Annotated in this window: 86 protein-coding genes, 2 pseudogenes and 5 CRISPR repeat arrays (1 of these 93 running past the window's edge); of the genes and pseudogenes, 31 read left to right on the top strand and 57 right to left on the bottom strand. The window is 63.2% G+C overall.

The window, feature by feature from the left end:
• A CRISPR array of direct repeats spans window positions 1-2164; the repeat unit is 28 nt; unit sequence GTTCGCTGCCGCGTAGGCAGCTTAGAAA; it reaches 993 nt to the left of the window's first position.
• Window positions 2165-2306: 142 nt separating this feature from the next.
• The 10 genes from cas1f to LDZ26_RS13850 all read left to right on the top strand — a co-directional run bounded on the left by cas1f (window position 2307) and on the right by LDZ26_RS13850 (window position 19739).
• Window positions 2307-3299, top strand: coding sequence for a type I-F CRISPR-associated endonuclease Cas1f (gene cas1f / locus LDZ26_RS13895; RefSeq protein WP_244849761.1), 993 nt, complete (start codon window positions 2307-2309; stop codon window positions 3297-3299).
• Window positions 3296-6817: a type I-F CRISPR-associated helicase Cas3f gene (cas3f, locus tag LDZ26_RS13890; RefSeq protein ID WP_244849760.1), complete on the top strand. Its 3522-nt coding sequence runs from the start codon at window positions 3296-3298 to the stop codon at window positions 6815-6817. Before cas1f ends, cas3f begins: the two co-directional genes overlap by 4 nt.
• A gap of 247 nt (window positions 6818-7064) precedes the next feature.
• Entirely contained in the window at window positions 7065-8426 is a 1362-nt protein-coding gene (gene csy1 / locus LDZ26_RS13885) for a type I-F CRISPR-associated protein Csy1 (protein WP_244849759.1), read from the top strand.
• Between the two features lie 13 nt (window positions 8427-8439).
• The gene (gene csy2, locus LDZ26_RS13880; protein ID WP_244849758.1) at window positions 8440-9492 is read left to right on the top strand and encodes a type I-F CRISPR-associated protein Csy2; all 1053 of its coding nucleotides are present in this window, start codon (window positions 8440-8442) and stop codon (window positions 9490-9492) included.
• A gap of 63 nt (window positions 9493-9555) precedes the next feature.
• On the top strand, window positions 9556-10572 hold the full coding sequence (csy3, locus tag LDZ26_RS13875) for a type I-F CRISPR-associated protein Csy3 (RefSeq protein WP_244849757.1): 1017 nt from the start codon (window positions 9556-9558) through the stop codon (window positions 10570-10572).
• A 5-nt stretch (window positions 10573-10577) separates the two neighbouring features.
• Window positions 10578-11144 carry a type I-F CRISPR-associated endoribonuclease Cas6/Csy4 gene (cas6f, locus tag LDZ26_RS13870; RefSeq protein WP_244849756.1) on the top strand — a complete coding sequence of 189 codons (567 nt, stop codon included), beginning with the start codon at window positions 10578-10580 and terminating at the stop codon, window positions 11142-11144.
• Between the two features lie 130 nt (window positions 11145-11274).
• Window positions 11275-11903: a CRISPR direct-repeat array (repeat unit 28 nt; unit sequence GTTCGCTGCCGCGTAGGCAGCTTAGAAA).
• A 379-nt stretch (window positions 11904-12282) separates the two neighbouring features.
• Window positions 12283-13638 carry a hypothetical protein gene (locus LDZ26_RS13865; protein WP_244849755.1) on the top strand — a complete coding sequence of 452 codons (1356 nt, stop codon included), beginning with the start codon at window positions 12283-12285 and terminating at the stop codon, window positions 13636-13638.
• Window positions 13638-17906: an RHS repeat-associated core domain-containing protein gene (locus LDZ26_RS13860; protein ID WP_244849754.1), complete on the top strand. Its 4269-nt coding sequence runs from the start codon at window positions 13638-13640 to the stop codon at window positions 17904-17906. The genes LDZ26_RS13865 and LDZ26_RS13860 overlap by 1 nt, the downstream gene beginning before the upstream one ends.
• A 15-nt stretch (window positions 17907-17921) precedes the next feature.
• Window positions 17922-18371, top strand: coding sequence for a hypothetical protein (locus LDZ26_RS13855; RefSeq protein ID WP_244849753.1), 450 nt, complete (start codon window positions 17922-17924; stop codon window positions 18369-18371).
• Between the two features lie 924 nt (window positions 18372-19295).
• Complete coding sequence (locus LDZ26_RS13850) at window positions 19296-19739, top strand: hypothetical protein (protein ID WP_244849752.1); 444 nt, start codon at window positions 19296-19298, stop codon at window positions 19737-19739.
• Window positions 19740-20142: 403 nt separating this feature from the next.
• Here LDZ26_RS13850 and LDZ26_RS13845 read toward each other — a convergent pair whose 3' ends face one another.
• The 6 genes from LDZ26_RS13845 to LDZ26_RS13820 are packed head-to-tail and all read right to left on the bottom strand — an operon-like array spanning window position 20143 to window position 26892.
• Complete coding sequence (locus LDZ26_RS13845; RefSeq protein WP_244849751.1) at window positions 20143-21264, bottom strand: Gfo/Idh/MocA family protein; 1122 nt, start codon at window positions 21262-21264, stop codon at window positions 20143-20145.
• The gene (locus LDZ26_RS13840; protein ID WP_244849750.1) at window positions 21261-22334 is read right to left on the bottom strand and encodes a sugar phosphate isomerase/epimerase; all 1074 of its coding nucleotides are present in this window, start codon (window positions 22332-22334) and stop codon (window positions 21261-21263) included. The genes LDZ26_RS13845 and LDZ26_RS13840 overlap by 4 nt, the downstream gene beginning before the upstream one ends.
• Before the next feature lie 57 nt (window positions 22335-22391).
• Complete coding sequence (locus LDZ26_RS13835) at window positions 22392-23354, bottom strand: substrate-binding domain-containing protein (RefSeq protein WP_244849749.1); 963 nt, start codon at window positions 23352-23354, stop codon at window positions 22392-22394.
• A 31-nt stretch (window positions 23355-23385) separates the two neighbouring features.
• Window positions 23386-24402 (bottom strand): ABC transporter permease, encoded by a 1017-nt coding sequence (locus LDZ26_RS13830; RefSeq protein WP_244849748.1) that lies wholly within the window; start codon window positions 24400-24402, stop codon window positions 23386-23388.
• Complete coding sequence (locus LDZ26_RS13825) at window positions 24383-25870, bottom strand: sugar ABC transporter ATP-binding protein (RefSeq protein ID WP_244849747.1); 1488 nt, start codon at window positions 25868-25870, stop codon at window positions 24383-24385. Before LDZ26_RS13825 ends, LDZ26_RS13830 begins: the two co-directional genes overlap by 20 nt.
• 2 nt (window positions 25871-25872) lie before the next feature.
• A complete protein-coding gene (locus tag LDZ26_RS13820) occupies window positions 25873-26892 on the bottom strand; it encodes a LacI family DNA-binding transcriptional regulator (protein ID WP_175940870.1) in 1020 nt (339 codons plus the stop codon).
• Between the two features lie 197 nt (window positions 26893-27089).
• Between LDZ26_RS13820 and LDZ26_RS13815 the strand changes: the two genes are divergently transcribed.
• On the top strand, window positions 27090-27509 hold the full coding sequence (locus LDZ26_RS13815) for a YciI family protein (RefSeq protein ID WP_244849746.1): 420 nt from the start codon (window positions 27090-27092) through the stop codon (window positions 27507-27509).
• Here LDZ26_RS13815 and LDZ26_RS13810 read toward each other — a convergent pair.
• Together LDZ26_RS13810 and LDZ26_RS13805 are read right to left on the bottom strand one after the other, a co-directional pair.
• A complete protein-coding gene (locus LDZ26_RS13810; RefSeq protein WP_244849745.1) occupies window positions 27506-28213 on the bottom strand; it encodes an SDR family oxidoreductase in 708 nt (235 codons plus the stop codon). The genes LDZ26_RS13815 and LDZ26_RS13810 overlap by 4 nt on opposite strands.
• A 76-nt stretch (window positions 28214-28289) precedes the next feature.
• Window positions 28290-28718: a MarR family winged helix-turn-helix transcriptional regulator gene (locus LDZ26_RS13805; RefSeq protein WP_244849744.1), complete on the bottom strand. Its 429-nt coding sequence runs from the start codon at window positions 28716-28718 to the stop codon at window positions 28290-28292.
• Between the two features lie 371 nt (window positions 28719-29089).
• Here LDZ26_RS13805 and LDZ26_RS13800 point away from each other — a divergent pair, with 371 nt between their 5' ends.
• Window positions 29090-30250 carry a branched-chain amino acid ABC transporter substrate-binding protein gene (locus LDZ26_RS13800; protein WP_244849743.1) on the top strand — a complete coding sequence of 387 codons (1161 nt, stop codon included), beginning with the start codon at window positions 29090-29092 and terminating at the stop codon, window positions 30248-30250.
• Window positions 30251-30260: 10 nt separating this feature from the next.
• Here LDZ26_RS13800 and LDZ26_RS13795 read toward each other — a convergent pair whose 3' ends face one another.
• Window positions 30261-31199, bottom strand: a complete 939-nt coding sequence (locus LDZ26_RS13795; protein ID WP_244849742.1) for a LysR substrate-binding domain-containing protein — start codon at window positions 31197-31199, stop codon at window positions 30261-30263.
• Window positions 31200-31292: 93 nt separating this feature from the next.
• Between LDZ26_RS13795 and LDZ26_RS13790 the strand changes: the two genes are divergently transcribed.
• The 3 genes from LDZ26_RS13790 to LDZ26_RS13780 all read left to right on the top strand — a co-directional run bounded on the left by LDZ26_RS13790 (window position 31293) and on the right by LDZ26_RS13780 (window position 34929).
• Complete coding sequence (locus tag LDZ26_RS13790) at window positions 31293-32447, top strand: methionine aminotransferase (protein WP_244849741.1); 1155 nt, start codon at window positions 31293-31295, stop codon at window positions 32445-32447.
• 25 nt (window positions 32448-32472) lie between these two features.
• Entirely contained in the window at window positions 32473-33255 is a 783-nt protein-coding gene (locus tag LDZ26_RS13785) for an ABC transporter substrate-binding protein (protein WP_244849740.1), read from the top strand.
• Window positions 33256-33360: 105 nt separating this feature from the next.
• Window positions 33361-34929, top strand: a complete 1569-nt coding sequence (locus tag LDZ26_RS13780) for a DHA2 family efflux MFS transporter permease subunit (protein ID WP_244849739.1) — start codon at window positions 33361-33363, stop codon at window positions 34927-34929.
• A 14-nt stretch (window positions 34930-34943) separates the two neighbouring features.
• Here the strand turns inward: LDZ26_RS13780 and LDZ26_RS13775 are convergent, their stop codons facing one another.
• The 4 genes from LDZ26_RS13775 to LDZ26_RS13760 form a co-directional block, all read right to left on the bottom strand.
• Window positions 34944-35867: a restriction endonuclease gene (locus LDZ26_RS13775; protein ID WP_244849738.1), complete on the bottom strand. Its 924-nt coding sequence runs from the start codon at window positions 35865-35867 to the stop codon at window positions 34944-34946.
• Between the two features lie 190 nt (window positions 35868-36057).
• Window positions 36058-36495, bottom strand: coding sequence for a DUF29 domain-containing protein (locus tag LDZ26_RS13770; protein WP_244849737.1), 438 nt, complete (start codon window positions 36493-36495; stop codon window positions 36058-36060).
• 92 nt (window positions 36496-36587) lie between these two features.
• Entirely contained in the window at window positions 36588-40256 is a 3669-nt protein-coding gene (locus LDZ26_RS13765; protein ID WP_244849736.1) for a DUF748 domain-containing protein, read from the bottom strand.
• 134 nt (window positions 40257-40390) lie between these two features.
• On the bottom strand, window positions 40391-41857 hold the full coding sequence (locus tag LDZ26_RS13760; RefSeq protein ID WP_244849735.1) for a DUF1254 domain-containing protein: 1467 nt from the start codon (window positions 41855-41857) through the stop codon (window positions 40391-40393).
• 265 nt (window positions 41858-42122) lie between these two features.
• Between LDZ26_RS13760 and LDZ26_RS13755 the strand changes: the two genes are divergently transcribed.
• The 5 genes from LDZ26_RS13755 to purU all read left to right on the top strand — a co-directional run bounded on the left by LDZ26_RS13755 (window position 42123) and on the right by purU (window position 51994).
• Window positions 42123-42773, top strand: a complete 651-nt coding sequence (locus LDZ26_RS13755; protein ID WP_244849734.1) for an FMN-binding negative transcriptional regulator — start codon at window positions 42123-42125, stop codon at window positions 42771-42773.
• Between the two features lie 94 nt (window positions 42774-42867).
• Window positions 42868-45150, top strand: a complete 2283-nt coding sequence (locus LDZ26_RS13750; RefSeq protein ID WP_244849733.1) for a cation-translocating P-type ATPase — start codon at window positions 42868-42870, stop codon at window positions 45148-45150.
• A 1267-nt stretch (window positions 45151-46417) separates the two neighbouring features.
• Window positions 46418-49486: an acetoacetate--CoA ligase gene (locus LDZ26_RS13745; RefSeq protein WP_255775007.1), complete on the top strand. Its 3069-nt coding sequence runs from the start codon at window positions 46418-46420 to the stop codon at window positions 49484-49486.
• Between the two features lie 195 nt (window positions 49487-49681).
• Window positions 49682-51001 (top strand): hypothetical protein, encoded by a 1320-nt coding sequence (locus tag LDZ26_RS13740; protein WP_244849731.1) that lies wholly within the window; start codon window positions 49682-49684, stop codon window positions 50999-51001.
• A gap of 117 nt (window positions 51002-51118) precedes the next feature.
• Window positions 51119-51994, top strand: a complete 876-nt coding sequence (gene purU, locus LDZ26_RS13735; RefSeq protein WP_244849730.1) for a formyltetrahydrofolate deformylase — start codon at window positions 51119-51121, stop codon at window positions 51992-51994.
• A gap of 61 nt (window positions 51995-52055) precedes the next feature.
• On the opposite strand, the gene LDZ26_RS13730 is transcribed toward purU, so the two are convergent.
• The 10 genes from LDZ26_RS13730 to LDZ26_RS13685 form a co-directional block, all read right to left on the bottom strand.
• The gene (locus tag LDZ26_RS13730) at window positions 52056-52910 is read right to left on the bottom strand and encodes a glycine betaine ABC transporter substrate-binding protein (protein ID WP_244849729.1); all 855 of its coding nucleotides are present in this window, start codon (window positions 52908-52910) and stop codon (window positions 52056-52058) included.
• A 100-nt stretch (window positions 52911-53010) separates the two neighbouring features.
• Window positions 53011-54201 carry a hybrid-cluster NAD(P)-dependent oxidoreductase gene (locus LDZ26_RS13725; RefSeq protein WP_244850201.1) on the bottom strand — a complete coding sequence of 397 codons (1191 nt, stop codon included), beginning with the start codon at window positions 54199-54201 and terminating at the stop codon, window positions 53011-53013.
• 23 nt (window positions 54202-54224) lie between these two features.
• Complete coding sequence (locus LDZ26_RS13720) at window positions 54225-55520, bottom strand: SRPBCC family protein (protein ID WP_244849728.1); 1296 nt, start codon at window positions 55518-55520, stop codon at window positions 54225-54227.
• A gap of 62 nt (window positions 55521-55582) precedes the next feature.
• A complete protein-coding gene (locus tag LDZ26_RS13715; RefSeq protein ID WP_244849727.1) occupies window positions 55583-56341 on the bottom strand; it encodes an electron transfer flavoprotein subunit beta/FixA family protein in 759 nt (252 codons plus the stop codon).
• Window positions 56338-57504, bottom strand: a complete 1167-nt coding sequence (locus LDZ26_RS13710; protein WP_244849726.1) for an electron transfer flavoprotein subunit alpha/FixB family protein — start codon at window positions 57502-57504, stop codon at window positions 56338-56340. Before LDZ26_RS13710 ends, LDZ26_RS13715 begins: the two co-directional genes overlap by 4 nt.
• Before the next feature lie 3 nt (window positions 57505-57507).
• Window positions 57508-59421 (bottom strand): (Fe-S)-binding protein, encoded by a 1914-nt coding sequence (locus tag LDZ26_RS13705; protein WP_244849725.1) that lies wholly within the window; start codon window positions 59419-59421, stop codon window positions 57508-57510.
• A gap of 15 nt (window positions 59422-59436) precedes the next feature.
• A complete protein-coding gene (locus tag LDZ26_RS13700) occupies window positions 59437-61500 on the bottom strand; it encodes an NADH:flavin oxidoreductase (RefSeq protein WP_244849724.1) in 2064 nt (687 codons plus the stop codon).
• Between the two features lie 22 nt (window positions 61501-61522).
• Window positions 61523-62065, bottom strand: coding sequence for a DUF5943 domain-containing protein (locus LDZ26_RS13695; RefSeq protein ID WP_244849723.1), 543 nt, complete (start codon window positions 62063-62065; stop codon window positions 61523-61525).
• A 29-nt stretch (window positions 62066-62094) separates the two neighbouring features.
• Window positions 62095-63066, bottom strand: coding sequence for a dipeptidase (locus LDZ26_RS13690; RefSeq protein ID WP_244849722.1), 972 nt, complete (start codon window positions 63064-63066; stop codon window positions 62095-62097).
• 21 nt (window positions 63067-63087) lie between these two features.
• Window positions 63088-64362, bottom strand: a complete 1275-nt coding sequence (locus LDZ26_RS13685; protein ID WP_244849721.1) for a serine hydroxymethyltransferase — start codon at window positions 64360-64362, stop codon at window positions 63088-63090.
• A gap of 450 nt (window positions 64363-64812) precedes the next feature.
• Here LDZ26_RS13685 and LDZ26_RS13680 point away from each other — a divergent pair, with 450 nt between their 5' ends.
• Window positions 64813-65808: a GlxA family transcriptional regulator gene (locus LDZ26_RS13680; RefSeq protein WP_244849720.1), complete on the top strand. Its 996-nt coding sequence runs from the start codon at window positions 64813-64815 to the stop codon at window positions 65806-65808.
• Between the two features lie 57 nt (window positions 65809-65865).
• Here the strand turns inward: LDZ26_RS13680 and fdhA are convergent, their stop codons facing one another.
• The 20 genes from fdhA to LDZ26_RS13580 all read right to left on the bottom strand — a co-directional run bounded on the left by fdhA (window position 65866) and on the right by LDZ26_RS13580 (window position 92180).
• A complete protein-coding gene (fdhA, locus tag LDZ26_RS13675) occupies window positions 65866-67062 on the bottom strand; it encodes a formaldehyde dehydrogenase, glutathione-independent (protein WP_244849719.1) in 1197 nt (398 codons plus the stop codon).
• 141 nt (window positions 67063-67203) lie between these two features.
• Entirely contained in the window at window positions 67204-68622 is a 1419-nt protein-coding gene (locus tag LDZ26_RS13670; RefSeq protein ID WP_244849718.1) for an MFS transporter, read from the bottom strand.
• A 182-nt stretch (window positions 68623-68804) separates the two neighbouring features.
• Window positions 68805-69626: direct repeats of the CRISPR family, unit length 28 nt; unit sequence GGCCTATCTCCGCGTACGCGGAGGAACC.
• A gap of 1190 nt (window positions 69627-70816) precedes the next feature.
• Window positions 70817-71152 carry a hypothetical protein gene (locus LDZ26_RS13665; protein WP_244849717.1) on the bottom strand — a complete coding sequence of 112 codons (336 nt, stop codon included), beginning with the start codon at window positions 71150-71152 and terminating at the stop codon, window positions 70817-70819.
• A 152-nt stretch (window positions 71153-71304) separates the two neighbouring features.
• The gene (locus LDZ26_RS13660; RefSeq protein ID WP_244849716.1) at window positions 71305-71616 is read right to left on the bottom strand and encodes a hypothetical protein; all 312 of its coding nucleotides are present in this window, start codon (window positions 71614-71616) and stop codon (window positions 71305-71307) included.
• Window positions 71616-72008: a hypothetical protein gene (locus LDZ26_RS13655; RefSeq protein WP_244849715.1), complete on the bottom strand. Its 393-nt coding sequence runs from the start codon at window positions 72006-72008 to the stop codon at window positions 71616-71618. The genes LDZ26_RS13660 and LDZ26_RS13655 overlap by 1 nt, the downstream gene beginning before the upstream one ends.
• Window positions 72009-72680: 672 nt before the next feature.
• Window positions 72681-73378: a CRISPR direct-repeat array (repeat unit 28 nt; unit sequence GGCCTATCTCCGCGTACGCGGAGGAACC).
• A gap of 92 nt (window positions 73379-73470) precedes the next feature.
• A complete protein-coding gene (cas2e, locus tag LDZ26_RS13650; protein ID WP_244849714.1) occupies window positions 73471-73770 on the bottom strand; it encodes a type I-E CRISPR-associated endoribonuclease Cas2e in 300 nt (99 codons plus the stop codon).
• Window positions 73742-74629: a type I-E CRISPR-associated endonuclease Cas1e gene (gene cas1e, locus LDZ26_RS13645; protein WP_244849713.1), complete on the bottom strand. Its 888-nt coding sequence runs from the start codon at window positions 74627-74629 to the stop codon at window positions 73742-73744. The genes cas2e and cas1e overlap by 29 nt, the downstream gene beginning before the upstream one ends.
• A gap of 15 nt (window positions 74630-74644) precedes the next feature.
• Window positions 74645-75436, bottom strand: a complete 792-nt coding sequence (cas6e, locus tag LDZ26_RS13640; RefSeq protein WP_244849712.1) for a type I-E CRISPR-associated protein Cas6/Cse3/CasE — start codon at window positions 75434-75436, stop codon at window positions 74645-74647.
• On the bottom strand, window positions 75423-76187 hold the full coding sequence (gene cas5e / locus LDZ26_RS13635) for a type I-E CRISPR-associated protein Cas5/CasD (RefSeq protein ID WP_244849711.1): 765 nt from the start codon (window positions 76185-76187) through the stop codon (window positions 75423-75425). Before cas5e ends, cas6e begins: the two co-directional genes overlap by 14 nt.
• Before the next feature lies 1 nt (window position 76188).
• The gene (gene cas7e, locus LDZ26_RS13630; protein WP_244849710.1) at window positions 76189-77364 is read right to left on the bottom strand and encodes a type I-E CRISPR-associated protein Cas7/Cse4/CasC; all 1176 of its coding nucleotides are present in this window, start codon (window positions 77362-77364) and stop codon (window positions 76189-76191) included.
• Between the two features lie 48 nt (window positions 77365-77412).
• Complete coding sequence (gene casB, locus LDZ26_RS13625) at window positions 77413-78039, bottom strand: type I-E CRISPR-associated protein Cse2/CasB (RefSeq protein ID WP_244849709.1); 627 nt, start codon at window positions 78037-78039, stop codon at window positions 77413-77415.
• Window positions 78036-79646 (bottom strand): type I-E CRISPR-associated protein Cse1/CasA, encoded by a 1611-nt coding sequence (locus tag LDZ26_RS13620; protein ID WP_244849708.1) that lies wholly within the window; start codon window positions 79644-79646, stop codon window positions 78036-78038. Before LDZ26_RS13620 ends, casB begins: the two co-directional genes overlap by 4 nt.
• Window position 79647: 1 nt before the next feature.
• A complete protein-coding gene (gene cas3, locus LDZ26_RS13615) occupies window positions 79648-82302 on the bottom strand; it encodes a CRISPR-associated helicase Cas3' (RefSeq protein WP_244849707.1) in 2655 nt (884 codons plus the stop codon).
• A gap of 332 nt (window positions 82303-82634) precedes the next feature.
• A CRISPR array of direct repeats spans window positions 82635-84797; the repeat unit is 28 nt; unit sequence GGTTCCTCCGCGTACGCGGAGATAGGCC.
• A 66-nt stretch (window positions 84798-84863) separates the two neighbouring features.
• Complete coding sequence (locus LDZ26_RS13610; protein WP_244849706.1) at window positions 84864-85127, bottom strand: hypothetical protein; 264 nt, start codon at window positions 85125-85127, stop codon at window positions 84864-84866.
• Complete coding sequence (locus LDZ26_RS13605) at window positions 85124-85552, bottom strand: dihydroneopterin aldolase (protein ID WP_244849705.1); 429 nt, start codon at window positions 85550-85552, stop codon at window positions 85124-85126. Before LDZ26_RS13605 ends, LDZ26_RS13610 begins: the two co-directional genes overlap by 4 nt.
• The gene (locus LDZ26_RS13600; protein ID WP_244849704.1) at window positions 85549-86214 is read right to left on the bottom strand and encodes a sarcosine oxidase subunit gamma; all 666 of its coding nucleotides are present in this window, start codon (window positions 86212-86214) and stop codon (window positions 85549-85551) included. Before LDZ26_RS13600 ends, LDZ26_RS13605 begins: the two co-directional genes overlap by 4 nt.
• The gene (locus LDZ26_RS13595; RefSeq protein WP_244849703.1) at window positions 86204-89206 is read right to left on the bottom strand and encodes a sarcosine oxidase subunit alpha family protein; all 3003 of its coding nucleotides are present in this window, start codon (window positions 89204-89206) and stop codon (window positions 86204-86206) included. The genes LDZ26_RS13600 and LDZ26_RS13595 overlap by 11 nt, the downstream gene beginning before the upstream one ends.
• On the bottom strand, window positions 89203-89502 hold the full coding sequence (locus LDZ26_RS13590) for a sarcosine oxidase subunit delta (RefSeq protein WP_244849702.1): 300 nt from the start codon (window positions 89500-89502) through the stop codon (window positions 89203-89205). The genes LDZ26_RS13595 and LDZ26_RS13590 overlap by 4 nt, the downstream gene beginning before the upstream one ends.
• Window positions 89503-89515: 13 nt before the next feature.
• On the bottom strand, window positions 89516-90760 hold the full coding sequence (locus LDZ26_RS13585; protein WP_244849701.1) for a sarcosine oxidase subunit beta family protein: 1245 nt from the start codon (window positions 90758-90760) through the stop codon (window positions 89516-89518).
• A 25-nt stretch (window positions 90761-90785) separates the two neighbouring features.
• Entirely contained in the window at window positions 90786-92180 is a 1395-nt protein-coding gene (locus LDZ26_RS13580) for an L-serine ammonia-lyase (protein ID WP_244849700.1), read from the bottom strand.
• A gap of 308 nt (window positions 92181-92488) precedes the next feature.
• On the opposite strand from LDZ26_RS13580, the gene LDZ26_RS13575 reads away from it, so the two are divergent.
• The 3 genes from LDZ26_RS13575 to LDZ26_RS13565 all read left to right on the top strand — a co-directional run bounded on the left by LDZ26_RS13575 (window position 92489) and on the right by LDZ26_RS13565 (window position 94796).
• Complete coding sequence (locus tag LDZ26_RS13575) at window positions 92489-92803, top strand: hypothetical protein (RefSeq protein ID WP_244849699.1); 315 nt, start codon at window positions 92489-92491, stop codon at window positions 92801-92803.
• A 118-nt stretch (window positions 92804-92921) separates the two neighbouring features.
• Window positions 92922-94007: a GlxA family transcriptional regulator gene (locus LDZ26_RS13570; RefSeq protein ID WP_244849698.1), complete on the top strand. Its 1086-nt coding sequence runs from the start codon at window positions 92922-92924 to the stop codon at window positions 94005-94007.
• A 24-nt stretch (window positions 94008-94031) separates the two neighbouring features.
• Window positions 94032-94796: a class II aldolase/adducin family protein gene (locus LDZ26_RS13565; protein WP_244849697.1), complete on the top strand. Its 765-nt coding sequence runs from the start codon at window positions 94032-94034 to the stop codon at window positions 94794-94796.
• 39 nt (window positions 94797-94835) lie between these two features.
• Here the strand turns inward: LDZ26_RS13565 and LDZ26_RS13560 are convergent, their stop codons facing one another.
• The 7 genes from LDZ26_RS13560 to LDZ26_RS13530 all read right to left on the bottom strand — a co-directional run bounded on the left by LDZ26_RS13560 (window position 94836) and on the right by LDZ26_RS13530 (window position 100820).
• On the bottom strand, window positions 94836-95828 hold the full coding sequence (locus LDZ26_RS13560) for a GlxA family transcriptional regulator (RefSeq protein WP_244849696.1): 993 nt from the start codon (window positions 95826-95828) through the stop codon (window positions 94836-94838).
• 7 nt (window positions 95829-95835) lie between these two features.
• Window positions 95836-96738, bottom strand: coding sequence for a choline ABC transporter permease subunit (gene choW / locus LDZ26_RS13555; RefSeq protein WP_244849695.1), 903 nt, complete (start codon window positions 96736-96738; stop codon window positions 95836-95838).
• Window positions 96731-97909: a glycine betaine/L-proline ABC transporter ATP-binding protein gene (locus tag LDZ26_RS13550; protein ID WP_244849694.1), complete on the bottom strand. Its 1179-nt coding sequence runs from the start codon at window positions 97907-97909 to the stop codon at window positions 96731-96733. Before LDZ26_RS13550 ends, choW begins: the two co-directional genes overlap by 8 nt.
• A 255-nt stretch (window positions 97910-98164) precedes the next feature.
• Window positions 98165-98782 carry a flavin reductase family protein gene (locus LDZ26_RS13545; RefSeq protein WP_244849693.1) on the bottom strand — a complete coding sequence of 206 codons (618 nt, stop codon included), beginning with the start codon at window positions 98780-98782 and terminating at the stop codon, window positions 98165-98167.
• A gap of 232 nt (window positions 98783-99014) precedes the next feature.
• Window positions 99015-99167 (bottom strand): hypothetical protein, encoded by a 153-nt coding sequence (locus LDZ26_RS13540; RefSeq protein WP_244849692.1) that lies wholly within the window; start codon window positions 99165-99167, stop codon window positions 99015-99017.
• A gap of 214 nt (window positions 99168-99381) precedes the next feature.
• A complete protein-coding gene (locus LDZ26_RS13535) occupies window positions 99382-99957 on the bottom strand; it encodes a hypothetical protein (protein WP_244849691.1) in 576 nt (191 codons plus the stop codon).
• Between the two features lie 179 nt (window positions 99958-100136).
• Window positions 100137-100820: an MgtC/SapB family protein gene (locus tag LDZ26_RS13530; protein ID WP_244849690.1), complete on the bottom strand. Its 684-nt coding sequence runs from the start codon at window positions 100818-100820 to the stop codon at window positions 100137-100139.
• Between the two features lie 105 nt (window positions 100821-100925).
• On the opposite strand from LDZ26_RS13530, the gene LDZ26_RS13525 reads away from it, so the two are divergent.
• Window positions 100926-102038 (top strand): AGE family epimerase/isomerase, encoded by a 1113-nt coding sequence (locus LDZ26_RS13525; protein WP_244849689.1) that lies wholly within the window; start codon window positions 100926-100928, stop codon window positions 102036-102038.
• On the opposite strand, the gene LDZ26_RS13520 is transcribed toward LDZ26_RS13525, so the two are convergent.
• Window positions 102035-103576: a methyl-accepting chemotaxis protein gene (locus tag LDZ26_RS13520; protein WP_244849688.1), complete on the bottom strand. Its 1542-nt coding sequence runs from the start codon at window positions 103574-103576 to the stop codon at window positions 102035-102037. The genes LDZ26_RS13525 and LDZ26_RS13520 overlap by 4 nt on opposite strands.
• A 244-nt stretch (window positions 103577-103820) precedes the next feature.
• On the opposite strand from LDZ26_RS13520, the gene LDZ26_RS13515 reads away from it, so the two are divergent.
• Entirely contained in the window at window positions 103821-104258 is a 438-nt protein-coding gene (locus LDZ26_RS13515) for a PaaI family thioesterase (RefSeq protein ID WP_206469020.1), read from the top strand.
• A gap of 67 nt (window positions 104259-104325) precedes the next feature.
• On the opposite strand, the gene LDZ26_RS13510 is transcribed toward LDZ26_RS13515, so the two are convergent.
• The 4 genes from LDZ26_RS13510 to LDZ26_RS13495 are packed head-to-tail and all read right to left on the bottom strand — an operon-like array spanning window position 104326 to window position 107907.
• Window positions 104326-105174 (bottom strand): ureidoglycolate lyase, encoded by an 849-nt coding sequence (locus LDZ26_RS13510; RefSeq protein WP_244849687.1) that lies wholly within the window; start codon window positions 105172-105174, stop codon window positions 104326-104328.
• Between the two features lie 45 nt (window positions 105175-105219).
• Window positions 105220-105963: an SDR family oxidoreductase gene (locus tag LDZ26_RS13505; protein WP_244849686.1), complete on the bottom strand. Its 744-nt coding sequence runs from the start codon at window positions 105961-105963 to the stop codon at window positions 105220-105222.
• A 52-nt stretch (window positions 105964-106015) separates the two neighbouring features.
• Window positions 106016-106864 carry an amidohydrolase gene (locus LDZ26_RS13500; RefSeq protein WP_244849685.1) on the bottom strand — a complete coding sequence of 283 codons (849 nt, stop codon included), beginning with the start codon at window positions 106862-106864 and terminating at the stop codon, window positions 106016-106018.
• The gene (locus LDZ26_RS13495) at window positions 106861-107907 is read right to left on the bottom strand and encodes an aldo/keto reductase (RefSeq protein ID WP_244849684.1); all 1047 of its coding nucleotides are present in this window, start codon (window positions 107905-107907) and stop codon (window positions 106861-106863) included. The genes LDZ26_RS13500 and LDZ26_RS13495 overlap by 4 nt, the downstream gene beginning before the upstream one ends.
• Window positions 107908-108101: 194 nt before the next feature.
• On the opposite strand from LDZ26_RS13495, the gene LDZ26_RS13490 reads away from it, so the two are divergent.
• Together LDZ26_RS13490 and LDZ26_RS13485 are read left to right on the top strand one after the other, a co-directional pair.
• Window positions 108102-108902 (top strand): IclR family transcriptional regulator, encoded by an 801-nt coding sequence (locus LDZ26_RS13490; protein WP_244849683.1) that lies wholly within the window; start codon window positions 108102-108104, stop codon window positions 108900-108902.
• 88 nt (window positions 108903-108990) lie between these two features.
• Window positions 108991-109536, top strand: a complete 546-nt coding sequence (locus LDZ26_RS13485; RefSeq protein ID WP_244849682.1) for a hypothetical protein — start codon at window positions 108991-108993, stop codon at window positions 109534-109536.
• A gap of 20 nt (window positions 109537-109556) precedes the next feature.
• On the opposite strand, the gene LDZ26_RS13480 is transcribed toward LDZ26_RS13485, so the two are convergent.
• On the bottom strand, window positions 109557-111959 hold the full coding sequence (locus LDZ26_RS13480; RefSeq protein ID WP_244849681.1) for a GNAT family N-acetyltransferase: 2403 nt from the start codon (window positions 111957-111959) through the stop codon (window positions 109557-109559).
• A gap of 233 nt (window positions 111960-112192) precedes the next feature.
• Here LDZ26_RS13480 and parA point away from each other — a divergent pair, with 233 nt between their 5' ends.
• From parA to LDZ26_RS13470, 3 genes and pseudogenes are all read left to right on the top strand, one after another.
• Window positions 112193-112855: a ParA family partition ATPase gene (gene parA / locus LDZ26_RS13475; RefSeq protein WP_244849680.1), complete on the top strand. Its 663-nt coding sequence runs from the start codon at window positions 112193-112195 to the stop codon at window positions 112853-112855.
• 24 nt (window positions 112856-112879) lie between these two features.
• A pseudogene (locus tag LDZ26_RS25665) lies at window positions 112880-112985 on the top strand (chromosome partitioning protein ParB); the annotation flags it as partial.
• A 65-nt stretch (window positions 112986-113050) separates the two neighbouring features.
• A pseudogene (locus LDZ26_RS13470) lies at window positions 113051-113944 on the top strand (ParB/RepB/Spo0J family partition protein); the annotation flags it as partial.
• Window positions 113945-113978: 34 nt separating this feature from the next.
• Here LDZ26_RS13470 and LDZ26_RS13465 read toward each other — a convergent pair.
• The gene (locus LDZ26_RS13465) at window positions 113979-115343 is read right to left on the bottom strand and encodes a replication initiation protein (RefSeq protein ID WP_244849678.1); all 1365 of its coding nucleotides are present in this window, start codon (window positions 115341-115343) and stop codon (window positions 113979-113981) included.

Here is a 115343-nt window from a genome sequence, read left to right as displayed (position 1 = left end):
CGGCTCGCATCGAGAAACCGGTCGGGCGGTTCGCTGCCGCGTAGGCAGCTTAGAAAATCATCGCAGTAGGAAAGCCACGCCTGTACGCGTTCGCTGCCGCGTAGGCAGCTTAGAAAATGCTGCTGCGCGATCATCCGCAGGGAGCAACGTTCGCTGCCGCGTAGGCAGCTTAGAAAACTCGCGAGAAATGCGGAAATGAAGGCCGCGTAGTTCGCTGCCGCGTAGGCAGCTTAGAAAACTGAGCTCGAGTTGAGCCCGCAGGGAGCATAGTTCGCTGCCGCGTAGGCAGCTTAGAAATCGCGCTTCGATGCGAATTCTTCGTGATCTTTGTTCGCTGCCGCGTAGGCAGCTTAGAAAATCTGAAGCGTCTCGTCGCGGAAGCGCTTGATGTTCGCTGCCGCGTAGGCAGCTTAGAAATGGCCGCCCGCAAACGAAGAGGATTGCCGGCTGTTCGCTGCCGCGTAGGCAGCTTAGAAAATGTGATCGAGCCGACGACGGGCAGCGCGCCAGTTCGCTGCCGCGTAGGCAGCTTAGAAATAGTGCGCCGACCGCATCGAGCGGCGGCTATCGTTCGCTGCCGCGTAGGCAGCTTAGAAAGTGATCCACCACTCGGCCGAGTGGCCGAAGACCGTTCGCTGCCGCGTAGGCAGCTTAGAAATTTGACGCGATTCCATATACCGAGAAGATGGTGTTCGCTGCCGCGTAGGCAGCTTAGAAAATACCGCGGACTACGACGCCCGAGTCCGCATGGTTCGCTGCCGCGTAGGCAGCTTAGAAATCGACGACCGCGTCCGTGCTGTCCAAATCGTCGTTCGCTGCCGCGTAGGCAGCTTAGAAAACGGTGCCCGGCTCGACCGCATCCCCGTTCAAGTTCGCTGCCGCGTAGGCAGCTTAGAAAACCGCGCGCGACTCGTCGACGATCTGCGCAATGTTCGCTGCCGCGTAGGCAGCTTAGAAATGCTCGCAGCCGTTCGTCAAGTGGAGCCTCGCGTTCGCTGCCGCGTAGGCAGCTTAGAAAAATTCGTTCTGAACGATAGGATTGAGCAGATTGTTCGCTGCCGCGTAGGCAGCTTAGAAACTCGGCTGCGTCCCATAAATCTCAGCACTCGCGTTCGCTGCCGCGTAGGCAGCTTAGAAATCGTCCATCATGAAGCGCACCACGACGGTTCCGTTCGCTGCCGCGTAGGCAGCTTAGAAATATCGAAGGATGCGAAAGACGCCGGAAAGTCCGTTCGCTGCCGCGTAGGCAGCTTAGAAATTCGCCGTCTTCAACGGCCGCCGCAACCTCGCCGTTCGCTGCCGCGTAGGCAGCTTAGAAATTCGCTTGCGCGGGTGCGAAGACCTCGCAGTAGTTCGCTGCCGCGTAGGCAGCTTAGAAAGCGCAAACGCGAAAACTCCTATTTTCTGTAGCGTTCGCTGCCGCGTAGGCAGCTCAGAAATTGCGCACTTGTGGGCGGCGGTATCGGCGGTTGTTCGCTGCCGCGTAGGCAGCTTAGAAATGTATGAACGACTCACCGCGCTCAACATCGCGGTTCGCTGCCGCGTAGGCAGCTTAGAAAATTCCGCATCGAACCCCATCGCGGCCAAGTCTGTTCGCTGCCGCGTAGGCAGCTTAGAAAGGCGGCGAAGTATTGATCACCACAGACCCATCGTTCGCTGCCGCGTAGGCAGCTTAGAAACTTAGCGCACGCACTAAAGGCGGTGGCGGACTGTTCGCTGCCGGGTAGGCAGCTTAGAAAAAGGTCGATGACAAGCTGTCCAAGGTGGAAAAGTTCGCTGCCGGGTAGGCAGCTTAGAAGGGATGGCGTCAGCGCGGCGCAGATCGCGGCTTGTTCGCTGCCGCGTAGGCAGCTTAAAAATTTGGCCCGCTTGGGCATGGCTCATCGGAGAGGTTCGCTGCCGCGTAGGCAGCTTAGAAACGTTCGGTCAGACCGGCGATCGCCTGTGGCTTGTTCGCTGCCGCGTAGGCAGCTTAGAAAGTCATCGGCCCACGCTCCGCCAGCAGTCCGCGGTTCGCTGCCGCGTAGGCAGCTTAGAAACAGTCGTTGAAGCCGACCGTCTTGCACTTGATGTTCGCTGCCGCGTAGGCAGCTTAGAAGAGCACAACCGGACCGGCATTCGGATATTGAGTGCGTAGTTCTCTGCCGCCAGGCAGCTACAAAGCAGTTGGAAAGGCGATGCACAAAACTCGCAGTCCTTGCGTTGGCGCAAAATTGACGATTCCCGAGTACGAGAATCGAGTACTCCTCTGCTAGAGTCGATCCCGCAATCACCAATTGAACTCTTTCGCGAGCAACCAAGGCAGCATGGAATCGATACGGACTACGGACCTTAAGACCATCCTGCATTCGAAGCGCGCCAACCTGTACTACTTGGAACATTGCCGCGTACTCGTGAAAGGTGGACGCGTCGAATATGTGACTGATGCGGGTAACAAGAGCCTGTACTGGAACATTCCGATCGCCAACACCACGAGCATTCTGCTCGGCACAGGCACTTCAGTCACGCAAGCGGCCATGCGCGAACTCGCCAAAGCGGGAGTGCTGGTGGGCTTTTGCGGCGGTGGCGGCACGCCGCTCTTCAGCGCGAACGAAACTGATGTCGAAGTGGCGTGGATGTCGCCTCAAAGCGAATACCGGCCGACCGAGTATCTTCAGGCGTGGGTTCGCTTCTGGTTCGACGATGCGCTGCGCCTGGACGCCGCCAAGCAGTTGCAAAGCAAACGCCTCGAACGCCTTCAGCAGGCGTGGACCGCACGCCCGTTGCGCGAAACCGGATTCGCCGTCGACATCGACCGTCTGCAGGCACTTCTGCGGCAGGCTGTCGATCAAATCGCGCACGCACCTGACTCGGCCGTGCTGCTCACCGTCGAAGCTCGCCTGACCAAAGCTCTGTTCAAGCTCGCGGTGGACACCGTCGGCTACGGCGAATTCACTCGCGCGAAACATGGCAGCGGCACCGATGCCGCCAATCGTTTCCTCGATCACGGCAACTACCTGGGCTACGGCCTTGGCGCCACCGCGACCTGGGTTTTGGGCCTGCCGCATGGACTGGCCGTATTGCACGGCAAAACGCGGCGCGGTGCGCTCGTGTTCGATGCAGCCGATTTGATCAAGGATGCCGTGATTCTGCCGCAGGCGTTTTTGTCGGCCATGCGCGGGGACGACGAGCAACAGTTCCGCCGTCAGTGCATCGAGGCACTGACGCGCGATGAGTCACTGGACTTCATCATCGACACGCTCAAGACCATCGCGATCGAAACAGCCGGTCGTGCGACCACGTCGGACGTTCATGCATGAATGTGCTGTTCGTCTCACAATGTACCAAGCGCGCGCTCAATGAGACGCGACGCATTCTCGATCAATTCGCTGAACGGCGCGGCGATCGCACCTGGCAGACACCGATCACGCAAGCGGGACTCGAGACGGTACGAAAGCTGTTGCGTCAGAGCGCGCGCAAGAACACGGCCGTCGCTTGCCACTGGATACGCGGGCGTGACCACAGCGAGCTCTTGTGGATTGTCGGTGATGCGCGGCAATTCAATGCTGAAGGCGCAGTGCCGACGAATCTCACCGCGAACGACGTGCTGCGTGCCGACGATGAAACGACGTGGCACCGCCTACCCGCGATGTCGGCACTGACCGCGCTAGCCGCTCTGCTGCATGACTTGGGCAAATCCTCCCGGGCTTTTCAGGACCGATTGCGCAATCCCGGCTTGAGGGAGCGCAATCACTACCGCCATGAATGGGTATCGGTGCGCTTGTTTCAGGCGTTCGTCGGAGACGCGCAGGACGATGCGGACTGGCTGCGTCGTCTGGCATCCTGTGCGGATGCGTCCACCGACGTGCAGGCGTTCGAGACGCAGTGGCTCGATCACCGAGGCGGCCGCCTGCTGCGCGACGGGCTCGATCAGCTACAAACGGGCAGTCGCTTGCCGTTCGCCACCATGCCGCCTTTGGCGCAGGCCGTGGCATGGCTGATCGTGACGCATCACCGCATGCCGTGCAAGCCGGTCAGGAAAGAGGACGGCAACGTGGACGCCGATCTCGAGGAGCCGGAGCACCGCTGGCGTCGTTTCGGAGCCAACCTCAGATCGATGCATCAGCATGAACTGCCCGATTTACTCGGTCGAGTTGACGCGGACTGGAACGAGCCTCGCGAAGACGTGTCGCGTGCCGTATTGGAAGCTCACTGGTCGTTTGCCTTCGGCCTGCCGGTTGCGACATCTTCTTGGCGGAAACAAGCGGCGCGCTACGCACGTAAGCTACTGGACCTCCCGAAAGCAGACATGTCCACCGCGTTGGACGATCCGTTCGTGATGCACGTGTCGCGGTTATGCCTGATGCTTGCGGATCATCATTATTCGAGCATCGAAGACGAAGCGCGTCGCAAGCCGTATCTCAATCCAGACTATCCGCTGTACGCGAATACGCGCCGTCACGCCAGCCGTGACCAGTTGCCGAGTCTGTCGTTCAATCAAACGCTAGATGAGCACCTGCTCGGTGTGCAAGCACACGCTTCGCTCGTGGCGCGTTCGCTGCCGACGCTGGCGCGCTGCCTGCCGGCGCTTCAAAACCATCGCGGTCTCAAGAAGCGAAACTCCGATCCTCGCTTCCAATGGCAGGACAAAGCAACCGATCTCGCTGCCGGTGTACGGCTACGTGCGGCCGAGCATGGTGCGTTCGTGGTCAACATGGCATCGACGGGCTGTGGCAAAACACTCGGTAACGCACGGATCATGAACGCGCTTGCCGACCCACAGTTGGGCATGCGCTGTGCGTTTGCAATCGGCCTGCGTACGCTCACGTTGCAAACGGGGCGCAGCTTCCAGCGTGATCTCGCGCTGAACGACGAACAACTAGCCATCAAGGTAGGCGGAGCGGCGAGCCGCGCGTTGTTCGAATATAGAGAGAGTGAGGCCGAAGCGACCGGATCTGCATCCGCTCAGGACTTGCTCGACGAAGGCGGGCAGGTGCTCTTCGAGGGCAACGACCGCCATCCGCTTCTACAGCGATTAGTCGATGATGCGCAGATGCGTTCGTTGATCGCGGCCCCATTGCTCGTCTGCACCGTCGACCACCTGACGCCCGCCACCGAGAGCCTGCGCGGAGGGCGCCAGATTGCACCGATGCTGCGGCTGATGACTGGCGATCTGGTTCTCGACGAGCCGGACGACTTCGATATGGACGACCTTCCCGCGCTGACGCGACTCGTGCATTGGGCGGGGCTTCTGGGTTCACGCGTGCTGTTGTCTTCAGCTACCTTGCCGCCGGCGCTGGTGCAAGGGCTGTATCTCGCCTATCTGGATGGTCGGCGTCACTATCAACGTAACCGCGGCGAACGGCCCGATGAACCTCCCCGTGTCGCCTGCTTGTGGGTCGACGAGTTCGCGCAATCGCATGCCGACTGCGCCAGTGGCGACGAATTCTCAGCAGTGCATGATGCGTTCGTGCAAAAGCGCTGCTTACATCTGTCCAAGGCGGAAGTCCGGCGACGAGTCCAACTGATAAAAGTGCCTGTGCAGGAATGGAAAGCGATGCGCAAGCAGAAGCGCCGTGGAGCGTTCGCGTCGCTTGCACTTGAGCGCGCGTGGACCTTGCACCAAGACGCGCAGAACCACACCGTCGACGCCGCAACAGGCAAGCGTGTGAGTTTCGGCCTGATTCGGATGGCCAATATCGACGCGCTATTCGATGTCGCACTGGCGATGTATCGGCAGGGCTCTCCGGCGGAGGGCGTGCGCGTGCACCTTTGCGTGTATCACTCACAGTTTCCGCTCATCGCGCGCTCGCATATCGAGCAGCAGTTGGATGCCGTGTTCGATCGCCGCCCGAGCGCGCACGAGAGAAATTCATCGGTGCGGCATCCTTCCGTGCGCGCTTTGCTGGAAGCGCACGATGAGCCGCATCACATGTACGTGGTCCTTGCGTCGCCGGTCTGCGAAGTCGGTCGAGACTGGGATGCGGATTGGGCGATCGCCGAACCGTCGTCGATGCGCTTGTTCATTCAGCTTGCTGGGCGTGTACGACGCCATCGGTCCGGGTCCGTCGAGCGGGCGAACATCGCGCTATTCGATACGAACTTGCGCTACTTCGAGCGGCGCGGCGAAGCGGACCCCGTCTTCTGCAAGCCCGGCTTCGAGATGAACAGACGCACCGGCGATCGAGCTGACCACGTAAAAGACTCCCAGGAGTTTTTCCATTTGGAGTCGCATCAGTTAGGCAGCTTGCTGGATCTGCCTCCTTCCGACAATGATTGGCCTATCGATGCGCAGCCCCGCATTCAGCAGCCGAAAACGCTGCATCCGCGTTCCCGTCTGGCCGACCTAGAGCACGCCCGCATCCGTGACACCATGTTGCCGCGCGACGAAACCAGCCGGCTCTGCACGCCCGTCTCCCGCGATGCCACACGGCATTGGTACAGTCGGGAAGGCCGGCAGACGCGAATCTGGCTGACCGGTGTACTGCCGCAGTTGCAGCGATTTCGTCGCGAGTCTCAGCCACGGGAAGACGTGGTGTTGCTGCCTACGGAAGATGAGGACAAGTTGCGCCTGCATCGTGTCATCGATCAGTCGAAGGGCAAGAAAGCGCTATTCGTCGATATACGCAACCTCCTTTTTATGATTCCGGACTCCGATCTGAGCGGTCCCCATATTGGCCCATGGTTCCATGTCGACCTGATCGACCTGCTGCGGCAATGGGCCACCGTTCAAGATCAGAGTCTTTCAAACAGCGCCAAAAGTATGGCGACCGTCAGCTTGCCGCAGTCGGATGATGGCTGGAGATACCACCCGATATTAGGTTTCAAGAAGAAATAAGAGAGCACTGCCTGCGCGGCAGAAAGCGTCAACGTTGAAAGGCTGACTTTTCTCAGCTGCCTGTACGGCACAGCAATCGTATAACTGCTGCTCAACCGCGCATTTTACATTACTTCGTTATCCCAAATGCAAAGGTTGACTGGCTTTCGGCTGAACATTATGCTTCGGTCGACGCGACGCACGAAACCTCGCCGACCATGGCTCCGGTCGTTATTTTCTCCGGGGCATTTCTTAAAGGGGTAATTAGATGTCCGATTCACATGGGACGGAAGACCATCCAAACTTCCGTGCCGCGATCAATGCATTCCTGCTTGACCGGCTACAGCCAAAGCTCGACAAGCATCCGCCCGAAGACCCCAAGCGCGCCGAACTCATTGCCGAGCATCAACGCGAAACGTGGCTTGAAAGCGCAGCGCGGCGCGTCAAGCAAATTCAAGCTGTGACGCATTCCTTGAAGCCCACGCATCCCGAGGCACGCGGGACCAATATTTACATCGCGCCATCCAGCTTGCCGGCGCTGAGTGAATTAGGCAGTCACGCGCTTGGCAGTCAGTTCGCGGTAGATGTGGTGGGAAACGCGGCAGCATTGGACGTGTACAAGCTGCTAAAGCTCCAGATCAGGGGACGCAGCTTGCTAGAGGCTCTTCGAGAGAACGACCGCGACGCGCTGCAAGCGCTCGACGATAATCCTGCTATAGCCAAATCGCTACGCGACGCGCTTATCAGCCTGACCGATGAGCGCGATGCCGGCGCTAGCTCACATGCACGGGCGAAGCAGTTGTATTGGCTCGTAGGCGAAGACGCCGCTGATGATACGCAATACCATCTTCTCGCGCCGCTATACGCTACGTCGCTCGCTCAGGCGGTTTATGACGACGTGCAAGACGTGCGTTTCGGCGAGCAGAACAAGCTGGCCCGCCAAGCTCGCCGCAACGGGTCGCCTTTCGACGGGGTGTATCGCGAATATCGTGATCTCGCCGTGCAAAAATTGGGAGGCACGAAGCCGCAGAACATCTCGCAACTCAATAGCGAACGCGGCGGAAACAACTACCTGCTTTCATCGCTGCCACCGCCCGTCTGGCGAAGCCGGCCCAACTACCTTCCCGTCAATGCCCGCTCCATCTTCGATAGGGCATTCGGCGCACGTCCGCCGGTGCGTGCCGCGCTACGTCATCTCGAGTCCGTGTTGTTAGACAGCCGACCGAAGAACATGCACACGCGCGATCGCGTCGGCGAGCTCGTCAATGAGCTTGTCGATGAACTCGTCGCCTACGCCGGCGAAGTGCTTCAACATCCGGCGGGCTGGACGAGGGACGCAGCCTTCGAAGATCTGGCGGAAGAGGAGCAACTGTGGCTCGATCCGCTTCGGGCTGAGTTGCCGGAAGAAGGCGAGTTCGCCAGCCGCTGGCTGTCCATGGACTGGCCCGCTCATGTGGGAGAGCGTTTCGGCAAATGGCTCAATGCGCAGTTGAGGGACAAGCTTCCCGAGGTCGGCTACTTCGAGTCTCGCGAATGGCGAAAAATACTCTTGGACGACGACGGTAGCTGGATGCAACACCTACGCACCGTACGCGAGCGGCTCGATTCCCGATGTGCAATAACCCGCTGACATGGCCACAGACATGACCAGATCAAACGCTCCCGAGGCGCTGCTCGTGCTGCCGCATCTGCGCGTGCAGAACGCCAACGCCATTTCGAGTCCTCTCACTCATGGCTTCCCGTCCATCACTGCCTTTACGGGACTCATGTGGGCATTGCAACGCAAACTCGTTGCCGCTGACATTCCCGTGAAGCTCGACGCTGTAGGCGTGATTTGCCATCACCATGAAGAGCAGGTAACCGAAGGATACGTCAAGACGTTTCGCCTGACGCGCAATCCCTTGGATGGTAATGGCAAGCCCGCAGCCATTGCGGAAGAAGGCCGCATGCATCTGGACGTTACCTTGACGTTTCTGGCAACACCGCACGCGAGCAAGTGCGTCAGCGCCTCTTGGCCAATCAATGACGATGCGCAGTTCGCCGAATGGGCCGCGCAGATCGGCGAAATGGTCGCGCGCATGCGCATTGCCGGTGGGAGCGTGCTTCCGACTGGTCCGATACCGGGACGACGCACACGGCCGTGGATGACACTGCTTCCCGAGGACTACGACGAACACGCACGCGCCTTTGCTCGTTGGCGACGCCAGTGGCTGCCAGGCTATGCGCTCGTTGGACGCGACGATCTGCTAGCCGATCGTCTTCGCACGCTGACTAGCGAACAGCCAGGCGCTACGTTGCTCGATGCCTGGCTCCTCGCGGCGCGGTTCAATCATCAACCGGTGTCGGACGGTGACACTCGGGAAACACCCGGCAACAGGCTGCAATGGGCCGATCCCGCCAGGCAAAAGGGCGGCGGGTGGACCGTGCCGATACCCGTGGGTTTTGCGGCGCTGCGTGAGCCGCTTCCTGCCGGCAGCGTCGCGAACGCGCGCGATGCTTCCACGCCCTTTGTCTTTGTAGAGTCGGTCTACTCGTTCGGCGAATGGATCAGCCCCCATCGACTGAGTAGCGTTCATGAGCTGATGTGGCGGGCGGAGAATGATCTTGCGACCGGACTGTATCGCTGCCGGAGCGGTTACCGGCCTAATAACTCGGCTGCATCGCACGCCGATATCGACATGCTCGAATTCGATTAAATAAATGTAGCCCACGCCGGGCTCATCGAGTCGTTTAACCACCTCGTTTAGTTACCCTAAGATATGTCTGAAAAACTCACTACCGCATCCGTCCTCGCCTTCGAGCGCAAACTGGATCCGTCCGATGCGTTGTTCTACTCAGGCCGCTGGGATGATCGCGGCGATGTATCAGCATGGACGCCGATTCGTATTCGAGAGAAATCGGTGCGCGGCACGATCTCCAACCGTCAGAAGACCAAGGATCAGGATCCGGCGAAGCTGGATGCGTCTATCCAGAATGCCAATCTGCAGACTGTCGATGTCGCCACATTGCCGGCCGACGCCGACACGCTCAGAGTTCAGTTCACGCTGCGAGTGCTGTCGGGCGCGGGCACGCCATCGGCGTGTAATAGCGCACCTTACCGGGCGAAACTGCAAGGCGTCGTTGATAGCTACGTCGCGCAACAAGGCTATACCGAATTGGCGACGCGTTATGCGGCCAACTTGGCCAACGGACGCTTTCTTTGGCGCAACCGCATCGGAGCGGAAAGCGTGCAGGTGGACGTTGTGCAACAGAAGAACGGCCAATCGGAACGGGCCTGGTCCTTCGACGCCCTGTCCGTCAGTCTTCGCGCGATGAGCGAATTCGATTCGGATATCGAGGCGCTAGGCCAACTCATAGCCGACGGCCTGACCGGCAATGCCCATGTGCTCTTGCAGGTCACAGCCTACTTGCGCCTCGGGTTCGGACAGGAAGTGTTCCCGTCACAAGAACTGATTCTCGACAAGGGCAACAGCCGGAAGAGTAAAACGCTCTACGACGTGCAAAACGTGGCTGCCATTCACTCGCAGAAGATCGGAAACGCTGTGCGGACCATCGACACGTGGTACCCGGACGCACACGAACTCGGGCCGATCGCCGTGGAGCCGTACGGCTCTGTCACGACGCAAGGCAAGGCGTATCGTCAGCCCAAGCAGAAGCAGGATTTCTACACGCTACTGGATGACTGGTTGCTCAGAGACAAGACGCCGCCTGTCGAGCAGCAACACTTCGTCATGGCCGTGATGATCCGTGGCGGCGTATTCGGCGATGCGAGCTGACGGCCATGACCAGCCACTACATCGACATCACGCTGTTACCCGATCCCGAGTTCAGCCCGGCGCATCTGCTGGGCGCGCGCGTGGCGAAGCTGCATCGAGCGTTGGTGCAACTTCGCGCGGAGCACATCGGCATCAGTTTTCCTGGGTATAGCTTGCGCCCGCGTACATTGGGCGACATTTTGCGATTGCATGGCACGGAAACCGAGCTGCAGTCGTTGATGAGTCAAGCTTGGCTCCAGGGCATGAGGGATCATGTGAAAGTCACGGGCTGCGTATCGGTGCCGCCGGATGCGGCGCATTGTGTCGTACAGCGCCGGCAGTTCAAGACCAATGTCGAGCGGTTGCGGCGACGTCGTATGCGACGCAAGGGGGAATCGGCAGAACAGGCTGCGGCTGCGATTCCGGACAGCGTGGAGCGACGTCCGCATCTGCCGTATGTGCAACTCCGCAGTGCCAGCACGGGGCAGTCGTTTTGCCTGTTCGTGGAGCAGGTGGTATCGGCGTCGGGTGCGGTGCCGGGAGCGTTCAACGCTTACGGGCTGAGTTGCGGCGGCAGCGTGCCCTGGTTTTAACCCTTTTTTGGCGGTGGAGCTCGGGGGCCTGAAGGATCAACGGGTTACGATCTGTTCGGGAATTTTGGTACTTTGGCCGAGTCTTCGCTAATTTCCTTTTTAATCAGCGGGTTGCTGTCGTTTGGGCCTAGTTCGCTGCCGCGTAGGCAGCTTAGAAATGAAGGTTCAGGCCGTGCCCGGCACTCGCGGGGTTCGCTGCCGCGTAGGCAGCTTAGAAAGCTCGGCGAGGTTCAGCGCGATCATGCAATTTGTTCGCTGCCGCGTAGGCAGCTTAGAAACGTGTCGCTAATTGAGTTGTGATCGCCTTCGAGTTCGCTGCCGCGTAGGCAGCTTAGAAATCCCGCACCCCTCACTCCCGCAGACTGCGATCGTTCGCTGCCGCGTAGGCAGCTTAGAAATATGCCCTGCGTGGCATCGGCAACGTCGACAAGTTCGCTGCCGCGTAGGCAGCTTAGAAATACGCCACTCGGGCGACTGTTGCGGGGGCGTTGTTCGCTGCCGCGTAGGCAGCTTAGAAAAGCGGGGAGCGAATCGTGCAGTAATGGCAAGAGTTCGCTGCCGCGTAGGCAGCTTAGAAACACGGGATGGTCCAGATCAGCGAGTGCCCACCGTTCGCTGCCGCGTAGGCAGCTTAGGAATTCTCGCCGCGCTCGTCGCCGTCGCTCCGCTCGTTCGCTGCCGCGTAGGCAGCTTAGAAAAGCGCCCCGCCGCTCTGCGACTCGCCACACGTCGTTCGCTGCCGCGTACGCAGCTAAGAAAATCCCGCAATCTGACTCCACGTCGACCCGATAAGCACCCTCGACGAAATTGCGAACCGTCAATAAAAGCAATTTTCGGATAATCGCACCGACAATCCCTCTCTCCCCTCGAGAAGCACGTTCGCTCCCGCGCACATCGTCCCCAGGCAGATTCGGCGTATCGCTGCCGCTTATCAGTGTATTTGGCTTAAACGCTTTCCCTGATTCCTCTCGAAAAACATCCCGCATAGCGTGTCGCCGTCGTGTCGAGCCGCTCGCAGCTCGACCGTTTTTGCAGCGCGCGAACAGACTCGCTGCGCCAAGAGCAACAGAACAGCTTCGTAACTCAATAAAACCAACAGCGGCGAGTGCCTCCGCAGGCAGACTCTTAGAACAACAAAATGAACGATTGGCATCCCACCAATCCAGTCGAACGCCGCTTCATGGCCGTTCACGAAGACTGGCTCCGTTTCGCAAGCGATCCCCAAGCGCGACTCCTCTACTGGCACACCAGCGAAGCCGATCAGCGCATGATCGCCGCCTACATCCAGCGGCAAAGCCAGCTATCGAGCGCAGTACTGCGCCTGCATTCGACCTTCGACGATGCCGACCACTACGCCGCCGCCTTGGCCGACGAGATCATCGCCTGGTACGAAAGCGGCAAGGAAGCCTCGACGGCAAACGGCGTGACGGCGGATTGGACGCCACCTTTGCGGGATCGAAACGAAGCGGCCACGCCTTATCTGCTGCGCGTGACCGGCAGCCTGATGCGCCATCACCCGGACGCCTTTCCGCTATTAGTGCTGGTCATCGAACCCGAACCCATCCGCAAGCCGGCCGATTTCGAGCGTTGGCTCGACGCGCTCCTCGGCAGGCTCGAACAGGACGCATGGCAAGCCCAGCGTCTGCGGCTCATGCTGACGGGGACCGAGAGCGAGCCGCTTCCTCGGCTCATTAAAGAACGTCCTCAACAAGTGAAAGTGCTGCACGGGCGCTACCACATGGAAGCGTTGCCGCGCGAGTTGATCGCCGACTCCGGCGAACGCGGCCCGGCCGCTGACTTCCGACGGTTATTCGTCGCGCTGAACGACACCATCACCAGCGGCACCCCTGCACGACTGGAGGAGCTTCGTTCGCAAGCTCTGACGATCACGAAGGCGCAAGGCTGGCCCGACCAGAGCGTCGTCGTGCATCTGCTTGCCGGCGCGGCGTATCTCAAGTGGGATTCGCCGCAACTCGCCTTATCCGCTTACGAACAGGCGACACGGGCCGGGCGCGAGGCCGTTCAGGCGAACCATGAAGCAGGCAACAAGCTCGTCATCAACGGCCTGTTCGGCGAAGCCTCGGTCTACTGGATGCAAGCCGACTACGCGCGCGCAGCCGAGCGCTACGCGCAAGCCGCCGAGCTGGCCGAAGCCGATCGCGACGGGTTTCTCTCCGTCGAAGGCTGGCGCATGTGTAGCGAGTGCTTCGCGCAGATAAGCCGTGACGACGCGACGGTCGACGCGGGACTGCGCGCGCTCGAGGCAGGCGCCCTGATCCCCGTCCCCATGCGCGCCAACAGCAATCTGCAGATGGTCGCGCAGAGCCTGCTCAAGCGCGTCGGCTCGTTCCACAAACAGCGGCGCGAGTTGACATCACGCCTTGTCGCCCTCTATGGCGAGAACTGGCCCGAAACCATCCGCCCGCTACCCGCAGGTGAAGTGACACAGCAGTTCGCCGAAGCATTACCGCTTGAAGCAGGAGGTCAGACGTAATGGCGCTGCTCGCAGTCAATCACCTGACGCCGGTTATCGGCATCGACGTCCACCTGATTCAAACAGTCGCAGGCCCCATTCTCCCGCTGCCTCACCCGCACGTTGGACTGGTGCTCGATCCAATGGAGTACCTGAGTTGCTTGCCCGAAGGCGTCGGCAGCATGGTCTCCATCGGCATGATGGCGATGGGCGCGGCTTCCATCGTGAAGATGGGCATGCGCAGTATCGGAGCGGCGGCGGTCGGTATCGCGTCAATGGGCGTCATGATGGCCGCAGGCGGCGGTGGCGGACCGATCTTTGTCAACGGCCTGATGCGAACCACTGCGGGTACGCAGACCATTCACGCTCCTGGTCTGCACTTTCCTATAGGCGGCACCTTCACCGCTGACGATGCACCGAAGCCCTCCAGCAACAGCGAGTCGTTCCTTGGCAGCCTCACCGTGCGCGCTAACGGCGACCCGATGTCCTACGCATTACTGCCCGCGCTGAGTTGCTGGTTCGCGGGGATGCTCTCGCTATCGTACAACGCAAAGCACAGCAAACGCGAAACTCCCTCGCTGCCGACCTCCGTCATGCTGCCGATCCCCGCATCGCGCCCGGTTCTGGTAGGCGGACCGCCCGTGCCGAGCATCGCGGCGCTCGCGGGCATGGCGATGCAGGCGGCACACGCCCACGCGATGAAGCAGGAGCCGAAGTTTTGCGGCGTGTCGCGGGCGATTCAAGATCGGCTGGGAGATGGATTGTGGGGGCGATTCATCAAGGGACTCGTCAAGCGTGTCTTCGGGGAACCCGTCGATAGCGTGACCGGCGAAGTGATCGTCGAGCAACACGACTTCACGGTCACCGGACGCTTGCCGCTTGTCTGGAACCGCTATTACGCGAGCCACGACCTTCTGCCGGGCGCTGCGGGCCGAGGCTGGCGCACGCCTGCGGATATCCGCCTCGATCTGTTCGAACACGACGACGAGATTGGAGCCATCCTCAGTCTGCCCGGCAAGCTCGTCGCCTTCGAGCAGATACCGATCGACGATGGATGGTCCGCGCGGATCATCGAAGGGGTGGGAGGCCATGCCCTTTATCGCGACGGCGAGCGCTTCATCGTGCGCACGCGCGAAGCGCTCGAGTATCGCTTTCCAATGCACGATGGATGGCGCGACGACGCGCTGACGGCGGCGCCAAACCGACCGCTCTCGCTATGGCCGGAGCAACTTAACGACCTCAACGGCAACGCGTGGCGCGTTCGCTGGCGGACGGGACGCGATGCGCCGCAGCAACCGCTGTTGCGCCTGATCGAATATGCGGGCGACGTGCCTACCGGGCGAAGCGTGCAATGCGCGCAGGGAAGCCTGCCCGGCCAACTCGGCGAGATCACGCTGCACGATGCAAATGGCGAGCGTCATGCGCTCGTGCGCTACGTGCAGGACCGCGCGGGCGATCTCGTCGCCGTACATGATGCGCTCGATATGCCGTATCGCTTCGAATACGGCGGCGATCATCTGATGGTGCGCCATACGGATCGCAACGGACTGTCGTTCTATTACTCGCATCGGCACCATGACGATGGTCTGTGGCGCGTCGATCATGCGTGGGGCGATGGCGGGCTGTATGACTACCGCTTCGAATACGACCTGACGCATCTGGAGACGCACATCACCGATTCGCTCGGCGGCGTGACGCTTCTGCAAGCCGACGCGCGCGGTCTGCCCATCATGCTGACCGATCCGATGGGCGGCGTGTCCAGTTATCAGTATGACGGCCTCGGGCGCGCGACGTCGATGGTCGATCCGGCGGGCAATCGCACCACGTGGGAATACGATGCGTTCGGCAACGTGCTCACGCACACGCTGCCGGATCGAAGCCAGATCTGCACCGAATATGATGAGACGCTCAAGCCCGTGGCGATCACCGATCCCGAGGGCGGCGTCTGGAAACAGACCTGGAATACACGCGGGCGTCTCGTCGATCAAACGACGCCCGCGGGCATCAAAACGGCTTACCACTATGACGCCGCAGGGCATCTTATACGCGTAGTCGACCCAACCGGACAGGCGACGACGATTGCCTACGACCCGCTCGGCTATGTCGCCGAGATCATCGACGCGGCGGGCCGCAGCATGCGTCTTTCGCACGATACGCGCGGCAATCTCCTGCGCCGCGAAGCGCCAGGCGAAGACGTCACGACATACCGTTGGGATGCGAAGAACCGCTTGATCGCGTGCGAACTGCCCGGCTCGCGCCTTGTGCGCTGCGAGTACGACGCGCAAGACAATCTCATCCGCTACATCGACGAAGCGGGTCAACGCACGACGTTCAGCTACTTCGGTCAAGGAAAGCTGCGCACGCGCACGGCCCCGGACGGCAGCGTCACGCGCTACCACTATGACACCGAGGAACAGTTGATTGGCGTGAGCAATCCGCTCGGCCAGCAGTGGCAACTCAAGCGCGATGGCAACGGCCGACTTATTGAAGAAGTGGACTATTGGGGACAGGCGCGACAGTACAGCTACGATCCCGCCGGTCATCTGACACGGACCATCGACCCGCTGGGGCAAGCCCTCGCCATTCAGTGCGATGCGTTGGGACGCGTCGTCAAGCGAAGCGCACAGCCAACCGAAGAGGAACGCTACGCCTATAACCGCAAAGGCCAGTTGACCGAGGCGAGCAACGCGCACGGGACGGTCATGCGCGCCTACGATGCGGATGGCCGACTCACGCGTGAAACGCAGCAACAGGCGTCGTTCGATGGCGCGATCGACTACGCCTACGACGAGGCCGGACGACTGGTCACGCAGCAGCGCAGAATGCGGTCGCAGGCGGGATCATCGTTCGAACAGACGCTGACCTATGGCTACGACGCGTTGGGCCATCCTCAGACGCTACAGATCGACGACCAAGCCCCGATTCGCTTCACGCGCGACATCGCGGGACGTCTAAGCCGCGTGAGCTTCTCGGCGGAACTCGATCACGTTCTCGAGTACGACCGCGCCGGGCGGCTTGCGCGCCATACGACGATGCAGGCGGCGCGTGCCGTCGATCACGTCGCCTATCGCTACGACGCACTGGGCAACTTGACGCAGCGCGATGATTCACGGCTGGGCGTGGACAGCTATCGCTACGATCCATTGGGGCGGATTGTGGCGCATACCGATCCCGCGCAGACGCTGCGCTACTTCGTGTACGACAAGCAAGGCGACCGCTTCAGCAGCGAATACGCGGATGGCAACCGACGGCACGTTCAGCACCATGACGGCGCGCGCTGGTGGCTCGATGCAGCGGGGCAACTGGTCGAGCGCCATGACCGCCGCTCGGGCGTGCAGTGCTTCAAGTGGGATGCGTTCGGGCGGCTCGCGGAGTTCGAGAACACGCACAACGAGCGGTGGGCTTATCGCTATGATGCGTTGGGCAGGCGAATCGGAAAGGTCGCGTTGGGTGGGCCTTACAGCGCGGCGCCCGACGAAACACATACGCGCTTCCTATGGGACGGCGATGCGATGGCCGGCGACATGCGCGACACGCCGGCACGACAGCAGGGACGTTTCTATGCGTATCATCTGAATAGCTTCGAGCCGCTTGTGATGCAGCTCAGCTCGACAGATGAAGCGGCTGGCGCGATAGCCGTTCGTACGTTCTATTACCAGAACGATGCGAACGGCGCGCCGGTGAGGCTGCGTTCAGGTGACGGGAAGATCGCATGGGAGGCGCATTATGGCGTGACGGGTGGCGTTGATTACGCCGAGACCGAGACGATCGATCAGCCGATTCGGTTGCAGGGGCAGTATTTTGATGCGGAATCTGGATTACATTACAACAGGCATCGCTATTTCGATCCGAATACGGGCAGGTTCATATCGCAAGATCCGATTGGGCTGCGAGGCGGGACCAACCCATATGAATTCGCGCTAAACGCCTTGGGATGGATCGATCCTTTAGGACTTGCTCCTAAGGCTCCGTTATCATTGCCTGATGGTCACAGAGGACGAATAGATCGTTTCAATACGGGCGGACAGTCTTCGTTCGAAATTCACGTTTACGATGCTTCTGGGAGAGAACTTGGCGTGTATGGTCCGAACGGCTTCTTCAATAAACATGGAACCACGGGCCAAGAAGTTAGAGTTCCAGAGAACGTTGCAAACGCGCTCAATGGCATTGCTATTGATGAACTGAGAAAAATAGGGGCCCTTCCACCAATAGGAGCCCCGGGAAGTCGTGAAGCGGCGAAAGAACACACGGCTGACGTCCGAAGAAGCGGGTGTTTTGGTTTAGGATAATATCCGGTATATTTTATGAAAATCATTAAGCTTATCGAGAACGATGACGGATTCACTATGGATAGCTCCGCTTATTCCGACTATGTGAATGGAATTCGAGAGCTGCTTTCGGGTGACGCCTTGCAGTTCATGATTGCTGACTGGCATTATGATCATCTCGATCCCAGATGTCCGCATGACGCAAGAATCGACTACCTAAAGGTTGATGAGAAAGATGGTGCTATTGACATTGAACTGTTGTTGAACAGGGCTATCGAAGGGAGTCTTCGTTTGAAATATGGCAACGTGCAATGGTACGTTTTCGACAAGCAGAAAACGGATTGGCCCGTAGGAACGGCGTCGCACGGTGATTGGATGATCGATGAAATGCTGCTCTGTGAGGATGGGTTTTTAACACATGAGATCATCTTGTCCGAATCATCATTAAAGATTAAGCATAAGAGCTTCGAATATTGGCTTGAGTAACTCTGGCGGATTGCTGCAAGTGCAGTACTTCGATCGAGAATCTAAATTGCATTACAACGCGCATCGCTATTCGATCCGGAACGGCAGAATCATCAGTCAAGACCCGATTGGATTACTCGGCGGTACTAATCGCTACGGTTAGCTCCGAACAACCTTGGTTGGACCGATCCTCTTGGACTAAGCTGCGAAGAAACGCAAAACATTGCGGTAACGGTCGGAAGTAAAGGCTTTATTGTTCGAGCGATCCCGCGAACTCAAGATGAGAATATCAAACTTATGGCAGATTATCAGTGTTACCCACTGTGGGAGGCATCTCCGGGGGTAGTCGGAAACATAAATCCAAGTGACTTACCGATCTCAGTAGACCTTCAAAATAGATTATTGGCATGGGCTAACTCGTTCGACGCAACACTTAACATAGATAATCCCATGCTCTCTGGGTTCAAGAGTGAGCAGGCGGTCGAGAAATTCAAGACCGAAGGGGAAGCTTTAGCGCATCAATTACAAACGGAACTTGGAACAGAATATCTTGTAATTAGGAAGATATAGTTGCAAGCGCATCGAGACAAGGTGTCGAAGGGTCTGCCCGAGGATTAATGCACGTGGTCTCCTCGAAAAGCAACGGTCTGTTGCAAGGGCGTATCCTAGCGAAGGAGATTAAAGCGGAAAATCCAACTGAGCGGACATGAGTGGCAATAGGTTTAAGTGAAGTAAGGGGTGCACGCTAATCGTTGCTTGGCTGAGGATGGTTCGAAACGACGCGGGTGAGTGACGTGCGCCGCAAGAACGGTGCACCTAGCATTGTTAATGATCTGACTGTCGGGATGCCGGCGACGTGTGTATGATTGAGGTCGACGCATCAGAGTCGGTGGCTTCTAAACTGCAGAACTTGTTCGATCTTCCATCGAAGCCGCGGAGAGACTTATGACGCTTGATGACGAGACAAGAGAGGCAATCTCTCGGATGCCAACCCCTCCGTTCATAATGGATGAGTGGGAAGGTCTGGCTGATTCGCTTGCGCGCAAATTCGAGTGGAAAGGCTCTAAAATCGATTGGGCGAAATGTAAGAATCACAGCTATCGGCAATTGACGGGAACATATGAGAATTGGATCCGACTGATCGGAGACTTCATCAAAAGTGGTTTGATAGAACATGCGGTTCTCGCCGGCGACATCTTCTATATGAACGACTCATCGCTTGATTTTGCGGTGCGCGTGAGGCCCGAACAGTTCTACGACTTCATGTCTTTCGCAGTTCTCAACATACCGCAACACCATTACTTCTTCGATGAGACTATGGCGTGGTGTCTTGTCATCAGTGCCGAAGGGTATGTTGATTTCGGAATCTCGATAGAATCGTCGAATTAGGAAGATGCCTCCTCGGGAGTGGAGGCACACGACCGGGCAAAGCGCGTTGGCGATAGTCGACTTCTTCCTTAGAATTGGCTCGGCCGGCGCCGCCGTTCGCTCCGCTTGGTAGCTGCACGCCATCTGCTAAAACGCGCCTTCCCGGTAGGTCGTCGCGCTGAAACTCGACGGAATCGGCGCCATCCTCGGCCTGCCGACAAACTCGTCATCTTCGATATGTCGCCGAGATCGTGGACGCGGCGGGCCGCAGCATGCGCCTGCGCCTCAACGAACCGGATGCAAGCCTGTCCGCCTCCTCGCGTGCGAGGCAGCTTTGGAACCTATGCAAGAGAGAAGGAAAGCCGCGCTCACTTCGCTGCCGCGCGGGCAGCTTAAGGATTTCGATATCGGACACACGTCCCCTCTACTCCACCCCCACCCACTCCCCGTCCGCGTCACTACTCCTCAACACCGCCTCCACAAACCTCAACCCCGCGACCCCATCCTCCACAGTCGTAACCCACTCATCCCCCTGCGTCGTCCCTCGCGCGATGCACTCCGCCGCATCCGCATAAACCTGCGCGAACGCTTCGATATACCCTTCCGGATGCCCCGCCGGCACGCGCGTCGCATGCAGCGCCTCGGCGCTTTGCACGCGCCCTCGCGTGATCCGCTCCGACGCCCCGCCGACCGGCGTGAACCACAGTTCGTTCGGCGCTTGCTGGTCGAACATCAAACCGGCCTTCGTGCCATACACGCGCAGCCGCAGCGCGTTCTCCTCGCCCGCCGCGACCTGACTCGCCCACAGCATGCCGCGCGCGCCGTTCGCATAACGCAGCATCGCCTGAACATGATCGTCGACGCGTCGTCCCGGCACGAACGTCGTCACTTCCGCCGATAACGCCGAAGGCCGCATGCCCGTCACATACTCGGCCAACTGATACGCATGCGTGCCGATATCGCCGAGACAACCCGCCGGGCCCGCGAGCGCCGGATCGGTGCGCCACGCCGCCTGCCGGTTCGCCTGTGTCTCGACGGGCATCGAAAGCCAGTCCTGCGCGTACTCCACCTGCACGACGCGGATATCGCCGAGCGCGCCGTTCCGCACCAGCGCGCGCGCATGGCGCACGAGCGGATAGCCGGTGTACGTGTACGTCACCGCAAACACGCGATTCTTCTCCCGCGCGAGCTTCGCCAGCGCCTCGCCTTCATCGAGCGATACCGCGAGCGGCTTGTCGCAGATCACGTGGATGCCGGCTTCCAGAAACGCCGTCGCAATCGGCGCGTGCAGATGATTCGGCGTGACGATCGCGACCGCTTCGATGCCATCGGCGCGGCTCGCTTCGGCGCGCGCCATCTCACGATAATCGTCATAGCTGCGCGGCAAGCCGATGGCCGCCGCGCTCGCCGCCGCTCGCTGCGGATCGGACGACAACGCGCCCGCCAGCAATTCATAGCGGTCATCCAGCCGCGCCGCCATGCGATGCACCGCGCCGATGAACGCGCCCTCGCCGCCGCCGACCATGCCGAGCCGCACGCGCTTCATCGCTTTTCTCCTGCTTTGTTCCCAATCCCGAGCACATCGCGCATCTGCTCACGGCTCGCGCCGCTGCCGGCGAAGTCGTCGAACGCATGCTCGGCCACGCGGATGATGTGATCGCGAATGAACGTCGCGCCTTCCCGCGCGCCGTCTTCCGGATGCTTCAACGCGCATTCCCATTCCAGCACGGCCCAGCCCGGGAAATCGTATTGCGCCATCTTCGAGAAGATCGCCTTGAAGTCGATCTGGCCGTCGCCGAGCGACCGGAAACGCCCCGCGCGCTCGACCCATCCCGAATAGCCGCCGTACACGCCTTGCCGCCCGTTCGGCCGGAACTCCGCGTCCTTCACATGAAACGCCTTGATGCGCGCGTGATAGATGTCGATGAACGCGAGATAGTCCAGTTGCTGCAAGACGAAGTGACTCGGGTCGTAGAGGATATTCGCGCGAGGGTGATCGTCCACGGCCGCGAGGAAACGCTCGAACGTCACGCCGTCGTGCAGGTCTTCGCCGGGATGCAGCTCGTAGCACACGTCGATGCCCGCGCGGTCGAACTCATCGAGTATCGGACGCCAGCGCGTGGCCAATTCATCGAACGCGGCTTCGACGAGACCCGCCGGGCGCTGCGGCCACGGATACACGTACGGCCACGCGAGCGCGCCGGAGAACGTGACGTGCGCATTCAGGCCCAGCCGCTTCGATGCCGCCGCCGCGTGCTTCAATTGCGATATCGCCCATTCGGTGCGCGCCTGCGGATTGCCGCGCACATGCGGCGCGGCGAAGCCGTCGAACAGCGTGTCGTAGGCCGGATGCACGGCAACCAGCTGCCCTTGCAAATGCGTCGACAATTCGGTGATGACAACGCCCGCATCCGCGACCGTGCGACGAATGTCGTCGCAATAGGCATCGCTCGATGCGGCTTTCTCCAGGTCGATCAGGCGCGGATCGGCGGGCACCTGAATGCCCTTGTAGCCGAGTCCCGCCGCCCACGACGCAAGACTGGCGAGCGTGTCGAACGGCGCTTCTCCGCCCATGAACTGAGCGAGAAAAATCGCCGGGCCCTTGATGGTCTTCATCTTTCGCCTCGTTGGAAACGCCGGTCAGCGCGGTTCAGCGCATGACCGGCTGTGCAGTCAGAACGGCGAGTTCGGGAAATAGAATTGCTTCGCGTTGTCCTTCGTGATGAGCACCGAAGGAATGATGGTCGTCGGCGGCAGCTTGTCGCCCTTTAGACGCGCCTCGGCCGTGAGCTTGATCGCATCGTAGATGAACTTCGGCGAGTACGAGACGTCCGCTTTCACGCGCTGGTCGCCGTCCATGATGCGCTTGACCGCTTCCTTCGATCCCGCGCCGCCGAACACTTCCTTGATATCCGTGCGATGCGCCTGATCGATCGCCTTGAGCACGCCGATCATCATGTCGTCGTCGGCGGCCCAGACGGCGTCGATATGCTTGAAGCGCGTCAGATAGTCCTGCATCACCTTGAACGCGTCGTCGCGGTTCCAGTTGGCGTACTTGGCATCCAGAATCTTGATGTCCGGATGCTGCTTGATCACGCCTTCGAAAGCGGTCCAGCGTTCGTTGTCGAGCGTCGTGGGAATGCCGCGCAGCGCGACGATATCGCCCTTGCCGTTGAGCGTTTTCGCGAGATATTCGGCGGGCAGCTTGCCGAACGCAGTGTTGTCGCCTGCAACGTACGCGTCTTGCGCGCTGGTGTCGGTGAGGCCGCGATCGACGACGGTCACGTACACGCCCCTCTTCTTGACCTGCGCGACCGGCTGCGTGAGCGACGCCGATTCGAACGGGAAAATCACGAGCGCGTTGATCTTGTTGACCGTCACGAGATCCTGCAGCTGGTTGGCCTGCTCGGGCGCGCCCGACGCCGTCTTCACGATGATCTTGAGATCGGGATGCGCCTTCTCCAGCTCCTTCTTGGCCTCGTTCGCCCACCAGACGATGCCGCCCGTGAATCCGTGCGTGGCGGTCGGAATGGCGACGCCGAGCACGACCTTGTCGGCGGCGAAGGCGGACGATGCCGTGGCGAACGCGCTCGCCGCGAGCGTCAGCGCGCCGAGCGCGCGAAGCAGTTTTTTCATGACGATGTCTCCTGTTATTCGAAGTAGAAAGTTACCGACGGCCACGCTGCAAGAAGGCTACGAAAATGATCACGGCGCCCTGCACCGCCGCGTTCAGATACACGCTGATGATGCTCGTGAGATTGAGGATGTTGTTGATGACGGAAAGCAAAATCGCGCCGATGACCGTGCCGATCACGCGCCCTTCGCCGCCCTTGAGCGCCGTGCCGCCGACCACCACGGCGGCGATCGCTTCGAGTTCCCACAGAAGGCCGGTGGTCGGCGTCGCTGACCCCAAGCGCGGGACGTAGAGCACGGTCGCCACGGCGACGCATAGTCCGAGCAGCACGTAGGTCGCGATCTTCACGTTATCGACGCGAATGGCCGCGTAGCGCGCGACCTGTTCGTTCGAGCCGATGGCCTGCACGTGCCGCCCGAACACCGTGCGGTTGAGTACCAGCGCGCCGCCCGCCGCGACGATCGCGAAGACCCAGATGGGCACCGGCACGCCGAAAAGATTCGCGTAATACACGGGGCCGTAGAGATCGACGAGCGAATTGTCGAGCGTGAGCGCGCCGCCGTCCGCGAGCCACGTCAGAAGCGCGCGGAACACGCCGAGCGTGCCGAGCGTCACGATGAACGGCTCGATGCGCCCTTTGGTCACGAGCAGTCCGTGCGCGAAGCCGAAGAGCGCGCCGAGTACGAGCGCGAGCACGATGCCGAGCGCGACGATCAGAAGCGGCGGCAGCGCATGGCCGCGCACGCCCTGAAGCAGGCCGTTCATCATGAAGATCATGCTGCCCGCGATGAGCGCGGCCATCGATCCGACGGACAAGTCGATGCCGCCCGAGATGATGACGAAGGTCATGCCCACCGCGATGATGCCGATGAACGACGTGCGCGTAAGCACGTTCATCGCGTTGTCGAAGGTGGCGAAGTCGCCGTTCAGAAGCGTGCCGCCGATGCACAGCGCAATCAGCCCGATCAGCGGCCCGACGCCGAGCAGAAACCGCGCGACGGCGGTGAGGCGGCTTTCTTGCGCGGTGTCTTCAGTGTGTGCCGGTCGCATGCGCGATCAACCTCTCTTCGGTCAAAAGGTCCATGCCGAGCGTCGCGACCAGTTCGCCCGCGCGCATCACGGCGACGCGATGGCACAGCCCGATCAGTTCGATCAGCTCGGAAGAAATGACGATCACCGCGCGGCCCTCGGCGGCGAGGCGGTGGATCAGGAAATAGATGTCGCGTTTCGCGCCGACATCGACGCCACGCGTGGGCTCGTCGAGCACGACCACGCGCGGATCGGGATGCAGGAACTTCGCGAGCGCGAGCTTTTGCTGATTGCCGCCCGAGAGCATGCGGGCGCGGCTGCGTGTATTGCCGGTGCGAATGCCGAAGTCCTTGACCGCGAGCGTCAGCGCATCGCGTTCGGCGCGCGAGTCGATGAGCGGGCGCGCGTAGCGTTCCAGCGTCATCATCGTGAGGTTGTCCTTGAGCGCCATGTCCACATGCAGGCCGCGTCCCTTGCGGTCTTCGCTCAAGTACGTGATGCCGTGGCGCATCGCGTCGCGCGGGTTCTTGAGCTTCACGGTCTCGCCTTCGATGGCGATGCGCCCCGCCGCGAGCGGCCGCAAGCCGACCAGCGCCTCGAACAGTTCCGTGCGTCCCGCGCCGACGAGTCCCGCGAAGCCGAAGACTTCGCCCTGCCGCACGGAAAAGCTCACGCCTTCGGCCCAGCCGGGCACGGACGCGCCTTCCACCTGAAACGCGAGCGGCGCATCGGCGGCGAGCGCGGGCTTCTCGGGAAACATGTCGGAGACTTCGCGGCCTACCATGAGGTTGGCCATTTCGCGGCGCGTGAGGTCGGCGGTCGGCGCGCGGGCGACGAAGCGGCCATCGCGCATCACGATCACTTCGTCGGTCACGCGTTCCACTTCGTCGAGCTTGTGCGAGATATAGAGGATCGTCGTGCCCGCCTCCTTCAGCCGCGCCATCAGCGCGAAGAGGCGCTGCGTCTCGGCGGGCGTCAGCGTGGCGGTCGGCTCGTCCATGATGAGCAGGCGCGTGTCGCGCAGCATGGCCTTCGCGATCTCGACAAGCTGCTTCTCCGCGACGATCAACTCGCGCACTTTCGTGTCCGGATTCTTGTGCAGGCCGACTTCGTTGAGCGCGGCGCGGGCGTCGTCGCGCATGGCGGGTTCATCGAGGAAGAAGCCTTTGCGCAGCTCGTGGCCGAGAAACATGTTCTGCGTGATGCTCAGATGATCCGCGAGATTCAGTTCCTGGTGAATGAGCACGATGCCCGCGCGCTCGGCGTCGCGCGAACTGGCGAAGGCGGCGGGCTTGCCGTCTATCAGCACGTCGCCAGCGCTCGCGCGCTCGTAGCCCGCGAGGATCTTCATGAGCGTGGACTTGCCCGCGCCGTTTTCGCCGAGCAAGCCGTAGATGCGACCCGGCGCGAGATCGAAACTCACGCCGTGGAGCACGCGCACCGGGCCGAAGTTCTTCTCGACTGCGTCAAAGCGCACGGCAAGGGTCATCGTCAGGCGCTCCTTCTTTGTATCAGGCGATGCGGCAGCAGCACGCCCGGCACTTCCGCGCGCGGATCGCGCAGGCGCTTGAGCAAGAGTTCCGCCGCCGTCTCGCCGAGCGCGCGCATCGGCTGCGCGACGGTCGTGAGCGGCGGCACGGCGTGGGCGGCCACGGCGATGTCATCGAAGCCGACGACCGCGACATCTTCCGGCACGCGCAGGCCCGCGCTGCGCAGGCCGTTCAGCACGCCGATGGCGAGCGTGTCCGACACCGCGAAAATGGCGGTCGGCCGGTCGCGCCCGAGCGACGCGAGCTGCCGGGCGGCGCGCTCGCCGGCGTCGTAATCGAGGCTGTCCAGTTCGACCTGCCATGCCGGGTTCGCGACGATGCCCGCGGCTTGCAGCGCATCGCGATAACCCGCGAGGCGCTGTCGGCCATACAGATAGCCTTCGCCGGAGTTGATCAGCGCGATGCGCTCGTGTCCCTTGTCCAACAGATAACGCACGACATCGCCTGCGGCAAGATGGTTGTCGATACCCACGTAAGGCACGCGCGCGGCCGGGTCGAATTCGCAGCACGCGACCCACGGCAGCGTCGAAGCCTGCTCGACGAGCGCCTTTTGCACAGCGGCTGGATCGAGACAGATGGCGCCGTCCGCGCGACGCCCGCGCAGCAGGTCGAAGTAGCTGCGCTCGCGCAACGGATCGGCGCCCGTATCGCAGAGAAGCATGAAGTAGCCGTTCTGCCGCGCGACCGTGTCGATGCCGCGCACGATGGCCGCATAGAACGGGTTGCCGAAGTCGGGGACCATCGTGAGAAGCAGGCGGCTTTCGGCCGTGCGCAGATTGCGCGCAAGCTCGTTCACGCGATAGCCGCTCGCTGCGACCGCCTCGCGCACTTTCTCGCGCGTGGCCTCGCGCACGTTGCTGTGGCTATTGAGCACGCGCGACACCGTGGCGACGGACACGCCGGCACGCCGGGCAACGTCGGCTATCGATACTTCCTCGGGAGGACGCACGGGATCGGACATGCTGCGCGCCGGGGCGGCGAACGAAATGTAATGGATTACATTATTCGACGGTGTTCGTCCGGAAGGCAACCCGAATCGGATAGGGATAAACGCTTAAAGCCAAAATTTGACGGCTCGTGTCGATCGCGCCGCGGCGTGCGCGTCGTAAGGTGTGAGCGCGCAACTGCGCGTTTGTTCACCTCGACAGGAGCACTCCCATGCGATTCATGATGCTGATGATCCCGCGCGGCTACGAAAGCGCGGAGCCGGGCGCGATGCCGAGCGCCGAAGCCGTCGCCGCGATGATGAAGTATAACGAAGAGTTGCAGAAGGCCGGCGTGCTGCTCGCGCTCGACGGACTGCATCCGCCGTCGATGGGCGCGCGCGTCACGTTCGAAGGCGGCAAGCCGCGCGTGACCGACGGCCCGTTCGCGGAAGCGAAGGAAGTGCTCGGCGGCTATTGGATGATTCAGGTGAAGTCGCGCGAAGAGGCGATCGAATGGGCGAAGCGGTGCCCCGCTTCGGCAAACGAGATCATCGAAGTGCGGCAAGTGCAGGAGTTCGGCGACTTCCCGCCCGACGTGCAGGAAGCCGCCGCCGGCTTCGAGGAAATGCAGAAGGCGCAGAAGCCGGCTTAACCGGGAATGCCGGTGATGTAGATCGGCTTCGCGGTGGACAGCGACTGCTTGACGCCGCGGCCGGTGTCGTCCACGAGCACTTCTTCTTCGTCGCGCTCGACCGCCGCGAGCACTTGCTCGACCACGCTGGCCGGCGACGTCTCCGGGGCTGCGACTTCGGCGACCATGTCGGTGTCGATGTAGCCCGGATGCACGCCGACCACGAGCGTGCCCTGTCCGCGCAACTCGCCGCGCAGCGCATTGGTCACGGCCCACGCCGCCGACTTCGACGCGCTGTAAGCGCCGCCGTCCGGCAGCGCGACCCAGCTCAGCACGGACAGCACGTTGATGACCGCGCCGCCGCCGTTCTTCTTGAGCGTGGGCGCGAACGCCTGCGTCACGGCGAGCGGGCCGATCACGTTGACCTCGAAGAGATCGCGCATGCCTTGCGTCGATGCCGGATCGACCAATGCGCCGCGCGCCAACGCCCCCGCGTTGTTGATGACGATCTGCACGTCCGTGTACTTGGCCGCGGCTTCGGCGATGTCGGCAGGCTTCGTGACGTCGAGGCGGATGGCTTCGACGCCTTCGATATCCACGCTGCCCGGATCGCGCGCCGCCGCATACACCTTGGCGGCGCCCGCCTGCAACAGCGACTTCGCGAACTGCTTGCCGAGACCGCGGTTCGCGCCGGTGACGAGTACGACCTTGCCCTTGATCTGCATGACTGCTCCTGTTAGTGCACATGCACTTTATCTGACATGAAAAGGCACGCGGCCCTGCGTGCCCGGTTTCGTTGATTCAATCCATCGCGGTGATTTCGAACAGCATCTGACGCAGCGACTTCGCGCGCTTCTCGCCGTACTTCTGCTCGAATTCGGCCTGCGCCGTCCGCCACTTCTCGACGCCCTGCGCGAGCAGCGCCTTGCCCGCCGCCGTCAACGTGAGACCGACCGCGCGCGAATTCGGCGACTGTTGATCCGCCTGCACCATGCCGTCGCGCTGAAGCGGCTTGAGCGCGCGTACGAGCGTCGTGCGGTCCATGACCATGGCGTCCGCGAGTTCGGCCATCTGCACGCCGGGCTTGCGCGCAATCGACGCGAGCAGCGTGAATTGCGCCGAAGTCAGGCCGACCTCGCCCATGTGCCGCTCGTAGAGTTGCGAGACATAACGCGCGGCCTGCCGGATGGCGAAGCAGTTGCAGTCGAGAGGAGATGAGTGCGTTGACATGACTCGTAGCTTATATGTGTATATGCACTCGTGTCAAACGGCGCGTTTTCATCGGCGCGATAGGCCGAACGCATGAAGCGGCATGAAGCGGCGGGAATCGTCGCGCGCCCGAGCGCCGCCAAATGCGTGACGCCGCGCCGCGTCTGGAGAAGCGCGCCGCCGCGCCTGTGCCGAAATCCGCAGTCGCCGCGCGACGAATCGACAAGACGCGGCCAATTTGGCTTCCTACATTGCGCTTGTCCGCCGCCAAGCGAGTACGGATGCGACTTTCGCCGCGACGAGGGCAACTCCGTCTTGCGGGCGGGTAATTGGTCATGTTCCATGCAGTAGCCGCGTTCCTGGATTGCCAAACCACAAAAGGAGAGGAAACCATGCGTATCCGTACGAGCGTCAAACCTTTGGCATGGCTGGCGGCGTGCGCCAGCGCCGCACTCGCCGCCGTGCCCATGACCGCCGCCGCCGAAGACGTCACGGTCAAGATCGGCTTCGCCGCGCCGCTCACGGGCGCGAACGCGGGCTACGGAAAGGATCTGCAGAACGGCGTGCAGCTCGCGCTCGACGAGGCGAACGCCAAGAAGATCAGCATCGGCGGCAAGACGGCGAAGTTCGAGATTCAGGCGGAAGACGATCAGGCCGACCCGCGCGTCGGCGTGCAGGCGGCGCAGAAGCTCGTCGATGACGGCGTGGCCGTCGTCGTCGGTCACTTCAATTCGGGCACGACGCTGCCCGCCTCGCCCATCTATAACAACGCCGGCATTCCGATGATCGATCCGGCCGCGACGAATCCGACCATCACCACGCGCGGCCTCGAGAACGTGTTCACGGTGATTTCCAGCGACGCGCAGAACGCGGGCAATGCCGGCGCGTACGCGGTCACGACGACGAAAGCGAAGCGCATCGCGATCATCGACGACCGCACGGCCTTCGGCCAGGGCGAAGCGGACGAGTTCGAGAAAGCGGTGAAGGCGAAAGGCGGCAACATCGTCGGTCGCGAGTTCAGCGACAACCAGACCGTCGATTTCAGCGCGCAACTCACGCGCATCAAGGCCACGAACGCGGACCTGATTTTCTTCGGCGGACTGGACCGGCAAGCGGCGGCTGTCGTCAAGCGCATGAAGCAGCTCGGCATGAACGCGCAGTTCGTGGGCGGCGGCGGCGTGATGGACGCCGATTTCCTGAAGCTCGCGGGCGACGCGGCCGAAGGCGCGCAGGCCTGGGAATACGGCAGCCCGCTCGACAAGCTGCCGCAAGGCAAGGCGTTCAGCGAGAAGTTCCAGAAGCGCTTCGGCGTCGCGATTCTGTCGTACGCGCCGTTCGGTTACGACGCGGCGTGGGCCGCGATCAACGCGATGCAGAAGGCGAATTCCGCCGATCCCAAGGTGTATCGCCCGGTGCTGAAGAAGATTTCGTTCGAGGGCATCACGGGTCCCATTGCCTTCGACGACAACGGCGCGCTGAAGAACGCGTCATCGACGCTCTATCAGGTCAAGAACGGGCAATGGGAAACCGTCGTCACCAAGCACGGCATGTAGGCGCTATTGGCTATCGCAGACGCAGGTTCTCGCGCGTGGCCGCGGCTTCGTCGTTGAGCCACTGCGCGAACTGCTGCAACGCGGGCGACGGCGCCGGCCGCTCCGGATAAACGAGGTAGTAGGCCGCGCCGCTCGGCACGCGCAACGCGAATGGCGCGATCACGCGTTTCGCGCGCAGGTCTTCTTCGATCAGCGAGACATCGCCGATGGTTACGCCCAGGCCCTGCATCGCCGACGAGATGGCGAGGTCGAGCGTGTCAAAGTGTTGCGCCTTCGTGGACGGCAAGCCGTCGTAGCCGTACGCGCCGAGCCACAAGAGCCAGTCGCGGCGATCGCGCGTCGGGTGCAGCAGCGTCTGGCCCGCGAGGTCGTCGGGCGTCGGCTCCGCGTTGCCGCGCGGTTTCCAGAGTTCGGGCGCGCAGACCGGCGTGAGCACTTCATCGAAAAGATGGTGCACCGTCAGGCCCTTGCCCGACGGCTTCGCGGACGTCGGGCTGAAGACGATGGCGGCGTCGAACTGCTCCGCATTGAATTCGACGCCGTGCGACACCGACGCCGTCACTTCCACGACCTGTTCGGGCCGCTCGTTCTGCAACCGGATCACGCGCGGGAGCACCCAGCGCATCGCGCAGGTCGGACACTTGACGCGCAAGGTTCCGGAGGCGCTGCCGCCCTTGGCGAGCGCGTCGCCGATCTGCGCGAACGCCTGCTGCAACGGCGCGATCAACAGCGCGCCGTGATGCGTGAGCGCGAGCCCGCGCGCCTGCCGCACGAAAAGCGCGTAGCCGAGCTGCGCCTCCAGTCCCGCTATCTGCCGGCTGACTGCGCCCTGCGTCACGTTGAGCGCATCGGCGGCGCGCGTGAAGTTCAGCTTCTGAGCGACCACGAGAAAAGTCTTGAGAACGTCGAGCGAGGGCAGCGGTTTCATCGGGTTAACGAAAGGAGCCATGAGCGGCGCACATGGCTAGTATGACAAAGTTTCGATTGTCGGCCGTTTATTGCCGCGGTTGAATCGTCGCACTGTCTATTGGAGCGAGCCGTCGTGCACAGCGCCTGTATTCCCGAATCGAAGCTGCCGAAGGTCGGCACCACCATTTTCACCGTCATCGGCCAGCTTGCCGACGAGCATCACGCGCTGAACCTGTCGCAAGGCGCGCCGAATTTCGCGTGCGATCCGAGGCTCGTCGAAAGCGTCACGCGAGCCATGCAGGCAGGACATAACCAGTATTCGCCGATGTCCGGCGTGCTGGCGCTGCGCGAGGCCATCGCGTTGAAGACGCAGAAAGTCTACGGCGCGCAGTACGATCCGGGCACCGAAGTGACCGTGGTCGCGAGCGCGAGCGAAGGGCTGTACGCGAGCATCAGCGCGCTCGTACATCCCGGCGACGAGGTGATCTACTTCGAGCCGTCGTTCGACAGCTATGCGCCGATCGTGCAGCTTCAGGGCGCGACGCCGATCGCGATCAAGCTGTCGCCTGAAGACTTCAGCATCGACTGGGACGAAGTCGCCGCCGCCATCACGCCGAAGACGCGCATGATTCTCGTCAACACGCCGCACAATCCGACGGGCAGCGCGTTCACGCCCGCCGATATCGAGCGGCTCACGGCGCTCACGCGCGATACGAAAATCATCGTGCTGTCGGACGAAGTGTACGAACACGTCGTCTTCGACGGCGCGCCGCATCACGGCATGGCGCGCTATCCGGCGCTCGCCGAACGCAGCGTGATCGTGTCGTCGTTCGGCAAGTCGTATCACGTGACGGGCTGGCGCGTCGGTTATTGCCTCGCCCCAGCCGCGCTGACCGCCGAGATTCGCAAGATTCACCAGTTCATGACCTTCTCCGCCGACACGCCGATGCAGATGGCGTTCGCCGAGGCGCTCGCCGACGAATCGAGCTATCTGAACCTCGGGCCGTTCTATCAGCACAAGCGCGACGTGCTCGCCCGCGCGCTCGCCGGCTCGCGTTTCGAACTGTTGCCGAGCGCAGGCAGCTTCTTCATGCTCGCCCGTTATAGCGCCATCTCGGACGCGCCCGACAGCGATTTCGTGCCGCGGCTGATCCGCGAGGCGCGCGTCGCGACCATTCCGCTGTCCGCGTTCTACACGGACGGCACCGACAATCGCGTGATTCGCCTGTCGTTCGCGAAGGACGACGACACGCTCATCGAAGGCGCGCGCCGCCTTTGCCAGATTTAGCCCCTTTGATTGATTGGAGACCACGATGAAGAAGAACCACCTCGCCGCCGCGCTTTTCGTCGCGTGCTCGCTCGCGAGCGGCGCGGCGCTCGCCGCCGACACGCTGCGCTTCGGCGTCGAAGCGCAATACCCGCCGTTCGAATCGAAATCGGCGACGGGCGAACTGCAAGGACTCGATATCGACGTCGGCAACGCCGTCTGCGTCGCCGCGAAGATGCAGTGCAAATGGGTCGAAACGTCGTTCGACGGCCTGATTCCCGCGCTGCAGGGCCGCAAGTTCGACGCGATCAATTCCGCGATGAACGCGACCGAGCAGCGCCGTCAGGCCATCGACTTCACGACGGTCGTGTATCGCGTGCCGACGCAACTCATCGCGAAGACCGGCAGCGGGATCGAACCGACGGCGGCGGCGCTGAAAGGCAAGAGCGTGGGCGTGCTGCAAGGCTCCATTCAGGAGACGTTCGCCAAGGCGCACTGGGAAAACGAAGGCGTGAAGGTCGTGCCGTATCAGGACCAGAATCAGGTCTACGCGGACCTCAAGTCCGGCCGCCTCGACGCGACGCTCGTGCTCGCGCCCGCCGGACAAAGCGGCTTCCTCTCGAAGCCCGACGGCGATGGCTTTTCGTTTGCCGGCGCGCCGGTGCGCGACGACAAGATTCTCGGCAGCGGCATCGCGTACGGCATCCGCAAGGGCGACGATGCGCTGAAGGCCAAGCTCGATGCGGCCATCGCGAAGGTGAAGGCGGACGGCACCATCGACAAGTACGCGAAGAAGTACCTCGGCAACATCGACATTTCAGCGAAGTAAGCTGCGTGGCGGCGGCTGTGCAGCTTTTTTGAAGCGCAGGCACACTGGCGGATTCGTTGACATCCAGCCGCGATTTCACCGTCGCGGCGCTTCGCCGGGAACTGCATGAGCACGCCGCCGCAAACCAAAGCCGCACCGCCGCCACCGCCGCTCAAGGGCGGCCAACTCGTGCTCGCCACCTTCGCCGTGGCGCTCGCGACCTTCATGAACGTGCTGGACTCGTCGATCGCCAACGTCGCGATTCCGACGATTTCCGGGAACCTCGGCGTGTCGGTGAACGAAGGCACGTGGGTGATCACGGTGTTTGCGGCGTCGAACGCGGTTTCCATTCCGCTGACCGGCTGGCTCACGCAACGGCTCGGGCAGATCCGGCTTTTCGTCGGCGCGATTCTGATGTTCGTGCTGTCGTCCTGGCTCTGCGGTCTCGCGCCGAATCTGCCGGTGCTGCTCATTGCCCGCGTGCTGCAAGGCGCGGTCGCCGGGCCGCTGATTCCGCTTTCGCAGGCCATTCTGCTCGGCTCGTATCCGAAAGAGAAAGCGTCGATGGCGCTCTCGCTCTGGGCGATGACCGCGACCGTCGGGCCGATTGCCGGCCCTGCGCTCGGCGGCTGGATCACCGACAGCTATTCGTGGTCGTGGATCTTCTACATCAACATACCGGTGGGCATCTTCGCGGCGGGCGTGACGTGGTTCATCTACCGCACGCGTGAATCGCCGACGCGCAAGGCGCCGATCGACGTGATCGGGCTCGCGCTGCTCGTCGCGTGGGTGGCGTCGCTCCAGATCATGCTCGACAAGGGACGCGACCTCGACTGGTTCTCGTCGCCGGTGATCGTGGCGCTGGCGATCGTCGCGGTCATTTCGTTTGCGTTCTTCGTCGTGTGGGAATTGACGGAGGCGAATCCGGTGGTCGATCTGCGGCTCTTCACCGGGCGCAATTTCTTCGGCGGGACGGTGGCGATTTCGGTGGCGTACGGCGTGTTCTTCGGCAACCTCGTGCTTCTGCCGCAGTGGATGCAGCAGTACCTCAACTACCGTTCCGTCGATGCCGGCCTCGTTACCGCGCCGCTCGGCGTGTTTGCCGTGATACTCGCGCCGATCATGGGCAAGATCCTGCCGCGCAGCGACGCCCGCGTGATCGCGACGATGGCGTTCATCGGCTTCGCGTTCGTGTTCTGGCTGCGCTCCAAATACGTGATCGAGATCGACACATTCCATCTCGTGCTGCCGACGCTGCTGCAGGGCATTCCGATGGCGATGTTCTTCGTGCCGCTGACGGCCATTGTGCTCTCGGGCCTGCCGCCTTCGAAGATTCCGGCGGCGGCCGGTTTATCGAACTTCGCGCGGGTGTTTTGCGGCGCGGTGGGCACGTCGCTCGCCGGCAATGCGTGGGACGACCGCATCGCGCTGCATCACGAGCGGCTGACCGAGCAGGCGAACGCCTTCAACCCGACGTTCTGGCAGGCGCTCGGCGCGTCGCAATCGACGCTCGATATCAGCGAAGCGCAGGCGCGCGGCATGTTCAACTTCACCGTGAATTCGCAGGCCGCGATGATGGGTCTCAACGATATCTTTCTAATCTCGGCGGTGATCTTCATTTTGATCATCCCGCTCATCTGGATCACGAAGGTGGCGAAGGGCGGTGGAGGTGGAGCGGCGGCGGGGGCGCATTAGAGCGGGGGGCGCGTCTAACTCTGGGGAGTGAGGAAGTAGATCGGCGTGAGCGGCATGCGCGCTCGCGCCCCATCGTCGAGCTTCCGATAGAACTCTATCCATAGTTCAATCAGCCGCTCGGAGTCGATTAAGGTGATCTTGCGACGCTCCTGATTTCTCGCGAAAGACTCCGCGTCGCGTGTGAAGCCACCGAGCGCGACGTATAAGCCAACGTCGTCCTCGTTGATGATGGCGATGAAAGACTTGAGCCCGTCCTTGTCTACGCGATGTCCGACGCGTTTGACTTGTACTTTGATGCGCGGCGGGCGTGTTCCCAGCGGGTCGGTGTTTGCGATGATGTCAACACCGCCGTCCTTGCCCGGCGGCGAGACCCAACCTATGTGATAGCCCATCGCCCTTAACAAGTCAGCGACAAGGTCTTGAAATTCGTACGGCGGCATCGCGTGCAGGTGGCGTTCGATTTCGCCCCAGGCTTGCTCTTCGGCTTGTTCGAATGTAACGCTAGCTGCCTCGGCATCGACGTCGAAGGACAATGCTGCTTGTTCGCTCAGTTTCGCCGAAACGCTAGCCAGTCCGACGGGATCGCGAGACTGAGACGCACGCCACTGCCCATATAAGCGGTCCGCTTCACGGCAGAAGTCAGCTGGTTCTTTGAACTTCTCGTGCACCGATATCCCTTCGTCGGTGACTGCCCAGACCCCTTTGTGCTTGACTAGCCAACCGGCCTTTACGCACGCCACAGTCGCGAAGCGTACGATCTTCTCGAATCGTCTTAAGCCCGAACTCTCGTACCGTCCGGCTTCGTGAGGCGTTAAGGTCACGCTCTGGGCCAACATCTGCAACGCTTCTCTCGCCGGCATGCCTTCGGGGTGAGATATTAGAATGTCGAACAACTTCTTGAGAAGTTCGCCGGTACGTTGCCTAGATGTTTCGGCCATTGCAGTTCCTTGTCGATTGCGCATACGGTGCCAAGCGCGATAAGGCTGCAATTCTCGTAGATCGGCCGACCATGACTGTCACAATGTATGGCGTTACGCTGAGACATCCCGACGTTTCGCAGGCAGGTCACAAACCTGCGAAACGTCCGAATTGGCGCGGCTGCCGACGCTGTGTACAGCGCCCCTCGCCTCAGTCAGGATAAAACTCCGGATCGAGAACCTGCGCCATCGGCCAGGGGCAGGTCTCGGGAAACGCGTCGATATCGAGACCGGTTTCCGATTCCGCGAGATTGCGTGCGCGCGACCACACCACGTCGATCCACGCGGCGTCGTCGAACTTTCCGCGCAGGCTCGGCGCTTCGTTCAGCACGTATGCGACTTCTTTGCGCTGCGTGCCGATGGTATGGCTCCAGCTCTTGCTGCGCCTTGCGTGCTGATACGTCCACTTCAACAAATTCGCCAGCAACACCGACATCCGGTTCGCCAGTTCGCGTTGTTCGCTCCTACCCACGTCCTCGATTTCCTCTGCGACATGTTCGATATCGATGGCCGTGAGCTTCCCTGCACGCAGCAGCGCGGCCTGTTCCCTGGCCCACGCGACGACGTCCTGCTCGTAAGGCGTTGCCATCGGCTGACTCGGGTTTTCTTTCGAATCTCCGGTTTGGCTCATCGTAATTCGCCCCTCGCTGTTCTTCGAGATCGTCCGTTCGGCTAACGCCGCTATTTCAGGCCCAGATCGACGCGGCTTCCCGCGCCTTTATCGTCGATGCCGTCGGCAGTCAGCTTCGGCGCGACCACGAAAATCCGGCTGCTGTCGATCTTGCCGTCGAAATATTCCTGCACCGCCTGCGCGCGCCGCTGCGCGAGGTCCCGCAAAGACGCCTCGTCGACCGGCGCGTTCTGCAGCAGCGCAGCCTTCATATCGGCATCCGGCAAGGTCTTGGTCAGACCGATCATATTGCGCGGCTTCTTGAAATCGGCCGATTTGTAGACCTTCGTCAGGTACTTGTCGTAGTCGTCGCCGGACACCTTCACGCTCCCCCAGTCGACGTTTTCACCGTTGCTCGACATGTCGCGCACCTTCGCGCGCTTCACCTGCGCGTCCAGCCACGCGCTGCGCAAGCCCGGTTCGTCCACCTTCGGATCGACGCGGCCGCTCACGTCCAGCCGGATCGACGGCTTGTCCGCGAGCGCCTTCGCAATCGTGTCGAGCTTCTTCTGCGCGGCATCGGTGAGCGTCGCTGAGCCGGCGTCGAATTCCACGTAGTTCAACTCCTCGCCGTTGCCGCCGAACGCATGCGCCAGCAGCGAGAACGGCGCGGTGACGGCCTTCTGCACGAGGTTCAGAATGGCCTGCCACACGAGCCCGCCGACCGAAAACTCCGGGTTCGACAGCGAGCCGGAAATCGGAATGTTCACGTCGATTTCGCCGCGCGAGTTCTTCAAGAGCGATACCGCGAGCCGCACTGGCAGCTTCGTCGCGCTGGGATTGTCGATGTGATCGCCGAAGGTCAACTGATCGATGAACAGGTGGTTGTTCGCCGTCAGCTTGTCGTCGGCGAGCATGTAGTGCAGATCGACGTTCAGCTTGCCCTTGGTGATCGGGTAGCCCGCGTATTTCGCCGAATACGGCGTGAGGTTGGTCAACTCCACGTCGTGCGCGCTCGCGGTCAGATCGAGCGCGGGCTTCGCGATCAGCGGATTCACCTGCCCCTTGATCGACACCGGTCCGTTCGCCGCGAGCTTCGCGGTGACGTCGACGGGCGCGGGCGTCGTCGAATGCGTGCCGAACGCGCCGATGGTCCCGTTGATCGCCACGAGATTGGCCGTGTAGTTCGGCTTGATGAAGTCGTCGGTGTACGTGACGCGGCCGTTCTGCAAGACGAGCTCGCCGAAGCGCAGATTCACCGGCGGCCCGGATTTCGCCGCGTCGCCGGGCGCGCTCGCGGCAACCGGCGCCGACGCCGACGCTGACGCTGACGCCGCCGGCTGCGTCACCGATTGCCCGGCTGCGTGATCGCTCGCCACGACGTTCTTCAGGTTCAGCTTGCCCTGCGCATCCAGCAGCACGCGGCCGTAGAAATTGGCGAACGTCACGCGCGCCGCCTCCACGTCCGTGCCGCGCTCGCCGTAGCTCGCCTTCAGATTCGTGAGGCCCAGCAGCTTCCAGCCGGCGAAGCGGTCCGACGTGGCCTTGTCGATCATGCGCACGTCGGTGAGCGACGCGTCGCCCTTGTACGACGCCGCGAGCGTCTTGCCGCTGCCCGACATCGCCACGTCGCCGTTCGCGTTGAGCGCCGCGCTCGCCACTTCGACGTTGAGCTTGTCGCCGAAATACGGCTCGAACGCGGACACATCCACCTGATCGCCCTTCACATGCAGCGCGACCTTGAGCGGACTGAGCGTGACATTGCCGTTCACGGCGAGCGCGCCGCGGCCGTTGAGCGTGAGCTTGCCGTCGATGGGAAGCGGCTTGGTCATATCGTCGCTGAACTGCCTGACATCCACCGACAGCGGCGCGACGCGCAGCTTCACCGGCCGCGCGGTCGTTTCGTCGGTGAACTCGGCCGACGCGCCGTCCAGCCCGATCTGGCCGATCTGATAGCGCCACGCCGGACCGGCCTCTTGCGCCTTCTGCACCTTGCGCGTCGCCGTTTGCTCCGGCGCGGCCTCGTGCGGTCCGCCAAGCGCCGCCAGATCGATGCTGCCGTCCTTGCGGCGCGTCGCCTCCAGCGCGAGGCCGCTCACCCGCACGCTGTCGAGCGCGGCCGTGCGCGCGGCTACATCGACCTTGCCGATCTTCGCGAGCGCCGATCCGAGCTTGATCGGCGCCGCGCCCGTCGCATTCGACGGCACGAGCGTGAGACCGGCGAGCGTGACATCGCCCGCGCCGACTTGCGCGCCGGCATCGGGCTTCGACCAGTGGACCGACACCGGCAGATTCGCGCTCACCGTGCCCGCGACGACGCGCGCCGCCACCATGTTCGCGATGTACGGCTGCAGCGGCGGCAGCGGCAACGCGTCGAGCGCGAGCCTCGCGTCCGCCGTGTGGGCGGCGAGCGTGACGCTGCCCGACGCGGCGAGCGTGCCGCCCTTGTCCGACGCGGTCTTGAGCGTGTAGCGCGCGGGCGTCTTGCCGAGCGTGGAGAAGCCGTCGAGCGTGACGGCGAGGTTCGTCAGCGCGGCTTCGACGTGCTGCTTCAGCAGATCGTCGGCATATGCGAGGCGCCCGCCGTCGATGGCGAGATGGCGGATCGCGAGGTCGAGCGGTTGAGACTTGCTGTCCGCAGGCTTCGCGGGTTCAGGCTTCGAAGGCGACGCGAGCCTGGTCACGTTGTACACGCCCGAGGCGTCGCGCGTGATATGCGCATCCGGCCCGGACAGCGTGATTTCGTCGAAGTGATAGACGCTGCGCAGCGGCTGCATATCCGCGATCTTGACGTGCAGCGCGCGAGCGGCGATGAGCGGCGCGTTAGCGCGATCGGTCACGGCGGCGTCGGCGAGATCGGCGGTGCCGTCGATGCGGATGGTCGGCACGTCGCCCGTAATCGCGAAACGCACGTTGAGATCGGTCGAAAGCCGGCCGCTCTTGACCGCGACCGGCAGCGAGGCGGGCGCGTACGACGCCAATTGCGGCACGTCGAGCCCGTCGAGCGTCAGCGCAATCTCGGATTCCCGCGACTGCGCGAACGGCTTCGTGCGGCCCTTCAGCACGAGCGGCGAGCCGTCGATGCGCGCCTGCAAAAGCGGCGTCACGAAGATGTCCGTGGCGGACGGCAAGGTCGCGATGAACGGAATGCCTAGCGCGAAGCGGTCGATGGTGTGCTTGGTTTTCGTGAGCCTGTCGTCGAAAACGATGCGCCCGTTCTCGATCCGGATATTCGACACCGAGAAACGCGCGGGCTTGTCCGAGGGCGGCGACGAAGGCTTCGAGAACTTCGCGATCAGATCGGAGAAATTGAAATGCTCGGCGTCGTACCGGACGATGTTGATGCGCGGCGAGTCGACTTTCAGTTCATCGATAACCGGCGCGAGCCGGAACAGCGACGTCCACGACGTGCGCACGACGAGCCGCGACACATCCACGAAGCCCGCCGCGTTCGGACCTTGGGCGCGGGATTCGCCGATATGCACGTCATCGGCTTCGAAATCGAGGGTATAGGGATTGAGCGCGATGCGCCGGATGCTCACCGGCCGGTCGAGCTGTTTCGAAAGCTGCTGTTCGGCGACGTGCCGGATAACCGGCGGCGCGACGAAAAACCCGAGCAGCCCGATCGCCAGCAGCGCGACGACGAACCCGATCGCGATGCGCCGCGTGCGGCGCGCGTGGACCACGCCGCGCAAGGTCTGCCCGGCCGTGGTGAACGTTGACTTCGTGGTGCTTGACATGCGATGCGCGGCGACGCGATGCGCGCATCGGCGCGGCGCGATTTCGCCGTCTCGGAAGGAGGATGCCCGAGTATACGACGATGCGCCGCGCCAACGTTGTCAAAACTCTTCGATGACGCCGCGCAAAAAACGCGTTACTGCCGCTGCACCGGCGGCGGCGCCCACGTGCCGTCGCTCGCCTGCGGCTTCGGCGCATAAAGCCGCATCGCGAGCCGGAATTCGCCCGCGGGCGCGGGCAGCCAGTTCGACGCACGCCCCTTGCGGGGCGACTCCGACGACACCATCACGTCGATGGAGCCGTCGCGATTCTTCTTCAGGCGGTCCCGGTCGGAGATGGACAGGCGCGGCACTTTGGCATCGGCGAGCGCGCCGTCTTTCGTGTACGCCGTGAGCGTCCAAAAGCCGCGCACCGGCGGAAGCTGATTCGGCTCGAAGTGCAGCACGTAGTCGTTCGCGCCGTTCAGCGCGTGGCCGTCGCTGTCGACGGATGCGACCGGCTTCGTTTCGCCGTCTTTCGTGCTCGTCGCCGTCTGCCGGCGCGCGAGATAGGCGCGCAGCGTGTAGTCGGTGCCGTAGTTGCCGACGCCGTCGCCGAACCACGTCCAGCCGTTCTTGGTGATGGCGTTGGGCGGCACGGTCGAGAGCCGCTCGCGCGCCTCGGTGATGCCCGCGTCGAGCACCGGCGCGTCCGTGGCCTTGAAGCGCACCGGCTCGCCAGGCTTCACACCGATCGCGGCGAGACGGCTCATTGCGGGCGTGTCGACGGTGGCGGGCGGGTTGTCGTCGAGCGAGCGGGCAAGACGCGCGAAGAAGGCGCTCGCGTCGAGCGATTCGGCTTGCGCACCGGGCGATGCCGTCGCCAGCGCGGCGGGCAGCGGCGGCACCGACGGCTGCTGGCCGCTGCTGCCGCCGGGCCACGCGCCGGCGACGGCGGGCGTCGTATCGGCGACGGAACCCTTCGCGGGCGTGAGCGGCTCGATGCGCATAGCGGTTTGCAGCTTGCGCGCCTCGCGCACGTCGCGCGGGCCGTTCACGCGCACGCGCACGGAGAGCCACACGTAGCGCGTGCGGCATTCGACGCGCGTGGCATCCGCGGGCAGCGTGCCGCTGAAGCCCGCCGGCACGAACGCGATCGACTGCGTCTTCGGATACGGCGTGGTATCGGCGCTCGAATAGAGCGCGTTGGTCCACGCATCGAAGGCGCGCGCGTCCAGATAGCGCCCGCGCGGCGCGGCCGGCAGCGAGACGATCACCGGATCGGCCGACACATCCAGCCATGCGGTGGAGTCGAGCGTATCGACGCTCGGCCAGCCCGCCGCGCCCACGGGCGGCAGCGCGCTCGCGTGCCGGAACGTGTTGAGCGGCGCGCGGCCCGACTGCGCCGCGTTGCCGCTCGCGCGCTCACGGGCGATGTCCGAGACAACGAGCGGAAAGCCGAACGTGTAGGCATCCGCCACCTGGTCCTTCACCCAGCCGGTGCTGGCTTTGGCTTCGGGCGGCTTGTTCGCCGCGCAGCCGGACAGGAGGCTCGTTCCGGCGATGCTTGCGCCGAGACAGAAAGCGGCGTTGAGCGGGAAGGTCCAGCGTCGTTGTAGGTTCATTCGAATGGGAGTCCGGTTCTTGTTTCGCATGGGCTGGCGCAACTTCCGGCGCGCAAACCGATGCTGCCGCCTTAACGTTTGCGCCTTTGTTACAGGCGCGAAAACTATCTCGAAATTCGGGTTTTAACGTATCCGCTGATGATAGGCAAGGAGCCTTTGCCAAAACCGTCATCAGGCGCTGATGACTGAAGCAAACCGCATGCGCCGGCATCGCGTAACATCGGGATTCCTGCTGTCCTTCATTCCACCGTCACAGAGCCGACCGATGTATCTGCCCGCCCATTTCGAAGAAAACCGCGCCGATGTGCTTCACGCGCTGATCGCCGCGAACCCGTTCGGCGCGCTCGTCACGCACGGCCCGAGCGGGCTGGACGCAAACCACGTTCCGTTCGAATTTGACGCGGCTGCGGGCGAGCACGGCGTCCTGAGGGCGCATGTGGCGCGGGCAAATCCGGTCTGGAAGGAAGTCGCGCGGGGCGAGAACGTGCTCGTGATCTTTCAGGGCGAAGCCGGGTATATCTCGCCGAATTTCTATCCGAGCAAGCAGGAAACGCATCGGCAGGTGCCGACCTGGAATTATTTCGTCGTGCATGCGCACGGCCGCATCATCGTGCGCGACGACGAAGCCTACGTGCGCGGCGTCGTTGCGCGGCTCACGCGCAAGATGGAAGCGGCGGAGCCCGCGCCGTGGAAGATGGGCGACGCGCCGCGCGATTACATCGACGAGTTGCTGGGCGCGATCGTCGGCATCGAGATCGAGGTGACGCGGCTCGTCGGCAAGGCCAAGCTCTCGCAGAACAAGGCCGATGCCGACCGCCTGGGCGCGGTCGCGGGTCTGCGTCAGCGCGGCGGCGACGCGGCGCACGCGCTCGCCGACGCCATGTCCGCCACCCTGAACGATCCGCCGCGCGGCTGAGAAGCGCGCTTGACCTTCCAGTCATGGGAAGGTCGATACTGGAGGCATGAGAACGGCAATTGCGCCCGTTCAGCCAGATCCGGAGCGTTTCACCATGTCATCGGCTTCAACTCAATCGGAACGGACCGCCGAATTCGCCGTCGGCGGCATGACGTGCGCGTCGTGCGTCGCGCGCGTCGAAAAGATGCTCAAGCGCGTGCCGGGCGTGGATGCCGTCGCCGTCAATCTCGCGACCGAGCGCGCCACCGTTCACGCGAGCGACGCTGTCACCGACGACCAACTGCTCGCCGCCATCACGAAAGCCGGCTACGAAGCCACGCGCATCGTGCCCGACGCGCCGCCCGCCGCCGACGCATCGCACACGCGCGACCGGGAACTCGCGGCGGTCATCGGCAGCGCGGTGCTCTCCGTGCCGCTTCTTGCGCCGATGCTCGGCTTCGACCTCTCGCCGTGGCTGCAACTGGCGCTCGCGAGCGTCGTGCAGTTCGGCTTCGGATGGCGTTTCTATGTCGGCGGCTATCGCGCCGTGCGGGCGCTCTCGGGAAACATGGGTCTGCTCGTCGCGCTCGGGACGTCGGCGGCATGGGGCGTGTCGGTCTATCAGATGTTCGCGCACGGCCACGCGCATTTGTACTTCGAGGCGTCGGCCGTGGTCATCACGCTGGTGCGCTTCGGCAAGTGGCTGGAGGCGCGCGCGAAGCGCCAGACGACCGACGCGATCCGCGCGCTCAACGCGCTTCGCCCGGACAAGGCGCGCATCCGCGATGCCGCCGATCCCGCGCGGGAACGCGAAATCGCGCTCGCGGATGTGCGGATCGGCGATATCGCCATCGTGCGGCCGGGCGAGCGCGTGCCGGTGGACGGCATCGTGCGCGAGGGCCGCACGCATATCGACGAATCGCTGATCACCGGCGAAAGCCTGCCGGTCGCCAAGGAACCGGGCGCGCGCGCGACAGGCGGCTCGATCAACGGCGAAGGCGTCATCGCCATCGAAACCACCGCCGTCGGCGCGGAGACGACGCTCGCGCGCATCATCCGGCTCGTCGAGTCGGCGCAGGCCGAGAAGGCGCCGATCCAGCGGCTCGTCGATCGCGTGTCGGCCGCGTTCGTGCCGGCGATTCTCGGCATCGCGCTCGTCACGCTCGCCGGCTGGCTGCTACACGGCGCGAGCGGCGAGACGGCGTTGCTCAATGCGGTCGCGGTGCTGGTGATCGCATGCCCGTGCGCGCTCGGCCTCGCGACGCCGACCGCGATCATGGCGGGCACCGGCGTCGCGGCGCGTCAGGGCATCCTCATCAAGGACGCCGAGGCGCTGGAGCGCGCGCATGCCATCGAAATCGTCGCGTTCGACAAGACTGGCACGCTCACAGTCGGGCGGCCGGCGCTCGTCGCGTTCGACGCCGCGCCGGGGCAGGATCGCGGCGAGGCGCTCGCGCTCGCGGCGGCCGTGCAGCGCATGAGCGAGCATCCGCTCGCGAAGGCGGTCGTCGCGGCAGCGGGCGATGCCAACACGACGCGGCGCTTTGAAGCGAGCGCCGCGCACGCAGTCGCGGGGCGCGGCGTGGAAGCGGACGTCGCCATGGCCGGGAACGCTGGCGCGCCGCGACGCATCGCGATCGGCAGCGGGCGCTGGCTGAAAGAATCGAACCCGGCCGTGCCCGACGCGCTCGCCGAGCGTGCCCGCCAACTCGAAGCGCAGGGCAACACCATCTCGTGGCTGTTCGAGCCGGAGCGCGGCGCGGTGCTCGCGCTGCTCGCGTTCGGCGACACCGTGAAGCCTACCGCGCGCGCCGCCATCGAACGTCTCTCGCACATGGGCGTGAAAGCCGCGCTCGTGACCGGCGACAACGCGGGCAGCGCGCATGCCGTCGCGCGGGCGCTCGGCATCGCGCCGGAGCGGGTGTTCGCGCAGACGCTGCCCGGCGACAAGGCGCAGGTCGTCGCGCGACTGAAGGCGTCGGCGAACGGCGTCGTGGCGATGGCGGGCGACGGCATCAACGACGCGCCCGCGCTCGCCGCCGCCGACATCGGCATTGCGATGGCGAGCGGCACGGACGTCGCGATCGAAGCGGCGGGCATCACGCTCATGCGCGGCGATCCTGCGCTCGTCGCCGATGCCATCGACATTTCGCGGCGCACGTATCGCAAGATCCGCCAGAACCTGTTCTGGGCGTTCGTCTACAACCTGATCGGCATTCCGCTCGCGGCGCTCGGCATGCTCGATCCGATGTACGCGGGCGCGGCGATGGCGTTTTCGAGCGTGAGCGTCGTGACGAACGCGTTGCTGCTGAGAACGTGGCGCGCTCGGTCGGGACACGCGGGCGCCGAGACGGTCGATGCCGCGCGCGACGGCAAGCCGGTTGCTCGGGCCGCATAACAAGCGCTGTTCGCGGCGGCGGAATGGCGACGATGCCGCCGTCGCGAGAGGCGCCTTTCCGGGCCGCGTCGGAACCTGCTTGCTCGCGCTTCTTGCCACGCGCATGGCGCTCTGCGCTCGCGGTATTGCCGCCGCGAGCACCATGCCAATGTAGCCGGTCTGCGCGCCCGAGTAGTTCGCGGCCGCGGAATGGCGACGATGCCGGCGTCGCGAGAGGCGCCTTTCCGAGCAGCGTCGGAACGTACTTGCATGCGCTTCTTGCCACGCGCATGGCGCTCCGCGCTCGCGGTATTGCCCGCCGCGAACGCCATGCCGATGTCGCCCGTCTTCGTGCCCAAGTAGTTCGCGGCCGCCGATTCGCGACGATGCACGCGTCGCGAGAAGCGGCTTTCAGCGGCCGCGCCCGCAACGCGCCTGCATGCTCTACTTGCAACGCGCATAGCGCTCCGCGCTCGCGGTATTGCCCGCCGGGAACGCCATGCTTATATCGCCGGTCTGTGCGCCGCGAATAGATCGCGGCCGCCGAATGCGACGATGCACGCGTCGCGAGAGGCGGCTTTCAGCGGCCGCGCCGCAACGCGCCTGCATGCTCTACTTGCAACGCGCATGGCGCTCCAAACTCGCGGTATTGCCCGCCGCGAACGCCATGCCGATGTCGCCGGTCTACCTGCCCGAGTAGTTCGCGGCGGCGGATGTCGACGATGCCGCCGTCGCGAGAAGCGGTTCTTCGGGGGCCGCACCGGAACGCGCTTGGATGCGCTCCTTGCAATGCGCATGGCGCTCCGCGCTCGCGGTATGCCGCCGCTAACGCCATGCCGATGTCGCCCGTCTTCGTGCCCAAGTAGTTCGCGGCGGCGGATGGCGACGTTGCCGCCGTCGCGAGAAGTCTCTTTGAGGGCAGCGCATGCGCTTCTTGCCCCGCGCAACGCTACCCAGCGCCCAACCCGGTGCGCGAATTCACCACGCTGCCACATGGCAGTGATCAACGCGCACCGTGGCAAGCATTTTGAATTCCGAAATGTTTCTCATCCTGCCCGAGGCAACGTCGCGACGAGAAAGCACCCGCCACGGACCGCTCGATAGACGGAAAAACACGGATGCCCGTTTGTGCGTGGTCGCACATTGCGGCGATTTCGCTCGCGGTACTCTGACTTCACACCCCTGACCGGCGGCAAGGCGCTGTACCGGAAACTGAGAGATTTTCGGAGCCGGCCGCTGAACAAATAAGCATTCAATCACGCAGCGCAGATTACAGGTCCGTCGCAACATGCAACGTCACAACGCTATGCGCGAGCGTGCGCGTGCGGGCTCGCGCCCATCCCTGTTTCAGCCGGACGCGGAGCGTATCGCGCGCTCCAGCATGACGCGCTTCACCGAAGGCTTCGAAGCACTGACAGGCGAGCATTTCGCCGATTACCCGTCATTGCACGCCTACAGCGCCCGCGAATTCCGCCGCTTCTGGCAATACTTTCTGCAATCCGCGCAAGGGCTGGAATGGTCGGGCAACACTGACCCGGTTTGCATCGGCGATCGCTGTGAGACCGCGCGCTTCTTCCCGCATGTGCAGTTGAACTATGCCGAGAACCTGCTGAATCCGGGCATTGCGTCCAACGACGCCCCCGCGCTCGCTTCCTGTTATGCCGATGGCGGCCGCGTCGCCTATACGCGCGGCGAATTGCGCGAACGCGTCATGCGGCTTGCGCAGGCCCTGCGCGAACTGGGGCTCGGACCGGGCGACCGCGTCGTCGCGATCATGCGCAACGACGCCGACGCGATCGCCGCCGCGCTCGCCGTCACCGCGCTCGGCGCGACGCTCTCCACGGCCGCGCCCGAGAATGGCGTGCAATCCATCGTCGACCGCTTCGCGCCGCTCGCGCCGCGCATGTTGATCGCGCATACCATGCCGCGTTCGTTCGATACGGCCGGCTCGCTCAGCGCGCACGTCGCGGCGGTCGCGGCCGAACTGCCGTCGCTCACGGATATCGTGTGTCTCGACGACACGCCGCTGCCGACCGGCATCGGCACGCGTCAGCACGCCTTGCGCGAGCTGATCCTGCAAGGCGACGCCGCCCGATTCGCGTGGCAGCGCTTCCCGTTCGCGCATCCGCTCTTCATCATGTTTTCGTCGGGCACTACCGGCAAGCCGAAATGCATCGTGCACGGCGCGGGCGGGACGCTCATCGAGCATGTGAAGGAGCACCGCCTGCATAGCGACCTCCGCCCCGGCGACAAGCTGTTCTTCTTCACGAGCTGCTCGTGGATGATGTGGAACTGGCAGTTGTCGGCGCTCGCATCGGGCGTGCAGATCGTGACGTACGACGGGCCCGTCGCGGCGGTGGATACGCTCTGGCGCATCGTGGCGAACGAGCACGTCACGGTGTTCGGCACCAGTCCCGCTTATCTGAAGATGAGCGAGGACGCGGGTCTGGAACCGGCCGCGCAGTTCGACCTGTCTGCGCTGCGCGCGATGATGTCGACCGGCGCCGTGCTGTTCGATTCGCAGTTCCACTGGGTTCATCGGCATGTGAAGCCGTTGCAGCTTCAGTCGATCTCGGGCGGCACCGATATCCTCGGCTGCTTCGTGCTGGGTAATCCGAATCTGCCCGTGTTCGCGGGCGAGGCTCAGTGCAAGAGCCTCGGCCTCGACGTGCAGGCGTTCGATCATGGCGCGCCCTCGGCGCTGCCGGGCGAGCTCGTCTGCACGAATCCGTTTCCGTCGCGGCCGCTCGGCTTCTTCGGCGACGACGAGGGCTTGCGCTTTCACAGCGCATATTTTTCGCAGAACGAAGGCGTCTGGACGCACGGCGATGTAATCGAATTCTCGCCCGAAGGCTCCGCGCGTCTGCATGGCCGCAGCGACGGCGTGCTCAATGTTCGCGGCATCAACGTGAGTCCCGGGGAGATCTATCGCATCCTCAGCGACATTCCCGAAGTCTGTCAGGCGATGGCCGTGGCGCAAACGGGTGCGCGCGCGGGCGAGAGCGGCCAGCGGATCGTGCTGCTCATCGTGCTGCGGCCCGGCGCGCATCTGAATGCGACGCTCGCCGTGCGCATGCGACGCGAGATCATGCGGCAAGGCTCCGCCGCGCTCGTGCCCGACGTGATCGTGCAGGTCGACGGCCTGCCGGTCACGCACAACGGCAAGCCGTCGGAGGCCGCCGCCCGCGATGCCGTCAACGGGCTGCCCGCGCGCAACGTGTCGTCGCTCGCGAATCCCGGCTGTCTCGACGGCATTCGCGAGCACCCGCTGCTCGCGCGGCAGACGGGTGAGCTGCCCGTGCCGGGGGGATCGGCGGAGAGTGTCGAAGCGTATCTATGCGCGCTCTGGGAGCGGTACTTCAACTTCGCGCCGATCGGCCGGGAAGACAACTTTTTCGAACTCGGCGGACACTCGCTGCTGGCGGCCCGCATGCTCGCCGATATCCGGCGGACGACCGGTCGCACCCTGCCGATTGCCACGTTGATCGTCGCGCCAACGATTGCGCGGCTCGCCGGCGCAATCGTTTCCGACCAGGGCACGAGCGCCGCCAACTCGACGCTCGTGCAGATGCGCGCGGGCCGCGGCCGGCCGCTCTTCATGGTCCATAGCATCACGGGATCGGTCATGGAGTGCCTGACGCTCGCGGCTACGCTACAAAGCGAGCGGCCCATCTACGGGCTGCAGGCGCAAGGGCTGGATGGCGATGAAACGCCGCAGCGCAGCGTCGAGGACATGGCGCGCGCTTACGTGCTGCGCATGCGCGGCGTGCAGCCGACCGGCCCATATGCGCTCGTCGGCTATTCGTTCGGCGGACTGGTCGCGCTGGAGATCGCGCAGCAGCTCGTAAAGGCGGGCGAGCAGATCGAAATGCTCTGTCTGCTCGATACCTACGTGCACGAACGTTGTCTGCCGCTTTCGGCGTGGGCGCGCTATCAGGTCGCCATGCTCGCGTATCGCATGCGGGAATTCCGCTCGCTCGATGCGCGCTCGCGCGTGCGGTACGTGCGCGGCAAGGCGCTCGCGCTCACGGACCACGTCCGCATGCGGCTCGGCAAGACGGCGCAGCGGCCCGGCCCCGAAACGCGCAGCCTGCCGCCGCCGCTGATGCTCGTGCGCGAATCCATGCGCGTGGCGATGACGACCTACAAGCCGCGCCGTTATCTGGGCGGCCCGATCGTCTACGTGCGCGCGTCGATCATGCAGGACGATCGCGGCGATCCGCTGCCGGTGTGGCAGCGCGTCGCGAAACAGGGCCTGCGCATCATGCAGGTGGAGGGACGGCATCACGACCTCGTCGTCGAGCCGCATCTGGCAACCGTCGCAATGGCGCTCGCGCAGGTGTTGTCGAACATGTGAGCCGTCGATGACGGCGCGTGGCACTCCACGCGACATGCCTCGACCGGGACCCTCCCTCTTTGCCTACGCGGCGCGTCCATCGAATTTCTTCGATTTCAGACATGCCCGATACCGCTCTGCGCGCGCGCTCCTCATACTTCGAAAAGTGTAAAAAATCGCAATCACGCAACGTCCGCATTGTTTCCAGTACGACCTATGACTACCCGCTGCCTGAGCTTTCTCCGAGTCGACGCACCCGCAGTTCTCGTCAATCACAAGCACTATTGCGCGCAACTGGGCTACGAGCACGAGACCATCTCGCTGGTCGGGATCGAATCCAGAGCGCAACGCCTTCTGCTGAAGTACGAAACGGTGCTGCATCACCTCCGGCAGATGCCCGAGCATGCGCTGCTCGTCTGCTTCAGCGAAGACTGCCTCGTTTTGAACATGCATCCGGTGGAACCCATGGCCGATGGCCGTCAGCATCTTCTGCCCGCGCTCGGCGGCAACACCGGCAAGGAACAAACCGCGCTGCACGTGTGGCGCAATACGCAGCCCATCCGCGATTTCATCGTTCACTGCATCGAGCAGTGCAAGATCTGCGGCGCGACCGACGACGAAATCCAGCTTCTCTCCCCGCTCGACTACATCGAGCCGCACGGCGAGCGCGGCGGGATCATGTGCGCCATGTTCTGCAATCCGCGCTTCGAACCCGTCTGGGCGAACCACGCCAATCTGTGGACCATCGTCATGTGGGAACAGGAGATGTACGGGTTCATCCATGCGTCGTTCCGCGACGCGCTCGCCGAGCACATCAACGATTGCCAGCAGAAAGGCGTGCGTCTTCTGGACTTCTCCCGGCATGCGGCGTACGCGCCCGCGGAGCCCTTCAGCGTCTTCAATCCTGGCCGGCCCATTGCCCTTGTGACGTATTACACGGCGAACGTGCGCAACTACGGCGCTATCGCGGAGCAGAACATGCGGCGCTATTGCGAGCGCCACGGCTACACGCTCTACGTCTATCGCGACACGCCCGCCGACGCCGATCCCGGCAGCACCGGCACTTGGCTCAAGCCCTGGTTCCTGCGCAAGCACTTGCCGCATCACGAATGGATGATCTGGATCGATGCCGACATTCTGTTCGTCAACCAGAAGAAGCCGCTCGAACCGCTGCTCGTGGAGCGTGACATTCTCGCCGCGCACGACATCGGTCCGTGGGTCATCAACGCGGGCGTGCTCGGCTTCAGGCGCACGGCGGAGAACGCGGCTTTCGTCGATGAAATCTATCGGCACGTGAGCGCCGCGCCGGATAAGTCGAGCACGTACGCGAACGGCGGCGATCAGACGATCATCGCGAATCTGCTGCGCGAGCGGCTCGGCTGGACGCTCAAGAGCGGCCACGACTGCGTGAGCCTGAACACGCCGTGGTACTTCCAGCAGCCGTCGAGCTTGATGGTTCACTTCGTCGCCATTCAATCGCCAATGCGCGCCATGCTGATGTCCGCGCAAGAACGCGTGAGCCTGCAAGCGGGCTGACGCTTTCATACCAGCGCGACGGCGTAACGCTTCTATCGCGCGCGCCGCTCCATTTGCTCTACTAGCGAGACGCTCGCCCGATTGCGGGCGACGCCTTCTCACGAACGTGGAGCACGCATGTCAGCGCAACCTCGCCTCAATCAACTGGTGCTCACCGTCGCGTGCCCGAGCGCGGCGGGTCAGGTAGCCGCGATAGTCGGCTTTCTGGAGCACCACCACGGCTATATCGACGAACTCAGCGTCTTCGACGACGATCTGAGCGAACGCTTCTTCGTGCGCTGCGTCTTCCATGCCGCGCGCCGCGACGACACGCTGGACCTCGCGATGCTGCAACGCGAATTCGCGCCCATCGCCACGCGCTTTTCGATGACGTGGGCCATGCACGATCTCGCCGTGCGGCCCAAGGTGCTCATCATGGTGTCGAAGCTCGAACACTGCCTCGCGGACCTGCTGTTCCGCTGGCGCATGGGCGAACTCAAGATGGATATCGTGGGCATCGCTTCGAATCATACGGACCTCGCGCCGCTCGCCGCGCAGCACGGCCTGCCGTTTCATCATCTGCCGATCACGGCCGACACCAAGCCGCAACAGGAAGCGCGCGTGCTCGATCTCTTCGAGACATCGGGCGCCGAGTTGCTGATTCTCGCGCGCTACATGCAGATTCTCTCGGCCGATACCAGCCGCAAGCTCGCGGGCCGCGCGATCAACATCCATCACTCGTTTCTGCCCGGCTTCAAGGGCGCGAAGCCGTATCATCAAGCGCATGCGCGCGGCGTGAAACTCATCGGCGCGACCGCGCACTTCGTCACCGACGATCTCGACGAAGGCCCGATCATCGAACAGGAAGTGGAGCGCGTCGATCACGCGTATAGCCCGGAGCGTCTGCTCGCGACCGGACGCGATGTGGAATGCATCACGCTTGCGCGTGCCGTGAAGGCGTTCGTCGAGCGGCGCGTGTTTATCAACGGCGAGAGGACCGTCGTGCTGCGCTGACGCCTTAAATGCAAAAAGCGCCGCTGACGAGCGGCGCTTTCTCACGGGTGCTGCCTAACGCTTACTTCACCCAGCTATCCACGCGATCGCCGTGTGCGCTGATCCATGCGTCCGCGGCAGCAGCCGGCTTTTCGCCGTTCTGCGTCGCGAGCATCACGCTGTCGATTTCGCCCGGCTTCCACTGGAATTTCTTGAGGAACGCGACGACAGGCGGCGCCTTCTTCTCAAGCTCGGGATTGACCACGCTATCGACATGCTCCGCCTCGCCGAAGACCTTCTTCGGATCTTCGAGGAACTTCAGCTTGTACTTCGCGAACATCCAGTGCGGCTTCCAGCCGGTCACGATGATCGGCTTCTTGGCCGCTTCCGAGCGCGCAAGTTCCGCCGTCATCGCGCTGCCGGAACTCGGCATGAGCCGGTAATCGAGGCTGTAGGCCTTGATCGCTTCGCTCGTCTTCTGCATGACGCCCGCGCCCGCGTCGATGCCGACGATGCGCGAATCGAACTCCGCCTTCTTCGCTTCGAGGTCGGACAGGCTCGATACGTCCGCGTTTTCCGGCACGATCAGGCCGATCTTCGCGTCATTGAAGTTCGGTCCGAGATTCACGACCTTGGACTTGAAGTTGTTCCAGTAAGCGCCGTGCGTCACAGGCAGCCATGCGGACAGCGTCGCGTCGAGGTCGCCCCGCGCCACGCCCTGCCACATCACGCCCGCCGCGACCGGCACCAGTTGCACCTGATAGCCGAGCCGTTTTTCGATGATGCGCGCCGCCACGTTCGACGTCGCCACGCTATCGTCCCATCCTTCGACGTAGCCGATCTTGATGGTCGGCTTCTCATCGGCGAGCGCACCCATGCTCGCTGCGAGGGCCGCGCTCATCGCGCCCAGCACGAACAGTCTTCTCATCGCTTTCATTGCTTTCCCCTTTGCGGCCCCACGCCGTGTATGCAGAATCGCCAGCCAGAATTGCGACGTAACGCACTTTTACGACACGCAGTTGTCCAGAAGCGACGCGTTATTTATCGACGACGAGATCGGTGAGCGGCGTGCTGCAACACAGCAGCACCATGCCCTGATCGATCTCGCGCTGACGGATGCCGCCCGCATGTTTCATCGATACTTCGCCGGAGACGAGCTTCACCTTGCACGTGCCGCACATGCCCTGCGTACACGACGACGGCAGGCGCACGCCCGCTTTCTTCGCGGCGTCGAGCACATGCTGCGTGCTGCCGCATTCGATCTCGCGCCGGCTCTTGGCGAAGCTCACCTTGAACGTGGTGTCCACCGGCGCGGGCGCGAAGCCGCTCGAATCATCGCGTGCTTCGATGGTCTCGGCGTGCGCGGCCAGTGCATCGCCGACATGCGCGCTCGCCAGTTGCGATGCCACGTCCGCGATGGTCTCGAACGAGAAGCTCTCTTCGTGATAGTGCGTCCGATCGAAGCCGCCTTCGTCGAGCAGATCGCGCACTGCTTTCATGTACGGCGCAGGACCGCACGTGAAGATCTCCCGTTCCAGAAAGTCCGGCGCAATCAGCTTCAGCAGCGGCAAGCTCAAAAAGCCCGTGATTCCAGGCCAATTCGTGCGCGCGCCCACACGCTCGCACACGAACGCCGTGCGGAAATTCGCATGATTCGACGCGATGAGATCCAGCTCGCGCGCGAAGATGATGTCGTCCGGCGTGCGCGCGCTATGCACGAAGACGATATCGGCATCGTCGCCCAGTTCGTGATGCGCGCGGCTCATCGACATGAGCGGCGTAATGCCCGATCCCGCCGAGAGAAACAGGAACTTGCGCGCCGGATGCCGCGCGCAGGTGAACTCGCCCGATGGTCCGAGCACGCGCACGCGCGATCCCGCGACGACGTTGTCATGCAGCCAGTTCGACACCTTGCCGCCCGGCACGCGCTTCACCGTGATCGAGATGGTGTGCGGACGCGTGGGCGCGGACGAGATCGTATAGCAGCGGTTCACCGGCTCGCCGTCGATGTCGAGTTCCAGCGTGATGAACTGTCCCGGCTCGAAGACGAATGTGCGTTCATCGGCTGCACGGAAGAAAAAGCTCTTCACGTCGTGCGTTTCCTGCCGAACGTGGCAGCAGACGAGCGTATCGTCGGTGTCGCTGTTCCAGCGCGCGGGCAGCGCGCCCCAGAACCTCGGTTGAGTCACGCGGCTTGGAGTCGGCTCGAACGTCGCCTGATCGCGCATCATGATGTGCCTCTTTAACGCGCCTAGCGCATGAAGGAAACGACTTTCTCGCCATGCGACGCGAGCTTCTCGTCGGGCGCGTTCGCATAGTCGCCGAGCCGCCCGATGTACCACTCGCAGAACTTCTCGACGAGGCCTTCGGTATAGGGCGAATACGGGCCCGGCTCGTAGGCGCTGCTGACCGCGCCCAGTTGCGAGTACTCGACGAGCGTGCGGTCCTGATCGTTCGTCGCGCGCCACACGGCGGTGAGGTTATCGACGTCGTAGTCGATGCCTTCCTGCGCGTCCTTGTGCACGAGCCACTTCGTGCGCACGAGCGTTTCGCCTGCAGAGAGCGGAATCACGCAGAACGTCACGATGTGATCGCTCATGAAGTGATGCCACGAATTCGGCTGCGTCCAGAACGACAAGCCGCCGAGGTCCGCGCGCGCGAAGCCGCCCAACAGCTTCTTCGATGCGACCTTCGCGTCGAGCGTCTGCGATTCGCCGTCGCGATCGAGCGGCAGGCGCTGCGTGCGAAAGCCGGTGACGAGATCGGACAGACGATCGATCTCCGCCGACGGCAGATTCATCGCTTCCCATTGCTTCGTGCGTTCGACGACCGTGCGCTCGAACGCCGCCATGCCTTCCTCGTTCGCGGGCGAGCGCTGATAGCCGAAGCCGTATTCATAGAGCGAAATGGTGAGCTCGGGATGATTCGCGACGCAGTGATAGCACTCGCGATTGTTCTCCATCGTGAGCTTCCAGTTGCCCTTCTCCACGATATCGATGCTCGCCGCGATCTTGCAATCGTTCAGGCCATGCGGAAGCAGATACGGCTCCATGGCCGCGCGCACCACGGCGAAATCGGCGGGCGGTTCGTCGGCGAGACAGATGAAGATCAGGCCTGCCAGATTCTCGACGTGCACCTTCTTCAGGCTGTGCTTGCAGCGGTCGAACTGGTCGCCCATGTGCTCCGCGTACATGAGATCGCCGTTGAGGCTATACGTCCAGCTGTGATACGGGCACACGATATTGCCGAGCGAGCCTTTCTCTTCGTTGCACAGCCGCGCGCCGCGATGACGGCACACGTTATGGAACGCACGAATCTGCATGTCGTCGTCGCGCACGATCAGAATCGAATCGCTGCCGATCTCGACAGTCGTGTAGTCACCGGGCTCGGGCACGTCCGGCTCTACAGCGACCTGAATCCAGTGCCGCTTGAAGATGGCGTCCATATCGAGCGCGTGAATCTCTTCGCTCGTATAGAACGGCGCTTCGAGCGTGTAGCCCTTCTTGCGGCGTTCGATCATTGCGCGAACGTCTGCCGATACTTTCATCGTGTGCTCCTGCATCGCTTTGGCCCCGCTTTGGCCCGTTTATCGTCTGCTGCGCGTCGAAATCAGTAATCGACCAGTTGATGCTCGCGCAAATACGCCAGAATCACTTGTGCTTTTTCGACGGAACTCCCTTCAATTACGACGCTGCCGCCACGGCTCTCCGTCGTCGTCGCGGAGAGCATGCGGGCGTGACCGCTGCGCTTCTCCGGCGCGGCGAGGCGCTTGGGCTTCGCTGCGATAGGGCCGAGCGTCCACGCCTTGCCCTCGTTGTCCGCCAGCGCATTCGATGCGACCGGCACGACCTGTCCCTCGCGCATGCGCGCATACGCATAACGCGGCGCGGCATTGGCGAGCGGATGCACGGCGATGAGCGCAGGCAGTTGCACGCGCACGCGCCGGCGCAGGCCCTTGGGCATGAACTGGCGCACCTCGACGCCTTCCTTCGTCACGCTCAAATCCACCGCTGACCCGACGAGCGCGATGTTCAACGCATTCGCGAGCCTGTACGGCAACGTGCCGCTATCGAATGCGCCTTCTGCGCGCGTTCCCGTCAGCACGAGGTCATAGCCCGCAATGCGCTCTGCGAGCGCGGCGCACGCATCGCCTTCGGTGTTGAGCACTTCGACGCGCGGCGCGCCGAGTGCGAGATACTCCGCAAGCGCGGGGTTCGAAGGATCGCCCGCGTGCAGCACGTCGAGTTGAGCGCCTTGATGCTTCGCGATATCGAGCGCGATGGTCAGCGCGGCGGCGTCGTTGCGGCTATAGCGCGCGACACCGCTTACCGGATGGCGTCCCACGGAAACGAGTACGGCGATCTTCATGCGAACACTCCTTCCGCGAGCGGCGCGCCGAGCACGATGGACGCTCCGTTGCCACGCGATGCGCGCGCGGCCGCGGCTGCATCGGTAAGCGCCTTGATCGTCTCTTGCGTATCCGCGACGACCGTGAGATTCGCGCGTTTCGCAATGGGCGCGCTTGCATCGGAATTCACCGCAATGACGTGACGGCAATCCTTGATGCCTTGCAGATGCTGCACCGCGCCCGAGATGCCGAACGCGATATACACGCTCGCCTGCACGGTCTTGCCCGTTGCGCCGATCTGCTTGTCGCGCGTGAACTTGCCGTCATCCACCGCGACGCGGCTCGCGCCTATCGCAGCGCCGAGCGTGGTGGCAAGCGCCTCGAACGCGGCAACGTCGGAGACGCCATTGCCCGCCGACACGATGAAATCCGCCTCTTCCAGCGCGATCTGCGCGGCGTCCAGCTCCTCGATGCCGAGATCGACATACGCGCTCGCGGTCGATGCAGGGACGATGCCCTCGCTCGCCACGCGCTCGCCCGCGCCGACGAAAGGCAGCTTCGCATCGACGGCATTCGGCGCGAGCATCACGACCTCCGGCAATGCACGCGATGCCCATGCGCGTCCCGCTTGCACATAACTCGCGGCGTGCGTGGCATCCAGTTCGACGACATGCGTCGCGATGCTCGCACCGGCGAGCGCCGCGTAACGGCGGCCGAGATCGCCATCGCCCGTTGCGTTGTCGGGCATGAAAAGATGCGCGGGCGCGAACGCAGCGGCGCATGCGGCGAGCGCGCGCAGTTCTTCGTCGGGCGCAAAACGCCGGCTATCGAAGGCATCGAGTTCGATGATGCGATCCGCGCCGAGCGATGCCGCGTCGTCGTTGAACGCGCCGAACGCGATCAGCACGACCTCCGTCTCGTCGTCAGCGAGCAGCGCCGCAGCGGCAAGCGCCTGGCGCGCGTGATCGTCGAGCGCGCCGCGATCCGTATGGGCCGCCACCAGCACGCTGCGCCGCGCGGGCTTCGTCGTGCGACGCGGCTTTGCCGTATCGCGATGCGTGGCATGGGCCGATGCGAAATCCTGCAACACGCCCGTGCCGGCTTCGCCCAGCGTGATACGCCGCAGTCCCGCTGTCGTGACGATGAACGGCCGGCGCGGATCGATTCGTTTGATCGTGTTCATGCGTTACTCCAGTGCTGCGGCGACCAGCTCCGCCACGTCGAGCACTTCTGGACGAGCACCGACCACGCCTTCGAGCATCGCGGTGCATTGCGGGCAGCCCACCGCGACCACATCGGCGCCCACCGCTTTCGCGTCCGCGATGCGAATGTCGGGAATGCGCTGCTTGCCGGGGATATCGGTGAGCGGCGCGCCGCCACCGCCACCACAGCAGCGCGCGCGCATGCCGTGACGTTCCATCTCGACGACCTTGATGCCGATGGTCTTCAGCAGCTTGCGCGGCGCTTCGGTCTCGCCGTTGTAGCGGCCGAGGTAGCAGGGATCGTGATACGTGATCTTCTTGTCCGCGAGCACCGCGGCCGCCTTCGGTGTGAGCTTGCCGCTGGCCATGAGTTCGGCCATGAACGCCGTGTGATGCTGCACTTCGTAGAAGCCGCCGAGCGCGCGATACTCGTTGCGCAGGCTATGCAGCACATGCGGGTCCGCCGTGACGATGCGCCGGAACGTATAGCGCGACAACGTCTCCATCAGCTTCGAGGCGCATTGCTGGAACGTGGCTTCGTCGCCCAGGCGGCGAGCGGTATCGCCGGTATCGGTTTCCACGCCGCCGAGCACCGCGTAATCGACGCCCGCCTTGTTCAGCACCTTCACGAACGCGCGCAGCGTGCGTTGATAGCGCATGTCGAACGCGCCTTCGCCTGCTATCAGCAACACGTCCACCGGCCGTCCCGGCTGCGCGACCTGCACTTGCAGATCCACCGACCAGTCGTAACGCGCGCCGATGTCGTAGCCATTCGCGCTGCCGGTCTCGCGCAGATTGGCGAGCGTGATCGGGCCTTTGCCCGGCACGTCGCCTTCGACGAGCGTCTGATTGCGGCGCATATCGACGATGGCATCGACATGCTCGATCAGCATCGGGCACTCCTGCACGCATGCCCGGCACGTGGTGCAGGACCAGATGGTGTCTGCTTCGACCATGCTCGAAATCAGCGGCTTGCCCGGCGCGCCCGCGTGCTTGCCGAGGGGAATGCCCGGCGTGGGGCTGCCCGCATACGCCGCGTCCGTGCCGCCGACCATGCCGGTCACGAGATCCTGTATCAGCTTCTTCGGGTTCAACGGCTGGCCCGATGCGAACGCGGGGCACGCCGCTTCGCACTTGCCGCACTGCACGCATGCATCGAAACTCAAGAGCTGATTCCAGCGGAACTCGACCGGCTTGCCGACGCCGTATTCCTTGGCATCCAGCACGGGCTTCTTCAGCGCCGTGGGCGGCACCACGTCGTTTTCGTGCTGCGCCTTGAAACGCTCCTGACGCGGATGAAACGCGAGATGCAGAAGACCCGCCATCGCGTGCTTCATCGGGCCGCCGCGCGCCGCGCCGAAGGTCATCGTGTAAGCGCCCGCCGCGATCGACAAGGCGACGATGATCGCAAGCGCACCCGACATCCACGTTGCGGGCAGCAGCGTGAACAACGCGAGGCCGAACGCGAACGCGCCGAGCAAGAGCGGCAACGCGTCCCACGGTCCGCGCGACAGACGCGCGGGGACTTGCTTCGCGCCGTGCCTGCGCTTCCACACGAAGAACGTGCCGCCCAGCATGACGAGCGCCGCGATGAAGATCAGCTTGTCGATCCACGGCGAATAGATCGCGAGACCGTAGTTGACGAAGACGAGCGCCATCGCGAGAATCGCGCCGCCCGCTGTCGCAACGTGCGTCTTCGCGATGTACGGATCGCGCGCCACGACATGGTGCAGGTCGACGAAATATCGCTTCGGGATACTAAGCAGATTCGCCCATCCGTACGCGCCGGCCGCGGTGGCGCGGCCTTCGCGCCAGTAGGCCGCGCGCTTCATGACGGCGAAGGCGAGACCCGCCACCGAGAGCCACAGCAAGGCGGTGATGACAAACACGGGGTTCATCGTGCAATGCCCTCGTCAAAAGTCTTTGCAAAGCCGCAGGGCGTCGTAGATCGCGCCGTGGATGTTGTGCATCGAGATGCAGTCGCCCACCCTGAACAGCAGGAAGCGCCCGTTGCCGAGTTCTTCGGACAAGCACGGTTGCGCTTGCGCCGCGAAGAGCGTGTGCACGTCCACCTGGCCGCGATTGAGCGATTCGGGCTTGAGCTTCCAGTACAGCGCGTCGTTGGGCGTGCTGCCGTTCTCGATCACCACCTGATCGACCGCGCGCTCTTCCTGCTCTTCCGTGTACTCGTTGCGCAGCACGGCGATCTTCTTGCCGTCTTCCTCGTACACCTTGTCGAGCCAGTAGTTCGGCGTATGGATGACGCCTTGCGCATACAGACGCCGATAGAAGATGGGGAACGTGGTGCCGCCCACGTCGTCGGCCACTTTCACATCGGGCGTCACGATCTCGACGTTTCCACCGCGCGATGCGATGAAGTCCGCCACGCCCGCGCCGGCATGCGTGCTCACGCCGTCGTAGACGAGCACGTTCTTGCCCGGCTCGACCTTGCCCGAGAGAACGTCCCACGCGCTTACGGCGAGCCCTTGCTCGACGCCCCATGCAGGCACCTGATCCGTGAACGACGAACCGCCCGTCGCCAGCACGACGATATCGGGCTTCTCCGCCATGATGGCCTTGTCGTCGGCCGCGACGCCCAGACGCCGGTCCACGCCGAGCCGCTTCGTTTCCATGTCGAACCATCGGACGATGCCGGCCATCTGCTCGCGTTGCGGCGCCTTTGCGGCAAGCATGATCTGACCGCCGACGTAATCGTTCTTCTCGAAGAGCACGACGTCATGCCCGCGCGATTTCGCCACGCGCGCCGCCTCCAGTCCCGCAGGCCCCGCGCCGACGACCACGACCTTGCGCTTCGGTCCGCGCGTCTTTTCGATGACATGCGGCATGGTCGCTTCACGCGATGTCGCCGCGTTCTGCACGCACAGCACGTCGAGCCCGTTGTACTGGCGGTCGATGCAATAGTTCGCGCCGACACATTGCTTGATCTCGTCCTCGCGGCCATCGCGAATCTTGATGACCATATGCGGGTCCGCAATCTGCGCGCGCGTCATGCCGACCAGATCGACCATGCCGTTCGCGAGCAGACGCTCGGCCTGTCCTGCATCGCGAATGCTCTGCGCATGCATGATCGGCAGCTTCACCACCGACTTGATGCCTGCTGCGAGATGCACGAACGGCTCGGGCGGGAGCGCCATCGGCGGCATGCAGTTGGCGAGCGTGTTATGCGTATCCGCGCCGGAGCCGATCACACCGATGTAATCGATGAGGCCCGTCTCGGACATGGCCTGCGCGATCTCCTTGAGGTTCTCGTGCGAGAGGCCGTCTTCGTGGAACTCGTCGCCGCACATGCGCAGGCCCACGCAGAAGTCGGCGCCCACGGCTTCGCGCACCGCCTTCAGCACTTCCACGCCGAAACGCAGGCGGTTTTCGAGCGAGCCGCCCCACTCGTCCGTGCGAAAGTTGGTGCGCGGGCTCCAGAACTGATCGATCAGATGCTGGTGCGCCGCCGAGATTTCGATGCCGTCCATGCCCGCATCTTTCACGCGCTTCGCAGCGGCGGCGAAGTCTTCGATGATGCGGCGAATCTCTTCCACTTCGATGATCTTCGCGTTGCCGCGATGCACCGGCTCGCGCACGCCCGAGGGCGTCATCAGATGCGGCCAGTTCTCGCCATGCCATGCGGAGCGGCGGCCCATGTGCGTGGCCTGGATCATGATCTTCGCGCCGTGACGGTGCATGGCTTCGGCAAGACGCGAGAGCGGATCGATGATCTTGTCGGTCGACAGGTTCACCGACTTCCACCAGCCTTGCGGGCTGTCGATCGACACCGGGCTCGAACCGCCGCACACGGCGAGTCCCACGCCACCCTTCGCTTTTTCCTCGTAATAGCGGATATAGCGATCGCCGGGCAGGCCGCCCGGTTCGGCATAAACCTCCGCGTGCGCCGTGCTGACGATGCGGTTACGCAGAGTCAGCTTGTTCAGCGTGAGCGGCTTGAAAAGGTTCGGGTAACGCATGGCGGACGACCTCGGATTGAAGCTACGCGTGGAGTTGCAACGGCGACACTTCGAACACGCAATGATCGTGGCCTTCCGCCGCGCATTGCGTTTCGATGGATCGCGAGCGCGGGCCCTTCTTCGCGCTGTCTGATACGGTGTCGTTCACCCAGTCCATCGCGCCGGCGAACCAGCCCGCGAACATGTAGCAGAGCTTGCCCTGCTTGCCGGGCTGCGCGAGCACGAACGACGAGTGCCGCAAGTGGATGCGCGCCATCGCGCTTTGCGGGTCCGATTCGACGATATCGAAGAGACCCCAGCCGCGCTGCGACAGGCGCTTGAGGTAATGCTCGAACACGTCCATGCCGGCGATGCCGTGCTTTGCGGCTTCCTTGTCGCACCAGTGATACGCGGACTTGTAGCCGGCCCTGTAGAGAATCTCGGCGTACGTCTCGCGTCCCAGTGCTTCTTCCACGGCCACATGATTGTTCGTGAAGAAGTGACGCGGCACGTAAAGCATCGGCAGCGCGTCGGTGGTCCAGACGCCCGTTTGCGCGTCGACGTCGATAGGCAGTTGCGGTTGCATCTCAGGTTCCTGTTCTTGTGTCGTTGCGTTCACACGTTCCAGACATCGCCGAATACGCGCAGCCAGTTCTCGCCCATCACCTTCTTGATGCGCGATTCGCTCCAGCCCGCGCGCTCCATCGCGGCCGTCAGATTCGGGAATTCGCCGATCGTTCGGATTCCTTCGGGATTCACGACCTTGCCGAAGTTCGTGAGCTGGCGATAACGGCCCTTGTCGTGCGTGATCCAGTCGAAGAACTCAGTGCTGTAGCCTTGCGTGAAGTCGGTGCCGATCCCCACGCGGTCTTCGCCGATGAGATCGACCACGTATTCGATAGCCTCGAGATAGTCCTCGACGGTCGCGTCGGGGCCGCGCTTCAAAAACGGCGCGAACATCGTCACGCCGACGAAGCCGTTGGCGTCCGCGATTTCCTTCAGTTGCTCATCCGTCTTGTTGCGGGGATGCTCCTTGAGTCCGGACGGGCAGCAATGCGAATACGTGACGGGCTTCTTCGAGCAGGCGATCGCATCCGATGACGTCTTCGCGCCCACGTGCGAGAGATCGACCATGATGCCGACGCGATTCATCTCCTGAATCACTTCGCGGCCATAGCCGGACAGACCGCCATCCGCTTCATAGCAGCCGGTGCCGACGAGGTTCTGCGTGTTGTAGCAAAGCTGCACCACGTTCACGCCGAGTTCCTTGAACACTTCGATATAGCCGAGGTTGTCCTCGAACGCATACGAATTCTGGAAGCCGAAGATGATGCCCGTCTTGTTCTCTTTCTTCGCGCGCAGGATGTCGTCGGTCGTGCGCACGAGCGTGAGAATCTCGCTGTAATCGCGGATCTGCTGCTTCATCTCCGCGATGTTGTCCACGGTCTTCTGAAAGTCTTCCCACACGGACACGGTGCAGTTCACCGCCGTGACGCCGCCCTTGCGCATATCCTCGAACACGGAGCGCTCGAACTTCGAGATGTTGAGACCGTCGATGATGATGCTGTTATCGTGCAGAGTGCTCATCGCTTGTTGCTCCGTGTGTGCTCAGTAGATGGGGAAGCGTTCGCACAGCGCGAAGATTTCGCGGCGCACGCGTTGTTCGGTTTGCGGGTCGCCATCGGGATGCGCGCGCAGCGAGTCGAAGACTTCGAGAATCAGGCGGCCGATGTCGCGGAACTCGTTCACGCCGAAGCCGCGCGTGGTGCCCGCCGGCGTGCCGAGGCGAACGCCTGACGTTACCGTGGGCTTTTCCGTATCGAACGGAATGCCGTTCTTGTTGCAGGTGATGCCCGCGCGCTCCAGCGCCTGCTCGACCTGATTGCCCTTCAGGTTCTTCGGACGCAGATCGACGAGCAACAGATGGTTGTCGGTGCCGCCCGTCACGAGATCGACGCCGCCCGCCTTGAGCACTTCGCCGAGTGCTTGCGCGTTCGCGAGCACGTTGTCGATATAGCTCTTGAAATCCGGCTGCAGCGCCTCGCCGAAGGCCACGGCCTTGCCCGCGATCACATGCATCAGCGGACCGCCTTGCAGCCCCGGGAACACGGCGGAATTGATCTTCTTGGCGATGTCTTCGTCGTTGGTCAGCACGAAGCCGCCGCGCGGACCACGCAGCGTCTTGTGCGTGGTGGACGTCACGACATGCGCGTGCTCCACCGGATTCTCATGACGCCCCGCCGCGATGATGCCCGCGATGTGCGCCATATCGACCATCAGCTTCGCGCCCGCGTTGTCCGCGATCGCGCGCAGCCGCTTGAAGTCCAGCTTGCGCGGATAAGCCGAGAAGCCCGCGATGATGAGCGACGGCTTGTGCTGCTGCGCCAGTTCCTCGATCTGCTCATAGTCGATGAGCAGGGTGTCGCGGCTCACGCCGTACTGCACCGCGTTGAACCACTTGCCCGAGAGCGCCGGCTTCGCGCCATGCGTGAGATGGCCGCCTGCATCGAGCGACATGCCGAGCACGGTGTCGCCCGGCTTCGCCAGCGCGAGCATCACGGCGCCATTGGCCTGTGCGCCCGAATGCGGCTGCACGTTCGCGAACTTCGCGCCGAAGAGTTGCTTGATGCGATCGATTGCGAGCGCCTCGACTTCATCGACGAATTCGCAGCCGCCGTAATAGCGCTTGCCCGGATAGCCTTCTGCGTACTTATTCGTCAGAACGGAGCCTTGCGCTTCCAGCACGGCGCGCGACACGATGTTCTCCGACGCGATCAATTCCACCTGCGATTGCTGGCGCTCCAGCTCTTTCAGTATCGCGCTGCGCACCGAGGCATCGCGGGCCGCGAGCGGCGCTTGGAAGAAGGGATTCGGGTTCGACATGGGCTTGAGTCCGGGTCAGAAAGAACGGTCGTTGGATGAAGCCCGCGTCGCGTGTTGCAAGGCCGCTCGTGTCTTCATCGTTGCGTCTATTCTTGACCCTCGCCCTGCTGGTCAATTTATGAATTCAGACGTGTTCTTGGCCTTTTCCGACATGCGCGTCCTTTTTCGACAAGTGGCGAAAAGGCTTTGGGTGTAGGGCGCTTTGCTCGCACGCGCTGCACTGCGGAGGAACGGTCGTGCGCTGTAAGAGTGCTTTTGAACGGGCGTTCGCGCCGCGTTAGTGCGTGCTTTGACGCATGATTCGCGAATGCATAAAGGCGCTCAGGGTTTAGCCTGATGGCATGGTAGTTGCACTCGAAATCAAAATGCAGAAGTGTCAATCAATGACACTGTGACCAAGCGCCGCGACTGACGGCGTCGAACATCAGATTCCAAGGAATCAACTCCCCCATGTCTTCCGATCGCACGGCGTCGCTGGCTCACTTCGCCTTCATGCCGCTTCCCAACTTCACGATGATGGCGTTCACCAACGCAATCGAAGTGCTGCGCATGGCGAACTATCTGACGGGGCAGCCGCTGTATCGATGGTCCATCGTGAGCCCCACGGGCGGGCCCGTCACGGCGAGCAATGGACTGTCCGTCGATACGGGACCGGTGGAATGCGTGGGCCAGCCGGATATCGTGTTCGTGGTCGGCGGCATCGACGTGCAGCGTTCGACCGCGCTGGAGCATCTCTCTGCGTTGCGCCGCTTCGCGCGCACGGGCTGCGTGCTCGGCAGCCTCTGCACCGGCACGTATGCGCTTGCGCGTGCCGGCTTGTTGGCGGGCTATGCCTGCGCGATTCACTGGGAGAACATGTCGGCGCTTAAAGAAGAGTTTCCGGACACGCGCTTCCTGAAGGAACTCTTCGTGATCGACCGAGACCGCGTGACGTGTACCGGCGGCGTCGCGCCGCTCGACATGATGCTGAATCTGATCGCCTCGCGCGTCGGCACATCGCGCGTCACGCAGATCGCCGAGCAGTTCATCGTCGAACACGTGCGGGATACGAGCGCGCAGCAGCGCATGCCCCTGGTCGCGCGGCTGGGATCGGCGAACAAGTCCTTGTTCGAAGTGATCTCGCTGATGGAGAACAACATCGAAGAGCCGTTGTCCCGCGAAGAACTCGCGCGGCTTGCCGGCATGTCGCAACGGCAAGTGCAGCGGCTCTTTCGCGAGCATCTCGGCATGACGCCGACGCATTACTACCTGACGCTGCGTTTGCGACGCGCGCGCGAGCTGCTGTTGCAGACGGACATGTCGATCATGCACATCACGATGGCGTGCGGATTTCAGTCCGCGTGCCACTTTTCGAAGAGCTATCGCGATGCATTCGGCACAGCGCCCACGCGCGAGAGAAGGAAGCAGGTGCCGCCTTTGAGTTCAGTGCCTGTGATGGTGGCTTGAGTTTGTTCGGCGGTATACGGAAATGCGCCCCTTCTTCAAGGGGCGCATTGTTTTTGTTTAGGCCGCTTTGAGCATGCCGTGCGGATCGAGCACGAACTTGCGCGGCGCGCCGCCATCGAATTGACGATAACCGTCAGGCGCCTGATCGAGCGATACCACCGACACGTTCACGATATCCGCAATCGGCAGACGATCCCACAGAATCGCTTGCATGAGATTGCGGTTGTACTTCATCACCGGCGTTTGGCCCGTGTGGAACGAATGCGACTTCGCCCAGCCGAGGCCGAAGCGGATGCTGAGACTGCCCTGCTTCGCGGCGGCATCGGCGGCGCCGGGATCGTCGGTGACGTAGAGACCCGGAATACCGATCGCGCCCGCTGCCTTCGTGATTTCCATCAGCGAATTGAGGACCGTTGCCGGCGCTTCCGCGTTGTGCTCGCTACCATGACCGTGCGCTTCGAAGCCGACGCAATCGACGGCGCTATCCACTTCCGGCTTGCCGAGAATCTGTTCGATCTGTTGCGCGAGCGTCGCGTCTTTCGATAGGTCGACCGTCTCGAAGCCCATCTTGCGCGCGTGCGCGAGGCGCTCTTCGTTCATGTCGCCGACGATGGTGCAGGCCGCGCCCAAGAGACGCGCCGATGCCGCCGCCGCCATGCCGACCGGTCCCGCGCCCGCGACATAGACGGTCGCGCCCGGCTTCACGCCCGCCATGACGGCGCCGTGATAGCCGGTCGGGAGAATGTCGGAGAGACAGGTGAGGTCGCGGATCTTCGACATCGCCTGCGCCTTGTCGGGGAACTTGAGCAGGTTGAAGTCGGCGTACGGCACCATCACGTACTCGGCTTGTCCGCCGATCCAGCCGCCCATGTCGACATAACCGTATGCCCCGCCCGCGCGCGACGGGTTCACGTTCAGGCACACGCCCGTGTGCTGCGCCTTGCACGTGGGACAGCGTCCGCACGCGACGTTGAAGGGAACGGACACGAGATCGCCGATGGCGAGCGTTTCGACGTCGCGGCCGATCTCGATGACTTCGCCTGTGATCTCGTGGCCGAGCACGAGTCCGATGGGCGCGGTGGTGCGGCCGCGAACCATGTGCTGGTCCGAACCGCAGATGTTGGTGCTGACGACTTTGAGAATGACGCCGTGGCCGATGTCGCGGCCACGCGGATCGACCATTCTCGGATAGTCGATGGACTGCACTTCGACCTTGCCCTGACCGAGATATACGACGCCGCGATTCGTGCTCATGTGACTCGTCTCCTTGGATTCGTGGACGGCCGGCGCGAGCTCGTTCTTTGCGATGCTCGCGGCCGTGCGGGAAGAGTACGCCCGGCCGCGAGAATCACTTGCGTCGAATGCGACGTGGGTTTGGTCGGGAGCGACAGCGGTTCAGTTCTTGGCCGAAGCCCAGACCTTCGCGCCTTCATCGTGCTCGGCCTCCGAGACGAGCTTCTCGAGCGCCACGCCTCGCGTCTCCACGCCCAGCACCCAGACCGCCGAGGCCGCCACCACGAAGCACAACGCTCCGAGCGAGAACACGCCGCCCTGCCCGAACACCGGCAACACAACGCCCACGACATAAGGCCCGATCAACGACCCCACGCGCCCGATCGCCGACGCGAAGCCCGACCCGGTGGCACGCGCGCCGGTTCCGTACAACTCGGGCGTGTAGGTGTAGAGCGCGGCCCACATCGCGAAGAGGAAGAACTGCATGGCGAGTCCGGCGCAGATCAGCAAGGTCGGCGTCTCTGCGTGCAGCGCGGTCTGTCCGTAGAGGTAAGCCATCACGCCGCTGCCGACGAGCGATGCGATGCACGTCGGCTTGCGTCCCCATCGCTCGACAAGCCACGCCGCGCACAAGAAGCCGGGGACGCCGCCGAGCGAGATCAGCACCGTATAGAGCACGGACTTCGTCACCGCGAAGCCCGCTTGCTGCATCAGCGCGCCGAGCCATGAGGTCAGCCCATAGAAGCCGAGCAGCGCGAAGAACCACAGCATCCACACCATGATCGTCCGACGCCTGTACGCCGCGCTCCAGATTTCACGGAATGCGCCGACGCCTTTCTCCACCGGCGGCTCGGCGAGCATCGAGGGCGCCGGCAGCTGGCGCAAGCCGGTCGCCTTCATCACCTTTGCTTCGACGTTCGCGAGCACGCTGTCCGCATCCGCCGTGCGTCCGCGATGTTCGAGCCAACGCGGCGACTCGGGCACCACGCGCCGCACGATCAGCACGAACACAGCGGGAATGGCGAGCAACGCGAACTCGGTACGCCAGCCGAAGTGCGGCAACACGAAGTACGACACCACGCCGGATGCGATGAACCCGAGCGGCCAGAAGCCATCCATCAGGGCAATCACTCTGCCGCGCGATGCGGTCGGCACGAACTCGGACAACAGCGTCTGCGCGATCGGGAATTCCATTCCCATGCCGATGCCGAGCAGCACGCGATAGAAGATGAGCGATTCGACGGAATGCGCCGTCGAACAGAGATACGACGCGACGCCCCAGAGCACCATGCTCCACTGGAACACGGGACGTCGGCCGAAGCGATCGGCAAGCAGGCCCGCGACGGCCGCGCCCAGCACCATGCCGAAGAAACTCGCGCTCGCGACGAGGCCCGCCGTCGCCGTCGAAAGGCCGAACTCGGTCTTGATCGAACCGAGCACGAAGGTCATGGTGCCGAGATCGACGGAATCGAAGAAGAAGGCCACCGCGATGATGATGAAGATGGTGCGGTGATAGCTCGAAAACGGCAGGCGTTCGAGCCGCGCCGCGGCGCTCGCGCGGGGCTGTGTGGCGGTGGACATGGTGGTTCCTCTCGATGCGGTAAGTGACCGCTTGGTTCGTTGCTGGCTTCTTCAGTAGACGCCGACATAAATCCGGGACATAGAAGGAATGCGTCATGGGGGTGGAATGGGGGCGTCATGGGGGGGTGGGATGCGTGTACGCGGAGGACCTGAATTGTCACCGCCGCGCAGTTGGCCGGATTGGGGTTATCTCCGCGTATGCGGAGGAAGCGGCAGCAGCGGCGGCGGCATGATCGGCTCGATGGGCGTATCTCCGCGTGAGCGGAGGAACCCGCGAGCTTTGGCTTCGCCCTGACGCGCTTCGCGGCCTATCTCCGCGTACGCGGAGGAACCCTCGCCGATATCTGGACCTCGGTGGGGCAGACGGGCCTATCTCCCCGTACGCGGAGGAACCCCGTCGATGTTCGCGATCGCAGCTTGAAATTCGGGCCTATCTGCGCGTACGCGGAGGAACCCGGATTGTGAGCTTGAACCTGGGCTATCTGCAGGGCCTATCTCCGCGTACGCGGAGGAACCGTCTTCGAGCGGCGAAAAGAGATCGCGGCGCGCGGCCTATCTCCGCGTACGCGGAGGAACCAATCCTGCATCTCACACCTGTAGCACGCTGACGGGCCTATCTCCGCGTACGCGGAGGAACCTCGATCTGCCCGGTCACAGACGCGCTCGACCAAGGCCTATCTCCGCGTACGCGGAGGAACCTAATGCCGGAAGACGCCCGGCTGCAATTCGCAGGGCCAATCTCCGCGTACGCGGAGGAACCGCTAACTTAGCTGGTACTAAACCTGTGGGACCGGGCCTATCTCCGCGTACGCGGAGGAACCCGGCTCGCCCTGGCGGTGTACCGTCCGGAATCGGGCCTATCTCCGCGTACGCGGAGGAACCCGCAGATTTGCGATGATGTCGTCGTTTGGAGAGGGCCTATCTCCGCGTACGCGGAGGAACCGCGTTAGAACCCCACGCCGCGCGGTTCTGCGGGGGCCTATCTCTGCGTACGCGGAGGAACCTCTCCCTCATAACTCGATGATCGAAAAGGCAAGACGCCCAACCCCATCCACCAAGAAATCTAGATTTTCAAAGAACAAATGTCAGCTCGCCTACCGCGCTTCTCGCCTCTCCAGATAAACCGCGTCCACATCTACGAGCTTCCTCGACGACGATCCCAACTGCGCGATCCCCATTCCCCGCCCGCATTTAGCTTCCGCCAGACCATCGCGACGTTGCCCCCTCCTCGGCGCCGTGCCACTCAGCGAGCATCGACCACATCCGCCCCCAGACCTCTGTTCATTTGCAGCGCCACGTACACGCCAGCCGACATCTCAAACGTCGACGAGGCCAAATTCGATTATCGGAGCGCGCGACGCCTTGGCTCGGCGCCGCGCCGCCCGATCCTTTTCGAAAATTCATCGGGGATAACGAATAGTTTCTCGTCATTGCAAGCAAGCGGCAGGTTCATCGCGGAACCACGCGATACATGTTGGTCAATCGCACTTCGGTTCTCAGTAGGTGGCACTGGGCATAGCTAAAGTTGACGGCTGTTTTACTTCATAAGGCTCGCTTTTGGCGCGCGACAATTTCGGCGTCAACTGCCTCTACGGGGTTAATCTCGTGGCCGCTTACCAATCTGATTTCCTTCTGTTGTCGATTTCGGCCCAATCCATCGTGTTCGCTGTCCGGAATTGGAAACGCGGTCGAAGTTCGGGAAACCGTGAACCAAGGTTGAGCATGACTAGCCCACCCAATTCGTGCAATGCTTGGTCCGTTATCGGCGCAATGCTGTCATCTCCGCGTAGCGGAATGTTCAGAGCGGAGCCGCGCGCAACCTCTCGACTGATGCAGTGCTGCACTTCTGCCTGATCCACCATGCAAACCTGGACTTGCTGCGTTTGCTCATTGAAAAATACGATGCTTACGCGTGCGGGTTTGGTCATCAAAAACCTGGACATGTTTGGTATTCGGAACAGGCTTTTCCTTTACAGACTGTATAAGCACGATTGTCTTGAGTCATCGCCCCGACGAATGCGCACCGGTCAAGGTCATGTCCTGTAAGCCGTGAAGCACTAGCTTTCGTCAAACTACTCGCCGGCCAAGGTACAGGTAGAGCAGCGCAACTGACGGAACAGTAGGGCGACTTCCGATGCATACGGGCGATCTCCGCGAGCGCCGGAGCATCCGGCAGATATTCGATCCCGGTCAATTAGCACCCACAGTCGTCTTTCAATTTCGGCAGCCCTGCATCAACTTCCCCCCATTCCATCGTGCCTGGCGTATCGAACTGGAACCGGGACCGGAGTTCGGGGTGTGCGATCCCTTGACTCAGCGCCGCGACTCCCGCGATCTGCCTCAAGACTTCATCGGTGATGGGCAATGTGTTGTCGTCATCTGCACCGAGCGGCAGGTTCATGGCCAGCCCACGCGAGAATCGTCGGTCGATCACGCTCTGCACTTCAGTCAGAGGCACGGTGCATAGCTGCAGTTGATGGCGGTTAACGTTATAGAAAACAATCGTAGCGCGTGGTAGTTGGGACATCATGGTCCTTCGTCGTCTCAACGTCGTTGCGTGGCGCTTATGTATTGTTTCGGTTCGGGCTGACCTAACGCCAGAAGGTTGCCCATGCGACGCCGAGTGCTTTTATCGCCAGCGGCTGTCCCTATAAGCCCAATTGTTTAAGCGACAAACCGTACTCAGTTTCCGCCGTCTTGATCTTTTTCAGGCGCAGCACCCCAATGCATCGGCTCCTTGAGAGTGAGACGCAGGCGCGCTCGCAGTTCGGGATGGTTCTGTGCCTGACTGAGAATGGCCATGTAACCGATCTGACGTGCGTGTTCATCCGTCACAGGTTCCGTGCTGAAATCTTGCCTGTCAGTGGGAATATTGAATACAAAGCCGGCGCGATCGATGGCCGACTGCACGCGATCGCGGAATGTGCCGCATAGTCGAAGTTGCTGGGTGTCTTCGTCATAAAACACGACCGTTGCGTAAAGACGTTTAGTCATCAATATCCTCGACAGGCTTGATGTCTTTCGAACGCACGCTCTTTGCAGAGCGCAAGCGTGCGCAGATCTTGGAAGGTGGCGCGAGCAGCCTCGCACATCGTCAGATTCATCTCATACTCGCCAAAGCAGTCCGCCTCATCGGCCTCGCTCACGCCTCTCGCTGCTAGGTCAAGCACATCGCCCAGCAAAGTATCCTCAGAATACTCGAATGGCGATGCGTCACTGAGCGGTGTGCTGTCATCGCCGAAGCTCATCGCTTGCGAACTGGCGTCATCAGACCCGAGATCGCCGGTGGCCGCCTCCGCGACCGTCATCATGATTCCAGCGAACTGCGAGCCGCCCTCTGTCAGCGGCGTAGCGATGCGCCCGTCTGGCAGCACGTCACCCGGCATCGACCGGAATAGCGCAGGCCCGTCTTCAGCTGGAAGCCTCTGCCATGACCGGGCGACACGCCCGAGCGCGCTGCCTGGTCTTTCTGGCGCAGCTTTGCCATAAAGCTGCGACGGCGTTACCGTCGCATAAAAGGGACGCGGTGGCGGCTCCACGCGACCGCCCGAGCCTGGTTGTCGCGACTCCCGTGGGGACGAGACGGCCACAATGTCGCCGCTTGCCACCCTGTCCTTCAGCCGACGCAAGACGTCCGATGGATGGATGTCTGGGACAAGTATCCGCCGCTCGTATGCCTGCCCAGGAACCTGCGCAGGCTGTCCGACCCGTCCACCGATAGGTGAAGTGTTTGTGCTGATTCGATCGCTCGGCGCGCCTCGAAGTCTCCCGATCTGATCCATTCGTTGCGGGAATACAAGGTGACGTCAACAAAGCCAACCGATAACCGACAAGTCATGATGTGCTTCTTTGCCTGCTTCTTTTCATTAGGAAAGCAGAATATCTACTTGAAGCGTTTCTGTGCCGGCTGTTGCGCGTCAAAAATTGTGGGCGGTGTAGTAGGTATGGGAGAGGCTTTCCCGTTCCCATGAGGAAATCGCGTGCGGGCAGAACGGCAGAGACGAGAGTTGCAGTTGGTCAGCGTCTGCCTGCGCCGGCCGTGGCCCGCGATGACGACGGGCCTATCTCCGCGTACGCGGAGGAACCTACAAGACGGCTGGCGGACGAACACCACCGCCGGGCCTATCTCCGCGTATGCGGAGGAACCTGAGGTCCAGTCCAGAACCAACAGTCTCCCGACGGCCTATCCCCGCGTACGCGGAGCAACCCGGACGCGCGCCATTTGCGTCGTCGCCTTGTTGGGCCTATCTCGCGTACGCGGAGCAACCGCCAGCCCACTGGTGCTTGAGTTCCTTGCTGGGGGCCTATCTCCGCGTACGCGGACGAACCTCATAGCCGACGCTCACCGCCTGCTGCGCCATCGGCCTATCTCCGCGTACGCGGAGGAACCGAGACGATATCGCCCAGACCGGAGAGCGGCGTGGGCCTATCTCCGCGTACGCGGAGGAACCGTCGCCAAACGGACCGACGACCAAACAGCGACGGGCCTATCTGCGCGTACGCGGAGGAACCCTCTGTGCGCGAGGCGCGGATCGGCATCGTTGGGGCCTATCTCCGCGTACGCGGAGGAACCCTGAAGCGCGACGACATTCCGAACGGCTGCGGGGGCCTATCTCCGCGTACGCGGAGGAACCTGCGCCAGCAGATTGCCACCCAGACGGCGACGCGGCCTATCTCCGCGTACGCGGAGGAACCTCGCGTCGTACCAGACACTACTGGAGATCGCGGGGCCTATCTCCGCGTACGCGGAGGAACCTCTCCGTCATAACTCAATGATTGAGAACGCAAATTGCCCAACCTGATCCATGAAAAAAGTCCAAATTGCCAAAGAACGAACGTCACCCCAACCTACCGCCCTTCCCGCCTAACCAAATACATCCCATCCACATCCACGAGCTTCCTCGCTGGCGATCCCAACTGCGCGATCCCGATTCCGCCGACCGCATCGAGCTCCCGCCAGACCATCACCACGCTGCCCCTCGGCTCCGCGCCATGCCACTCGGCGAGCACGGACCACGTCCGCTCGCGCACGCCTTTGTTCATCCGCGGCGCCACGTACACGCCAGCCGACACCTCGAGCATCACCGAGGCCAGATACCCCCGAAAGCGGTCCGCCACGTCACGCGTCACCACTACGACCAGCGCCATCCGCCTCCTCCAGCTTCTCGTCGACCCTCAGCACCTGCTTGATACGATCGATCATCGCGGGAATCACCTGCTGCTTGCGAAAGACGCGCGCCGCCTCTCGTCGCACGAGCCGGTCGATGGTCTCCGCGCCACGCTCGGCCTGCTTGACCGCGGCAAAGGCTATCGAGAGCGTTACGTCATCGCGGAAAAGATCAGCGATATCCAGAACGAATGCCTGACCCGAATCCTCGTGGATGAACCCCAACTGCGGCACCGCCGCCAGCGCCTGCACGGCGATGGCCGCGGCCGCCTGGACCGCCGTCGCCGCGTGATTGATGGCCTGATTGGCAAGATCGGCGGCATCCGGATTCGCGCGGTCGTAGTGCCGTCCATTCCAATCGATGCCGAATTGCTGGGCGCGTAGCCGATAAATCGTCTTCACGCGCGCCCCTTCGATGCCGCGCAGCGTATCCAGATCGCGATGCGGCAACACCTCGCCCAGCCGCAGCGCATACATGTGCCGCGCAACGGCCAGGCGTCGGCGCGCGCTGCTCCACAGCTCGGCTTGCCGCCGCGCGACGTCCGAGCGATCCGGCATGAGCGGCAACGCGGTGTAACTGCGCACCCCGCTCGCGCCGACTGCGGCAAGCACGGTGCCGTGGCGCGCGAGCAAACGCAGTGCGTCGTGCGTCACGCTGCCGCCCGGGCCGAGCAGAATCATGGATACCGACTGATGCGGAATCTGATCGACGTATTGCCCGCTCGTGAAATGCAGGCACCCATCGATGACGCTGAGTTCGCCGCGCTCCAGCCACAGCAGCCCATGGCGATCCCCATGCGGCACCCGCGACGTGTCGAGCGGGAGCCGCCCCTTCAGCATGTCGCGCCTGCGCGATCAACCGTCGATAGACGCGGGCTTCAGCACCAACATGCCGAACCCGAACGCGCGATGTCGTCCGACGCCGCGCGCAAGCAGCCGAGCGAAGGCATCCGACTCTTCGACGCGCAAGTGTCCGGTGAACACCGCATCGGGGCCGTCAATGGAACGTGACTGCCGAGGCGTGCCGTCGCCGGAAACGGCTTGCGTGCGACGAAGCACCGGCCTGAGCTGGAACCGCGTCATGCGAGCTTCGACCAGACTGGCCGCTCCAGTCGACCGGAACTGTTCGTTCAGCCATTCGGCGTAGACGGCCTCGCGTCGCAGATCGTCGTCTTCGGGTCTTTGCGAGCACGCGACCAGGAACGCATCGCGTTCGCGGGCTTTTTTCTCGTCGGCGCGTTCGCTGACTTTTTTCTCGTCAACGCGCTCGCGGCGGCGCGTGGGCCGCACGCGCACTTCGAAGCCCAGCACGCGCCCCGCCTGCCATTGCGTCGGAAACGCGCGGATGTTGAGGCCCGCGCTACGCGGGCCTGCATCGAGGCCGAGTGCATCAGCAAGTTCGGGCGCGGCGCAGAGCGCGCTCGCCTCCCGCAACGCCTGCGCGGAGTGTTGGGAATAGGCGATCAGCCCGGCGCGCGCGTCGCGGTAATAGAAAGGCTTGGGCGCAAGCGGACCGAAGACTGCGTGCAGCGCCGCGTGCAATGCGTAGCCGAGATCGCCGCCGGACGGCAGCACGCCATGCCGCGATGCCCACAGCCCGAACTTCTGCGGATCGGGCTGACAGTGAATGAGATTAAGCGCGGTCATACGAGAATTCCGGCGATATCGATGGATGTTCGACGAACGATGCCCGCTTCGCGCTCATTTCCAGAACGGGACGCCATCCGCCATGCACGCCGCTCGTCCAGTTGCGCTCGTCGCAGACGTCGAGCGCCTCTGTCTTTCCCTCAGGCACCGTGCCTTCGTCTTTCGGCCATTGAATGCGGAAGGCGTCATCGGGCGTGCCTGGAGGCAAGGGCGCGCGCAGCAGCGCATCGAGCACATGCTCGGCGTCGATGAAACCGGCGAACACGCGCGTGGACGGCAAGCATGGTTTGCGTCCGATAAAAAGCGGACGCTGCGGCCGGTCGAGCGCGCGAGCGATGTCGGCGAGCGTGGGCGACTCGTCGGCGGGTTCGAGCCGCAATGCGACCAGCGCATCAAGGCCGGCGTGGTAGTCGCGGTATCGCAGGTGCGGGCTTTTGTAGGTATCCTCGCCGCCATCGCGCGACTCGGGAATGCCTCGCCACGTCCAGCCGCTATCTTTCCTCGAGATCTGAGCCGTCTGGAAGTCGCAGAGCCGCTCGCCGGAATTGTCCAGCCGCGTTCCCATCAGGAGACGCGTCTGAAGGCGATCATGTTTCCCGCATTCGCCGCGATCCCAACCGAGTGCGTTCGCGATCATGCCGGTAATCATCGATAGCGCCGGGAAATCGCGGATCACGCCGTACCTGTCGATTGCCTCGCCTCCGAACGCGACGAGCGGCGCACGCAGGCGCATCAACATGTGACGCCGCATCTCACGCGCCCTTGACGATGCGCGTCTGCACCCAATTCGCGAGCTTATCCAGCGAAAAGTGCTTGGCGTTCGGAATATCGGCGGGATTGAGAGCGACAAAGCCTCGGTCCAGCGCGCCGTATGCGGCATCGTGCTTCTTCAATTCCTGCGCGATGCGATCGACAGCGGCGTTTCGTATGTCATGGCCCTTCAACGGCAACGCGGTTTCGAAGGCCGCGCTCAGGCTGCGCGGCTGCCAGTCTCCCGTCTCGACCAGCATGAGATTCGCATAGCCGAAAGGAGCGGTCGATCCGCGTTTGGCGCCGGGGCTGACGGTAGCAATCAGATGCAAGAGGTGATGCACGACCTGAGCAGCAAGCTCGCGCCGGTCCGGCGATGCATTGAAGCACTCGCTCGCGGCGATGCCTTCCAGATTCGCCACCAGTTGCGGAATGTCCACGACGACGTAACCGTAGTAGAGGCCAGATGCCAGTTCGGTATCGAAGAGGCCTGCGGAACCTTGCTCGCCGGCTTCGCGAAGAAGGTCGTCGACAACGGTGAAGTAGTCGTTCTCCACCTGCGCCTCGTGGACCGTGAACGCATGTGCGACGTACACAGCGGCATCGCGCTGAGCGAGCACATCGGACGTCACCATGCGCCCGAACAACGCCGATTCGAGACCGCTGCCATGCTTGAGCGCAACGATATTGGCGGCTTCGCTCTTCAGAAAAGCAGCGACTGCCGCCTTGAGGCCGTCTTCGTCCTGATGCTCGCGCGCAAGGGCCGTGCAACGTTCGACCAGGTAGTTGATCTCCGCCGTGCCGAGCAGCACCGCCTGACCTGTCTTGACCGCTTCGTCTCCCTTGCGGGGCTTGCCGGCTTTGTCCAGAAGACCGCCGAAGCGCAACGCTTCGACGGCTGTCTGAGCCAACGCCTCAGAGACGCCGTTCTTGACCAACTCGTCGCGGACCAGCGCGAGCGTTTCCCGCGAACGGACGGCCATCGGAACGCCGAGCGTCGAGAGCGCATAACGGTCTTCCGCAACTCGCCAGTGCCGTTTCAAGCATTGCGACGAAATGCGCGTGCGAATGGCATCGCCCATAGGCAGCCGCTTGGCCATGCCCGAATCGTCGCGGTTGAGCAAGGCGGCGGAATAGCTGTGCAGCGTGTGAATCTGAATAAAGCGCGGATACGTCATTTCATTGTCCTAAACTTGTCGAACGTTGTTGCCACCGGATACCGCCCTTCACTCGTCCCGCGATTCGCTGGGCATCGCCGAGAAGAACCCATGCGCGATATCGAGGCGAGTCTTCTCAGCGATACGCCGTCCCTTGTCATCGCGCGCGCCCTCGTTCAGGACGAGCCTCGCGAGTTGTACCCAGTTCGGTTTCACGCTTTTGCTCGCCAACAAGCGAAGGACACGGCGCAGCAACTGGAAGAACACCGTTCCGCGCGCGTCGAGCAGCCGCGTCACGCGCGCCTCCGACACACCGGCCGTCGCGAGTTGCCGGCCAAGATTCGCGCCGATGCCGCCGCTCTCCGCGCCCCGATCGTGCCCGGCAAGCGCGATGCCGTATGCGATGAACGCCCATCGGCGCCATCGGTCGAGACTCCAGTGAATGGTGTCCAGCTTCGCGCGCTCTGCGGCGTGGGTGAGCGCGGCGATTTGCGCGGTGGTGAGTTCCTCGGCTTCCGGGTCGAGACGCGCGAGCGCCACGCGGTCGTTCTTCGATGCCTTCACGCCCTCGCCGGCGTCTTTCAGAAATGCAGCGATGGCTTCTATTTGGTAGCTCAGGCTGGGCGTCGCAGTCTGTACAGCAGCTTGCCCCGCAGACTGTTCCGGTGCTCCGGCCGATGTATCTGTCGACTTCATATCGCACGTCCTTGCATATCCGATTCCATAGCTGCCTTGCGCGCTTGCGAACGTTGCTTCAATACGCGCGCCATGGTCTGCAATTCCTCCTTCTTCTTTAAATGAATACCGATGCGAAACCGCGAGAGCGCTGTGCTCTGCGCACGGTATCGCCGCGTACTCGCGCGCGGCCCCGCGACGAACGCGCGAGTCAGCACCTTTTCCGCGCGGTCCGCCAGTTCAGCGAGCCATTGCTCGTGCGCGAGTTGCCGTTCTTCAGGCGTGTTGCCATCTATTTCCACGATCAGGTCGTCAAAGAAGCGACGGTCTTCGGCCTGCTCGAATGACTTCGCGAAGCGACTCGCCTTGTCCTTAATGTCGTCGGGAACGCTGTCTTCTCCGTTGCCGAATAGAGCACACAGCGCACTCCATACCACCGTGCGCATATCGCCGATCACGCTGATACGCCTGTCGGCGGCCTGGGCGAGTTCATCGATGCGGCCGTTCAGGAAGGCCTCACGCATACTCCGGGATATGGGCATGCGTCGTTCGTGATAGCCCTCTGTCTTTCCCTGCCCCCGCGCGACAGCTTGCGCGAGCAGCACGATGCCCTTCTCGCCGTCGTCGCGCGTTATCTTGCGAGTGATCGTCTCGGCGTAGTCGCCTTTGAACGCGAGCTTGCTCATCAGCTTGTAATCGAAGCCCCGCGCCGTGATGGACAACGCTTCGCCACCCGCGACGGCGACGGGCGTCCACGCATCCCCCGTTGCGCCCAAACGATCTTTGGCCGCGATGCGCGTGGTCTTGCTACTCGTCGTAAGCGCGAGCAGCTTTCCATTCGCCAAGTCCAAACGCACGCGGCGGCACACTTCGATATAGAACGGATCGAGTTCGCTGAACGATAGACTGCTAACGCCGTCCCAGGGCTTCGTCCAGACCAGCGCAAGTCCGTTGGTCTCCTTGAGCCCGATCTCCTCGACGATCTTTTGACGATGCTGAAGCAGCCGCCGCGTGTCTCGCTGCCACCGTTTGCCCCAGAGTCCTTGCGGAACGGCTCCGAATGCCGGCCGGCTGGACAGACCGCCGTTCATGCGTGAGATGCCGTAGTTGCCGGCGCCCATGACGCCCTCTTGCGTCTGCAAACTCACGAGCGCGTACACCCAGTCCTCCGGCTGCGCGTTCGTCATGCGCGCGGCTTTCACGTCGTGATTGCGCGAAGTCACCAGCATGTCCAATGCGTCGGGCGTCACAAGCGGCGCTTTCTTCCACGTGCGCGATTCCCCTGGCGCGCACGGCGCTTGCAAAAAGGCCGGACGGTCGTCAGGCGCAACGAGCGAGAACGACGCGCCATCCGGATCGTCCGGCGTCAGAGCGAGAAGCGCCGCCCGCCATTCGTTTGCGGTCTCGAATGGCTCCGACCGCCCGGTTGCATGCAACGCAATCGCAGCGAGTTGCGTCAGGAAGGCATGCCACGGATGCCGTTGATGCGGACGCAGCGCAGGGAAGTCGCGCACCGTATCGGCAGTCATCGCGACGAACAGTTCGGGCAGCGTGGCATGGTGCGCGTGACCCGAAGCATCGCGATAACGCAGCAGGCGGTCATCCAGCAAGCGATGGTGAAGGTTCATGTCAGTCATCGTCCTTGCGCTCTGATCCCACACGCTCGACGCCGTAGCGACCATAGCGGAACACGGTCGCCCCAAGCGAGAATTCGAAGCCGTGCTCATGGCGCGTGACGTTCGAAGGCTTCGCGTCCGCATCGACGCCGTTCAGCATGTGATGAGGCAGGACGATACGCTGCACATCGACGCCGAACGGACCGGGCACGGGTGGATCGAATTCGACCAGGCGGTCCTCCATGCCAAGCCGGGTCGTCAAGCGTCGCTCGTCGTCCGGAAACAGGCGGTCGGAAAATGGCGCCTTGTAGTTCAGCGCCTGCCTGCGGGCAAGAGACCGCTCGCTCTCCTGCCCACTTTCGAGCTCTTGGCCGAGCTTTTCCCACGCGGGTCCGAGTTCGCTCTGGATCGCTAGCAAACAGTCGGGGTGCGTCGCGCGTTCGACCAGAAGACGGTTATCGCGCGGAATCACGCGGCATGGCGCCTCTACGATGAGTCGTCGGGTGGCTTCGATCATGCTCAGATCGGGGTACACGCCGCCGCCGTTCTTCGATCGCCCGAGTCCATTGCGAGGCTTGTGGAGATACGTTTCGAACGAATTGCCGGCTGGTGTCAGGACCCACGCGTGCGCGTCCCTGAAGCCTTCGGGCCGCTCTAGCGCATCTCGCTGTTGCCGATGCAGACGGCCGATGCGTTGCAGCAGCACATCCATCGGGCAGATGTCGGTGATGAGCAGATCGGCGTCGATATCGAGGCTCTGCTCGAGCGTCTGCGTGCCGACCACGATGCAGCCCTTCAGCGCCGACCGCCTCTTGCCGAGGCGCGATTCCACCGCTGCATCGAGCAGCGGACGGTCCTGGCGGCTGAAGTGACCGTGATGCAGCGTGACGACGCCATTCAGGTCGAACAGTATGCCTCGATCGCCCGAACCGTCGATGAGACGCTCGACGGCTTGCTGCGTCGCGATGGCCGACGGCACCGTGTTACGAACGATCAGCACGCGTGCGCCGCGGCTCGCTGCGTCGATCGCCAAACGCGCGATGCGCTCGTGGTCATCGATTGCGTCGAGCGTGGACCAGTGGACGGTCTTTGACGCGCCACTGGCCGCCAAGCTACGGATGTTCGCGCCGTCAGTCAGCGCGGGATAAGGCAAGGCGCGGGCTTGCTCCACGCTCGGCAAGGCGAGCGCCGCCGCCGACCGCTGCGCGATCTGCTGAAAGGGCGTGCGCTGCCTGGAACCGAGCGTCGCCGACAACAGCAACGCATGGCCGCCCGTGCCAACGTGCGCGGTCAACACCTGCTCCAGCAGTTGCGACATATAGATGTCCGACGCGTGCACCTCGTCGACGACCAGCAACGAACGGCTCAGCAAGGCATGACGCATGTGCGCGTGACGGACCATGAGCCCGGCGAGCAGAACCTGGTCGATGGTGCCGACCGCGATCGTCGCCGCGAGAAAACGCTTCGGCGATTCCGCCGCCCAGCGCGTCGCGGCTCTCGCGTCGCCGGGGTGATCGGACCATTGCACGATGAAATCCGGCAGCGCGATCTTGTCGCTGCCGTCGGCGCTTTCATAGCCCGGAAGCGCGCGAACGACAACGGGCGCGTCGAGCGGCCAGAGACTACGCACGAACTTCAGCACGCGTTCGTACACCTGTGCTGCGGCGACGCGCGTCGGCAGCGCGAAGTACAGCGAATCGACCTTATGCTCGGCCAGGAGCCGGACGAAGCGCCATAGCGCGGCTTCCGTCTTGCCGCTACCCGTCTCCGATTCGAGGATGAGCAACGGTCCGAGGTCACTGTCGCCGAGCGCGGCTTGCACGGGCCTCGGCGCTTTACCATCGAATGCGGACTCGAACGAGATAGGGCGTTGCAGGAGCTCGATGCGCGCGGCGCACGCATCGAGGCCGATTGTGGATACAGCACGTGTCGCGCGTTCTTCGGCCTCCGCTCGCGTCCGACGTGTGCCCGGATCGCTGTAGGGAAAAAAGCCGGGATGTGATCCGAGCCAATCCGCGAACTGGATGACGCCCGCGAAAAGATGAACGAACGCCGGAGTCGATGGCAGCGGATCCCCATCGGGCTCGAACGCGCGGGGGAAATCTCGCTGCAACTGCTCGCCGATTTTTCGTATTGCTTCTTTGGGACTGTAGATAACGGAGCCTGCGCGGTCTCGCACCGGCTTCCAGATGATCGGGTCTTGACCGTTCGGAGCCGGCAATGGACGGCCGTGATGCGAAAGACTCGCCAGCAGCAACGACTCCGCGTCCGGACTCCATGTCTTGATGGATTCGAGCGGCAAGCAGGAAGCGAGGTCTTCGTCCCGAAACAGCAAGAATGCTTCGACGCCATGACCCGCGGGCGACGGCCAGCCAGCCGGCGCGTTACCTTTCCAACGCTTTGCCTGGAAGCCGCTGTTTGCCTTGCCGAGATCATGGAGGCAGGCGAAGACCGCGAGCCGCTCGATGTCTTGCTCGCTCAAGGGTCGACCCGCCACGGTGTCGAAGGCGTTGCGCAAACGCGTGCCTTCTTTGAGCGCGGCTAGAAAGCAGGCGGCGACGTCCAGCATGTGGTCGTACAGCGGGTGCATGCTGCGTTCGCCGATGCAGTCGGCGGCGGCGCGGCTCAGTTTTCCCCACGGCTCTAGCGGATGCGCTTGCGGTTCCATGATTGCCTGCTGTGGTCCTCGTCGTGCGTTTTATCCCTTACAGCTATTTGTTTGGAATGCTTAGGTTAGCATCGACTACGGGCGGACAAGGCTTGTTTACGTGTCAAAGTTTATCGATGCAAGGAAGCAGCGATGTTGGCGGTTGCCTCGTTGCTCCATTGCTTTCGATAGCTGCGTTCGGACGGGCGAGGCCGTCCGCCGCACTCGCAAACGGCGCTCAACGCCCGCATTTGACAGCGGATTGTCGACTCACCATACTCGTGTGCAAAAAAGCGAATCCCAAACATCGGATATGCGGGTTGTTCTTTAGCATCATTGAGTTAGGTGGTAGAGGTTCCTCCGCGTACGCGGAGATAGGCCGTGGGAAATCACCGCTTCGAAGGATAATCTCGGGGTTCCTCCGCGTACGCGGAGATAGGCCCGGTATGCGCGCGGTGGTGCTGAAATTCGTCGAGGTTCCTCCGCGTACGCGGAGATAGGCCGGCTCAGAACCTCGTCGACTGGGCGCGCGACGGGGTTCCTCCGCGTACGCGGAGATAGGCCCACGGAAATTGATGACCGGCTGACGCGGTGCAAGGTTCCTCCGCGTACGCGGAGATAGGCCCGAAGTCGGGATGAAGGAAAGACTGTTGACCTCGGTTCCTCCGCGTACGCGGAGATTGGCCCGTCATAGACCCCTTCGGTGCGGTACTCGCCCGGGTTCCTCCGCGTACGCGGAGATAGGCCGGGAACAGATGCGGCGCATGGTCTTGCTGGCCGGGTTCCTCCGCGTAGGCGGAGATAGGCCCGCGGCGCAAGAGACGGGCGGGAACCTCTCGGCGGTTCCTCCGCGTAGGCGGAGATAGGCCCCCAGACGTCGACTACACGCACTGGCTCGGCCCGGTTCCTCCGCGTAGGCGGAGATAGGCCGGAGGCCGCGTAATGGGCGGAAAGCGCTGGAGCGGTTCCTCCGCGTAGGCGGAGATAGGCCCGTCGGCGACATGTCGGACATCGACGACCCTGCGGTTCCTCCGCGTAGGCGGAGATAGGCCGCAGAGACGATCATCGGCGCCGCCGCAGACGTCGGTTCCTCCGCGTAGGCGGAGATAGGCCTTTCGATGATCTCGGCTGCATGGGCCGCCCGTAGGTTCCTCCGCGTACGCGGAGATAGGCCCTTTCCCAACAAGAGTGGATCGATCGAGCGGTGGGTTCCTCCGCGTACGCGGAGATAGGCCCCAATGCCTCACATTCTCGGCACGTACCGTCTCGGTTCCTCCGCGTACGCGGAGATAGGCCCTCACGGCGGCATTAGACACTCCCGCTGCTTCTGGTTCCTCCGCGTACGCGGAGATAGGCCTTGCTGCACGATCAGTCTTTCCTGTATCGATATGGTTCCTCCGCGTACGCGGAGATAGGCCCCGCCTCCCACCGCATTCGCCGAGCCCCTCGCGGGTTCCTCCGCGTACGCGGAGATAGGCCCTCGAAGCGGATCGGTTCATTCGCTTCTATTCGGGTTCCTCCGCGTACGCGGAGATAGGCCCAAGGAGATCGCCCTCCTCTCCGCGATCCTCGAGGTTCCTCCGCGTACGCGGAGATAGGCCCGTGCGGCGAATCGCCAAGAAATCGCGAATGCCGGTTCCTCCGCGTACGCGGAGATAGGCCCTGCCCGCCGATGTGCAGCCCGGCGACGGTTTTGGTTCCTCCGCGTACGCGGAGATAGGCCGTGCTCCATCGCGGCGTGCCACTTGTCGATCTCGGTTCCTCCGGGTACGCGGAGATAGGCCCCGTAGTTGTGGCGTTCGTGATGGACGAAGCCACGTTCCTCCGCGTACGCGGAGATAGGCCTTTTGTCGGGCTCGCGTGTCTTCACAACTTCGCGGTTCCTCCGCGTACGCGGAGGTAGGCCCGTGCGCACAAGGTTCGCGCCGCCCGGCAAAGCGGTTCCTCCGCGTACGCGGAGATAGGCCTCAGTTTCTGCAGCGCGACCTGACGGCCTCGCGGGTTCCTCCGCGTACGCGGAAATAGGCCCGCATTGCGCATCTTGTAGAGCGTCGGATCGAAGGTTCCTCCGCTTACGCGGAGATAGGCCCACGGGGTCGAGTTCGACATGCGACCGTTCCACGGTTCCTCCGCGTACGCGGAGATAGGCTCTCACGCCACACCGTGACGGGCGGCCCGTCCACGGTTCCTCCGCGTACGCGGAGATAGGCCCACGACGACCGGCGCACTGTCGACGGGCGCGCCGGTTCCTCCGCGTACGCGGAGATAGGCCGCAGGCCGCCAAACCAAAGCATTCGCCGCTGCCGGTTCCTCCGCGTACGCGGAGATAGGCCCGAGTGGAGCACGAGCTGCGGTGGACTGTGCTGGTTCCTCCGCTTACGCGGAGATAGGCCCTACTGGATGGACGGCCTACGCGCCGACATCGTGGTTCCTCCGCGTATGCGGAGATAGGCCCGCCTCGTTCATGTCCCGCGAGCACGCCACCGAGCGTTCCTCCGCATAAGCGGAGATCGACCGCACACACTCTCTCTTCTCGCTCTCGCGCTCGCGCTTCCTCCGCCCATACGGAGACAACTCAACCCCTAACTCCCAACCCTCCCCCGCGCCGCCTTCGCCACCCCCGCCAACGCCTCCCCACTCAACTTCGAAGCGACCTCCTTAACATAAGCATGATGCCGCCCCTCCAGCGCCGCACCGAGATACTGCGCGTGCAAATACCGAATCAGCGCAATCCGCCGATGCCCCAACGCGATACTCCGATCAAGCAGTGCCAGCGCCGCCTGCGCATCGTGCTCCTTACAAGCGCGTTCGGAGAGCCGCGCCGCCGCATCGCGCGATGCGTTCATGCGCTCGACACAGCAAGCGCCTGTTGCACTCGCCACGCATCGTAATCCGCGCGCCGCCAGTCGAGTTCCAGCGCGAGCCTTCGCGTGCCCTCGCGAATCTTCGGCTTCGAGAGCGAAAGCGTGAGCGCATCGAGCGCCGGCCATGCATCGAACGACAACGCGGCAATCTCCACCGCAAGCGTTTCGAGCAAGCGCGTATGCGTCTTCTCTTGCAGATACGCCGTCACGCGATTGCACCAGGCCTCGTAATCGATCAGCTCGTCTTCGCGAGGCATGCCGCGATACCGCAGGCTCGCATCGATGGATAAAGCCTGCGGCGCGCGATGCTCGTGCTCATAAAGCCCGACGCGCGTCATCACGACGAGTTCATCCACGATCACGCGCCACCCTTGTCCGCCCGCATGCAACGGCTCGTACGGCTTCATGCGAGCAGCGGCTCGGCCGCATCGAGCATGATCTTCACGAAGTAATCCGCGAAGCTGCGACGCACGATGATTTCGAAGCGATCGCCACCCAGCGGCACTAGCGTAATAGACGCCTTGAAGTAGTGGCTCTGCGCACACTGTCCCGCGCCGAAGACGTTCGGATGCAGATCGAGCGGACAGCCGCGCGAAAGAACATCGCGCGTGCGAGGACCGTCGATATCGAGCACCGTATAGCCGCTGCCGATATCCACCGCCGATGCGAACGCGCCCGCGAAGGCATCGCGCAATCGCGCTTCGAGCGGCGCCGCGCGCGATGCATCGTGCTGCGCCTCCGACACCACGAGCCATTCGTCCGGCCCGAGCCACAGCATGTCGTAGCCGTTGCCCTTCGCGATGGTGTTCGGCATCGCAGGCGGCGCGCAGCCGATCACGCTCTCCGCCGCATGCATGAACGCGGCATCGCGTGTATCGCCGCGCACATTCACGAGTTGCAGGAACGGACGCTCCGTCAGGCGAAACGCCTTCGATGCGCCCGCGTGATGCGCCTTCATCAATGCATCCGCGCCCACGAGCGGCGACTCCTGCCACGTCGGGCCGAGGCTGCTTTGCCCGACCGTCATGCGATCCACGACGGTCGAGGAACCTTTGGTTTCATTCCACATGTTGACGTGCTCCTTCGCTGTCGTAGAACACCGAACTGGTGATTTTCGCGTTGATCTGCTTGCCGCTCGCAAGCGGAATCGTGACGGTTTCGCCGATCTTGTCGAGCCCGCCCTTCACGACGGCCAACGCAATCGAACGCTTCAAAACAGGGCTGTAATAGCTGGACGTCACATGACCGAGCATCGGCGCGGTATCGCCCTGGAAGGGACCTGCGACGATCTGCGATCCCTCGGGCAGCACGAACGAAGGATCGTCCGTGAGCAAGCCGACGAACTGCTTGCGTCCCGCCTTCGCGGTATCCGAGCGCGTGAGCGAACGCTTGCCGATGAAGTCCTTCGATTTCGCGACGAGGCCGCCCATGCCGAGGTCGAACGGCGTCATCGAGCCATCGGTATCTTGTCCGACGATGATGTAACCCTTCTCCGCACGCAGCACGTGCATGGTTTCGGTGCCGTACGGCGTGATGTCGAATTCCGCGCCCGCTTCCATGATGGCCTCCCACACCGCGCGGCCCACGTTGGCCGGCACGTTCACTTCGTAAGCCAGCTCGCCCGAGAAGCTGATGCGCATGACACGCGCCGATGCACCCGCCACCGTGCCATCGCGATAGCTCATGAACGGGAACGCGGCGTTGGCGAAGTCGATGTCCTGACACACCTTTTGCAGCACCTTGCGGCTATTCGGTCCGACCACGGCGAACGTCGCCCAATGGTCCGTCACCGATGCGAGCCGCACGCGCATGTCGGGCCATTCGGTTTGCAGCCAGCGTTCGAGCCACGTGAGCACGCGTGCCGCGCCGCCGGTGGTCGTCGTCATCATGTAGTGATGTTCGGCGAGGCGCACGGTCACGCCGTCATCGAAGATCATGCCGTTCTCATCGAGCATCAGGCCATAGCGGCATTTGCCCACTTCCAGCTTGCTCCACGGGTTCGTGTACACCCAGTTCAGCAGCTTCGCGGCATCCGGGCCCTGAATGTCGATCTTGCCGAGCGTCGATGCATCGAGAATGCCGACGCTTTGGCGCACCGCGAGCGATTCACGCGCGACCGCCGCGTGCATGTCTTCGCCGCCCTTCGGGTAATACCACGGGCGCTTCCAGTTGCCGACGTCCTCGAACATCGCGCCGTTCTGCACGTGCCATTCGTGAATGGCCGTCTTGCGCACGGGATCGAGAAATTCGCCCAGTTCGCGGCCCGCGAACGTGCCGAACGTGACAGGCGTGTAGTTGGGGCGGAACGTCGTGGTGCCCGTCTCCGGAATGGTCTTGCCGAGCGCCTGCGCAAGAATCGCCATGCCGTTGATGTTGCCGAGCTTGCCCTGATCCGTGCCGAAGCCCATCGCCGTATAACGCTTGACGTGCTCCACCGATTCGAAGCCTTCGCGCGCGGCGAGATAGATGTCGGCGGCGGAAACGTCGTTCTGGAAATCGACGAACTGCTTCGGTCCGCGCGTCGCCAGTTCGCGTCCGCCGACGAGCCACAGCGGCATGATCGGCGCTTCCGCGATCTCCGCGACCTTCACCGGCTGCGTCCGCGCCACGATGTGTCCCGCTGCGCGCGCCGCTTCCGCGCCCGCTTCGAGACCGAAGCGAATGCCGCGTGCCAGCGTGAAGTCGCCCGCGCATGCGCCGACGCTCGTCTCCGCCTGCATCGCCTTGCCGGGGACGAAGCATGCTTTCTCATCGTGCCAATGCGCCTTGCCGCCGGATTGCGCGAAGAGATGCAGCACCGGGCTCCATCCACCGGACATCGCGACGAGATCGCAAGGCAGGTCCGCTTGCTTCGCGCCGACCGTGCCGTTCGCATACGAAGCCACTTCCACCGACGACACGCGCAGCTTGCCGTGCGCTGCCGTCACCACGGCGTTGTTCATCACGCGCACGCCGTAGCGTCGCGCGGCTGCGGGCAATGCGCCCTTGGTTTCTGCAGGACGCGGATCGACAACCGTGACCTGCGCGCCTGCCGCCTTGAGATCGAGCGCGCATTGGTAGGCGTCGTCGTTGTTGGCGAACACCACCGCTTTGCGGCCCGGCAGCACCGCATAGCGATGCAGATACGTCGATACCGCGGACGCCAGCATCACGCCCGGCAGATCGTTGTTGCCGAACACGATCGGACGCTCGTGCGCGCCCGTCGCGAGAATCACGCGCTTGGCCCGCACTTTCCACATCAGTTCGCGCGTGCCCTTGCGCATCGACACGGGCAAGTGATCGGTCAGGCGCTGCGTCACCGTCACGAGGTTGTGGTCCTGATAGCCGAACGCCGTGCTGCGCGAAAGTATCTTCACGTCGGGCATATTGCGCAATTCGGCTTCGATTTTCTGCACCCATTGCAGCGCGGGCTTGCCGTCGATCTCCGCGCGGCACGAGAGCAGCGAGCCGCCCAGTTCGCGCTGATCGTCGACGAGAATCACGCGCGCGCCGGACAAACCCGCCGCATACGCCGCAGCGAGACCCGACGGTCCGCCGCCGACCACGAGCACGTCGCAATGCGCGAAGCACTTGTCGTAGCGGTCCGCGTCGCGTTCTTCGGGCGCCTTGCCGAGACCGGCTGCATCGCGAATCACTTCCTCGTACTTCGGCCACAGCTTGCGCGGCCACATGAAGGTCTTGTAGTAGAAGCCCGCCGGAAGGAAGCGCGCGAACTTCTGATTGATCGCCATGCGATCGTTCTCGATGTTCGGCTTCGCGTTCACGCTCTCCGCGACGAGACCCTGATACAGCTCGACTTCGGTCGCGCGCGCGTTCGGCACGGTATAAGCGCCTTTTTCGAGCTGCACGACGGCATTCGGTTCTTCCACGCCCGCTGTCACGATGCCGCGCGGCCGGTGATACTTCCAGCTACGCGCGACGAAGTGCTGGCCGTTTGCGAGCAACGCGGACGCGAGCGTGTCGCCCTGATAGCCCTGATACGTCTTGCCGTTGAACGTGAAGGTCAGCGCGATGGCGCGATTGATGCGCCCGCCCGTGGCGAGTCGGTCTTTCTGGCTCATTTCGACGCTCCCTCCTTGTTGTCCATCACAGCCAGCGGACGGTCGAACGTCTCGTAGCCCTGAATCTCGTAGCTCACCGTGTCACGCTGCGCCTTGAACCAGCGGCGGCAGCCTTGCGCGTGCATCCATTGCTCGCGATGCACGCCGCGCGGGTTCTTGCGCATGAAGAGGTAATCGCCCCATTCCTTGTCGGTGAGCTTTTCCGTTTCCAGCGGGCGCGCAATGTCCGCTTCGCCGCCGCAGGAAAATTCGCTTTCGGCGCGCGGCCCGCACCAGGGGCATTCGATCAGCAACATGTTCAGTACTCCTTCAGTGCGCCACGGCAGCCGCGCCGTGTTCGTCAATCAGATGGCCGGTGTAGAAGCGGTCGAGCGAGAACGGCGCATTCAGCGGATGCGGCTCGTCTTTCGCGATGGTGTGCGCGTACGCCCAGCCGGAACCCGGCGTCGCCTTGAAGCCGCCCGTGCCCCAGCCGCAATTGAAGTAGAGGCCCTTGACGTCGGTCTTGCTGATGATCGGGCATGCGTCCGGCGAAACATCGACGATGCCGCCCCACTGGCGGTTCATGCGCACGCGCGAGAACACGGGGAACATCTCGACGATCGCTTCCAGCGTGCCTTCGATGATCTGGAAGCTGCCGCGCTGCCCGAAGCCCGTGTACTGATCGACGCCCGCGCCGATCACGAGATCGCCCTTGTCGGACTGGCTGATGTACGCGTGCACCGCGTTCGACATGACCACTGTGTTGACCACCGGCTTGATCGGCTCGGACACGAGCGCCTGCAACGGATGGCTTTCGAGCGGCAGGCGCACGCCCGCCATGTCCGCGAGCGTCGTCGTGTTGCCGGCCGCGACGATCGCAACTTTCTTCGCCTTGATATGGCCTTTGGTGGTATCGACGCCGGTCACGCGGTTACCCTCGCGGCGAATGCCCACCACCTGACAGTTCTGGATGATGTCCACGCCCGCCTGATCCGCGCCGCGCGCGAAGCCCCAGGCCACCGCATCGTGACGCGCGACGCCGCCGCGTCGCTGTATCGACGCGCCCAGCACCGGATAACGGCTGTTGAGGTTGATGGTCGGCTCGATCTCCTTGATCTGCGCGGGCGTGAGAAACTCGGCATCGACGCCATTGAGCCGGTTGGCATTCACGCGGCGTTCGGTATCGCGCACGTCTTGCAGCGTGTGCGCGAGGTTCATCACGCCGCGCTGGCTGAACATCACGTTGTAGTTGAGGTCTTGCGAAAGACCTTCCCACAGCTTCATCGCCTTCTCGTACAGCGCGGCGGATTCGTCCCACAAATAGTTGGAACGGACGATGGTCGTATTGCGCGCGGTATTGCCGCCGCCGATCCAGCCCTTCTCCAGAATCGCGACGTTCTTGATGCCGTGCTCTTTCGCGAGATAGTAGGCCGTCGCGAGGCCGTGCCCGCCGCCGCCGACGATCACCACGTCGTATTCGCGCTTGGGCTCCGGGCTGCGCCATTGGCGCTCCCAGTTCTCGTGATACGACATGCCGTTGCGCAGCAGGCTGAATATCGAATAGCGGCTCATGTGTTTCTTCCTTCGTAGCGGTGTTTCAGCACTCGATGACGTTCACGGCCAGCCCGCCGCGCGACGTCTCCTTGTATTTCGTCTTCATGTCCGCGCCTGTTTCGCGCATGGTCTTGATGACCGAATCGAGCGAGACGTAATGCTGGCCGTCGCCCTTCATCGCCATGCGCGCGGCGTTGATCGCCTTGATCGCGCCCATCGCATTGCGTTCTATGCACGGAATCTGCACGAGGCCGCCGACGGGATCGCACGTCATGCCGAGGTTGTGTTCCATGCCTATTTCAGCGGCGTTTTCCACTTGCGCGGGCGTGCCGCCCATCACGGCTGCGAGCGCGGCGGCGGCCATCGAGCACGCGACGCCCACTTCGCCCTGACAGCCCACTTCCGCGCCGGAGATCGAAGCCGTCTCCTTGTAAATGATGCCGATGGCTGCCGCCGTCAGAAGAAAGCGCACGATGCCTTCGTCGTTCGCGCCGTGCATGAACTTCACGTAGTAGTGCAGCACGGCGGGAATCACGCCCGCCGCGCCGTTGGTCGGCGCAGTGACCACGCGTCCGCCCGAAGCGTTTTCTTCGTTGACGGCCATCGCGTAGAGATTCACCCAGTCGAGCATCGAGAGCGGATCGCGCAGAGATTCCTCGGAACGCGAGCGCAGTTGCGCGCACAGGTCCGCGGCGCGCCGCTTGACCTGCATCGGTCCCGGCAGATCGCCGCGCTCCTTGCAGCCGCGCTCGACGCACGCGGCCATCACGCGCCACACGGCCAGCATGCCCTCGCGCACTTCGTGTTCGCTGCGATTCGCGCATTCGTTTTTCATCGCGACATCGGCGATAGACAGACCTGTCTCCCGGCAGATACGCATGAGATCGTCGCCCGTGCGAAACGGATACGGCACGCTCGCGCCGGCGCGCACGCCGTTGACGCGCTCGCCTTCGCGGTTCGTGACGAACCCGCCGCCGACTGAGTAATACTCCTTCTCGACGAGCAGTTGACCGTTTTCATCGAACGCCTGAAAGCGCATGCCGTTCGGATGCACCATGCTCGATCCCGCCGCGCCCGGCATCAACTTGCGATAGAAGCCGATGTTCTCGCGCTCGTCGAACACGATGGCGCGCTTGCCGAGCAAGTTCAGGCGCTTGGTCGCGCGAATGTCGGCGAGGCGCGGCGCGATCGCGTCCGGATCGATCAGATCGGGAAGATTGCCTTCGAGTCCGAGCAGCACGGCCTTGTCGGTGCCGTGGCCCTTGCCCGTTGCGCCGAGCGAACCGAACAACTCGGCGCGCACGCGGGTGACGAAGCCGAGCAGGTTTGCGTCCTCGATATGCGACGCGAAGCGGCACGCCGCGATCATCGGCCCGACGGTATGCGAGCTGGAAGGTCCGATGCCGATCTTGAACAGATCGAAAACGCTGACATTCATGGCGTGGCCTCAAGGTGGGCGGTTCGCGTCGTTCGAATGAGCGAGCGCGTTCGACATGGCCTCATTGCACCAAACCGCAATTCCGGCAGATAGAACAAAAACGGCATGGAAATGGGATGGCGGCGTCAGCGCTTACCAGAGCGCGCAGGCCGCAGCGCGTTCTTGCGCAGTTTCGTTGCAAACCGGGGCATTTTTGAGATTGCTCCGAACGGCTAAACAAATCCGCCTCGGTATATTCCCTAGGTCCGTGAGAGCCCGCGCGAATGCGTCTCTCGTCTTCCAGTCCCCCGTTCATCCCGTTTGCAGCAATGGAAAGTCACGCTCTTCCCGATCAGTTCTTCAAGTCCTGGGTGTTTGCGTTTCTTGTCGGCGTCGGCGTCGTCGGCGCGCTTCAGGCCACAGGCGTTCTGGCTCCCGAACACGTGCTCACTCGCGAAGCGCCTTTGTGGGCCGCGCTGATGCTCGTCTGCTCGATCGATCCGGTATTGCGCTACTTCGGCGTCTTGAAAGCCGAGGTCGAGCAGCGTTGGGGCGATTACACCGTAGCAAGCCTGCTCGGCCGTTCGACGGGCGCGCTGATCGGCGGCGTGTTCGCCTGGGCATTCGCTGTTCTCGGCGCCTGATTCATCGCTTCACGCCGCGCGTTCTGCGCGGCGTTTCCTTCCTTTCTGACGATGCGCCCGTTGCGCGCGCCCGGTGTTATGCTCGCCGCATACCCCAGAGCCGCCGCACCGCACGCGCATGAATCCCGCAGAATCCCTTCCGCCGCTTTCCATCGACGGCCAATCGAAATCGCGCATCCGCTTCGGCATCGTGCTGTTGCCTAACTTCACGCTGACCGCGTTCTCCGGCTTCGTCGATCTGCTGCGTCTTTCCGCTGACGAAGGCGACTTCAGCCGCCCGGTGCGCTGCTCGTGGAGCGTGATCGGCGAAACGCTCGCGCCCGTGCGCGCGAGTTGCGGCATCCAGATCACGCCGTGGGAAACCTACGAGCAGGCCGAACCGTTCGACTACGTGGTCGTCGTCGGCGGCCTGCTGCATTCGGGACCTTCCGCGAGCGATGCCACGCTGCAGTTCATTCGCCGCGCCGCCGCCCGCGACGCGACCATCGTAGGCATGTGCACGGGCGTTTTCACGCTGATGCGCGCGGGCGTGCTCGACGGCCATCGCGTCTGCGTGAGCTGGTTTCACTACTGGGACTTCGTCGAACGTTTCCCGCAAGCCGACGAGCAACTGCTCGTCGCGGACCGGCTGTTCGTGATCGACAGAAGGCGCATCACGTGCTCGGGCGGGCGGGCTTCCATCGACGTGGCCGCCGCCATTTTGCTGCGGCACTTCGAGACCGCGACGGTGCAAAAGGCGCTGCGGATTCTGCTCGTCGACGACATGCAGAAAGGCAATGCGCCGCAGCCGCATCCGCCGGGCCTCGCGCCCGCCACGCATCCGAAGGTCAAGCGCGCGATTCTTCTGATGGAGCAGCACGTCGGCCGCTCGCTCACGCTCGATGAACTCGCGCACAAGCTGGATATGTCGACGCGGCAACTCGAACGCCTCTTCAAGGCCGAGACAGGCAAGGCGCCGCAGGCGTACGCCAAGCAGGTGCGGCTGCGCACGGCCGCGTGGCTGCTGACGAGTTCCGACAAGACGGTGGCCGATATTGCGTCGAGCTGCGGTTTCTCGGATGCATCGCATCTCGGCCGCGAATTTCGCAAGCAGTTCGGTCTGCCGCCGATCATGTATCGCGAGCAGCGCGGCGCAGATACCGAGGAAGTGCATCACGCAATGGACTACGACGAGACGTTTCCCGGCCGCGCGCAGGCCATCTGACCAATTCCAACGAAGGAGACTGGCATGGAGACTCACGGCTATTCGGAGCAAGAGTGGGCGCTACGCTGCGACCTGGCGGCGCTGTATCGCGTGATCGCGCATTTTCGCTGGACCGACATGATCTTCACGCACATCAGTGCGCGCGTGCCGGGGCCGGAGCATCACTTCCTCATCAATCGATACGGCGTGCTCTTCGACGAAATGCGCGCGTCGGACCTCGTGCGCATCGACAGCGAAGGCCGCCCGGTCGATGCGAACGCGGCCGAGCATCCCGAGCGGTGTCGCGTGAATCCGGCGGGCTTCACCATTCACTCGGCCATTCACATGGCGCGGCTGGACGTGGTCTGCGTCGTGCATACGCATACGCCGGCGGGCGCGGCGGTTTCCGCGCAGAAGCGGGGGCTCTTGCCCATCAGCCAGCATGCGCTGAAGTACTACGGGCAGATCAGCTATCACGACTACGAAGGCATCGCGCTGGATCTCGCCGAGCGAGATCGTCTCGTCAACGATCTCGGCCCGCATAACGCGATGATCCTGCGCAATCACGGACTGCTTGCATGCGGCCGTTCGATTCCCGCTGCGTTTCAGGAGATCTATTTTCTGGAGCGGGCCTGCGAGATTCAGCTGCGCGCGCTCGCGGGCGGCGGCGAGCTGAATCTACCTTCGCCCGAAGTATGCGAAACGACCGCCGCGCAGTATCGCAGCGACAGCATGGAAAGCATCACCGCGCTGCAATGGCAGGCCGCGTTGCGCATGATCGAAGGCGGCAAGACGGATTATCGAACGTGATCGTGAGCTAGCTTAATGTTGCGACGCGCGACGGCGGCGTCAAGCGGAAAGACGCCGCTCCGCGCTCGGCGCATGGCCGAATTGCGCGCGATACGCCTTGCTGAAATGGCAAGGCGAATGGAAACCGCAGATGCTCGTCACGCGCGCAATCGATGCATCCGTGTTGCGCAACAGATCGCGGGCGCGTCGCAGGCGCAACGTCAGGTAGTAGTGCGTCGGCGACACGCTGAGGAACATCTTGAACATGCGCTGAAGATGCCGCTGCGAAAGATGCACGAGCCGCGCGAGTTCGTCGAGTGAAAGCGGCTCTTCGATATTCGCTTCCATCAGCCGCACGACTTCCACCAGTTCCGCCCGCGTGAAGCCGACGCGCGCATCGACCGGAATGTGCTGATAGTCGGTCGACCCGCGTATGCGCTCGACGATGAACTGCTCCGACACTTGCGCCGCATGCGCCTGCCCGAGCCGCAGACTCACGAGATTGAGCATGAGGTCGAGCGGCGCGGTGCCGCCCGTGCAGGTCACGCGGTCACGATCGATCACGAATAGCTCGTCGGCAAAGCGCACGTGCGGGAAGCGCTTGTTGACCGGCGACATGTCTTCCCAGTGCAGCGTGCAACGGTAGCCGTCCAGCAGCTTGGCCGCCAGAAGCGCATACGGCCCGGTGCAGATGCCGCCAAGCGGCACGCCCGCCTCATGCACGCGCTGCAACAGCGCGATCACCGTGTCGTCGACATAATCGGCGACGTGCCAGCCGCCGCACACGATCAGCACGTCGGGCATGCCTGCTTCGTCGAGCGTCGTCGCGGGCTTGACCGTCATGCCGTTGCTCGCGCGCGCCGGCTCGCCGTCCGGCGTGATGACCGACCATCTGTAGTGCTCGGTGCGGCCGATGTAGTTCGCCATGCGCAGCACTTCGACCGCGCTCGTGAACGCGATCATCGAGAAGTTCGGCAGCGTCAGAAAGCCGAAGTGCGCGAGATGGGCGAGCGGCGAATCGGCGGCTGCGGAGGCGATCGCATCGCGCTTCATGGGCGCATCAACCTTGTTGCGCGGCCGGCGCGCGGCGCACGCGCATCACGGACTTGAAGCCCGAGAAAAGCGGCGCGCGAGCCATGCCGGGCGAGCGTCCGAAGCTCTCCGTGATGCGATCGAGAATGATCGCGAGCAGCACCACCGACAAGCCGCTCTCGAAGCCCAGACCGATATCCAGCCGCTGAATGCTGGCTAGCACGTCGTTGCCGAGGCCGCCCGCGCCGACCATCGACGCGATGATGACCATCGACAGCGCCATCATGATGGTCTGGTTCACGCCGGTCATGATGGACGGCAGCGCGTTCGGGATCTGCACCTTGTAGAGCAGTTGCCACGGCGTGCAGCCGAACGCTTGCCCCGCTTCCACGATCTCGCGATTCACATGCTTGATGCCGAGCGACGTGAGACGCACTGCGGGCGGCATCGCGAAGATCACAGTCGACAGAATGCCGGGCACGCGGCCGAGGCCGAACAGCATCGCGGCCGGAATCAGATACACGAAGGCAGGCATGGTCTGCATGAGGTCGAGCACGGGGCGCACGACCATTTCGACCATCTTGCTCTTGGCGGTCCATATGCCGAGCGGCACGCCGAGCAACAGGCTGATCAATGTTGAGGACAACGTAAGACCGAGCGTGATGACCATCTGATCCCAGAAGCCCGTCGCGTAGACGAGCAGGAGCGAGAGCAGCGTGAAGGCCGCGAAACGCCAGCCGACGCGCCACAAGCCGATGCCGACGAAGATCGCCATGAGCGCCCACATCGGAATGGCCTGAAGGCCGTGTTCGATGAGCGCCGCGAAACTCTCGATGACCTTGCCGATGGAGTCGAACGTTTTGGCGTCGTGATCGAGCAGATAGTGGACGCCGTGATCGACCCAGCTACCGAGCGGAATGATTTCAGACATGGGAACCTCGATGGCGCGTTAAGACCTGGAGCACGTTCGTCTTGTTGACCGAACCACAGTACGAACCGTCTGCATCGACCACAGGCAGCGGCGCGGGGCTCGCGACCACGCGATTCACCACGTCGTCGAGCGTCATGGTTCGCTCAATGCATTCGACGTGATGGATTTGCGGCACGGCGTTGCCCGTGGCGTCGCGCCCGACGAAGCCGCGAATGCGGCGCTCGCCGTCGAGCACGAACGCGTATTCCGCGCTGCCGTTGAGCGTCTTCGCGACGCTCGATGCGTCGATCTGCGGCGAATGCTTCATGACCGGCACGGCGTCCGTCTGCATGAGATCGCCGGCCGTGAGGTAACGGCTCGTGTCGATGCCTTCGAAGAAGGCCTGCACGTAGTCATCGGCGGGATTCTTGATGATTTCCTGCGGCGTGCCGATCTGCACCACGCGGCCGCCTTCCATGATCGCGATGCGCGTGCCGATGCGCATGGCTTCTTCGAGATCGTGCGAGACGAAGAGAATCGTGCGGCGCTGCTCGCGCTGAAGGTCGAGCAGCACGTTCTGCATTTCCTTGCGCTTGAGTGGATCGAGCGCGGAAAACGCTTCGTCCATGATCATCAGCGAAGGATTGACGGCGAGCGCCCGCGCGAGGCCCACGCGCTGTTGCATGCCGCCCGACAACTGCGACGGCAGCTTCTGCGCGAACGGCGCGAGGCCCACTTGTTCGAGCACGGTCATGGCGCGCGATTCGCGTTCCTTGCGTCCGACGCCCGCCACTTCCAGCCCGAACGCGGCGTTGGACAGCACCGTGCGCTGCGGCATCAGCGCGAACGACTGGAACACCATGCTCATGTCCCGGCGGCGCAGCGCCGTGAGTTCCGAGCGCGGCACGGCGGCCACATCGCGCCCGTCGATCAGCACTTTGCCGGCGGTTGGATCGACGAGCCGGTTGATCAGCCGAATCAGCGTCGATTTGCCGGAGCCGGAGAGGCCCATGAGCACGAAGATCTCGCCTTCCCTGACATCGAACGAGACGTTGTGGACGCCGACAATCTGGCCGGTACGCGAGAACACTTCTTCCTTCGACGCACCGCCGGCCAACAGGTCGATCGCCTGTTTGGGGTTGCTGCCAAACACCTTGCACAGCCCTTCGACCACTACCTTGGGGGAATCCATCGACATTCTCCAGAACCGTGGCGGACGCGCTTCCGCGCTCTGCATACATAGTTGCCAGAAAAAAGTGCCGTGAGCCGACTATTTGCGACAATCACATGTAGAAATACGACACCGATTTGTCGCAGTTTCGCGGTAGACAGCCGTACGCCCTTGCGGGACAAGGCTCTGCGGACGAAGGGAGAGAAGCGCGCAACGGTGGACGCGTGTCGCGCCACGACAAGTCGCGGCGCGAAGCCGATGTTTTCGCCTTTGGGGTCAGGCGCTCGGGCGAACCATCTGGAACATTTCGCCTATCTCGGCGTAGTCCGCGCGATAACCCGCGCGCATGATCGGGCGCGCGGCGGCGGTATCGAAAAGACCGTCCTTCAAAAACTCGCTCCGGATATGCACGCCCACCACCTGCCCAAGCGCGAGCCAGTTGTTCATCGGCTGGCCGGCGAGATCGTGGATGCGCACCACTTGCAGCAGCCGGCATTCGAGCGCCGCCGGCGACTCCGCCACGTGCGGCACGTCGACATTGCGGCCGGGCGCTTTGGTCAAGCCCGCGAGCTCGAATTCGTCGATTTCCGGCGCCACCGGCGCGGACGTGCGGTTCATGCGCTCGGCGAGCGGGCGCGTCGACATATTCCAGACGAATTCGCCGGTCGCCTCGATGTTGCTGATGCTGTCCTTGCGGCCTTCGCTGGAGAAGCCGATCACGTAAGGGAACGTCGCGAACGCGCCGAAGAAGCTGTACGGCGCGAGATTCACGCCGCCTTCGGCGGTACGGCTGGAAATCCAGCCGATGACGCGCGGCGCGACGATTGCCTTGAATGGGTCATGCGGCAGGCCGTGGCCTTCGCTCGGATCGTAGAAGTGGATGTCGCCGGTCATGAGGGGCCGCGCAATGCGAGATGGTTCGTGAGAGCGAAAGGATACCGCGGCGGCTCGTCGGACGACGGGCGCGGAAAAACTGCGGGGAAGTTATGCCGTGACGCGCGCTCGGAGCGCGGAAGTGAAATGCTAGAAAACTGCTAGAAAAACTACAGAACTGGCGGGCGGGTGTACGGCGCTTGCCGTCGCATATTGCTTCTAGTGTGTGTCCCGCGCCGCCTTTAGCCGCGCATTACAGACGGATGCCGAAAGCCGTGCCGCGTGCCTTGCGCTGACGCTCCGATTCGCGGAAACGCGCTTGATACGAGTAGTCTTTGTCCATCGGCAGATGCGCCGATTCGAACAGCGAAGCAAATTTTTGCAGCAGTGCGAAGAGGTAGCTCATGTGAGACTCCGGTTGGTGATTGAGGGTTTTCCCTTAGCCATGATTATAGGGTTTGCCCTGCCGGATTCCTAGTGCGATGCAGCATTTCCTTCCCAAAAATGTTGTAGTTTTTCTACAGACACGGCTTTTTTGACCGGTTGAAAAATAGGGGCGGGGCGTGAGGGGCCGCGCGGCGGTCATCCTGCGCGACCCCGGGGCATGTTGCCGCAGGGGACTATCGCGCGCTGAAGAGGTCGGGGAGGGTCGGAATGCACGTCGTCGGCTGGGCGATGACGGTCGCGTAGGTCGCGAGCATGGCGCACAGAAGCCAGGCGAACGACTGAAACCAGTGCGAGCCGACCGCCGCGACGTGCCGATCGAGCGAGACGGCATCGGGCGCATGAAAAGCGGGGGCGGTAGCAAGGAGCGTCGGGCCTTCATCCCCCGAATCAGGCGTGTCGGGCGAATCCGCGATCAACTCGCCTTGCATCGGCGTCTCCTCTCGCGCTTCGGCCGGAGCCGCTGCACGCGCTGCGCGCCGCCTCGCCGACGATTCCACCGCCGCCAGAAACACCTCCGGCAACTCGAAGCCCTCGAAGGTGCCCTGACGAATATCGGTGTTCATCGCCTGCTGGGTGGCGCGTTCCGCGTCCTCGGCGAAGAGGTCGAGCGTTTCGCCGGGGCGGATCGCTTCGCGCAGCTGGGCGACGCGCTGCGCGGTGCGCGCCGGACTCCGGCGGCCGGCTTTCGCGGAAGGAACGGTATCGTCCGATGAGACGTCAGGATTTCGGGGTACAGCGGAATCTGGCATAGGTCGGAAGCTGCGGATCGAAAGACTGCGGCCGAACTGCTGGCGCGCAGCGCGCCCACGCGGTCCGGCGATAAATTTCGAGGCCGCATTGTCGCACGGCTGCGGGCCTTATCCAGCGGCTTTGCGCGATGTTTCAGCGTTCAATTTCGCATCCGTGCGATGCGTTCGCGCGCCGCCGCTCAGACGTTGCCGTCTTCGCGAAACTCGCGGACGACTTCGAGTTGCCGCAAGCGCGCGCAGATCGACCGATATTCCTGCTCGGACACGCGCGACAACTCGACTTGCACCTCGTCCGAATCGGGCGACTCTTCGCTCTGCTGCACGACGAACTGCTTCACGCGCACGCTGCCCGGCCCGAGCGCCTCGTGCAGTGCATGAAACGAAAGCGAGCCGCGATCGACGAGCATCGTCAGTTGGCGGCGCTGCCTCACCGAGATGAAACGTCGCTCGAGCGGCTTCAGGCCCGCCAGAATGATGAGGATGATCGCGGTCGCCGCGATCGACGCCGTGTACAGGCCGCCGCCGACCGCGAGTCCGATGGCCGCGACGGACCACAGGCTCGCCGCCGTCGTCAGGCCGCGGACGATTTCGCCGCGCAAAAGAATCGAGCCCGCGCCGAGAAAGCCGATGCCCGATACGACCTGCGCCGCCACGCGCGATGGGTCCAGCACCACATGGTCCGCCTTCAGCGCATCCGCGAATCCGAACGCGGACACGATCATGATGAGCGCCGAGCCGACGCACACGAGCATATGCGTGCGCAGCCCGGCGGCCCACGAAAGCCGCTCGCGCTCGAAGCCGATCACGCTGCCGAGCACGGCGGCCATGACGAGCCGGGAAACAAGTTCGACGTTGTTCAACATGTTTTTCTCTCCTCGTGATGCCGGCTTGTCGCGCGACGAGCGCCGTTTGCTATGCTTGCCAGGCTACGCCGTAGCGCCTCTCGGAACACTTCTAAAGACTGTCGCATGCAACATCAATCCACGCCCGGCGCGCCGTCGACGCCGCCCGCGCATCTTCAATCCGGCGCAGCGCTGCGCGCGCATTACGCGAACGTCGTGCTTCCGCTTTGGCGCGGCCCCGGCTTCAACGCGACGCTGCGTCTGCCGTACGAAGCCGTCGGTCCCGACGACCACGCGCCGCTGCCGCCCAAGCGTTATCGCGCAATGGCGTGCGCGCGCCAGCTTTTCGTCTTTACGGATGCGGGTGATCTCGACCACGCGGCAACCTTGTTCGAGTCGTTGCAGCACTACTTTCACGACACGCGCCACGGCGGTTGGTTCTATAGCGTGGATGCAAACGGCGCGCCGCTCGAGCGGCAAAAGGACTTGTACACGCACGCGTTCGTCGTTTTCGCGTGCGCGCATTACGCGAGCAAGAGCGGATCGGCGCGCGCGTTCGCCGTCCTCGACGAAACGGCTAAGCTCATCGAATCGCGGTTCGCGCATGTCGGGGAAGTGCTGAACGCGGTCGTGGCGGAAGACTTCTCGGCGATGTTGGAAGGCCCGCTGCAAAACCCGCTGATGCACCTTGCGGAAGCGTGGCTCGCTGCCCGCGAAGCAACGGGCGACGCCGCGTACGACGCGCGCCTCGCCACGCTCGCCGAATGGATCGCGCGCATTTTCGTGCACGAGCCGACGGGCTGCATCGCCGAACTGCCTATCGGCGCGGCGGACAACCGGCTGGAGCCGGGACATCAGTTCGAATGGTATTTCCTGGTCGAAGGCAGCGGGCACGCTGCGTTCAAGGCTGCCGCGCTGGACGAGCGGCTGGAACGCGCGTTCGACTTCGCGCAGAAGAACGGCATCGAAGAGAAGACAGGCGGCGTGTTCGCCGCGCTCGATGAAACCGGCCGCGTGATCGACGGCACGCAGCGCATCTGGGCGCAAACGGAATATCTGCGGGCGCTCGCCACGCGCGGCGACGCGCCCGGCGAGCAGATCGGCCGATACGCCGCGCGCTTCTTGCACGCGCGGGGATGGGTGGAGTGCCGCGCGGCCGATGGCAGCATCAGCCGGGCGGAAATGCCGTCCACGACGCCTTATCACCTTGCCACGGCGTACGCGTCGTTGCCTGCTTAGGCGAGCTGGAACACGGAAACCGCCGCCTTCAACTGGCGCGTCTGCTCGTGCAACGAAGACGCGGCAGCCGCGGCCTGCTCGACGAGCGCCGCGTTCTGCTGCGTCATCTCGTCCATTTGCGTGACCGCCTGATTCACCTGCTCGATGCCGACGCTCTGCTCCAGCGACGACGCGCTGATTTCCGCCATCATCTGCGTGACGCGCGAGATCGACGTGGACACTTCGCGCATCGCGGAGCCGGCGCGCTCGACCAGTTCCGAGCCGTCGCTGACCTGAGCGACGGATTCGCCGATCAATTCCTTGATTTCCTTCGCCGACTGCGCCGAACGCTGCGCGAGGCCGCGCACTTCGCCCGCGACGACCGCGAAGCCGCGGCCCTGCTCGCCTGCGCGCGCCGCTTCGACGGCCGCATTCAACGCGAGAATGTTGGTCTGGAACGCGATGCCGTCGATCACGGAGATGATCTCGGCGATCTTGTCCGAGCTCCGAGCAATCACGCGCATCTTGTCGACCACGTCGTCCACGACGCTCGACCCGCGCGACGTCGCTTCGAGTGCTTCGCCCGCGAGCGCGTTCGCTTCGCGCGCATGTTCGGCGTTCTGGCGCACGGTGGCGGTCAGCTCTTCCATGCTCGATGCGGTTTCTTCCAGCGAAGCCGCCTGATTCTCGGTACGCGCCGACAAGTCCGCGTTGCCGCTTGCGATTTCGTCCGCGCCGAAGTTGATGGATTCCGACGTCTCACGCACGGTCTTCACGGTGTTCGCGACGCTCGCCTGCATCGCGGCGAGACCGGCGAACAGGCGGCCGATTTCATTGCTGCCGCGATCCGCGATGCGCTCGTCGAGGCGGCCTTGCGCGATGCGCTCGAAGTGGCGGCCGGCTTCTTCCAGCGGCGCGATGACGCCGCGACGCAGCGCTAAGTGCACGAGCACGACGCCGCCGATCAGCGCGAGCGCGATCACCATGCCCACCGCGCGGAACCACGCGTAGCGCGTGTCGATCGATTCGAGATACGCGTTGCTCGACGCATTGCCGAAGTCGACGAACTTCTGCTGTTCCGCGAGATAGCGGTCCTGGAAGCCCTGCGTCGGCTGATCGAGAAACGCCTGGATATTGCCTGCGTCGAGATACTGCACGAGCTCCGACAGCGCCTTCGCGTACTCGGCGTACTTCGCCTGCAGCGCGTTCATGCGCGCGACGTTTTCATCGCCGGTCTTGGGCGCGTTCATGAAAGCGCCGAACGACTTTTCCGCGCTCGCGAGCTCTTCGCGCGCGTGCTGCACAATCTCGACCGGCTCCGTGCCGCCGCGCACCATGCGCGTACCGGCGCGCGACAGGTTGATGCGCGCGTCCATCAGATGCTGCGTGGTCTTGTTGACGGCGTTGACCTGCTTCAGCGCGATGTTCGAAAGATTATTGACGTCGTCGTGCGTCCTCGAAAGCGACCAGAAACCCAGCCCTTCGGTCACGAGTTGAAAGACACAGAACACGACGAGTACCGCGAGCAAGCCCGATGCAACCTTGATTTTTCCAAACATCACTTCCACCCGTACTGACGATTGACCGTTCCATGACGGCGACAGTGCGGTTTACGGCAGGCATCGCGACAAGCTTGAATCGTTGGCGGCGGGAGCTGTCATGCAGGAACACGTCCGGGCGCGCGGGCGTCGCGGTACGCCGAAACGCACCGTTGCACGATTTTTGCCGAACTTCCTTGCGAAGCGCGCTAACGCTATCTATTGTCTTTGCAGGACGGCGCCGAACCCACCAAGGAGTGTCCGAATGGCCGAAATTGTCGATATCGCACGCGGTGCACTGAACGCGCAGCCGTTCAGCGCCTTGCTTGGAACCAAGCTGATGCAGGTCGATTCAGCGAGTCTCACGCTGTGTCTGCCGATCCGCGACGAATTGAGGCAACAACACGGCTTCGTGCATGGCGGCGTGGTGAGCTATCTGGTCGATAACGCGCTCACCTTCGCGGGCGCATTGCGGCTCGGTCCGAAGGTGGTCACGGGCGAGTTCAAGATCAATCATCTACGCCCGGCGGTGACGGGCACGCTGATGGCGCGGGCGCGCGTGGTTCATGCGGGCATGGCGCAGGCGACTTGCCAATGCGACGTCTTCGTCACCGACGGCAACACCGAGCGGCTCGTCGCGGTGGCGCAGGGCACGATCACGCGCATCGGCGACGGCGCGGCCGAAGCGCTCTACGACGCGTAGGTTTCTTATCGCCAAGAAGCAAAAAACCTCGCCGCGGCGAGGTTTTCTGTTTGGAACGCGCGGGGTATTACTTGGCCGCGACGGTCTTCTGCTGCTGCTCGCCGAGGCCCTGAATGCCGAGACGCATCGTCTGGCCGGCCTTCAGGAACACGGGGCTGGGCTTCACGCCCATGCCGACGCCCGGCGGCGTGCCGGTGGAGATGATGTCGCCGGGCTGCAGGCTCATCGTCTTCGACAAATACGCGACCAGTTGCGCGACCGTGAAGACCATCGTCTTCGTGTTGCCGTTCTGATAGCGATGGCCGTCCACTTCGAGCCACAGGTCGAGCTTCTGCGGATCGTCGATTTCGTCCTTCGTCACGAGCCACGGCCCGATCGGGCCGAACGTGTCGAAACCCTTGCCCTTGTCCCACTGCGTACCGTGTTCGAGCTGCCATTCGCGCTCGGACACGTCGTTGATCACGCAATAGCCCGCGACGTAATCGAGCGCCGTGGCTTCGTCGACGTACTTGGCTTGCTTGCCGATCACGACGCCCAGTTCGACTTCCCAGTCCGTCTTCTTCGAATCGCGCGGAATCTCGACGTCGTCATTCGGGCCGCAAATGGCGCTCGTCCACTTGCCGAAGATGACCGGCTCGGTCGGCACCGGCAGATTCGATTCGGCTGCGTGGTCCGCGTAGTTCAAGCCGATGCACACGAACTTGCCGACCCGCGCCACGCACGGTCCGATGCGCGGATTGCCTTCGACGACGGGCAGCGACGCCGGATCGACGGCGCGCAGTTTCGCCAGGCCCGCATCGGTCAGCGTGTCGCCGGCGATGTCGCCCACGACCGGCGAAAGGTCGCGAATCTGGCCGTCCGCGTCGAGCAGGCCCGGCTTTTCCTGACCCTTGGGGCCGTAACGAAGCAGCTTCATCTGATGTAATCCTCGTGGTTCTGGAAGTTGAAAAGCGACGGACGGTCAGTTGGACCAGCCGCCATCGATAACGTGAACCTGACCCGTGGTGAACGACGACTCGTCGGAGCCGAGATACAGCGCGAGCGCCGCGATCTCGCTCGCGCGGCCGACGCGCCCCATCGGCTGACGCGCGACGAACGCGGCCTGCACTTGCTCCACGGTCGCGCCTTGCGCCTGCGCCTGCTCCGCGATGCGCTCCTTCAGCGACGGCGATTCCACGGTGCCCGGGCAAATGGCGTTGCAGCGGATACCGCGCGTGACGAAATCCGCCGCGACCGACTTCGTCAAGCCGATCACCGCCGCCTTCGACGCGCCGTACACGAAGCGGTTCGGCACGCCCTTCACGCTCGACGCCGCCGACGACATGTTGATGATCGAGCCGCCGCCCTTCTCCAGCATGGCCGGCAGGAACGCGCGAATCGTGCGGTACATGGCTTTCGCGTTCAGGTCGAAGGCGAAGTCCCAGTCGGCTTCGGTCGCTTCCAGAATCGAGCCGGCGTGAACGTATCCCGCGCAGTTGAACAGCACGTCGATTGGGCCGATCTCGCTCGCGAGATCGCTGATCGCCTGAGCGTCGAGGACGTCGAGCTTGCGCGCCTCGAACGGCTTGCCTTCGAGCGATTCGATGCGGATATCCGTCGCGATGACGCGCGCGCCTTCAGCCGCGAACATTTCGGCCGTCGCGAGCCCGATGCCTTGTCCGGCCGCCGTGATCAGCGCGGTCTTGCCTGCCAGTCTTTGTACCATCCACTGCTCCAGTCCAGGTTAATTTCGAGACATGCCGGGTATATGGCGGGTCTCAGAGACGGTAGAACGCGCGGGCGTTTGCGCCGAAAATCGCCGCTTGCCCGGCTTTTTCGAGATGCGCGGTGAGGCGCGTGGCGGCAGCATGCCACTCAGTGTAGCCGCCGTTGAGATTCAGCACCGGCCAATCGCTGCCCCACATCAGACGTTCTGCGCCGAATTGATCGATGAGATGCGCGACGTAGGGTTGGAGCGTCGCATCCGTCCAGTTCGGCGCGGCTTCGGTGGCGAGGCCGGACAGCTTGCAGTAAAGCCGCTGCGGCAGCGCCGCCAGTTGCGCGATGCCATCCGCCCACGGTTGCCAGCCCGCGTCGATGCCGTCGCGAATCGGCGGCTTTGCGCCGTGATCCACGACGATGCGCAGCAACGGAAACCGCCGCGCGAACTCGATCAGCGACGGCACGTGCCGCGCGAAGATGAGCGCGTCGAAGGCGAGATCGAGCTCGATGAGGCGCTGTATTGCCGCGTGGCGGGGCGCGTGAGCGATCCACGTATCGTCGGGCAAGTCCTGAAGCATCGGGCGCACGCCTTTGAACTTCGGTTCCCGCGCGAATTCGTCGATGATGTCGAGCGCGTCGTCGGAATCGAGCGGGACCCAGCCGACGACGCCAGCCACCGATTGATCGTCGCGGGCCAGTGCAAGCAGATAGCGGGTTTCATCGACGGTCGGCGCAGCCTGAACGACGACCGTGCGAGCGACGCCCGTCGCCTCGCGCAGCGGCGCGAGATCGTGGGGGCCGAATACGCAATAGAGCGGCTTAAGCTCGGGCGTGAGCCAGCCGTAGTCGCCGCGCGCAGGGTCCCAATAGTGCTGATGCGCGTCGATTGCGTCGTCCGGCATCATCGCGGCACCGGCGCGTTCGCGTGAAGCAGCCCTTCGGCGCGCAGCGCATCCCATAGCGCGGGCGGAATCGGCGTCGCAAACGAATCGGCGTTCTGGCGCACTTCGTCGGGCGTGCGCGCGCCCATCAGCACGGTCGCCACAACTTTATGCGCATAAGGAAACTGGAGTGCCGCGGTGGAAAGGGCCACACCGAAGTCGCGACAGACGCGCTCCAGTTTGCCGACGCGTTCAACGACTTCTTTCGGCGCGTCGCCGTAGTTGAACTTGAGATCCCCGTGCGCATTCGTATCCAGACCGCGCGCGAGGATGCCCGAGTTGAACGCTCCGCCGAGCAGAATACTGACGCCGCGCTTCTCGCATTCGGGCAGCAAATCGTCGAGCGTGTTCTGTTCGAGAAGCGTGTAACGTCCGGCGAGAAGCGCGCAGTCGATGTCGTATTCGGCCATCGCTTCCATGACGGCTGCGCCCTCGTTGACGCCGAGCCCGACGGCTTTGACGCCGCGCGATTGCTTCAACTCATCGAGCGCGCGAAAACCGCCCTCGTCCGTCAATTGACGCCAGTAGTGCGCGTTCTTTTCGCCGTGCGTGTATCGGCCGATGTCGTGAATGAGCACGATGTCGATATCGATCATGCCGAGCCGATGTTGACTGTCTTCGAACGAGCGGAGGATGCCGTCGTAGGTGTAGTCGTAGATAGCCTGAAACGGCAGCGGATTCGCCCAGCCTTCGCTCCCGTCATCGGGCGTCGTTCGCGGCACGAAACGGCGGCCGACCTTCGTCGAGAGCACAAAGTCTTCACGCGGATACCGGCGCAGCGCATCGCCCAGACGATGCTCGGCCTTCGTGTGACCGTAGTGCGGCGCAGTGTCGAAGAAGCGGAGACCCGCTTGCCACGCGGCATCCACGGTGGCGCGCGCTTCGTCTTCGGTCAGTTCGTGATAGAGGCCGCCGAGCGGCGCGGTGCCGAGCGACAGCGCCGTCACTTCCAGCGAAGTCGATCCGATTCGGCGTCGGGGCAAAACGTCCTGCTTTTCAGCGGTCATCTGCAAGCCTTGGAGAGTTAGTGCGATTGACTGCGGATCGAGCTGTTGGCGAATCTAGCGCTCGGGGTGGCGGTTCATTCATTAATGAACGTATTATTCATAGACGCACAAAACCAAGTCAAGGATGGCGCGGCCTTGGACGGTCGGTGTATTCCCTAAGCACGGTGGCCCGACGCACGAACCCACGCCAGAACATGAACCGACAGACCCCAACCGCCGTGGACGCCGAAGACAACGATGCCGACCGATATCGCGCGCCGGCACTCGACAAGGGACTGGACATTCTCGAACTGCTGGCCGAGCAGAAGTCGGGGCTCACGCGTGCGGAAATCACGAAACTGCTCGGGCGCAACGCGAGCGAGATGTATCGCATGCTCGAGCGGCTGGTCGCGCGGCAATATGTGGTGCGCTCGCCCGAGGGCGACCGCTACTCGTTGAGTCTCAAGCTGTATGCGCTCGCGCACCGTCATCCGCCGATGAACCGGCTGATCGCAGAGGCGTTGCCCGTCATGCAGCGTTTCGCCGACGCGGCGGAGCAATCGGTGCATCTCGCCGTCTACGATCGCGGCAACTTGCTCGTCATCGCGCAGGTGGACGGCCCGGGCGCCTGGGGCATTTCCGTGCGTCTCGGCTCGCGCGTCGGATTGATCGACACCGGATCGGGCCGCGTGATACTGGCTTTTCAAACCGACGAACAGCGCGACCACATGTTGGCCGAGCATACGAAGGTTAAAGGCGAATTGCCGATCGACCGCAGCGTGCTCGACGCCGATTATCGACGGATCCGGGAAGCGGGCTATTCGAAGAAGGAGAGTCAGCAAACCTTCGGCATCACGGACGTGACGTTCCCGCTGCTGGGTCCGTCGGGGCAAGCAATCGCGGCGCTGACGTGTCCGTACATGCGGCGAATCGACGAGTACGTGGCGCCGTCCATCGAGGAAGTCACCTCGCTCTTGAGGGACGCCGCTGCCGCGCTTTCGATGTCGCGCGTCTGAGCCGCGCGCGGATCACGTTAGAATGGCGGCCCTCTCAAAATAGCGGCTGCCCATTGCGAGCCGCCGTGCTTATCTCGACGCATCATCCATGGCGAAACTTCTTTCCGATTCCGAGTTCCTGCGCTTTTCCGAGCTCCAGCAAAAGCAGGCGAGCTTCACCATCACGACCGACGAGGCCGATGAACTTCGTGACATCGTCGCCCGCGCGCAGAAAAAGCGCGACGATCGCGCCGCCGCCATGCAGGCCATCGAAGCGCACATCGCGCAGTTCGACATTAGCCCGGACGAACTCTTCTCGCCCGAGCAGATCGGCGAGGCGGCGCGCACTTACGGTCTAATCCCCGCCGCGAAGAAAGAGCGCACGCTGCCGCCGCAATTGACGTACAACGGCAAGCCGTACCAGTGGACGTCGCGCGCGTTGCCCGACGAAATTCGCACGCCGCTCTTCGAAGCGTTCACAGCGGGACATTCCGTGAAGTCGTTCATCGCGACGCCGAAGGACGCCGCGCGCTGCGCACTCACCATCGCGCGGCTCGAACGCGAGACCGGCGCTTCGTATGCCGAAGCATTGCTGAGCGAACTGTCGCTGTCGCGCGAGCAGATCGACGACGCATTGTCGAAGATCGGCGTCTAACTACGCGTGACGGACAGCGGCTATGCCGGCGTCTCGCCGAGCCGCATCCTGAAACCGACGACGCCCGGGTCGTCGGTGCGCGTCAGTTCGAAACCCAGCTTGCGCGCCAGCCCGATCATGCCCGCGTTCTCCCGCAGGGCTTCGCCAATCATCCATCGCGTGCCGCGCTTCTTTTCATAATCGATGATTCGCGTGAGCAGCAGCGAGCCTAAGCCCTGCCCTTTCATGTCGGAGCGCGCGGCGAGCGCGAACTCGGCCGTCTCGTTGTCCGGGTCGGCGATCGCGCGCGCAACCGCAAGGGTCTCGGACGCACCGTCCGCGTTCGTTCGCGTCACGATGAGCGCCATCTCGCGGTCGTAGTCGATTTGCGTCATGCGCGCGAGTTGCGAATGATCGAAGCTGCGCACCGCGCCGAAGAAGCGCAGTCGCAAATCTTCCGCCGTGTTCGCAGCGACAAAGGCCCGGTGCGCGTCTTCGTCCTCCGGTCGAATCGGCCGCACGGTGATGCGCATGCCGCGCCAGTCGAGCGTCTCTTCCATCGCACGCGGATACGGGACGATCGCGAGGGGCTTGCGGCACGCGCCCAACGTCAGTTGCGGCTCGTGCACGGCAACCGAGTCGCGCGTCACCTGCAACGTCAGCCGAAGCGCGACGATTTCCTCGACATAACAGACGAGTTGCGACAGCGCCGTGAGCGTATGCAGCAGCATCTCGCCAGGCAACTCCCGCGAGCGCGGCGAGCGTGCGATCAGATCCCGAGCGAGCACCGGATTCAGCGGCGGAAGCGAGAACTCATGAAGCGCATCGGCGAGCCCGAGCGCGCCCTCTGCACGAAACTCGAACACGGGGCCGAAGACAGGATGATCGAGAAGGCGCGTCTGTATTTCGATTGCCTCGCTTGACCTTGCACTGCAAGCGCCCGGCTTCACGGCGATGCCGAAGCGAACGAGAATGCGCGCTGCGCGTTCCCCCTCCAGTTCCAACGTGCCGGTCGCCAGTGCGGCGCGGACCTCGTTTTGCGCATCATCGATGTCTTTTGGCACGTCGGCGGGCAGCCCGTCGGGCGTCTGCATGAGCAATTCGCGGCCGTGCCGGAAGTCGACCAGTCGCGCAAAACCGCGCGCCAGCCGATGCGGCGTTGTGTGCACGGGTATTCCGGCCGCGTGAAGATCGTCGCGGGTCGCCGCATCGATGCATCCGAAGAAGCATGCAAGCAGACCGCGATAGGTATGCTGGCGCTCCGCGATCAGCGTGCGCGCAACGTCAGCGACGGGCGCGCTGTGCGTCGGCGCATGCACGACGAACGCCGTGCCGGTCTCGCGATACGGTGCGAGCGTTCTGAGCGCGTCGCCGAAATCGCTCGCCGATGCGTCGTCGCCGAGCAGCAGCGGGTTACCGGCTTGCGCTCCCGGCAACGCAGTCGCGACGGCGTCCCGTGCCGCTGCGGGAAGGTTCGCGAGCCCGCCTCCCGCCGCGCCGAAGGCGTCTTTCGCAAGGGCCGCCACGCCGCGATCGCTCGTAATGACGGTCGCCGCGTCGCTCGAGGCGACGCGCCCGACGCCAAGGGTTTCGATTTCGTCGAGAAGGTCGTCGAGTGAGTCGACGCGGACGAGCCCTGCGCGTCGAAACGCAGCGCCGTACAGCCGGTCGAACGGGTCGCTACGACCGGTTCGCAGCACCAGCACGGGCTTGTTTCGCGCGGCCGCACGCGCGGCGGACATGAATTTTCGGGCGGCGCTTATCGTTTCGATGGCGAGAAGAATTGCCCGCGTCGACGCGTCGCTCGCCAGGAAGTCGACGACGTCGCCGGCGTCAACGTCGGCTTCGTCGCCGAGCGCGACAACTCTCGAAAAACCGAGGCCGCGAGCACGGGCCCACCCGAGCACGCCGTTCGTCAGCGCGTTGGATGCCGACACCCATGCGACTCCGCCCGATTTCACTTCGCACACCGGCGCACCGAGACAGGCGCCGATCGACGGCGTCATGACACAGAGGCTCGACGGCCCGACGACGCGAAGCAGATGCGGGCGGGCGGCAGCCAACGTTAGCGATGTCCATGTCTGCTGTGATGAATGCGCGGATGCTCCATGCGACGCAGTGGGGCCGCCTCCATCCACCTCGCCGATGATCAGGACTGCCTTCGTTCCTCGCCGACCGAGACTCTCAACCAGCGAAGGCCATGTTTCAGGCCGCGTACACAAGACCGCCACACTCGGCGCCTCGGGCAAGTCGTCGATGTCAGCAAAGACCTGTTGTCCGTCGAGCGAGGCGTGCTTCGGATTCACCGGCCAAATCTGGCCCGCGAACCCGGACGAGATGGCACGTTTCCACACCATTTCACCGATGCTTCCCGCGCGTGACGACGCACCAATTACTGCGATCGACTGTGGAGCGAACAGAGTGTCGAGGTTGCGAACGGTCATGGCGCGTCTCACCGGGTTGGTCAGCGACAAGCATAGGCGATTTCGCCAACCGGTCTATCGGCCGAGTGTGGACGTGGGACTTTATGCGCATAAAGCGCCGCGCGCGCCAGACCCGGCGGTTTTATGCGCATAAAGAGTCGTCCGTTTGGCTAACGCGTGACTTTAAGTCGAATATCGCTGGAAAAACTTCTATCGCTATGTAGAATTTCAAATAGACATTTTCGGAGCAAAACGTGGCGGCGGAAATCATAGCGATCACGCAACAAAAGGGTGGCGTCGGCAAAAGTACTATAGCGATGCATCTTGGCGCAGCCTTTCACGAAAAGAACAAGCGCGTCCTAGTTGTAGACGCCGATGGTCAGAACACGCTGATTCATTGGTCGAGCGCCGCCTCGGAAGACGCGTCAGGCATTCCCTTTCCGGTGGTGAATCTGTCGGAGGCGGGCGGCCAGATCCACCGCGAGATCAGGAAGTTCATCAACGACTACGACATCATCGTTGTGGATTGTCCACCGTCGATTACGGAAAAGGTCTCGGGCGTGGTCCTCCTCGCCGCGAGCATTGCAGTCATCCCGACGTCGTCGTCGCCCGCCGATTACTGGTCGAGTGTCGGGCTGGTCAAGCTGGTGCAGCAGGCGCAAGTGATGAACGAAGACCTGCGCGCGGTCTTCTTGCTCAACAAAACCGAGGAGAAACGCATGCTGACGCGGGAGCTAAAAGTCGCCCTCGAGGAGCTTGGCTTCCCGCTGCTCAAGACGCAGATTCCGACCCGCGAGTGCTACAAACAAGCAATGGCACTCGGCCAGACCGTGCTGCAAATGACGGATCGCGGCTCACGGCTCGCGGCGGCAGAGATCCGCGCGTGCGCCGACGAGATCCTCGCCATGCTCGCCTGACTTTATGCGCATAAAGGACCCTGAATGAAACCGTCGCAGTTCGCAAAGGGCTTCAAAGCCCGTCCCGATACCACGAGCAGTGAAAAGAGAACCGCGCTTGATCGAATCAACGCGATCGACGGCATCGTCGACCTGCAGCAGGTCTCGCAAGCCGCAGCCAATGGCCGGTCGAGCGCATTTGTCGCCGACGACCAACCCGACGCTAACGCGGCACACGAGTCAGAGCCATACCGAGCCTGGCGGAGAGCGAATCGCTACACGGTAGGGCAGGTGATCGAATTGCCGCTCAAGGCCATTAAACCGAGCCCGTTCAACCCGCGTCACTTCTACCTGAAGGCTTCGATCGCCGAACTGGCAGTCAATTTAGCGAAGCAAGGCCAGCAACAAGCCATCCATGTCATTCCCGACTACGACGAGCCGGGCATGTTCTTCGTGAGCGACGGCGGCCGGCGCGTGCGGGCGCTGAAGGAGGCTAACAAGGAGACGGTCAAGGCAGTCGTCGTGGACTTGCCGATCGGCATCGAGAGCTACAAGCTCGGCTACGACCTCAACGTCCAGCGCGATTCGCAGACCGTCTTCGACAACGCGGTCGTGTGGCGCCGCTTCCTCGACGAGCAACACTTCCAGAGTCAGCGCGAGTTGGCGGAACATCTCGGGCTGGACGAATCGACGATCGCCGTGGCGCTATCCATCGCGAAGCTGCCCGAAAACGTCATGCAAGAGATGGTCGCCCGGCCAGACCGGTTCGGTTCGAATATGGCCTACCAGATCTCTCGCTATCACGCGGCGCGTGGTAGCGACGCGACGCTCCGGCTGATCAACAAGATCACGTCGGACGACCTTAGCACTCGCCAGGTCGCGGACATCGTCAAGGGGCGAGCCAGCGGGCAAGAGGCACCGAAGCCGGCCGGTCGCCAACGGTATGCGCAGCGTCTGGAGGTTAAACTGGACGGCGTTGCAGTCGGGGATCTCAAGTCTTATGGCGAGGATCGGCTCGAATTGAGACTGCGGGGCTTGTCGCGCGATAAACGCGACGAGTTGCTGCATCAGATCGAGACGATGCTGGAGAAAGCCAACACGCAGAATTAACGTCAGCGAGCCGGCGGCATTGGTGCCGCCTTGTTCAGCCTGCTCGCGACTGGCTAAGTGTAAAAGCGAGCAGGTCGCCATCGGTCGGCTCGCCCCACGTCCGCCGGGCGAGCCAGTCGAAGAACGACGTTTCGGCAAGCTTGGAGTCTAGGCCGCGCTTGCGCCAATCGTCGCGCATATGCGCCCCGAGTTCCGGCAACAACTCCTGCTCGAAGCTTTGGCGTGCGAGCTCCCGTTCTTCCTCACCTTGCTCTTCGTACATCGCACGAGCTTCTTTTCGTCGAAAAGCCGAGAATTCGCCCAACAAGCGCGCCTTTAGATCGTCGGCCGCTGCAGCGCTTGGCGCACCGGCCCGCGGTGATGCGCCGTTCGCAGCCGACGGCAAGGCTTCGACCGGCGGCGCATAGCCCTTCTTCAACGCGTCTTTGAACAATGCGGCTGCGCTGCGAACCGGCGGCAGTGTCGTGCTGCGCATGCGCTGCTCCGTCATGAGCAGAGCGGCCCGGATGCGGTTTTCCTCGCTGTCCGCGTAGAGCGTCTGCGCCTCCTTGAGCGGGATGCCGATCTTCACCATGCGGTCGACAAGCGTGCTGTCGAAAACGTTCGGATGCTCATCCAACGCGAGCATCGGCTGCTTACGCTCTGTCACGCGGAACTGGATTTCGGCGACACGCCGTCCCTCTCGATGCTCCACCAGTTCGACGAAGATGTTCGTTACGGCGTTGACTTCGGCAATCGCGGGACGCAGGTAATCGCGTTTGAAGTATTTGTACTCGCGTTTCGCCTCGTCGCCGGCTTCGGTATCGGGCGTGCCAGACAGGATCGGCCGCCACCATTCCCAAGTTTCGCGCATCGTCAGATGGCTCGGATTCGTCAGATACCGGACGCAGATCTCGTACAGCGCGAGGCCGGCGCTACTGCGCAATTGGCTCTGGAATTGCAGGCTCAGCCTGGCATACTGAACCGGGTCGAGCAGCTTTTTTTTGATCTTCGGGGCGAATGAAAATTCGACCCAGACCCGACGCGTAGACGGGTCTTCGAGAATTTCCGCGTCCGCGATCAGCGTGGATATGCCCCACTTGCGGCCGGGTTTTTGGCTCGACGTACCGGTGCTCCACTCCACTTGCACTGAAACCATGCGGCGCAAATGTTCTTTGACCAGTGCCGTGTCGTTCGAATCGAAGGCCGAATTTGCGACGATATCGGAGAGCAGCGCGCGATACGTGTCGCCGGATTCATCCGCTTGCTGCGCGACGGCGAGCAAGACGTTGAACAGCTTGCGCGTCAGCAGCGTGATTTTGCCGCTTTTGGGCTGAATCGCGATGGCCTCAACGGCCTTGCGCAATTCCGCCGAGCTGGGGCTGACTACGTCGGTTTTCTTTGCGCGCCTAGTCGCCAT

The organism is Caballeronia sp. SL2Y3 (assembly GCF_022879575.1).
In the GTDB taxonomy this organism is placed as follows: domain Bacteria; phylum Pseudomonadota; class Gammaproteobacteria; order Burkholderiales; family Burkholderiaceae; genus Caballeronia.
The sequence above is the reverse complement of the archived record's forward strand: the minus strand, read 5'-3'. Positions and strand labels throughout refer to the sequence as shown.

Excerpts from the sequence above, each read along its gene's own strand:
- cas1f (WP_244849761.1), top strand. The coding sequence starts at position 2,307 with ATGGAATCGATACGGACTACGGACCTTAAGACCATCCTGCATTCGAAG.
- cas3f (WP_244849760.1), top strand. The coding sequence starts at position 3,296 with ATGAATGTGCTGTTCGTCTCACAATGTACCAAGCGCGCGCTCAATGAG.
- csy1 (WP_244849759.1), top strand. The coding sequence starts at position 7,065 with ATGTCCGATTCACATGGGACGGAAGACCATCCAAACTTCCGTGCCGCG.
- csy2 (WP_244849758.1), top strand. The coding sequence starts at position 8,440 with ATGACCAGATCAAACGCTCCCGAGGCGCTGCTCGTGCTGCCGCATCTG.
- csy3 (WP_244849757.1), top strand. The coding sequence starts at position 9,556 with ATGTCTGAAAAACTCACTACCGCATCCGTCCTCGCCTTCGAGCGCAAA.
- cas6f (WP_244849756.1), top strand. The coding sequence starts at position 10,578 with ATGACCAGCCACTACATCGACATCACGCTGTTACCCGATCCCGAGTTC.
- LDZ26_RS13865 (WP_244849755.1), top strand. The coding sequence starts at position 12,283 with ATGAACGATTGGCATCCCACCAATCCAGTCGAACGCCGCTTCATGGCC.
- LDZ26_RS13860 (WP_244849754.1), top strand. The coding sequence starts at position 13,638 with ATGGCGCTGCTCGCAGTCAATCACCTGACGCCGGTTATCGGCATCGAC.
- LDZ26_RS13855 (WP_244849753.1), top strand. The coding sequence starts at position 17,922 with ATGAAAATCATTAAGCTTATCGAGAACGATGACGGATTCACTATGGAT.
- LDZ26_RS13850 (WP_244849752.1), top strand. The coding sequence starts at position 19,296 with ATGACGCTTGATGACGAGACAAGAGAGGCAATCTCTCGGATGCCAACC.
- LDZ26_RS13845 (WP_244849751.1), bottom strand. The coding sequence starts at position 21,264 with ATGAAGCGCGTGCGGCTCGGCATGGTCGGCGGCGGCGAGGGCGCGTTC.
- LDZ26_RS13840 (WP_244849750.1), bottom strand. The coding sequence starts at position 22,334 with ATGAAGACCATCAAGGGCCCGGCGATTTTTCTCGCTCAGTTCATGGGC.
- LDZ26_RS13835 (WP_244849749.1), bottom strand. The coding sequence starts at position 23,354 with ATGAAAAAACTGCTTCGCGCGCTCGGCGCGCTGACGCTCGCGGCGAGC.
- LDZ26_RS13830 (WP_244849748.1), bottom strand. The coding sequence starts at position 24,402 with ATGCGACCGGCACACACTGAAGACACCGCGCAAGAAAGCCGCCTCACC.
- LDZ26_RS13825 (WP_244849747.1), bottom strand. The coding sequence starts at position 25,870 with ATGACCCTTGCCGTGCGCTTTGACGCAGTCGAGAAGAACTTCGGCCCG.
- LDZ26_RS13820 (WP_175940870.1), bottom strand. The coding sequence starts at position 26,892 with ATGTCCGATCCCGTGCGTCCTCCCGAGGAAGTATCGATAGCCGACGTT.
- LDZ26_RS13815 (WP_244849746.1), top strand. The coding sequence starts at position 27,090 with ATGCGATTCATGATGCTGATGATCCCGCGCGGCTACGAAAGCGCGGAG.
- LDZ26_RS13810 (WP_244849745.1), bottom strand. The coding sequence starts at position 28,213 with ATGCAGATCAAGGGCAAGGTCGTACTCGTCACCGGCGCGAACCGCGGT.
- LDZ26_RS13805 (WP_244849744.1), bottom strand. The coding sequence starts at position 28,718 with ATGTCAACGCACTCATCTCCTCTCGACTGCAACTGCTTCGCCATCCGG.
- LDZ26_RS13800 (WP_244849743.1), top strand. The coding sequence starts at position 29,090 with ATGCGTATCCGTACGAGCGTCAAACCTTTGGCATGGCTGGCGGCGTGC.
- LDZ26_RS13795 (WP_244849742.1), bottom strand. The coding sequence starts at position 31,199 with ATGGCTCCTTTCGTTAACCCGATGAAACCGCTGCCCTCGCTCGACGTT.
- LDZ26_RS13785 (WP_244849740.1), top strand. The coding sequence starts at position 32,473 with ATGAAGAAGAACCACCTCGCCGCCGCGCTTTTCGTCGCGTGCTCGCTC.
- LDZ26_RS13780 (WP_244849739.1), top strand. The coding sequence starts at position 33,361 with ATGAGCACGCCGCCGCAAACCAAAGCCGCACCGCCGCCACCGCCGCTC.
- LDZ26_RS13775 (WP_244849738.1), bottom strand. The coding sequence starts at position 35,867 with ATGGCCGAAACATCTAGGCAACGTACCGGCGAACTTCTCAAGAAGTTG.
- LDZ26_RS13770 (WP_244849737.1), bottom strand. The coding sequence starts at position 36,495 with ATGGCAACGCCTTACGAGCAGGACGTCGTCGCGTGGGCCAGGGAACAG.
- LDZ26_RS13765 (WP_244849736.1), bottom strand. The coding sequence starts at position 40,256 with ATGTCAAGCACCACGAAGTCAACGTTCACCACGGCCGGGCAGACCTTG.
- LDZ26_RS13760 (WP_244849735.1), bottom strand. The coding sequence starts at position 41,857 with ATGAACCTACAACGACGCTGGACCTTCCCGCTCAACGCCGCTTTCTGT.
- LDZ26_RS13755 (WP_244849734.1), top strand. The coding sequence starts at position 42,123 with ATGTATCTGCCCGCCCATTTCGAAGAAAACCGCGCCGATGTGCTTCAC.
- LDZ26_RS13750 (WP_244849733.1), top strand. The coding sequence starts at position 42,868 with ATGTCATCGGCTTCAACTCAATCGGAACGGACCGCCGAATTCGCCGTC.
- LDZ26_RS13745 (WP_255775007.1), top strand. The coding sequence starts at position 46,418 with ATGCAACGTCACAACGCTATGCGCGAGCGTGCGCGTGCGGGCTCGCGC.
- LDZ26_RS13740 (WP_244849731.1), top strand. The coding sequence starts at position 49,682 with ATGACTACCCGCTGCCTGAGCTTTCTCCGAGTCGACGCACCCGCAGTT.
- purU (WP_244849730.1), top strand. The coding sequence starts at position 51,119 with ATGTCAGCGCAACCTCGCCTCAATCAACTGGTGCTCACCGTCGCGTGC.
- LDZ26_RS13730 (WP_244849729.1), bottom strand. The coding sequence starts at position 52,910 with ATGAAAGCGATGAGAAGACTGTTCGTGCTGGGCGCGATGAGCGCGGCC.
- LDZ26_RS13725 (WP_244850201.1), bottom strand. The coding sequence starts at position 54,201 with ATGCGCGATCAGGCGACGTTCGAGCCGACTCCAAGCCGCGTGACTCAA.
- LDZ26_RS13720 (WP_244849728.1), bottom strand. The coding sequence starts at position 55,520 with ATGAAAGTATCGGCAGACGTTCGCGCAATGATCGAACGCCGCAAGAAG.
- LDZ26_RS13715 (WP_244849727.1), bottom strand. The coding sequence starts at position 56,341 with ATGAAGATCGCCGTACTCGTTTCCGTGGGACGCCATCCGGTAAGCGGT.
- LDZ26_RS13710 (WP_244849726.1), bottom strand. The coding sequence starts at position 57,504 with ATGAACACGATCAAACGAATCGATCCGCGCCGGCCGTTCATCGTCACG.
- LDZ26_RS13705 (WP_244849725.1), bottom strand. The coding sequence starts at position 59,421 with ATGAACCCCGTGTTTGTCATCACCGCCTTGCTGTGGCTCTCGGTGGCG.
- LDZ26_RS13700 (WP_244849724.1), bottom strand. The coding sequence starts at position 61,500 with ATGCGTTACCCGAACCTTTTCAAGCCGCTCACGCTGAACAAGCTGACT.
- LDZ26_RS13695 (WP_244849723.1), bottom strand. The coding sequence starts at position 62,065 with ATGCAACCGCAACTGCCTATCGACGTCGACGCGCAAACGGGCGTCTGG.
- LDZ26_RS13690 (WP_244849722.1), bottom strand. The coding sequence starts at position 63,066 with ATGAGCACTCTGCACGATAACAGCATCATCATCGACGGTCTCAACATC.
- LDZ26_RS13685 (WP_244849721.1), bottom strand. The coding sequence starts at position 64,362 with ATGTCGAACCCGAATCCCTTCTTCCAAGCGCCGCTCGCGGCCCGCGAT.
- LDZ26_RS13680 (WP_244849720.1), top strand. The coding sequence starts at position 64,813 with ATGTCTTCCGATCGCACGGCGTCGCTGGCTCACTTCGCCTTCATGCCG.
- fdhA (WP_244849719.1), bottom strand. The coding sequence starts at position 67,062 with ATGAGCACGAATCGCGGCGTCGTATATCTCGGTCAGGGCAAGGTCGAA.
- LDZ26_RS13670 (WP_244849718.1), bottom strand. The coding sequence starts at position 68,622 with ATGTCCACCGCCACACAGCCCCGCGCGAGCGCCGCGGCGCGGCTCGAA.
- LDZ26_RS13665 (WP_244849717.1), bottom strand. The coding sequence starts at position 71,152 with ATGATGTCCCAACTACCACGCGCTACGATTGTTTTCTATAACGTTAAC.
- LDZ26_RS13660 (WP_244849716.1), bottom strand. The coding sequence starts at position 71,616 with ATGACTAAACGTCTTTACGCAACGGTCGTGTTTTATGACGAAGACACC.
- LDZ26_RS13655 (WP_244849715.1), bottom strand. The coding sequence starts at position 72,008 with ATGCCGGGTGACGTGCTGCCAGACGGGCGCATCGCTACGCCGCTGACA.
- cas2e (WP_244849714.1), bottom strand. The coding sequence starts at position 73,770 with ATGGCGCTGGTCGTAGTGGTGACGCGTGACGTGGCGGACCGCTTTCGG.
- cas1e (WP_244849713.1), bottom strand. The coding sequence starts at position 74,629 with ATGCTGAAGGGGCGGCTCCCGCTCGACACGTCGCGGGTGCCGCATGGG.
- cas6e (WP_244849712.1), bottom strand. The coding sequence starts at position 75,436 with ATGACCGCGCTTAATCTCATTCACTGTCAGCCCGATCCGCAGAAGTTC.
- cas5e (WP_244849711.1), bottom strand. The coding sequence starts at position 76,187 with ATGCGGCGTCACATGTTGATGCGCCTGCGTGCGCCGCTCGTCGCGTTC.
- cas7e (WP_244849710.1), bottom strand. The coding sequence starts at position 77,364 with ATGACGTATCCGCGCTTTATTCAGATTCACACGCTGCACAGCTATTCC.
- casB (WP_244849709.1), bottom strand. The coding sequence starts at position 78,039 with ATGAAGTCGACAGATACATCGGCCGGAGCACCGGAACAGTCTGCGGGG.
- LDZ26_RS13620 (WP_244849708.1), bottom strand. The coding sequence starts at position 79,646 with ATGAACCTTCACCATCGCTTGCTGGATGACCGCCTGCTGCGTTATCGC.
- cas3 (WP_244849707.1), bottom strand. The coding sequence starts at position 82,302 with ATGGAACCGCAAGCGCATCCGCTAGAGCCGTGGGGAAAACTGAGCCGC.
- LDZ26_RS13610 (WP_244849706.1), bottom strand. The coding sequence starts at position 85,127 with ATGAACGCATCGCGCGATGCGGCGGCGCGGCTCTCCGAACGCGCTTGT.
- LDZ26_RS13605 (WP_244849705.1), bottom strand. The coding sequence starts at position 85,552 with ATGAAGCCGTACGAGCCGTTGCATGCGGGCGGACAAGGGTGGCGCGTG.
- LDZ26_RS13600 (WP_244849704.1), bottom strand. The coding sequence starts at position 86,214 with ATGTGGAATGAAACCAAAGGTTCCTCGACCGTCGTGGATCGCATGACG.
- LDZ26_RS13595 (WP_244849703.1), bottom strand. The coding sequence starts at position 89,206 with ATGAGCCAGAAAGACCGACTCGCCACGGGCGGGCGCATCAATCGCGCC.
- LDZ26_RS13590 (WP_244849702.1), bottom strand. The coding sequence starts at position 89,502 with ATGTTGCTGATCGAATGCCCCTGGTGCGGGCCGCGCGCCGAAAGCGAA.
- LDZ26_RS13585 (WP_244849701.1), bottom strand. The coding sequence starts at position 90,760 with ATGAGCCGCTATTCGATATTCAGCCTGCTGCGCAACGGCATGTCGTAT.
- LDZ26_RS13580 (WP_244849700.1), bottom strand. The coding sequence starts at position 92,180 with ATGAATGTCAGCGTTTTCGATCTGTTCAAGATCGGCATCGGACCTTCC.
- LDZ26_RS13575 (WP_244849699.1), top strand. The coding sequence starts at position 92,489 with ATGGAAAGTCACGCTCTTCCCGATCAGTTCTTCAAGTCCTGGGTGTTT.
- LDZ26_RS13570 (WP_244849698.1), top strand. The coding sequence starts at position 92,922 with ATGAATCCCGCAGAATCCCTTCCGCCGCTTTCCATCGACGGCCAATCG.
- LDZ26_RS13565 (WP_244849697.1), top strand. The coding sequence starts at position 94,032 with ATGGAGACTCACGGCTATTCGGAGCAAGAGTGGGCGCTACGCTGCGAC.
- LDZ26_RS13560 (WP_244849696.1), bottom strand. The coding sequence starts at position 95,828 with ATGAAGCGCGATGCGATCGCCTCCGCAGCCGCCGATTCGCCGCTCGCC.
- choW (WP_244849695.1), bottom strand. The coding sequence starts at position 96,738 with ATGTCTGAAATCATTCCGCTCGGTAGCTGGGTCGATCACGGCGTCCAC.
- LDZ26_RS13550 (WP_244849694.1), bottom strand. The coding sequence starts at position 97,909 with ATGGATTCCCCCAAGGTAGTGGTCGAAGGGCTGTGCAAGGTGTTTGGC.
- LDZ26_RS13545 (WP_244849693.1), bottom strand. The coding sequence starts at position 98,782 with ATGACCGGCGACATCCACTTCTACGATCCGAGCGAAGGCCACGGCCTG.
- LDZ26_RS13540 (WP_244849692.1), bottom strand. The coding sequence starts at position 99,167 with ATGAGCTACCTCTTCGCACTGCTGCAAAAATTTGCTTCGCTGTTCGAA.
- LDZ26_RS13535 (WP_244849691.1), bottom strand. The coding sequence starts at position 99,957 with ATGCCAGATTCCGCTGTACCCCGAAATCCTGACGTCTCATCGGACGAT.
- LDZ26_RS13530 (WP_244849690.1), bottom strand. The coding sequence starts at position 100,820 with ATGTTGAACAACGTCGAACTTGTTTCCCGGCTCGTCATGGCCGCCGTG.
- LDZ26_RS13525 (WP_244849689.1), top strand. The coding sequence starts at position 100,926 with ATGCAACATCAATCCACGCCCGGCGCGCCGTCGACGCCGCCCGCGCAT.
- LDZ26_RS13520 (WP_244849688.1), bottom strand. The coding sequence starts at position 103,576 with ATGTTTGGAAAAATCAAGGTTGCATCGGGCTTGCTCGCGGTACTCGTC.
- LDZ26_RS13515 (WP_206469020.1), top strand. The coding sequence starts at position 103,821 with ATGGCCGAAATTGTCGATATCGCACGCGGTGCACTGAACGCGCAGCCG.
- LDZ26_RS13510 (WP_244849687.1), bottom strand. The coding sequence starts at position 105,174 with ATGAAGCTGCTTCGTTACGGCCCCAAGGGTCAGGAAAAGCCGGGCCTG.
- LDZ26_RS13505 (WP_244849686.1), bottom strand. The coding sequence starts at position 105,963 with ATGGTACAAAGACTGGCAGGCAAGACCGCGCTGATCACGGCGGCCGGA.
- LDZ26_RS13500 (WP_244849685.1), bottom strand. The coding sequence starts at position 106,864 with ATGATGCCGGACGACGCAATCGACGCGCATCAGCACTATTGGGACCCT.
- LDZ26_RS13495 (WP_244849684.1), bottom strand. The coding sequence starts at position 107,907 with ATGACCGCTGAAAAGCAGGACGTTTTGCCCCGACGCCGAATCGGATCG.
- LDZ26_RS13490 (WP_244849683.1), top strand. The coding sequence starts at position 108,102 with ATGAACCGACAGACCCCAACCGCCGTGGACGCCGAAGACAACGATGCC.
- LDZ26_RS13485 (WP_244849682.1), top strand. The coding sequence starts at position 108,991 with ATGGCGAAACTTCTTTCCGATTCCGAGTTCCTGCGCTTTTCCGAGCTC.
- LDZ26_RS13480 (WP_244849681.1), bottom strand. The coding sequence starts at position 111,959 with ATGACCGTTCGCAACCTCGACACTCTGTTCGCTCCACAGTCGATCGCA.
- LDZ26_RS13465 (WP_244849678.1), bottom strand. The coding sequence starts at position 115,343 with ATGGCGACTAGGCGCGCAAAGAAAACCGACGTAGTCAGCCCCAGCTCG.